74 protein-coding genes, 3 tRNA genes and 2 pseudogenes (1 of these 79 running past the window's edge) are annotated in these 97,038 nt (G+C 72.4%); 16 read left to right on the top strand and 63 right to left on the bottom strand.

Translation table 11 applies throughout. The annotated features are described in order from the left end of the window. The 4 genes from Q392_RS07810 to Q392_RS07795 all read right to left on the bottom strand — a co-directional run. On the bottom strand, positions 1–107 hold a 107-nt coding region (locus Q392_RS07810), incomplete at its 3' end, for a GTP-binding protein (RefSeq protein WP_038204084.1). 79 nt (positions 108–186) lie between these two features. Further along, a tRNA-Thr gene (locus Q392_RS07805) sits at positions 187–261 on the bottom strand. A 42-nt stretch (positions 262–303) separates the two neighbouring features. Beyond that, a tRNA-Gly gene (locus tag Q392_RS07800) sits at positions 304–377 on the bottom strand. A gap of 81 nt (positions 378–458) precedes the next feature. After that, a tRNA-Tyr gene (locus Q392_RS07795) sits at positions 459–544 on the bottom strand. A gap of 140 nt (positions 545–684) precedes the next feature. Here Q392_RS07795 and Q392_RS07790 point away from each other — a divergent pair. Continuing rightward, complete coding sequence (locus Q392_RS07790; protein ID WP_038204082.1) at positions 685–1,785, top strand: patatin-like phospholipase family protein; 1,101 nt, start codon at positions 685–687, stop codon at positions 1,783–1,785. A gap of 18 nt (positions 1,786–1,803) precedes the next feature. On the opposite strand, the gene Q392_RS07785 is transcribed toward Q392_RS07790, so the two are convergent. From Q392_RS07785 to Q392_RS07745, 9 genes are all read right to left on the bottom strand, one after another. Then, positions 1,804–2,520, bottom strand: a complete 717-nt coding sequence (locus Q392_RS07785; protein ID WP_038204079.1) for a uracil-DNA glycosylase — start codon at positions 2,518–2,520, stop codon at positions 1,804–1,806. Positions 2,521–2,523: 3 nt separating this feature from the next. Then, on the bottom strand, positions 2,524–3,327 hold the full coding sequence (gene trpC / locus Q392_RS07780; RefSeq protein WP_038204075.1) for an indole-3-glycerol phosphate synthase TrpC: 804 nt from the start codon (positions 3,325–3,327) through the stop codon (positions 2,524–2,526). An 18-nt stretch (positions 3,328–3,345) separates the two neighbouring features. Continuing rightward, complete coding sequence (gene trpD / locus Q392_RS07775; protein ID WP_038204072.1) at positions 3,346–4,380, bottom strand: anthranilate phosphoribosyltransferase; 1,035 nt, start codon at positions 4,378–4,380, stop codon at positions 3,346–3,348. 35 nt (positions 4,381–4,415) lie between these two features. Next, positions 4,416–5,087, bottom strand: coding sequence for a LysE family translocator (locus Q392_RS07770; RefSeq protein WP_038204069.1), 672 nt, complete (start codon positions 5,085–5,087; stop codon positions 4,416–4,418). Positions 5,088–5,103: 16 nt separating this feature from the next. Further along, the gene (gene ltaE, locus Q392_RS07765) at positions 5,104–6,153 is read right to left on the bottom strand and encodes a low-specificity L-threonine aldolase (RefSeq protein WP_038204065.1); all 1,050 of its coding nucleotides are present in this window, start codon (positions 6,151–6,153) and stop codon (positions 5,104–5,106) included. 16 nt (positions 6,154–6,169) lie between these two features. Then, positions 6,170–6,757, bottom strand: coding sequence for an anthranilate synthase component II (locus Q392_RS07760; RefSeq protein ID WP_038204236.1), 588 nt, complete (start codon positions 6,755–6,757; stop codon positions 6,170–6,172). A gap of 5 nt (positions 6,758–6,762) precedes the next feature. Beyond that, the gene (locus Q392_RS07755; protein ID WP_038204062.1) at positions 6,763–8,367 is read right to left on the bottom strand and encodes an anthranilate synthase component I family protein; all 1,605 of its coding nucleotides are present in this window, start codon (positions 8,365–8,367) and stop codon (positions 6,763–6,765) included. Between the two features lie 217 nt (positions 8,368–8,584). Further along, positions 8,585–9,217, bottom strand: coding sequence for a phosphoglycolate phosphatase (locus tag Q392_RS07750; protein ID WP_051953082.1), 633 nt, complete (start codon positions 9,215–9,217; stop codon positions 8,585–8,587). Positions 9,218–9,302: 85 nt separating this feature from the next. Next, on the bottom strand, positions 9,303–9,992 hold the full coding sequence (locus Q392_RS07745) for a response regulator (protein ID WP_038204058.1): 690 nt from the start codon (positions 9,990–9,992) through the stop codon (positions 9,303–9,305). A 258-nt stretch (positions 9,993–10,250) separates the two neighbouring features. Here Q392_RS07745 and Q392_RS07740 point away from each other — a divergent pair, with 258 nt between their 5' ends. Further along, complete coding sequence (locus Q392_RS07740) at positions 10,251–11,600, top strand: DotU family type IV/VI secretion system protein (RefSeq protein WP_051953075.1); 1,350 nt, start codon at positions 10,251–10,253, stop codon at positions 11,598–11,600. Positions 11,601–11,603: 3 nt separating this feature from the next. Continuing rightward, a complete protein-coding gene (locus tag Q392_RS07735; RefSeq protein WP_051953073.1) occupies positions 11,604–12,653 on the top strand; it encodes a type VI secretion system protein in 1,050 nt (349 codons plus the stop codon). On the opposite strand, the gene tssJ is transcribed toward Q392_RS07735, so the two are convergent. Beyond that, a complete protein-coding gene (gene tssJ / locus Q392_RS07730) occupies positions 12,654–13,091 on the bottom strand; it encodes a type VI secretion system lipoprotein TssJ (RefSeq protein WP_245610670.1) in 438 nt (145 codons plus the stop codon). 134 nt (positions 13,092–13,225) lie between these two features. Here tssJ and tssA point away from each other — a divergent pair, with 134 nt between their 5' ends. From tssA to Q392_RS07710, 4 genes are all read left to right on the top strand, one after another. Beyond that, entirely contained in the window at positions 13,226–14,269 is a 1,044-nt protein-coding gene (gene tssA, locus Q392_RS07725) for a type VI secretion system protein TssA (RefSeq protein WP_038204052.1), read from the top strand. A 73-nt stretch (positions 14,270–14,342) separates the two neighbouring features. Then, positions 14,343–14,855, top strand: a complete 513-nt coding sequence (tssB, locus tag Q392_RS07720) for a type VI secretion system contractile sheath small subunit (protein WP_038204049.1) — start codon at positions 14,343–14,345, stop codon at positions 14,853–14,855. 29 nt (positions 14,856–14,884) lie between these two features. Further along, complete coding sequence (gene tssC, locus Q392_RS07715; RefSeq protein ID WP_038204043.1) at positions 14,885–16,378, top strand: type VI secretion system contractile sheath large subunit; 1,494 nt, start codon at positions 14,885–14,887, stop codon at positions 16,376–16,378. Between the two features lie 128 nt (positions 16,379–16,506). After that, entirely contained in the window at positions 16,507–16,992 is a 486-nt protein-coding gene (locus Q392_RS07710) for an Hcp family type VI secretion system effector (RefSeq protein WP_038204040.1), read from the top strand. A gap of 127 nt (positions 16,993–17,119) precedes the next feature. On the opposite strand, the gene Q392_RS07705 is transcribed toward Q392_RS07710, so the two are convergent. From Q392_RS07705 to phnD, 35 genes are all read right to left on the bottom strand, one after another. Next, positions 17,120–17,896: a PP2C family protein-serine/threonine phosphatase gene (locus tag Q392_RS07705; protein ID WP_038204037.1), complete on the bottom strand. Its 777-nt coding sequence runs from the start codon at positions 17,894–17,896 to the stop codon at positions 17,120–17,122. Positions 17,897–17,936: 40 nt separating this feature from the next. Beyond that, on the bottom strand, positions 17,937–19,667 hold the full coding sequence (tagH, locus tag Q392_RS07700) for a type VI secretion system-associated FHA domain protein TagH (protein ID WP_038204034.1): 1,731 nt from the start codon (positions 19,665–19,667) through the stop codon (positions 17,937–17,939). 131 nt (positions 19,668–19,798) lie between these two features. Beyond that, entirely contained in the window at positions 19,799–21,052 is a 1,254-nt protein-coding gene (locus Q392_RS07695; RefSeq protein WP_245610669.1) for a TIGR02270 family protein, read from the bottom strand. A 12-nt stretch (positions 21,053–21,064) separates the two neighbouring features. Then, on the bottom strand, positions 21,065–21,775 hold the full coding sequence (locus Q392_RS07690; protein WP_157007837.1) for a hypothetical protein: 711 nt from the start codon (positions 21,773–21,775) through the stop codon (positions 21,065–21,067). Continuing rightward, positions 21,747–22,658 carry a type VI immunity family protein gene (locus Q392_RS07685; RefSeq protein ID WP_084216942.1) on the bottom strand — a complete coding sequence of 304 codons (912 nt, stop codon included), beginning with the start codon at positions 22,656–22,658 and terminating at the stop codon, positions 21,747–21,749. The genes Q392_RS07690 and Q392_RS07685 overlap by 29 nt, the downstream gene beginning before the upstream one ends. Positions 22,659–22,669: 11 nt before the next feature. Then, positions 22,670–23,545 (bottom strand): PAAR-like domain-containing protein, encoded by an 876-nt coding sequence (locus Q392_RS33375; protein WP_084216940.1) that lies wholly within the window; start codon positions 23,543–23,545, stop codon positions 22,670–22,672. A gap of 2 nt (positions 23,546–23,547) precedes the next feature. Next, complete coding sequence (locus Q392_RS07675) at positions 23,548–24,600, bottom strand: hypothetical protein (protein ID WP_038204012.1); 1,053 nt, start codon at positions 24,598–24,600, stop codon at positions 23,548–23,550. A gap of 2 nt (positions 24,601–24,602) precedes the next feature. After that, positions 24,603–25,658, bottom strand: a complete 1,056-nt coding sequence (locus tag Q392_RS07670) for a DUF2169 family type VI secretion system accessory protein (RefSeq protein ID WP_038204011.1) — start codon at positions 25,656–25,658, stop codon at positions 24,603–24,605. 16 nt (positions 25,659–25,674) lie between these two features. Further along, positions 25,675–26,151, bottom strand: a complete 477-nt coding sequence (locus Q392_RS07665) for a DUF6484 domain-containing protein (protein WP_038204010.1) — start codon at positions 26,149–26,151, stop codon at positions 25,675–25,677. A 193-nt stretch (positions 26,152–26,344) separates the two neighbouring features. Then, on the bottom strand, positions 26,345–28,687 hold the full coding sequence (locus Q392_RS07655) for a type VI secretion system Vgr family protein (protein ID WP_038204008.1): 2,343 nt from the start codon (positions 28,685–28,687) through the stop codon (positions 26,345–26,347). 128 nt (positions 28,688–28,815) lie between these two features. Beyond that, on the bottom strand, positions 28,816–29,211 hold the full coding sequence (locus tag Q392_RS07650; RefSeq protein ID WP_038204007.1) for a DUF4150 domain-containing protein: 396 nt from the start codon (positions 29,209–29,211) through the stop codon (positions 28,816–28,818). A 15-nt stretch (positions 29,212–29,226) separates the two neighbouring features. Next, positions 29,227–29,868, bottom strand: coding sequence for a DUF3540 domain-containing protein (locus Q392_RS31240; RefSeq protein WP_169748289.1), 642 nt, complete (start codon positions 29,866–29,868; stop codon positions 29,227–29,229). A 21-nt stretch (positions 29,869–29,889) separates the two neighbouring features. Next, positions 29,890–30,948, bottom strand: coding sequence for a pentapeptide repeat-containing protein (locus Q392_RS31235; protein ID WP_051953069.1), 1,059 nt, complete (start codon positions 30,946–30,948; stop codon positions 29,890–29,892). Further along, a complete protein-coding gene (locus Q392_RS31230; protein WP_051953067.1) occupies positions 30,945–33,587 on the bottom strand; it encodes a DUF2169 family type VI secretion system accessory protein in 2,643 nt (880 codons plus the stop codon). The genes Q392_RS31235 and Q392_RS31230 overlap by 4 nt, the downstream gene beginning before the upstream one ends. Positions 33,588–33,603: 16 nt before the next feature. Next, positions 33,604–35,973 carry a type VI secretion system Vgr family protein gene (locus Q392_RS07630; protein WP_051953065.1) on the bottom strand — a complete coding sequence of 790 codons (2,370 nt, stop codon included), beginning with the start codon at positions 35,971–35,973 and terminating at the stop codon, positions 33,604–33,606. 36 nt (positions 35,974–36,009) lie between these two features. Beyond that, a complete protein-coding gene (locus tag Q392_RS07625; RefSeq protein WP_051953079.1) occupies positions 36,010–37,383 on the bottom strand; it encodes a tetratricopeptide repeat protein in 1,374 nt (457 codons plus the stop codon). 28 nt (positions 37,384–37,411) lie between these two features. Next, positions 37,412–38,428: a M35 family metallo-endopeptidase gene (locus tag Q392_RS07620; RefSeq protein WP_038204006.1), complete on the bottom strand. Its 1,017-nt coding sequence runs from the start codon at positions 38,426–38,428 to the stop codon at positions 37,412–37,414. A gap of 12 nt (positions 38,429–38,440) precedes the next feature. Continuing rightward, positions 38,441–38,890 (bottom strand): hypothetical protein, encoded by a 450-nt coding sequence (locus tag Q392_RS07615; RefSeq protein WP_211260215.1) that lies wholly within the window; start codon positions 38,888–38,890, stop codon positions 38,441–38,443. 19 nt (positions 38,891–38,909) lie between these two features. Beyond that, a complete protein-coding gene (gene tssH / locus Q392_RS07610) occupies positions 38,910–41,645 on the bottom strand; it encodes a type VI secretion system ATPase TssH (RefSeq protein WP_038204005.1) in 2,736 nt (911 codons plus the stop codon). Positions 41,646–41,986: 341 nt separating this feature from the next. Then, positions 41,987–43,081 carry a type VI secretion system baseplate subunit TssG gene (tssG, locus tag Q392_RS07605; protein ID WP_245610668.1) on the bottom strand — a complete coding sequence of 365 codons (1,095 nt, stop codon included), beginning with the start codon at positions 43,079–43,081 and terminating at the stop codon, positions 41,987–41,989. Continuing rightward, positions 43,057–44,940: a type VI secretion system baseplate subunit TssF gene (tssF, locus tag Q392_RS07600; protein WP_038204003.1), complete on the bottom strand. Its 1,884-nt coding sequence runs from the start codon at positions 44,938–44,940 to the stop codon at positions 43,057–43,059. The genes tssG and tssF overlap by 25 nt, the downstream gene beginning before the upstream one ends. A gap of 16 nt (positions 44,941–44,956) precedes the next feature. Then, entirely contained in the window at positions 44,957–45,469 is a 513-nt protein-coding gene (gene tssE / locus Q392_RS07595; RefSeq protein WP_038204002.1) for a type VI secretion system baseplate subunit TssE, read from the bottom strand. Continuing rightward, positions 45,462–46,289: a type VI secretion system accessory protein TagJ gene (locus Q392_RS07590; RefSeq protein WP_038204001.1), complete on the bottom strand. Its 828-nt coding sequence runs from the start codon at positions 46,287–46,289 to the stop codon at positions 45,462–45,464. Before Q392_RS07590 ends, tssE begins: the two co-directional genes overlap by 8 nt. 88 nt (positions 46,290–46,377) lie before the next feature. After that, entirely contained in the window at positions 46,378–47,481 is a 1,104-nt protein-coding gene (locus tag Q392_RS07585; protein WP_038204000.1) for a hypothetical protein, read from the bottom strand. Between the two features lie 73 nt (positions 47,482–47,554). Continuing rightward, positions 47,555–48,112, bottom strand: a complete 558-nt coding sequence (locus tag Q392_RS07580) for a type VI secretion system tube protein Hcp (protein ID WP_038203999.1) — start codon at positions 48,110–48,112, stop codon at positions 47,555–47,557. A gap of 33 nt (positions 48,113–48,145) precedes the next feature. Then, positions 48,146–50,143, bottom strand: a complete 1,998-nt coding sequence (locus tag Q392_RS07575; protein WP_038203998.1) for a caspase family protein — start codon at positions 50,141–50,143, stop codon at positions 48,146–48,148. Between the two features lie 10 nt (positions 50,144–50,153). Beyond that, the gene (locus Q392_RS07570) at positions 50,154–51,176 is read right to left on the bottom strand and encodes a hypothetical protein (protein ID WP_245610667.1); all 1,023 of its coding nucleotides are present in this window, start codon (positions 51,174–51,176) and stop codon (positions 50,154–50,156) included. A 193-nt stretch (positions 51,177–51,369) separates the two neighbouring features. After that, on the bottom strand, positions 51,370–52,167 hold the full coding sequence (locus tag Q392_RS07565) for a hypothetical protein (RefSeq protein ID WP_245610666.1): 798 nt from the start codon (positions 52,165–52,167) through the stop codon (positions 51,370–51,372). Further along, a complete protein-coding gene (gene mltA / locus Q392_RS07560) occupies positions 52,164–53,786 on the bottom strand; it encodes a murein transglycosylase A (RefSeq protein WP_084216936.1) in 1,623 nt (540 codons plus the stop codon). Before mltA ends, Q392_RS07565 begins: the two co-directional genes overlap by 4 nt. A 55-nt stretch (positions 53,787–53,841) precedes the next feature. Further along, complete coding sequence (locus tag Q392_RS07555) at positions 53,842–55,677, bottom strand: serine/threonine-protein kinase (protein ID WP_038203995.1); 1,836 nt, start codon at positions 55,675–55,677, stop codon at positions 53,842–53,844. Continuing rightward, complete coding sequence (tagF, locus tag Q392_RS07550; RefSeq protein WP_038203990.1) at positions 55,670–56,290, bottom strand: type VI secretion system-associated protein TagF; 621 nt, start codon at positions 56,288–56,290, stop codon at positions 55,670–55,672. Before tagF ends, Q392_RS07555 begins: the two co-directional genes overlap by 8 nt. Before the next feature lie 2 nt (positions 56,291–56,292). Continuing rightward, positions 56,293–59,985 carry a type VI secretion system membrane subunit TssM gene (tssM, locus tag Q392_RS07545; RefSeq protein WP_038203987.1) on the bottom strand — a complete coding sequence of 1,231 codons (3,693 nt, stop codon included), beginning with the start codon at positions 59,983–59,985 and terminating at the stop codon, positions 56,293–56,295. Then, positions 59,982–61,301: a DotU family type VI secretion system protein gene (locus Q392_RS07540; RefSeq protein ID WP_038203983.1), complete on the bottom strand. Its 1,320-nt coding sequence runs from the start codon at positions 61,299–61,301 to the stop codon at positions 59,982–59,984. The genes tssM and Q392_RS07540 overlap by 4 nt, the downstream gene beginning before the upstream one ends. After that, positions 61,298–62,638, bottom strand: coding sequence for a type VI secretion system baseplate subunit TssK (gene tssK / locus Q392_RS07535; protein ID WP_038203980.1), 1,341 nt, complete (start codon positions 62,636–62,638; stop codon positions 61,298–61,300). The genes Q392_RS07540 and tssK overlap by 4 nt, the downstream gene beginning before the upstream one ends. A gap of 329 nt (positions 62,639–62,967) precedes the next feature. After that, complete coding sequence (phnD, locus tag Q392_RS07530) at positions 62,968–63,984, bottom strand: phosphate/phosphite/phosphonate ABC transporter substrate-binding protein (protein WP_038203977.1); 1,017 nt, start codon at positions 63,982–63,984, stop codon at positions 62,968–62,970. Between the two features lie 145 nt (positions 63,985–64,129). On the opposite strand from phnD, the gene Q392_RS07525 reads away from it, so the two are divergent. From Q392_RS07525 to Q392_RS07505, 4 genes are all read left to right on the top strand, one after another. After that, on the top strand, positions 64,130–66,061 hold the full coding sequence (locus tag Q392_RS07525) for an ATP-binding response regulator (RefSeq protein WP_245610665.1): 1,932 nt from the start codon (positions 64,130–64,132) through the stop codon (positions 66,059–66,061). A 169-nt stretch (positions 66,062–66,230) separates the two neighbouring features. Beyond that, positions 66,231–67,304 carry an ABC transporter substrate binding protein gene (locus tag Q392_RS07515; protein ID WP_084216933.1) on the top strand — a complete coding sequence of 358 codons (1,074 nt, stop codon included), beginning with the start codon at positions 66,231–66,233 and terminating at the stop codon, positions 67,302–67,304. 13 nt (positions 67,305–67,317) lie between these two features. Further along, entirely contained in the window at positions 67,318–69,312 is a 1,995-nt protein-coding gene (locus tag Q392_RS07510; RefSeq protein WP_038203972.1) for a hybrid sensor histidine kinase/response regulator, read from the top strand. Between the two features lie 8 nt (positions 69,313–69,320). Next, positions 69,321–70,121: a hypothetical protein gene (locus Q392_RS07505; RefSeq protein ID WP_038203969.1), complete on the top strand. Its 801-nt coding sequence runs from the start codon at positions 69,321–69,323 to the stop codon at positions 70,119–70,121. On the opposite strand, the gene Q392_RS07500 is transcribed toward Q392_RS07505, so the two are convergent. Further along, complete coding sequence (locus Q392_RS07500; protein WP_038203966.1) at positions 70,061–71,773, bottom strand: glycosyltransferase family 2 protein; 1,713 nt, start codon at positions 71,771–71,773, stop codon at positions 70,061–70,063. The two genes, Q392_RS07505 and Q392_RS07500, sit on opposite strands and share 61 nt — an antisense overlap. Before the next feature lie 62 nt (positions 71,774–71,835). Here Q392_RS07500 and Q392_RS07495 point away from each other — a divergent pair, with 62 nt between their 5' ends. Then, positions 71,836–72,690 (top strand): glycosyltransferase family 25 protein, encoded by an 855-nt coding sequence (locus Q392_RS07495; RefSeq protein ID WP_038203963.1) that lies wholly within the window; start codon positions 71,836–71,838, stop codon positions 72,688–72,690. Between the two features lie 23 nt (positions 72,691–72,713). Here the strand turns inward: Q392_RS07495 and Q392_RS07490 are convergent, their stop codons facing one another. The 7 genes from Q392_RS07490 to rpe all read right to left on the bottom strand — a co-directional run bounded on the left by Q392_RS07490 (position 72,714) and on the right by rpe (position 87,333). Then, the gene (locus Q392_RS07490) at positions 72,714–77,960 is read right to left on the bottom strand and encodes a beta strand repeat-containing protein (protein ID WP_038203948.1); all 5,247 of its coding nucleotides are present in this window, start codon (positions 77,958–77,960) and stop codon (positions 72,714–72,716) included. A gap of 8 nt (positions 77,961–77,968) precedes the next feature. Beyond that, positions 77,969–79,675, bottom strand: a complete 1,707-nt coding sequence (locus tag Q392_RS07485) for a ShlB/FhaC/HecB family hemolysin secretion/activation protein (RefSeq protein WP_245610664.1) — start codon at positions 79,673–79,675, stop codon at positions 77,969–77,971. 14 nt (positions 79,676–79,689) lie between these two features. Then, positions 79,690–81,831: a CHAT domain-containing protein gene (locus Q392_RS07480; RefSeq protein ID WP_245610663.1), complete on the bottom strand. Its 2,142-nt coding sequence runs from the start codon at positions 81,829–81,831 to the stop codon at positions 79,690–79,692. 168 nt (positions 81,832–81,999) lie between these two features. Continuing rightward, positions 82,000–84,540: a DNA ligase D gene (ligD, locus tag Q392_RS07475; protein ID WP_038203942.1), complete on the bottom strand. Its 2,541-nt coding sequence runs from the start codon at positions 84,538–84,540 to the stop codon at positions 82,000–82,002. Between the two features lie 13 nt (positions 84,541–84,553). After that, a complete protein-coding gene (gene ku / locus Q392_RS07470) occupies positions 84,554–85,573 on the bottom strand; it encodes a non-homologous end joining protein Ku (protein ID WP_038203939.1) in 1,020 nt (339 codons plus the stop codon). 82 nt (positions 85,574–85,655) lie between these two features. After that, positions 85,656–86,630 carry a M14 family metallopeptidase gene (locus Q392_RS07465; protein WP_038203936.1) on the bottom strand — a complete coding sequence of 325 codons (975 nt, stop codon included), beginning with the start codon at positions 86,628–86,630 and terminating at the stop codon, positions 85,656–85,658. Between the two features lie 16 nt (positions 86,631–86,646). Then, a complete protein-coding gene (gene rpe, locus Q392_RS07460) occupies positions 86,647–87,333 on the bottom strand; it encodes a ribulose-phosphate 3-epimerase (RefSeq protein ID WP_038203933.1) in 687 nt (228 codons plus the stop codon). A 99-nt stretch (positions 87,334–87,432) separates the two neighbouring features. On the opposite strand from rpe, the gene apaG reads away from it, so the two are divergent. The 4 genes from apaG (at position 87,433) to thiL (ending at position 91,368) form a co-directional block, all read left to right on the top strand. Continuing rightward, the gene (apaG, locus tag Q392_RS07455) at positions 87,433–87,825 is read left to right on the top strand and encodes a Co2+/Mg2+ efflux protein ApaG (protein ID WP_425425172.1); all 393 of its coding nucleotides are present in this window, start codon (positions 87,433–87,435) and stop codon (positions 87,823–87,825) included. A 75-nt stretch (positions 87,826–87,900) separates the two neighbouring features. Further along, positions 87,901–89,178, top strand: coding sequence for a cation:proton antiporter (locus tag Q392_RS07450; RefSeq protein WP_038203926.1), 1,278 nt, complete (start codon positions 87,901–87,903; stop codon positions 89,176–89,178). Between the two features lie 80 nt (positions 89,179–89,258). Further along, a complete protein-coding gene (locus Q392_RS07445; RefSeq protein ID WP_038204195.1) occupies positions 89,259–90,383 on the top strand; it encodes a YbdK family carboxylate-amine ligase in 1,125 nt (374 codons plus the stop codon). Between the two features lie 7 nt (positions 90,384–90,390). Beyond that, positions 90,391–91,368, top strand: coding sequence for a thiamine-phosphate kinase (gene thiL, locus Q392_RS07440; protein WP_038203922.1), 978 nt, complete (start codon positions 90,391–90,393; stop codon positions 91,366–91,368). A 25-nt stretch (positions 91,369–91,393) separates the two neighbouring features. Here the strand turns inward: thiL and Q392_RS33840 are convergent. The 6 genes and pseudogenes from Q392_RS33840 to Q392_RS07415 form a co-directional block, all read right to left on the bottom strand. Continuing rightward, positions 91,394–92,473, bottom strand: a pseudogene (locus Q392_RS33840) (acyl-CoA dehydrogenase family protein); the annotation flags it as partial. Positions 92,474–92,524: 51 nt separating this feature from the next. Beyond that, positions 92,525–93,709, bottom strand: a pseudogene (locus Q392_RS33835) (acyl-CoA dehydrogenase family protein); the annotation flags it as partial. 22 nt (positions 93,710–93,731) lie between these two features. Beyond that, the gene (locus Q392_RS07430) at positions 93,732–94,544 is read right to left on the bottom strand and encodes an enoyl-CoA hydratase (RefSeq protein ID WP_038203919.1); all 813 of its coding nucleotides are present in this window, start codon (positions 94,542–94,544) and stop codon (positions 93,732–93,734) included. A gap of 26 nt (positions 94,545–94,570) precedes the next feature. Then, on the bottom strand, positions 94,571–95,074 hold the full coding sequence (locus Q392_RS07425) for a nuclear transport factor 2 family protein (RefSeq protein WP_038203916.1): 504 nt from the start codon (positions 95,072–95,074) through the stop codon (positions 94,571–94,573). A gap of 34 nt (positions 95,075–95,108) precedes the next feature. Beyond that, positions 95,109–96,611, bottom strand: coding sequence for a class I adenylate-forming enzyme family protein (locus Q392_RS07420; protein ID WP_038203912.1), 1,503 nt, complete (start codon positions 96,609–96,611; stop codon positions 95,109–95,111). 31 nt (positions 96,612–96,642) lie between these two features. After that, positions 96,643–97,038, bottom strand: partial view of a branched-chain amino acid ABC transporter permease gene (locus tag Q392_RS07415; protein ID WP_038203909.1) — the final stretch only. The gene runs 561 nt beyond the window's last position; the window shows 396 of its 957 coding nt (coding positions 562–957); its start codon lies off the right edge, out of view; its stop codon occupies positions 96,643–96,645.

The raw sequence follows: 97,038 nt of genomic DNA, 5'->3' as shown, positions 1-97,038 counted from the left end.
AGCACCGTGGCGATCGCCGCCGTCAGCGTCGTCTTGCCATGGTCCACGTGACCGATCGTGCCCACGTTCACGTGCGGCTTGGTGCGCTCGAACTTGCCTTTTGCCATTTTCTCGACTCCGAAAAATACGGGATCAGTTGCACATCGGAGCAGCAGCCCGTCGCTGCACACGCCCCTGAGAAAAAACTGGTGCCCTTGGCGGGAATCGGACCCGCGACCTCTCCCTTACCAAGGGAGTGCTCTACCACTGAGCCACAAGGGCAGCACGAAAACCGTCTGCCTGTCCGGCGATCGGCGGCCTGTCTGGAGCGGGAGACGGGAATCGAACCCGCGTCATCAGCTTGGAAGGCTGGGGTTCTACCATTGAACTACTCCCGCGTCGTGACGCGAGACCCGCCCGCGGCATGCACTTCGGTGATCCCTGTTGATCCCTGGCGCCTGACAAAACCATCGAGTCGCTGGTGGAGAGGGCTGGATTCGAACCAGCGTAGGTATTAACCGGCAGATTTACAGTCTGCTGCCATTAACCACTCGGCCACCTCTCCGGCGAACCCGGGACTATAGCATGGTCTGAGCGGCCCGTCGACGTGCCGGCAAGAAGAAGTCGCAGCGCCGCATTGCCCGGGAAACCACAGGAGGGCAAGGGTTTACCCCTATTTTTATGTTGCAGCGCACAATTACCCGGATGAAAGCACTTCTTCTGCCGGGCGCGCGCCGGCCGGACCGGCCCCGGCGGGTCAACCTCGCGCTGCAGGGCGGCGGCTCGCACGGCGCCTTCACCTGGGGCGTGCTGGACGCGCTGCTGGAAGACGGCCGCCTCGACTTCGACGGCATCAGCGGCGCCAGCGCCGGCGCCGTCAACGCGGTGGCGCTGGCGCATGGCATGGCGGCGGCCCGCGCCGCCGGAGGCGACGAGGCGGCCGCCCGCGCCGCGGCGCGCCAGACGCTGGAACGGGTCTGGCGCCGCGTGGCCGGCGTCGGCGCGCCCGGGGCCATGGCGCAGCAGTTCGCCCGGCTGCTGTTCGGCGGGGCGAACGCGCTGCGCGTCGATCCCTGGGCCTCGCCCTACCAGTTCAATCCGCTGGACATCAACCCGCTGCGCGCGCTGCTGGACCAGGAGATCGACTTCGAGGCGATCGCGGCGCAGAAGGCGCCTCGCGTCTTCGTCTCGGCCACGCAGGTGCGCACCGGCCGCGCCGAGATCTTCAGCGGCGAGCGCCTGACGCTGCATGCGGTGATGGCCTCTACCTGCCTGCCCACCGTCTTCCAGGCGGTGGAGATCGACGGCGAGCCCTACTGGGACGGCGGCTATGCCGCCAACCCGGCGCTGCTGCCGCTGATCAGCCAGTGCGAGAGCGCCGACATCGTGCTGGTGCAGCTCAATCCGCTGACGCGTGCACAGACGCCGCGCACCCCCTTCGAGATCGCGCAGCGCATGAACGAGATGGCGTTCAACGCCAGCCTGCTCGCGCAGATGCGCAGCATCGACTTCATCCACCAGTTGCTGGCCGACGGCCGCCTGCAGGAAGGCCGGCAGTACCGCCGGCTGCTGCTGCACCGCATCGACGTGGACAGCGCGCTGGACGAGCCGCTGGACGCCGCCACCAAGCTCTCGACCGACATCCGCATGATCGAGCGCCTGTTCGAGCACGGCCGGACGGCCGCGCACGACTGGCTGGCCCGGCACTTCGACGACCTGGGCCGCCGCGGCACGGTGGACATCCAGCGCGACTATGTCGCCGGCGACGCCGCGGCGCCGCTGGCGCCGGCCATGCAGCGCGCCTGAGCCGGCGCCCCGTCTGCGTCAGCCCTGCTGCGTGCGCTGCGCGTCGCGCCAGGCGCGCGCCTGGCCGAAATGCCCGCAGCCGATGAAGGGCACAGGCGGGCGCTGCGCCGACAGCGGCGACGGATGGTTGGACATCAGCAGCTTGTGGCGCCTGCCGTCGATGAAGCTGCGCTTGCTCTGCGCATGCGAGCCCCACAGCATGAAGACGACCGGCCGCTCGCCGTCGGCGACGTGGCGGATCACGGCGTCGGTGAGCACCTCCCAGCCGCGGCCGGCGTGGCTGGCCGGCTGGCCCTCCTCCACCGTGAGGCAGGTGTTGAGCAGCAGCACGCCGTTCTTCGCCCACTTGACCAGGCTGCCGCCCGGGTTCGGGAAGGGCGGCGGCGGCGTGCCGAGGTCGCGCTCCAGCTCCTTGAAGATGTTGCGCAGCGAGGGCGGCAGCGCCACGCCCGGGGCCACCGAGAAGGCCAGCCCCTCGGCCTGGCCGCGGCCGTGGTACGGGTCCTGGCCGAGGATGACGACGCGCACCTCCTCGGGTGGCGTGAGTTCCAACGCGCGCAGCGGCTGCGGCGGGAAGATCACCGCCCCGGCCTTCAGGCGCTGGTAGAGGAAGTCGAGCAGCGAGAGGCCCGTCTCGCTGCCGAAGAAGGCGTCCACCAGCGGCTGCCAGCCGGGTGCGACAGGCCAGTCGGCCGGGTCGGCGGACTGCAGTTGGGTGGAGGGAACCGTCGCCATGGCTCAGCGGAACAGTTGGGCCAGCGCCTCGCCCGGCTCCTCGGCGCGCATGAAGCTTTCACCGACGAGGAAGGCGTCCACGCCCGCATCGCGCAGCGTCTTCACGTCCTGGCGGGTGGCGATGCCGGATTCGGTGACGAGCAGCCGGTCGGCCGGCACGCTCGAACGCAGGTCGAGCGTGGTCTGCAGCGAGACTTCGAAGCTGCGCAGGTTGCGGTTGTTCACGCCCACCAGCGGCGTGCGCAGCTTCAGCGCGCGCTCCATCTCGGCCGCGTCGTGCACTTCCACCAGCACGGCCATGCCCAGCGACAGGGCGATGGCCTCGAAGTCGCGCATCTGCGCGTCGTCCAGGCAGGCGGCGATGAGCAGGATGCAGTCGGCCCCGATGGCGCGCGACTCGTACACCTGCCAGGCATCGACCATGAAGTCCTTGCGCAGCACCGGCAGGCCGCAGGAGGCGCGGGCCTGCTTGAGGTAGTCGATGCTGCCCTGGAAGAACTGGCGGTCGGTCAGTACCGACAGGCAGGCCGCGCTGATGGCGCCGTCGCCCTCCGCATAGCTCTGCGCGAGGTCGGCCGGGATGAACTCGCCGCTGCGGATCACGCCCTTGCTGGGGCTGGCCTTCTTGATCTCGGCGATGACGGCGGCCTGGCCGGCGGCGATCTTGGCGCGCATCGCGCCCACGAAGTCGCGCGTGAGCACGCGGCTCTCGGCGTCGGCGCGGATGGCTTCCAGCGGCACGCGCTTGCGCGCCGCGGCCACTTCCTCGTGCTTGACGGCAACGATCTTGTTCAGGATGTCACTCATGGTCCGATGTCTCCCCTCTCAGGCCGCGGCGCCGGCCTGCCGGCTGAACGCCGCCACCTGCGCCGGCTTGTCCCGCGCCGCGCCGGAGTCGACGGCCTCCCGCGCGCGTGCGACGCCGTCCTTCATGGTGGGCGCCACGCCGGCGGCGTACAGCGCGACGCCGGCGTTCAGCAGCACGATGTCGCGCGCGGCCCCTTCCCGGCCCTCCAGCACCCCGCGCAGCATGGCCAGCGACTCCTGCGGCGTGGCGACCTTGATGCTGCGGTTGCTCTGCATCGGCAGGCCGAAGTCCTCGGGATGGATCTCGTACTCGCTGATCTGCCCGTCCTTGAGTTCGCCGACCATGGTGGCGGCGCCCAGGCTGACCTCGTCCATGCCGTCGTGGCCGTAGACGACCACCGCGTGCTCGGCCCCCAGGCGCTGCAGCGCGCGCACCTGGATGCCCACCAGATCGGGGTGGAACACGCCCATGAGGATGTTGGGCGCGCCGGCCGGGTTGGTCAGCGGGCCGAGGATGTTGAAGAAGGTCTTCACGCCCATCTCGCGCCGCACCGGCGCCACGTTCTTCATGGCCGGGTGGTGGTTGGGCGCGAACATGAAGCCCACGCCCGTCTCGGCGATGCTGCGGGCGATCTGCTCGGGCGATGCCTGGATGTTGACGCCCAGCGCCTCCATCACGTCGGCGCTGCCCGACTTGCTCGACACGCTGCGCCCGCCGTGCTTGGCCACCTTGGCGCCCGCCGCGGCGGCCACGAACATCGAGCAGGTGGAGATGTTGAAGGTGTGCGAGCCATCGCCGCCGGTGCCCACGATGTCCACCAGGTGCGTGGGATCGGCCACCGGCACCTTGGTCGACAGCTCGCGCATCACCTGCGCCGCGGCCGTGATCTCGCCGATGGTCTCCTTCTTCACGCGCAGGCCGGTGGTGATGGCGGCCACCATCAGCGGCGAGATCTCGCCCTGCATGATGAGCCGCATCAGGTGCAGCATCTCGTCGTGGAAGATCTCGCGGTGCTCGATGGTGCGCTGCAGCGCTTCCTGGGGGGTGATCATGGCGGGAACTCCTCTCGTTGGATTCTCTGGGGCGCTCAGCGCGGCGGCGCGGGCGCGTCGCTGAAAGCCAGCTTCAGGCCGAAGGCGACGATCATCAGCCCGGCCGCGCGCTCGAACCACAGCAGCGCCCGGCCGGCGGCGCCAGCGCGCCGCGCCACCCAGGCGGCCGCGACGGCCCAGCCGAAGCAGACCCACAGCGCGTTGAAGTTGAACAGTAGGCCCAGCGCGAGGAACACCCACGTCGGGTGCTGTGCGCCGGCCGGGATGAACTGCGGCACGAAGGCCAGGAAGAACAGCGCCACCTTCGGGTTGAGCGCGTTGGTCAGGAAGCCGCGGCGGAACACCTGCCAGCCCTCCCCGGGCGCCAGCCCGGCGGCGCCCGCGCGGCCGCCCGCCGCCATCTGCGCTGCCAGCGCCGGCTCGCGCGCGCGCAGCATGCCGATGCCGATCCACACCAGGTAGGCCGCGCCGGCCCACTTGAGCAGCATGAAGGCGGTGGCCGACGCCGCCACCAGCGCGCTGACGCCCAGCGCCGCCGCCACGATGTGGACGCAGCAGCCGGCCGTGATGCCCAGCGAGGCGATCAGCCCGGCCCGCACGCCCTGGCGCAGCGCCCGGCTGACGATGAAGAACACGTCGACGCCCGGCGTCAGGTTGAGCAGCAGGCCGGCGACGACGAAAAGCAGGAGCTGGTGGGCGTCAGGCATGCGGCATCCTCGCCGTTCAGGGGTGCGACAGGAACTCGCGCACCGCCTCGGCGGCACGGTCCACGCCCGCCGCATCCACGTCCAGGTGCGTGACGAAGCGCAGCCGGTACAGGCCGGTGGCCAGCACGCCGCGCGAGCGCAGGTGCGCGACCAGCCCGGCGCCGCGCGCGGCCGCTTCTCCTTGCAGGTCGGCGAACACGATGTTGGTCCGGGGCGGCTGCACCGCCAGGCCCGGGATGCCGTCCAGGCCCCCGGCCAGCCGGCGCGCCAGCGCGTGGTCGTCGGCCAGGCGGTCGACGTGGTGCTCCAGCGCATGCAGCGCCGCCGCGGCCAGCACGCCGGCCTGGCGCATGCCGCCGCCGGCCATCTTGCGGATGCGGTGGGCGCGGGCGATGAACGCGCGCGAGCCGAGCAGCGCCGAGCCCACCGGCGCGCCCAGCCCCTTGCTGAAGCAGACGGAGACGCTGTCGAAGCCGCCGGCGATGCGGCGCGCCTCGGCCCAGGCATCGCCGCCCTGGCCGGCCTGCGCCACGGCGGCGTTGAACAGGCGCGCGCCGTCCAGGTGCGTGGCCAGGCCATGCCGGCGCGCCAGCGCGGTCGCTTCGTCGAGGTAGGCCTGCGGCAGCACCTGGCCGCCCAGCGTGTTCTCCAGCGCCAGCAGCCGGGTGCGCGCGAAGTGCGCGTCGTCGGGCTTGATGGCGGCCTCGATGGCCGCCAGCGGCAGCGTGCCGTCGGGCGCGTGCTCCAGCGGCTGCGGCTGCACGCTGCCGAACACCGCCGCGCCGCCGCCTTCCCAGCGGTAGCAGTGCTGCTGCTGGCCGACGATGTACTCGTCGCCGCGCCCGCAGTGGGCCAGGATGGCGCACAGGTTGCTCTGCGTGCCGGTGGGCACGAACAGCGCAGCCTCGAAGCCCAGGCGCGCGGCGATCGCCTCCTGCAGCGCGTTCACGCCCGGGTCGTCGCCGAACACGTCGTCGCCCACCGGCGCCGCCGCCATCGCCGCGCGCATGGCCGGCGTGGGTTGGGTGACGGTGTCGCTGCGCAGGTCGACGAGGGTGGACGTCATGGGCGGCGTGCCTTCTTCATTGCAGGAAGTTGCGCAGCATGGCGTGGCCATGCTCGGTGAGGATCGATTCCGGGTGGAACTGCACGCCCTCCAGCCGCACCTCGTGCGCGAAGCCGGTGTGGCGCACGCCCATGATCTCGCCGTCGTCGGTCCAGGCGGTCAGCGCCAGCTCCTCGGGGCGGCTGTCGCGCTCGATCGCCAGCGAGTGGTAGCGGTTGACGGTGAAGCGCTCGGGCAGGCCGGCGAACACGCCCTCGCGGGTGGTCGTGATCTCGCTGACCTTGCCGTGCATGAGCTGCTGCGCCCGCACGATCTTCGCGCCGAAGGCGGCGCCGATGGACTGGTGGCCCAGGCACACGCCCAGGATCGGCAGCCGGCCGGCGAAGGCCCGGATGGCCGGCACCGACACGCCCGCCTCGGCCGGCGAGCACGGCCCGGGCGAGATCACCAGGCGCGTCACGCCCGCGTCGATGCGCTCACCGATGCCCTCCACCGTGATCTCGTCGTTGCGCACCGTCTCCACCTGCGCGCCCAGCTCGCCGAAGTACTGCACCAGGTTGTAGGTGAAGGAGTCGTAGTTGTCGATCATCAGGAGCTTGGTCATGGCGGTCACTCCAGTCCTTCTTCCACCAGCTCCGCCGCACGCAGCAGCGCCCGCGCCTTGGCCTCGGTCTCCCTCCATTCCATCTCGGGGATGGAGTCGGCCACCACGCCGGCCGCCGCCTGCACGTGCAGCATCTGGTCCTTGACGATGCCGGTGCGGATGGCGATGGCCACGTCCATGTCGCCGGCGTAGCTGATGTAGCCGCAGGCGCCGCCGTACAGGCCGCGCTTGGTGGGCTCCAACTGGTCGATCAGCTCCATCGCGTGCACCTTGGGCGCGCCGGTGAGCGTGCCGGCCGGGAAGGTGGCCTTGAGCACGTCGATGGCGTCCATGCCGTCCTGCAGGATGCCTTCCACGTTGCTCACGATGTGCATGACGTGGCTGTAGCGCTCCACCGCGAAGGCCTCGGTCACCTTCACGCTGCCGGTCTTGGCGATGCGGCCGATGTCGTTGCGCGCCAGGTCGATCAGCATGACGTGCTCGGCGCGCTCCTTGGGATCGTTGACCAGCTCCACCTCGGTGGCCTTGTCCAGCTCGGGCGTGGCGCCGCGCGGGCGCGTGCCGGCCAAGGGACGGATGGTGATCTTCTGCTCGAGAACGTAGGCCCCCACGCTCCCCGCTTCGCGTGGTTCGCTGCCCCCCGAGGGGGCGCTCGCGCCTTGGGACGGCCCGGCGGCGCTCGGGCCGTGACTCGCGGCCACCCGCACCGTTTCCTGCCGCACCAGGATCTCGGGCGAGGCGCCGACGACATGGTGGTCGCCCATGTCGTAGTAGTACATGTAGGGGCTGGGGTTGAGCGAGCGCAGCGCCCGGTACAGCGACAGCGGCGACTCGGTGTAGCGCTTGCTGATGCGCTGGCCCACCTGCACCTGCATGAAGTCGCCGGCGGCGATCAGCTCCTTGGCGCGCTCCACTGCCTTCAGGTAGTCGGCCTTGGCGAAGGGCCGCTCGGGCGGGTACGCCTGCGTCGGCTTGACCTGCGGCGCGCTCACCGAGTACTTGAGCTTGTCCTTGAGCTCGCGCAGCCGGCGCTTGGCCTTGGGGTAGGCCTCGGGCTGCTTCGGGTCGGCGTAGACGATGAGGTACAGCTTGCCCGAGAGGTTGTCGATGACCGCCAGCTCCTCGCACTGCAGCAGCAGGATGTCGGGGCAGCCGATGGTGTCGGGCGGGCAGCTCGCCTCCAGCTTCTTCTCGATGTAGCGCACCGCGTCGTAGCCGAAGTAGCCGGCCAGCCCGCCGCAGAAGCGCGGCAGCCCAGGCGACAACGCCACCTTGAAGCGCTTCTGGTAGGCGGCGACGAAGTCCAGCGGGTTGCCGCCGGCCGTCTCCACCACCTGGCCGTCGGTCACGACCTCGGTGCGGGCCTCGGCGCCGAAGCCGCGGGCGCGCAGCAGCGTGCGCGCCGGCAGGCCGATGAAGGAATAGCGGCCGAAGCGCTCGCCGCCGACGACGGACTCCAGCAGGAAGGAATGCCGGCCGCCGCCCTGCGAGTGAGCCAGCTTGAGGTAGAGCGAGAGGGGGGTTTCGAGGTCGGCGAAGGCCTCGAGCATCAGCGGAATGCGGTTGTAGCCCTGGCTGCTGAGGCTCTTGAATTCGAGTTCGGTGATCACGGGGTCTCCACGGGCCGGCGGCGGTGCGGTGTCCGGGCGTCGGCGTTCATTCACGGGATCGGTTCGCGGCGGCGGCGAACCACGTAGGCACGGCGAGCGCCGTGCAGGTCAGGCAGACAGCGACGCAGGCTTGCGCCAGGGCCAGGCTCCCCGGCCTCCGCGACCTGTCTGAATGACCAGATGAACAAACATGGAGCGGCGAGTGTAGCCCAGCGCGTCAGCGCACGGCCGCCAGTTCGGCCAGGGTGTCGATGAAGCCGTCGGCGTCGACGCCGCGCACCGGCTGGCCGTGGTTGTAGCCGTAGGTGACCAGCAACACCGGGCAGCCGGCCGCGCGCGCGGCCTGCGCGTCGTTGCTGGAGTCGCCGATCATCAGCGTGCGCGAGGGCTGCGTGCCCAGCGCCTCGCAGGTCCTGAGCAGGGGCAGCGGGTCGGGCTTCTTGCGGTCGAAGTCGTCGCCGCCGAAGACGTGGTCGAAGCAGCCGGCCAGGCCCTTGGCCTCCAGCAGCGGCAGCGCGAAGGCGCGCGGCTTGTTGGTCAGGCAGGCCAGCCGCATCCCGCGGCGCCTCAGGGCCTGCAGGCCCTCGGCCACGCCGTCGTACAGGCGCGCGTGGCGGCCGTTGACGGCCTGGTAGTGCTGCTGGTAGAGCGTCCAGGCCTCGTCGTAGCGGGCCGCGTCGGCGCCCACGCGCTGCAGCACCGAGCGCACCAGATGCTCCGAGCCCTTGCCCACCATCGTTTCCACCTCGGCCGGCGTCAGTTGCGGCAGGCCCATGTCGTCCAACATGCCGTCCAGCGCGGCGACGAAGTCGCCCAGGGTGTCGACCAGGGTGCCGTCCAGGTCCACCATGGCGGCGTCGAACAGCGAGAGATCGGGGAAGGCAGGGGCAGGAGGATTCGGCACGCGGCGATTTTCGCCGAGACGCCCCTGCACCTCAGGCTTCGGTGAGCGACTGCGCGGCGACCACGGCCTCGGTGCGGTTGCGCACGTTCAGGGCGCGGAAGATCGCCGCCAGGTGGATCTTCACCGTGCCCTCGCTGATGCCCAGGCTGCGGCCGATGAGCTTGTTGGGCTTGCCCTGCGAGAGCAATTGCAGCACCTCGACCTGGCGCTCCGTCAGCACCTTGCGCAGGTGCTCCAGCGTGGGTGCTCCCCCGCGGGCGGCGCTGGCCGTGCCGCCCACGGCGAGCCCGGCCGGCGCGCCGGCCGGGCCGGGCACGGCACCGCCCGGCAGCGCCGACAGCAGCATCGGCGGCACGTAGACGCCGCCGGCCATCACCAAGCGCACGGCCGAGAGCATCACGTCCGGCGAGTAGGCCTTGGGGATGAAACCGAGCGCGCCCCGCTCCAGCGCCGCGCGCATGACGGCCGGGTCCTCGTAGCCGGAGAGCACGATCACCGGCAGCGCAGGGTGCCGGCTGCGCAGCTCGTCGATGTGCGAATAGCCTTCCGCGCCGGGGATGCTCAGGTCGATGAGGGCGAGGTCGATGTCGCTGCCAGCGGCCGCGCGCAGCTCGTCCGCATTCATGGCGAGCACGAATTCGATGCCTTCCTGCAGTTCGGACAGCTTGGTCTTGACGGCCTCGATGACGAGCCGGTGGTCATCGGCGATCAGGATTTTCATGACGGTGGCACGGGAGTGCAGAGTGCGGCGCGCTGACGGTGGGCAAAGATAGCCTCCTTCCGCAGCGCGGGCAAGGCACGTGCGCCCCCGCGAACGGCATAACTCCCAAGGGGTATGGCGCGGCCGTCCGGCCCGCCGGAAGAATCCCGCCCACCACCACGGGAGCGGACATGGGCAGGTGCCCCCAGGACTGGCAGCGAGGCAGGAGCGCCCCGTGCGACGACCGCAGCGGGCGGGCGCACGCGTAGCGCGTTCCCCATGCCGCCGCGGCTGTTCCGCTTCTGCACCCCCGTCTTCTCGTTCGGGCTGGCGCTCGACGCCGCCCGCACCGGCACGCCCCTGGAACTCACCGGCGCCGAGGCCCTGCAGCGGGCGCGGCGCCTGATCGAGCGCGCCGCCGCGGCCGCCACGGCGGCCGGCAAGCCGCAGGAGCAGGTGCAGTCGGCCACCTTCGCCCTGGCGGTGTGGATCGACGAGGTCGTGCAGCGCCACCCGCCCTGGGCCGACAGCGCCGCCCCCCTGCAGCTGCAGATGTTCAACTCCACCAACGGGCCGACCGAGTTCTTCCATCACCTGGCCGCGCTGCCGGCGGACGACACGGAGCTGCGCGAGGTCTACTGGTACGTGCTGGCCCTGGGCTTTCGCGGCCAGTACTACTTCGAGCGCGACGGCGGCAGCGGCGAGCCGGCCAAGCTGCTGGCGCTGCACGCGCCGCAGCTGCCGGTGGCGCCGCTGCTGCCGCAGCGGCTGCAGGCCGAGCCGCTGACGCCCCAGCCCTACCAGCTGCCGGACCCGCCCGGCCCCCACGAGCCGCAGCGCCGCGAGCGCGCCCTGCTGCGCACCGGCGCCGCCCTGCTCGTCCTGGTGCCGGCGCTCTGGTGGTTCACCGCCCTGCTGGGACCCGCCGGCCCGGCGACAGGCAGCAGCCGGCTGGCCGCGCCCGGCCCCATCGAGCGCCACCTGCAGGGCTATGCCTGCGCCGAGCTGGCGGTGGAGGAGCACGCGGGCACGCCGCCGCGGGTGCGCGGCTTCGTGCCCACTCCCGCGGACATCCAGCGCGTGCGCGACGACCTGGCCGCGCTGCCGGAAGCGGCCGGCGCGGACATTCGATTGGAAGTCCGCCCCTGGCCCTACTGCGAGGTGGTGAGCGTGCTGCGGCCCTACCAGGCGCGCAACCGCCAGGCGCGCGGCGGGCTGCGGCTGGCGGTGCCCTCGGCACGGGAGGGGGTGCTGCGCGAGGGCGATGCCTTCGTGGCCGAGGTGCGCGGCCCGGCCTTCCCCAGCCGCCTGTGGGTGGACTACTACACCGCCGACGGCGCCGTGCTGCACTTCCGCGTGGACGGCTCGCGCTTCACCGACCTGGCGCCCGGCCAATCGGCCCGCTTCGGCGCCGACCTGCCGGCGAGCTGGCTGGTCAGCCCGCCCTTCGGCACGGTGCTGGTCACGGCCGTCGCGGCGGCGCCGGACGTGCAGGAGGCCGGCGCCGAGCCGCCCCCCTTCGAGCTGGCCGCGGACTACCTGCTGCGCCTGCGCGAGATGGTGAGCACCCGGCGCCCGGCGGACACGCCGGTCGCGGACTGGGTGTTCCTGCAGACCCGGGAGCGCTGAGGCATGCGCACGCCCCCTCCCTGGCTCTGGTTCCTGCTGGCGGCGGGTGCGCTGAGCCTGGCGCTGTTCTGGTGGCGGCGCGTGGGTGCGCGGCGGTCGCGGCGCCTGCGCGAGCTGATGCGCCGGTGCCAGGCGGCGGAGGCGGCGCAGGGCGGCCCCGGCCCCGCCTGGGAGGCACGGCTGCGCGCGGCCGTCGAGCCGCTGCCGGCGGCGCAGCGCAGGCGCTACGCGCATCCGTGGATGCTGTGCGTGGGCGATCCGGCGGCCGACCTGGCGCAGTTGCTGGCCACCGCGCAGCCGGCCGGCCCGCTGTCCGTCGCGGACAGCGACGCCTTCTGGCGCTGGTGGTCCCTGGACGGCATGGTCGCCATCGAGATCCGGCCGCCGCCGCTGGGGCCCTCGTCAGCGCCGCAGGACGCGGCCTGGCTGCACGCCCTGCAGGTGCTGGCCCGGGAGCGGCCGCGGCTGCCGCTGCACGGCATCGTCCTGTGCGTGGCGGCCGCCACGCTGCGGGCCGACCCGGCCGTGCTGGCCGGCCTGCTCGAACTGATGGCCCGCCGCCTGTGCGAGACCGCCGGCCTGCTCGGCCTGCGGCTGCCGGTGCACGTCGTCGTCACCGGCCTGCAGCGGCTGGAGGGCTTCGATGCCATGCGCGAGGCCCTGCCCGACGCCGCCCTGGCACGGGCACTCGGCCATCGCCTGCCGACGGAGGCCGGCGCGCTGCCGCAGGAGGAGGCGCTGCTCGATGCCCTGTTCGACGCGGTCTTCGACACCGTCGAGGAGCAGCTGCATGCGCTGCGCCTGGGCCTGCTGCCCGAGGCGAGCGACGCCGGGGCGCGCCACGGCATCCACCTGTTCGTGCAGGAGTTCGCGACGCTGCGGCCCGGACTGCGCGCCCTGGTGGGGCAGCTGTCGCGCTTCGGCACCGAAGGGCAGGTGTTCTGGCACAGCCTGTACTTCTGCGCCGTCGCGCCGCAGGCCGCGTTCGTGCACGACCCGTTGATGCGCTTCCTGCCGGCGGACCAGCCGCTGGCGCGCGAGCGCGGCGGATGATCAGGGCTTGATGCCGATCTGCCGCGCCCCGAAGGTCACGGCCAGGTCGAGCGGCTTGCCCGGCTCCACCGCCCGCACCTCGCGCCAGCGCGCGCGGTCGAGGTCGCGGAAGGCGGCCATGAAGGCCAGCGCCCGCGCGTCGGCGGGCAGCGTCATGTTCAGCTTGCGGCTCTCGCCGGGGCGCAGCAGCATTTCCTCGCGCTGCACCAGCTCGGCGCCCAGGGCCTGCTGGTCCTTCTCGAAGAGCGTGAAGAAATCGGCCGCCTCGAAGGGCGCCGGCGTCTTGAGCGCATACACGCGGATGGTCAGCGGCGAGGCGCGCCCGCGCGCGTCGGGGTTGGCGTCGGGGCCGGCGATGAGGTTCAGCGCCACCGGCGTGACCACCGGCTTGGGTGCGCCGGCACAGCCGCCGAGCCACCACGGGGCCAGGGCAGACAAGCCGATACAGCCCGCGAGGGACCGACGGCCATAGGACAAACGGTGAGTGCCTGCCATGCGCATGCTATTTCCTTCGTTGCATTGACCCCCCAGGGGGCATCTTCGATTATCCCCAGCGGATTTCGCCAGGCAACATGCTCACCCCGGAACTCGTCGACGCACTGCAAGCGCCCATCAGCGAGGCTTCGCCCTGCGGCGACGATCTCGAATACGACGCCGCCTTCATCGCCCTGGAGGGCGCGGCGCAGGGCAAGCCCGAGCAGCAGTTCGGCGACACGGTGATCCCGGCGGTCGAGCCGGAATGGCCGCAGGTCGCGGAGCAGGCCATCGAGCTGCTCCGGCGCAGCAAGGACGTGCGCGCGGCCGTGCTGCTGCTGCGCGCCAGCACGCGCCAGCAGGGCCTGGCGGGCTTCGGCCTGGGGCTGCAGCTGCTGCACGGGCTGCTCGACCGCTTCTGGGACGGCATCCATCCGCGCCTGGACGCCGACGACGACAACGACCCGACCATGCGCCTGAACGCGCTGGCGCCGCTGTGGGACGACCAGCTCGTGATCCGCGACCTCCACGACGCGGCGCTCGGCGTCTCGCGCAGCGTGGGGCCGATGCGCGTGCGCGACGTCGCGGTCGCCCGCAACGCGCTGCCGGCCGGCGAGAACAGCTATTCGTCCGCGCAGGTGCAGGGCGGGCTCGAGGAGATCTTCGCGGCCGAGCCGCAGGCGGCCGGGCGGATGCAGGGCATCGCCACGGCCGTCACCGGGCTGCAGGGCCTGCTGGTCGAACGCACCGGCCGCAGCGACGCGGTGGATCTGGCGCGGCTGCGCGCGATCGGCCAGCTGCTGGCACAGGCGGCCCGCGAGGCCGCCGGCACGCCCGAGGCCGGTGGCGAGGACGCCCCGGGCGCGTCCGAGGCCGCGGCGGCGGACACGGCGGACGGCGCACGGCCGGCCGGCGGCGCGCCGCGCGGCGAGATCGGCACGCGCCAGGACGCGATCCAGATGCTGGACCGCGTCATCCGCTACCTGGAGAAGGCCGAGCCCGGCAACCCGGCGCCCCTGCTCATCGAACGCGCCAAGAAGCTCATCGGCGTGAGCTTCCTGGACATCATCGCCAACCTCGCTCCCGACGCCATGGGCACCATCGAACACGTGACCGGCGCGCGGGCTTCGGAATCGGAATAGCGCCCGGGGCCACCGCCGCAGCGCGCCTTTTCGCCCGCACCACTTCATCCCACCCTCCCGCCAGGAGTCCGTCATGTCCAAGAGCAGCCAGAAGTTCATTGCCCGCAACCGCGCGCCGCGCGTGCAGATCGAATACGACGTCGAGCTGTACGGCGCCGAGAAGAAGGTGCAGTTGCCCTTCGTCATGGGCGTGCTGGCCGACCTGTCGGGCAAGCCCGCCGATCCGCTGGCGCCGGTGGCCGACCGCAAGTTCCTCGAATTCGACGTCGACAACTTCGACTCGCGCATGAAGGCGATGAAGCCGCGCACCGCCTTCTCGGTGGAGAACACGCTCACCGGCGAAGGCGAGCTGAAGGTGGAGCTGACCTTCGAGAACATGGAGGACTTCTCGCCCGCCGCCGTGGCGCGCAAGGTCGACTCGCTGAACAAGCTGCTGGAGGCGCGCAACCAGTTGTCCAACCTCGTCACCTACATGGACGGCAAGACCGGCGCCGAGGAGCTGCTGGCCAAGGTGCTGGACGACCCGGCCCTGCTGCAGTCGCTGGCCTCGTCGGCCAAGCAGCCCGAAGAGGGCGGCGCCGCCTGAACCACCGCATTGCGAAGAGGAGAAAACCCATGGCCGAAGCACTCCAGCAGAACGCGCTCAAGGACGTCGAATACGCAGGCAGCGACTTCGCATCGCTGCTGCAGAAGGAATTCAAGCCCCGCAGCGACGAAGCCAAGAGCGCCGTCGAGCAGGCCGTCCTGACGCTGGCGCAGCAGGCGCTGAGCCAGACGCAGCTCATCGGCAAGGACGTCACCAAGTCGATCCAGGCCATGATCGCCGCGATCGACGCCAAGCTGACCGAGCAGATCAACAAGATCATCCACCACCCGGACTACCAGAAGCTCGAGAGTGCCTGGCGCGGCCTGCACTACATGGTGAACAACACCGAGACCGACGAGAACCTGAAGATCCGCGTGATGGACATCTCCAAGCAGGAGCTGGGCAAGACGCTGAAGAAGTTCAAGGGCGCGGCCTGGGACCAGAGCCCGATGTTCAAGAAGGTCTACGAGCAGGAGTACGGCCAGTTCGGCGGCGAGCCCTTCGGCGCCATCGTGGGCGACTACCACTTCGACCACACGCCGCCCGACGTGGAGCTGCTGGGCGAGATGGCCAAGATCGCGGCCGCGGCCCACGCCCCCTTCATCACCGGCGCCGGCCCGAGCCTGATGCAGATGGAGAGCTGGCAGGAGCTGGCCAACCCGCGCGACCTGACCAAGATCTTCCTCACGCCCGAGTACGCGGCCTGGCGCTCGCTGCGCGAGTCCGACGACGCGCGCTACCTGGGCCTGTGCATGCCGCGCTTCCTGGCGCGCACGCCGTACGGTGCCAACACCAACCCGGTGGAGGAGTTCGACTTCGAGGAGGACACGGCCGGCGCCGACCACAGCAAGTACGCCTGGGCCAACGCCGCGTACGCGATGGCCACCAACATCAACCGCTCGTACAAGCTGTACGGCTGGGGCTCGCGCATCCGCGGCATCGAATCGGGCGGCGCAGTGGAGAACCTGCCCCTGCACACCTTCCCGAGCGACGACGGCGGCGTCGACCAGAAGTGCCCGACCGAGATCGCCATCAGCGACCGGCGCGAGGCCGAACTCTCCAAGGCCGGCCTGCTGTCGCTGATCCACCGCAAGAACTCGGACTTCGCGGCCTTCATCGGCGCCCAGTCGCTGCAGAAGCCCGCCGAGTACGACGATCCGGACGCCACCGCCAACGCCAACCTGGCGGCGCGCCTGCCCTACCTGTTCGCCTGCAACCGCTTCGCGCACTACCTCAAGTGCATCGTGCGCGACAAGGTCGGCAGCTTCAAGGAGCGCGCCGACATGGAGCGCTGGCTGAACAAGTGGATCACCAACTACGTGGACGGCGACCCCACCACCTCGTCGGAGGAGACCAAGGCCCGCAAGCCGCTGGCCGCCGCAGAGGTGGTGGTCGAGGAGGTGGAAGGCAACCCCGGCTACTACACCTCGAAGTTCTTCCTGCGCCCGCACTACCAGCTCGAAGGGCTGACGGTGTCGCTGCGCCTGGTGTCGAAGCTGCCCTCGGCCAAGGGCGCGAGCTGAGCCCGGCGGCGGGTTCCTCTTCTTTTGAAAAGCCGGGGCGCTTCATCGTTCTCCACACAGCTTCCCCACCCATCCGCAAGGAAGTCCCGGCCCCTCCTCACCACCCACCCAACTGAAAGGTGCACATCATGGCAGTAGACATGTTCATCAAGATCGACGACATCGAAGGCGAGTCGGCCGACAAGACGCACGGAAAGGAGATCGACGTCCTGGCATGGAGCTGGGGCCTGTCGCAAAGCGGCACGACCCACACGGGCACCGGCGGCGGCGCGGGCAAGGTCAACGTGCAGGACCTGTCGTTCACCAAGTACATCGACTCCGCCTCGCATGCGCTGCAGCTCGCCTGCTACGGCGGCAAGCACATTCCCAAGGCGGTGCTGGTGGTGCGCAAGGCGGGCGAGAACCCGCTGGAGTACATCAAGATCACCATGGAGGAGCTGATCGTCACCAGCGTCTCCACGGGCGGCAGCGGCGGCGAGGACCGGCTGACCGAGAACGTCACCCTGAACTTCGCCAAGGTGAAGTTCGAGTACGACCCGCAGACCAAGCAGGGCGCGGGCAAGGGCGTGAAGACGGCGGCGTGGAACATCGCCGAGAACGCCAAGTACGGCTGACGGCCCGGCGGCCCGCGCGCGGGCCCGGAATGCAAACGCCGGCGGTCATCGACCGCCGGCGTTGTCGTTTGCGGACAGCGGCGGCCGCCCGCTCACCGGAATACCTCCCGGGGCGGCCCGGCGAGGTTCATTCCGGCAGCAGGCGCGTGTCGTCGCCGTCGTCCTCGCCCGCCGTCACCCACAGGCCGAGCGCCGTGTAGTTGTCGTGCCCCGGCTTCGCGCGCGCCCGGATCTGCGCATCCAGTTCGTCGATCCACTGGCTCGGCGTGCGCGAGGCATGCAGGGTGGTGACAAGCCCCTCGTCGCCCAGCACCTCCCAGACGCCGTCCGAACACAGCAGCACCACGTCGCCGGCCTGCAGGCGCATGCGGTCGGAGACGCTGATCTCCGGCAGGTCGCTCACCGAGCCCAGCGCCGACAGCAGCATGTTGCGCTGCGGGTGCAGGCGGGCGCCTTCCTCGTCGAGCATGCCGCCCGCCACCATCTGCTGCACCAGGCTGTGGTCGGTGGTGCGGGCGACGATCGCGCCGCCGCGGAACAGGTAGGCGCGGCTGTCGCCGCAGTGCGCCCACATCAGCGCCTCGTGTTCCAGGTCGATCGCCGCGAACACGACCGTGGAGCGCATCGCGGCCAGCTTGCCGCCCTCGGCCTGCCGGGCGACCACGTCCAGGTTGGCCTGTTCCAGCAACTGCCGCAGCGCATCGCCGTCCAGCGAGGGCGCGGCCGCATAGCCGCCCAGAATGCTGCCGCGCGCGGTCGCGGCGGCCACGTCGCCGCCGCCGTGGCCGCCCGCGCCGTCGGCCACCAGGCAGGCCACGAAGTGGCCGTTGTGCCAGTGGCCGTGCACGTCCTCGTTGTATTCGCGGCCACCCGGCTTGGAGAGGGTGACGATTTCGATGTCCACGCGTGTCCTCGCCGATCGCCTGATGCCTGCCGCACCGGGCTCAGGCCCGGTCGCCGTCCTTCAGGCGCGCCATCTGCTCCTCGTAGGCTGCGAGGAAGGCCTTGCCGAACAGCGCATGGAAGTCGTCCTCCGCCTCGCTGGCGATGCCGGCGTACAGCGCGGTGAACTGGTCCCACAGCTTGGCCTTGCGGTTGGCGGCGAAGAGGCTGTCGAGCGCGGACTTCGCCGCGATCTTCTTCTCCAGCTCCTCCGGGCCGAAGCGCTCGATCAGGCGGGCCAGCGCGGCGCGCATGCCGACCATCACGCCGAACTGGTGCGAGCGCAGGTCGTCGAAGGCGTCGCGCATGGCGGCCTCGGCCGGCATGAAGCCGCGCACGCCGGGCCCCAGCAGGTGGGTGAGCGCCACGTCCACCGTGGGCGAGAACTTCAGCGGGTTGTTGGCCTGCGCGGCGATCATCGTGACCTCCGCCCGCACCTCGCGCTTGAACTCCTGGCGCGTGAGCAGCAGCTGCAGCGTGCCCTCGGTGGCGCCGCGCAGCAGCACGCCGATGCGCTCCATCAGCGCCGGCGTCAGCGTCGTGGGCGGCTGGTGCATCGGACCCAGGCCGCGCAGGAAGGCGGCGAGCAGGTCGCCGGCATCGGCGCTGCCGACGGCAGGCGCGGCGGACGCGGCCGCCACGGGGGCCGCGGCAGGCGCCGCATGCCGCACCGGGGCGGGCGGCGGTGATGGCGCCGGCTCCGGCGCCGCGGCGGGCCGCACGGGCGCGGCCTGCGGCGCCGCCGGCGCGGCGAAGATGCCGGTGAGCGGGTCGTCCGGCAGCACCGCGGGCGCAGGCGCTGGCGCAGCGCGCCGGGAGATGCGGATCTGCTGGCCGGTCTGGTCGTCGAACAGGGTGCCCTCGTCCGGCGGTGTGGCAGGCGCCGGCGCGGCCGGCATCGCCGCACGGGGCGGCTCGAAACCGAACTGGCCGATCGGCAGGTGGTCGCTGCGCGGCGCCTGCGCGGGCGGGCGCGCCTGCTGCAGCGCGGCCAGCGGGTCGTCGACGGCACCGGCCGTGTTGGGCTGCAGCAGCGGGTCGGCCAGCGGCGACAGCGCGAGCGGGTCGCCGCCCAGGCCCGAGCCCATGCCGCCGAACAGCTCGTCGATCTTCTGCGCGCTGGCGGTCGGCGACGCAGCGGCCGGCAGGCCGAGGTCGGAGAAGTCGTCCAGCACCGGGCCGCCGGCAGGCGCGGGCGCAGCCGGCGGCGCCATCAGGTCGGCAAAAGGGTCCGGTGCGTCCGCTGCGGCCTGGCGCGTGCCGGCGGCCAGAGGGTCCGGGAAAGGCAGGTCGGCCGGGGCTGGGGCCGGTGGCGCGGCTGCGGGCGGCGGCGGGGCCAGGCCGGCGAGGAGGTCGGCGAAGGGGTCGTCGTCTCCGGCGGCCGGCGCCGCGGCAGCGGTTGCGGGCGCCGCATGCGCCTGCGGCGCCGCCGCACTCACCAGCAATTCGAAGCCGCCGATCACCAGCCTGTCGCCATCGGCCAGCGGCGCCTCGCGGCCGGAGCCCAGCGGCTGGCCGTTGGACTGCATGGGGTTGCTGCCGCGGTCGACGATCACGTACTGGCCGTCGCGGCACAGCACCTGCGCATGCACGCGCGAGACGGTGCGCTCCGGGTCGCTGAGCACCAGCGTGTTGGTGTCGGCACGCCCGACGGTGCCGCCCTGGGGCCCGAAGTCGGCCGACGCCCCTGCGACCGGAACGCCCTGCCGGCTGACCACTGCGATACGAATCATCTGCTACCGGCTCCCGGCCTTGCTCCGTTGCCGCCCGCCAGCCAGCGCGGGCGGTCCTTCGCGCGGAGTATTCATTCGGTACAGGGGGTTGGCAATCTCGCCGTACGGCCTATGCCTCGGCCGGCGAGGCCTCAACCCAACCGGTCGAGCCAGCGCTGCTGGCGCCACGCCGGCGCACGGGTGGGAAACAGCGGCATGCCCGGCTGCAGCAGCGTGCGATGCAGCGCGGCCGCCACGCGCCGGCGCTGGAAGCCCTCGCGCAGCACCTGCACGCAGGCAGTCTCGGACACCGGCTGCCCGAGGAACCACCGCGCGCCCGGCGCGAAGCGCGCGGCGTTGGCCTGCCACCAGCGCTGCAGCCTCTGCACGTCGGGCCAGGGCAGCGCCGCGTCCTCGGGCAGGTCGACGTTCTCGTCGTCGGGGTCTTCGCTCGGCCCGTCCTCGAAGCCCTCCGGCGGCGGCACTTCCATCTGCTCCAGGTTGAAGTCCACGCCGGTGATGCCGACGAAGGCCTCGGCAGCGATGCGCGCCGTGGCAGGCTGCGCCATCTGCTCGATCAGCCAGGGCGCATAGCGCGCGTCGCCGACGAAGCCGGCACCCACGATACGAAGCCTCGCCGCGCCGGGCAGCCCGGTGCATTCGGACAGCAGCGCATGGCCGGCGCCGACGTCCAGCGCCTGCAGCGCGAGCTGGAAGGCCCGCATCTGCCGCGGGCCGGGTTCCAGCGCGAAGGCGCGCAGCGTGTCGAGGGCGTGGCCGCGGTCGCCCAGCAGCACCGCCGACCAGGCCGCCCAGAAGCGCAGTTCGGGCTTGGCCTCGCCGAGCAGCGCCGACATGCGCGGCAGCAGGTCGGTGCGGCCCAGCTCGCCAGCCGCCCGCAGCGCTCGGATGCGCACGCTGTCCGCCTCGTCGGCCAGCGCTGCATCGAGCACGGTGCCCGGGTCGCGCCGGTGCAGCGCGCAGGCCGCGATGCCCAGCTTGCGCGCCAACGGCGCCTCGCCGCCCAGCAGCGCCTTGACGCGGTGGCCCAGGTGCGCCGGCTCGACCCAGCCCAGCGCGGACACCAGCCCGGCCACGGCATGGGGCGCCGCCTTCGCCCGCGCGAGCAGGTCGTCGAAGCGCCCGTCGGCAGACTCGATGGCCAGCACGGCCGCGGGGAAGAAGTCCTCCGGGCCCTCGTTCTCCAGTGCCTCGGCTGCGCACTGCCAGCCGTCGTCGCCCGCCACCCGCAGGCCATCGATGTGGGCCGCCAGGCGCTCGTCCAGGTCGGCGAACTGCCGCGGCGAATAGTGGGGCGCCTGGACGGCATGCGTGCGCTGGAGCCAGAGGAAGGCCGCTTCCTCGGCATGCTCGGCGACAACGGAAGACAGCGTGTCCTGCGCCACCACAAGCCCCCTTCACTCGAAATGCAGCCGCGCGATGGGCAGCGTCGCATGCCAGGCGCAGCAGAGGTTGACGACGAGATCCCACGCCTCGAGCTCGGCGTTGTCCCAGATCCACTCCTGGTAGTGGATCGTGCGCGGGTCGTTGAACAGGGCCTGCGCGCCGCTGACTTCGACCGGTTCGTCAGGGTCGCTCGGGTAGGCCAGCGTCAGCGCGTCCCACAGCGCGAGCGTCTCCAGCAAGCCCGCGCCGACGTCGGGCGGCACCGGCTGCGCGAACTCGATTTCCACCAGCAGGGCCGAGTTGCCGGCCAGGTCCGGCGGCAGCTCGACCGCAAACGGCGGCTGTGCGGCGGCGGCGGGGCGTACGCCGCCCTCGGCCAATAGATCGTGCTCGCGGCGGCCGAGCAAGGCATGTGCCGACCGGAACGAGACTTCGTGATGCCGGCAGTCGGCCAGCATGCCACCCAGCACCGCCAGCGCCGTGACCGGAAGGTCCTCGACGTCGAGCCTCGCATGGACCGATGCCGTATCGGCGCGGACCTCGACGCGGGACGCCTCGCGCCGTCGGCACGGAAAGAAGAACCCCGCCCCGACCGCATCGAGAAAAGCGCCGATGCGGCGCTGCACCAGTTCGATGGCGCCCTCGGGCCCGGCAGCCACCGCGACCTCGATCACGACGGCGCCGGCGTAGCGCTCAGACGAAGAAACGGCGAAGCCAGTCATGCGCATCCTCTTCCGACATGCCCTGGATCGCCAGATCGTCGAGCGCGTCGTCGGGCGCCACCACCGGCGCAACGAGCCGGCCCACGGCGTGGACGGCGGGCAGCAGGTCCTGCCGGTTGACGTCGCCGAACTGCGGCGCATCGCCGGCGCGCAAGAGCACGCCGTCCTTCCCGAGCGGGAGCACCGACACGCCCGCAGGGGCGCTGCTCTCCAATGCCGCGCGCCCGCCCAGGGTGGCCACCATCCCGGCACCCAGGAAGGTCAGCCAGTTGACGGCCACCACGCCCTTCTCGGCCGCGTTGGACAGCGTGAGCGTATCGCCATAGCCCAGGCCAGGGTGCCGGCGCAGCAGGGGCGCCGCCCACTGGCAGACCTCGCGCTCCAGCGCAGGGTCCGCCTCGTCCCAGACGAGCGAGTACCCGCAATAGCCGCTGCTGAGCGGGAACTCCGCCAAGGCGTTGCGTGCCAGCGCAATCACTTCCTCCGGCGCATCGCCCCACTCCACCGGCAGCATCATCCGCACCACGAAACACGGCGGATCGAAGACGCCCAGCAGCGACATCTTCACGGCGGGCGGAAAGAGATCGCGCGCCGCGGCGCCCGAATGCGCCCGGAATCCGAGCATCTTGCCGGCCAGCAGGCCCGGATCGGCGAACCAGTGGTAGGGCCCATCGAGCGCACGGGTCTCGAAGGCGCGAAAGCGCTTCATGTCGCCGGTGCGGTAGAAGCGGATGTGCTCGCCGAAAGCCTCGCAGAACGTGCGCAGGAACCGCGCGAAGCCCGCACCGCTGTCTTGCGGCCCATAGGCAAAGGCGACGACCTCCAGGCAGGGCATCGCCAGGACATGCGCATTCTTCGCGTGCGTGAATCGGGACCCATCCATGCTTTCACCTTTCAAGTGCAGACGCAGTCATTCTCGACATCCATGACCGTCACCTTCCCCGCCTTGCCGGCCTTCTTGATCTGGGCCGTCTGGTTGTCCGTCAGCGAGTCGCCGGGAAACTTGACCTCGATGATCTTGGTCACGCCGCTGAGCGTCACCGATCCTCTTTCCACCGCTTTCGTGGCTCCTGTCAGCACGATGTCCCACTTGACAAAACCCGAACCGCCGCCGGTCACCTTGCCCCATTTGCCGATGAAGTCGCCGCCGATCTTTTGCGAAGCCTCGGTGATCAGGCCCGGCTGGCGCCCGCGCGGCTTGGGATCGAGGTGGTTGCGCATGAGGTTCTGGTATTTCGAGCGTGGCGTCCTGCCTGCCTTGACGTCCGCCGCATCCAGCTTCTTCTTGTCGTCCATCGCCTTGCAGGCGGCGTCGCAGAGCTTGTCGGCCATTTCCTTGTCGCCGACCTCGGCGACAAACGGCGCCTGCGCCTCCCCGCCCAGATTCGCCGCGTTCTGCGCGTTGTGATACATCTGGTCGCCAAGACGGTTGGCATTGCCGCCATCCATCTTGACGTCGAAGGAGAAGCCGATCCAGGTGGCCTCCTTCATGAAGGTGCTGGACTTCACGCCGCCGGCGGTGCCCGCGTTGTCGCCGTTGGACAGCGCGAACTTCGACTTGCGATGCGCCGCATGCGCCTTGTCGCCCTTGACGGTCGTCGTCCCGTCGGACAGCGTGCCGGACAGCGCGATGTTCGGATAGGGCACCGGCACCGGTCCGCCGGGGCTCGGCGTCTTGCAGACGTCGGGGATGGTCGCGTTGCTGATGCCGGTGCTGAACTTGTGGACCAGCGTGGTGGACGTGCCGTTGACGCGGATGGTGACCGGCATGCTCAACCGCGGACCGCATCCGCGCCCCGCAGCAACATCGCCCCGCGCTCGCCGCGCTCGGAGCTGCCCCAGACCATCGACAGGGGGCCCTTGCCGTAGCGCTTGCGCGCTGCAATGAGCGCCAGCGCCGCATGCAGCGGCCCGCCGGCGGCGCCCACGTCGCCCCAGCAGTCGGCCGGGCAGACGAATTCGGACGGCGCGCGAAAGCGCTCGGCCGTACGCAAGACGGCGAAGCCGTACTCCTCCGTGCGATACCGCTCCCCGTTGAGGTCGCAATACACGTCGTGCACCTGCTCGCCCGGCGCCAGCCCCTGCAGCGCGGCGCGAAAGGCCTGGGTCAACCCTTCGCCCACGCACACGTCGTCGGTCTTGATGAGCCGGTGCTCCATGCCGATGCCGACCGACACCAGTTCCCCCAGCGGCTCGGCGCCGCACTGCCGCGCCGCATCAACGGTGCCCAGCAGCATGGCGCCCGCGGCCTCGCCGGGGATGAAGCCCCAGGCATTGTTCAGCGGACCGCCGCCGTGCAGCTGGTCGCAGGCTTCGATCCATTCCAGCGTCTCGGGCGCGAGGTAGGAATCGGCGCCGACGACCAGGCAGGCATCGAAGGCGCCCCGCGTGCAGCCAGCCTCGGCCGCGGCGGCGGCCAGGTGGCCGGCAGCATGGCCTGCCTCGAAGGCCGCCATGCGCGCGAAGCGGTTGCCGAGCCGGTCGCTGACCCGTTCCAGCACCTCGCCGGCCAGGCCATCGGGCCTGCCGGGCCGCATGGGCGGCAGCGCCAGGGCCAGCCCGAGCCGCAGCGGCAGGTTCGCCGGCCAGGGCGCCAGCGCCTCCTCGATGGCGGGCAGGGCCAGCGCGGCCAGCCGGGAGGCGCCCTCCAGGCCGATGTCCAGCCAGGGCGCGGCCGCCACGCGCATGGGCTCGCCGGCGGTGTCGACCATGTACGGATGCACCCGGAAGCCGCACACGCCGGCGCGCACGGCCGCTGCGCTGGCCCACACGGTGCGGCCGACCGGCGTGCTGGCGCCCAGGCCGAGGACATGCAGGGGCGCCATGTTCACACCTGCACCGCCTCTTCGTCTTCGGTCTCGCCCAGGCGCAACAGGCGCTTCCCGGCGATACGCGTGCGCATCAGCTTGTGGACCCTGGGATGGCAGGGCAGCGCGCTGTGCCACACCAGCGACACCCGCATCGCCGACGGCTCCAGGATCACCGTGTGCAGCCGCGGCCGCTCGTGCCGCTGGCGCGTGCCGTCCGAAAAGAAGGTCTCAAGGCCGAGCAGCACGCGCGGCAGCACGAAGCGGATCTCCGCCTGCGGTGCCAGGTGCACCAGCGCCACCGGCTCGCCCCCCTGCAGGAACTGCGGCGCCTGCTGGTCGGCCGGCGCGCACTGGTAGTGGCGGTCGTCGAAGTCCTGCGGCAGCAGCGGCTGGCGCTCGCGCAGCCAACGCTCGTCGTAGGTGCCCGCCAGGCTGCGGCGCGGCTGCCAGTGCACGCCGAGCGGGCCGAAGCCGGCCGGCGCGGGGCGGTCGCTCCAGGTGCGCACCAGTTGGTCGGGGTATTCGATGTTCGGCAGCCGCAGGCCCTCGGCGTGCGACGCATCGAGCACGAAGCCGGTGCCGATGGGGTTGCGCTCGTCCCACTGCGGCCGCGCGCCGTCGCGGCTGCCGGGGTCGATGCCGCCGTAGGCCCGCTCCCAGCAGATCGGCAGCGTCACGAAGGGCCGCGGCGGCGACGGCGCGCCGCCCAGCCATACGCGGTCACCCGTCACGCGCAGCCGCTTGGCCACCGGGCCGACGCGAAAGCCCACGTCGAGCTGCGTCACCGGCACGCCGCCGGGGGCGTGCGCCTCGCCCAGCAGCAGCACGTCGGTGGTGAGCTTGGTGCGCACCAGGTCGATCTCGTGGCGCAGGCTGGAGCGCGCGGGTGCGGCCGGGTCGATGTACTCGGGCACCTGCGTCACGGGCGGCTGCTCGGCCGCGGGCTCGGTGCTGCCGTCGGCGTGGATGTCGAAGCTGCACTTCACCGCGACGATCCAGATCTCGGCGCCGTCGCGGTCGCGCACCCAGGTGCGCTCTGCAGCGTAGGGGGTGCGGTTGTCGAGCTGCCACATGGCGGGCCTTCTGCGCTCAGTTGATGTCCACGTAGGCGCCCTTGATCTTGTTGGCGCCGCGCGAACGCGTGAGCACGAAGTTGCCTTTGATGAGCACCTTGCCGGCGCGCGTCAGCACGATGCTGGCCTCGCCGCAGCGCAGCTCGATCCGGTGCTGCGCCTCGATCGACACGCGCTCGCCATCGACCGTGCAGTGCACCGGCGGCACCGGCTCCTGCGCCGGCGCGGCCTGCAGCCGCCCGACGATCACCGGGCGCGCCGGGTCGCTGCCCTCGAAGGCGACCACCACGCGGCAGCCTGCGTCGGCCGGCGCCAGCCCGACGGTGGACAGCGCCGGCACCGGCGTCCGGCCGTCAGCCAGCGTGACGAGGAAGCGGCCCGCCGCGTCGAAGCCCGCAAAGCTGGCTTGCGCCACGCCGCCGCCCGCCAGGCGCGCCCAGTCCGCCATGCCGCTGAGCAGCACATGCGCGGCGTCGAGATCGGTGTCCTGCATTTCAGTTGTCCATGGCGCCGCGCGCCAACCGCATCGCATGGCACACAACGGCCTTCCCCGGTCCGAAGGCCGCGGAGCAGGCCATGCCAGGGCGCCCGCGGAACTGGCTCGGCCAGGCCGCCGGGTGCGCCCCCCTCCCGCCGAAGGCGAGAGAGGGGGGAGCCGCGAAGCGGCTTGGGGGGTGCTTCATTTTTCAATCCTCGCCCAGGCTGCTGCCCTTGATCTTGATCGAGCCGCCGGCCTTGAACGAGGCCGTGCCGCTGGCCTCGATGGTGATCTTGGCGCCCTTGATGGTGATGCCGCCGGCGTTCATCGTGATCGTGCTGCCGCCGGCCTTGAGCTTGATGGTGGGCGCCTCGATCTGGCAGGTCGAGCCGGCCTTGATCCTGACCACGCTCTTGGCCGACGCCGAGATGGCCGCGGCCGACAGGCTGTGGGCGCCGCCCACGCTCACCGACTGCACCGCCCCGACGCTGACCTGCTGCGCACCGCCCACGCTGACCATGCGTGCGCCTCCCACGCTCACCGCCTGTACGCCGCCCACGTTGATCGCCTCGCCCGCGCCCACGCTGTGCACGCGCCCGGCACCGACGGTGTGCGTCTCGGCCACCGAGATGGTGGTGGACTGCACGCCATTGACGGTGTGGCTGCGTCCGCCGTTGACGGTGACGGTCTCGCCGCCGTTGACGGTCTCGCTGCGGTGGGCGCCGATGGTGATGGTCTCGTTGGCGCCCACCGACTCCGTGCGGTTGGCGCCGATCGTGACGGTCTGGTCGGCGCCGACGCTCAGCGTCTGGTTGCTGCCCACGGTCTCCGAGTCGTCCACGTCGATGGCGTCGGTGCGGCAGTTGTGCACGGTGGTGGTCTGGTCGTGCTCCACCGTGGTGGCCATGTCGTACTGGCCGTGCACGGTGATCTTCTCCTGGCCGGCGGTGTCGTCCATCGACATCTCGTTGTAGCCGCGGCCCTTGTGCGTATCGGTCTTGATGCCGCTGACCACCGCGCCGCCCGGCAGCGGATAGGGCGCCTGCGATTCGCCGTTGTAGACGCGGCCGGTGACGATCGGCTGGTCCGGGTCGCCTTCGAGAAAGTCGACGATCACCTCCTGCCCGATGCGCGGGATGCTCACCGCGCCCCAGCCCTTGCCGGCCCAGGGATGCGACACGCGGATCCAGCAGGAGCTGTTCTCGTCGTTCCGGCCGTAGCGGTCCCAGTGGAACTGCACCTTCACCCGGCCGTGCTCGTCGGTCCAGATCTGCTCGCCCTGCTTGCCCACCACCAGCGCGGTCTGCGGTCCCGGCATGCGGCGGCGCGGCGTCAGGCGCGGCGGCCGCCAGGGCGCGTCCAGCGGCAGCAGGGTCAGCAGGAAGCAGCTGCTGCCCGGGCTGGGCGCGATCAGCTCGGGCGACTGGTCCATCAGCTCTCGCACGATGGTCCAGTGCTCGACGTTGACGGCGTCGTCGTGCAGGGCGGCGTCGAGTTCGCTGCCCAGCGGCGGGGGCTGCTGCGCGCCCAGCGCCTCGTGGCCGGGATGCGCGGCCACCAGCACGCAGCCGGCGATCACGTACTCGCCGTCATGCTGGCCGTCGGGGCTGCCCTCGAAGCGGAAGCGCCGGCCCACCGACACGTCGGGCCAGGTGGTGGTCGCCCAGTGGCGCTGGCGCCGGCCGATGAGTTCGTCCAGCCGCATGCGGGCCAGCCCGTCGGTGTCGTCGCCGCTGGCATAGCCGCCGGGGTACTCGAAGCACTCCAGGTCGGCCAGCTCGTGCGCGTCGGGCTCGGCCTTGTCGGCCGCGAGCGTGCGGCTGATGACGGTGAAGTCCCGGTCGCGCGAGGCGAAGCCGCCGCTGTCGAGCTGGCGCATGCTGATCCAGCGCGTGATCTCCGCATGCCGCGCCTCGGCCACCGCCGAGGCCTCGAAGTGCAGGGTGCCCGCCGCCGGCAGCGGCGCATGGGCGGCGTCCAGCGCGTCGGCCAGGTGCATGGCGGGCTCGGCCTCGGTGGTGTCGAACCAGTAGTAGATGCCCTCCTCCTCCAGCAGGCGCGAGAGGAAGTCGTAGTCGCTCTCCTGGTACTGCACGCAGTAGGTGTGCGGCTCGTGGCTGCCGATCACGTTGCCGGTGCGGGTCTTCTTGAGCCGCTTGATGGGGCTGTCCTCCAGCACGGCGTCCAGCACGTCCAGCACCTTCTGGTCCTGCAGGATGCGCGAGTTGCGGCGCCGCGTGAGCAGCCAGAACCACGAGCGCAGGGTGATCCGGTAGGCGAAGTGGCGGCCGGCATGCGCCGCGCGCACGAAGCGCACCGCATGCCCCTGGCAGTGCCGCTCATGGCTGCCGCCGTCTTCGTCCTCGAAGGCGATCACCACGTCGAAGCTGCGGCCCAGGATGTCGCCCGGTGCGATCTTCTCGCTCTTGGACAGCACCGTCAGCTCGTAGGTGGAGGGGCGCGACAGCCCCTCGTGGCCCACCAGGCGCCAGAACAGCAGGTCGTCCTTCGCGGGCGAGTCGCTCTCGATGCGAAAGAGGGTGTTCGTCATGGCGCCGCATGCCCCTGCCCCACGACAAGGGGCCGATGCGGCCCAGTATTGACCCCGGCCCGGCCGCCCGCAATCCTGCCGGAAGAGGTAAGCAGCGCGAGGGAGGAAACGGGGCGGGACGCCCCCGCTCAGGGCGCCAGCAGCAGGATCTTCGGCTGGCTGGGCACCAGCCGGCAGCCGGGCGCGTTGGTGCTGTTCTGCAGCGACACGCTGGTCATGCGCGTGGCGGGCAGGCCCTTGAGCAGCACCGTGAAGGCGCCCGTCAGGTGGCGGCTGGGGCCCATCACCATGCCGGAGGCCACGCCGGTGGCCACGCCCGCGTTGTCGCCGTTGGTCATGGGGATGGTGGTGCCCATGTTGTGCGCCGGCGCGCCGGCGAAAAGGATCGTCGGCACGTTGGGCACGGCCATCGGGCCGGCGGCGATGTTGGGGTACGGGATCGGCACCGGGCCGGCGGGCGACGGGGTGAGGCACACGTCGGGGAAGGCCATGTCGGTCCCCATCAGCTGGCAGTTGGCAAACATGCGCGGCTCCCTTCTTCAGCCCAGGTGGATCTGCTCGGCATCGGCCTTGAACAGCTTGTCGGCGTTGGCGATGAGCACCTGCGCCTGCAGCTGCATGGCCTGCTCGGCGCGCCAGTCGATCTGGCGGCTGCGCACCTGGTCGGGGCCGTCGACCATGCGCTGGCTCCAGCGCGAGAACTGCACCAGCCGCTCGGCGAAGGACTCCACCAGCTCGGCCGTCAGCTTGACGGCGCCGTAGGACCAGGACGCCTTGCGGCCGACGCCGCTGACCTGCTCCACGTTCAGGTGCGCCTGCTCGCCTTCCACGCCCAGCGCGCGCGCGCGCAGGTGGATGGCATCGGCCTGCAGCACGAGGGCGCCGCCCGCGCTGTCGATCGTCGTGCCCGGCGGCAGGGACACGGTGAGCGGCGCGTCGTCCGCGCGCCGCAGCACGGCTATCACCCAGGCCGGCCCCTCGCCGCCCGCGGCACAGGCCACCGTGTCACCCACGGCGGGCAGCACCAGGCAACTGGCCGCGCGCACCGCCTCGCACGGCGCGCGTCCGTCGTCCAGTGTGTAGCGGCCGGCCGCGGCGTCCACGCCCGTCACCAGGGCGGTGCCCGGGGCGCACACGATGGGCTGCCGGGACGGCAGCGCGGCGGTGGCTGTTGTGCTCATGATGTCGTTCTCCTGCGTCATTCAAGTGGGCTGAGGGGGCGGCTGCCAGCGCTCGGCGGCCAGCAGCTCGGGTTCGGATTCGAGCGCGCGGGCGCGGTCGGAGAACTGGGCGCCCCGGTCCGACACCGCGTGCAGCTTGGCGCGGAACATCGCGCTGCCGCGCAGGTCGGCGCCGTCGAGCAGCGCGTGCGAGAAGTCGGCATAGGTCAGCTCGCAGTCGCGCAGGCTGGCCTGCGCCAGCCGGGCGCGCATCCAGTTGCTCTGGTACAGGTCGGCGCCGTCGAAGCAGGCGCCCTCGGCCCGGGCGCCGCAGAACAGGGCCTGTCTCAGCCCGGCCTGCTCGAAGCGTCCCTGGCTGATGTCGGCATCGACGAACAGCACCCCGGCAGCCCGCGCGCCCCGGAAGACGATGCCGCCGGCCCTGGACTGCTGGAAGTTGGCCTGCACGAGGCTGGCACCCGAGAAGTCGCAGCCGGACACGTCGGCGCCGATGAACTGCACGTTGCGCATCGACTGCCCCGCGAAGGACAGGCCGGCCAGCACGCTCTTGACCATGACCACGGTGTCGAACGCGGCTTCGCGGAAGTCGGTCCGGCGCAAGTCGCATTCCAGCAGCACCGTGCGTTCGAGCTGGCAGCGACTGAAGCTCAGCACGCCGGTCTTGCAATTGGCCAGCGTCAGCTTCTCGGCGCGGCTGTCGTTGAACAGAAGCTGGTCCAGCGCGCATTCAGCGAAGTTGACGAAGTCGAAGCTGCCGCGCACCAGGGCCAGCCCCTGGATCTCGCACTTCATCCAGCTCGTGTTGTGCAGCTTCACCTCGGACATGGCGACGCGCTCGAAGCGGCTTTCGACGAAGAGCGTTCCCTTCGCCTCGGCACGGCTCATGTCGGTGCGCGTGAAGGTGCAGCCGATGAACTGCGCGTCGGTCAGGTCGGCGCCGCGCAGGTCGGCGCCGCCGAAGTCGCATTTCTCGAACAGGGTGGCCGAAAGGTCGCAGGACGAGAAGTCCATGCCCGCCAGCTTCTGTCCGCGCACCGGCTCGGCCCGCTGCACCGACGCCAGCACTTCGTCGCGCGTCATGCCGCCGAGCCTCCGGCGGCGCGGTGGCGCGGGTAGGTGCGCATGCGGGTGACGATGGCGCCGTCGAAACGCACGCCCGGCGCCACGCGCACGCGGGCGAAGTCGCTGCGGAACAGATTGGCGTCGCGGTAGTCGGTGTCCTGCAGCGCGGCGTGCTGGAACACGGCCTCCATCAGGTTCGTGCCGGCCAGGCGGGCGCCCGCCAGGCGGGCCCGCACGAAGCGCGCCTCGCGCGCGTCGGCGCGGCCCAGGTCGGCGCCGGTGAGATCGCATTCGCTGAAGTCCGCGCCGCGCAGCTGGGCGCCGTGCAGCCGGACGCCGGCCAGGTTGGCTCCCCGGAAGCTGATGTTCGGCAGGGTGGCGCCGCTGAAGTCGGCGCCGCCCAGGTCGCAGCCCTGCACGAAGCAGCCGGAATCGATGCGCAGCCCGGCGAAGCGGGCGCCTGCGGCCTGGATGGTGACGAAGCCGCATTTCTCGAACACCGCACCGCCGAAATCGACGCCGGTCAGGTCGCACTCGACGAAGGCGGCCTGCTTCAGGCGCGCATCGGCAAAGCGGAAGCCGCGCAGATCGAGCTGGAGGAAGGCCAGCATCTGCTCGGCATGTGCGCCCGAGCAGTCGATGGCGCCCATGCGCGCCTCTTCCAGGCGCACGCCGTCCAGCGTGGCGCCGCGCCAGCTCACTTCGTCCATCTGCGCCTTGACAAAGACCGCGTCCGTGAGGTCGGCGCCTTCGAAGTCGGTCTTCATCACGCGCGCCGCGCCCAGGTTGGCGCCCGCCAGGACGGCGCCGCGGCACTGCGTGGACAGCAGGTCGGCATGGGCCAGCACGGCGCCGCGCAGGTTGGCGCCGCTCAGGTTGGTGCCGCTCAGGTTGGCGCGCTCCATCAAGGCGCCCTCGAAGTCGGCCCCCGAAAGATCCAGCCCGGCCAGTTCCGCGCCCGTCAGGTCCCACTGGCGGAAGTCGCCGCCCGCCGCATGCCGGTCCATGACGCGCCGGCGCGTCGCCTCGGCCGCCGCGCCCTGCGCGCGATCCGCCGGAATCTGATAGTGCGCCGTCATGCGGTAGGCCATGAGCTGCCGGGTCTCGCCGTGGCGCCACTGCGCGTGCAGCTTGTCGTCGGCGACGAACTGCTCCAGCTCGGCGATGCCCGCCTTGTTGTTCTGGCCGGCGGCGATGAAGCCATGGAAGCTCTGCAGCAGGTCGTCCACGAAGGGCTTGGGCGGACCGCGCGTTTCCAGGCCGGCCATCTCGCGCTCGATCAGGCTGAAGTCCTTGCCCTCGCGCTCGAACAGCGCGCGCACCTCGGCCACGCCCTTGGCCTTGGACGCCTCGGCCTGTTGCTTCATCGCGGCCATGCGCTGGTCCACCTGGGCGCGCACGCGCAGCAGGTCGTCCAGGCTGCGGATGTCGGGCGGCGCCTCGCCCTTGACGGGCGCCGCATGCTCGTCGGGGTCCAGCCCGTGGCTGGCCACCTCGGCGCGCGCCTTGATGCGCTCGGCCTCCGCGCGCTTCTGCCCGCGCTCCAGCGCGCGGTTCTCCTGCGGCGTGAAGTCGATCAGCGGCACCACCAGGTCGGCGGGCATCAGGTCGTCCTCGCGCAGGGCCTCGAGGGCGCCGTGGTCCTTGTCCAGCCGCTTGTCGCGCACGTGCAGGTAGTGCTCGGCGGGGCGCGGCCGGCCGATGTCCTCGACGGCACCCAGCAGGTGCACGATGTCGGCGCCATCGTCCTCGGCGATCGGGTGCATGCCCTGGAACACGAGGATCGCGCGCTCCTCGTCGGGAAAGAACCACAGCGCGCGCAGGGCGCCGGCGACTTCCCTGAACTTCTGCTCGCCATCCACGCGCTGGGTGACGAACATCCGCGCCCGCAGTCCCGGCAGCGCGCCGGACAGCGCCGGCAGCGTGGGATGCAGGTTGTCGAACACGTAGCGCTCGTCGCCGGCGAAGGGCGCGTCCTGCTGCTGGTCGTCGGGCGCGACGTTGAAGGTGGTCCAGTCCGCGTCGGGCGCCACGGCGGGAAAGTGCGTCTTGAACCACGCATCGTCGTAGGTGCCGCGCTTGGCGGCGCGCTGCGGCCACATGCCGTCGATGGGACCGAAGCCCGCCGGCAGGCCGGCGCCCGAGCGCGAGGCCAGCATCCGGTGCGGGTATTCGACGTGCGGCAGCGGGCGAACGCGCGCGCCGCCCACGTCCTGGTCGGCCATGCCCATGCCGAGCGGGTTCTGCGGGCAGTCCGGGCCGCCCCAGGCATGCGCCCAGTCCAGCGGCAGGCGCTCGAAGGGCTGCGGCTCGCTCGGGCGGTCGCCGTTCCAGAAGCGGCTGCCGTGCACGTTGAGCTGCTTGCCCAGTGCACCCACCCGGGCCCGCACCGCGCAGGCGCGCCGATCGCCGCCGTGCGGGTAGGCATGGCCGCAGACCAGGTACTCGGCGCGCGCGCGCGGCATGCCCTCTTCCAGCGGCCACTGCGCCTCGGGCCGCGCGGCCCAGAACTGCCAGATGTCCTTTTCGGGCCAGAGCCTGCGCGGCGCCGGACCCAGCGGCACCATGAGCAGCGCCGACACGCCCATCCAGATGCGCTCGCGGAACTCGAAGCAGCGCGCGAGCAGCGACAGCGGCATGGGCTTGAACACCTTCATCGATCTGCCCCGTCCGTCAGAGGAACATGCTGATCGCCTTGGACACGATCTTGGTCGCCCCCGACGCGATGCTGGCGGCCAGGGCCTTGATCTCGGCCGCCGCCTCCTTGTTCTCCAGGCCCACCTTCTCGAACTTGACCGGGATGAGGGCGTTCGTGAAGCTCGTGTACTCGCCCTTGACGGCGTTGATCTCGGTGTTGATCAGCGAGAAGTTCAGCGAGGTGGCATAGCCCACCTTCTCGTCGCCGCCGAACTGCAGGAACTGGAAGTCCACCACCTTGGTGCCGCCCGGCGCGATGATGTTGAGGCCACCCGCGGCGTTCAGCGTCATCGGCCCTCCCGAGGCGATCGTCACGGCGCCGCCGACCGTCTGCGTCAGGGCCGCGCCCACCGTCTGCGTGACCGCCGCGCCCACGGTCTGCGTCAGGCCCGCGCCGATGCTCTCCGTGCGCGAGGCGCCGATGCTGACGGTCTCGTTGGCGGACACTGTGAGGCTGCGGTTCGCGCCGATGGTCACGCTCTCGTTGCCGCCCACGTTCTCGGTGCGGTTGCCGCCGACCGAGATGTCCTCGTTGCCGCCCACGGACTCCGCGCGATTGCCGCCGATGTCGATGGTCTCGTCCACATCCACGGTTTCCGTGCGGTTGTTCTTGATGTGGTTGATCTCGTCGTTGTCGACCGTCTTCTTGCGGTCGTGGCCCACCCAGTGCGTCTCGTCGTTCTCGACCTCGATGTCCTGGTTCTTCTCGGCGTGCAGGTAGACCTGCTCCTTGCCCTTGCTGTCGTCGAAGCGGAACTCGTTGCAGTTGGAGGCGTTGCCGTCCGGCGTGGAGCGGGTGCGGAAGCCGCTCTGCTCGTGCTTGTCGAAGGGGATCGGCTGGTCGTCGTTGTAGACGCGGCCCATGATGACCGGGCGGTCCGGGTCGCCGTTGAGGAAGTCGACGATCACCTCCTGCCCGATGCGCGGGATGAAGTAGCCGCCCCAGCCCTTGCCGGCCCAGGGCTGCGACACGCGCACCCAGCAGGTGGACTTCTCGTTGCTCTCGTCATAGCGGTCCCAGTGGAAGTGCACCTTCACGCGGCCGAATTCGTCGGCATGGATCTCGTCGCCCTCGGGCCCGACCACGATGGCCGACTGCGGCCCCGGCATGCGCATGCGCGGCGTGGTGCGCGGCGGACGGAAGGGCACGCTCACGGGCACCGTCGTGTAGAGGAACTGGCGCATGCCCGCGTAGAAGCGCTCGAACCCGGAGAGGGACTCGATGACGGCGGTCAGCTCCTCCCTGTGCTCCGCGTTCACGCGGTCGTCCTGCAGCAGGTCGATCAGCGCGCGCCGGACGTCCGCCGGGGCGGAGGTGTCGGTGCCCTCGTAGCCGGGATGCGAGGCCACCACCATGCAGCTGACGATGAGGTGCTCCTGGTTGAGGTCGGCCACCTCGTGGATCGTGTGGAACCGGGTGCGCAGCCCGACCGCCACGTCCGGCCAGGGCGTGCCGGCCCAGTACAAGCGCCGGCGCGCGGCCAGCGCTTCCATGCGGATGCGGGCCACGTGGTCGGTGTCGGCCTCGCGCAGGTGGCCGCCCGGGAACTCGAAGACCTCCAGGTCGCTCAGTTCGTGCTCCGCCGCGTCCTTCTTGTTCGAGTTCAGCTTCTTGCGTATCGCCTTGAAGTCGCTGTCGTGCGAGGCGTAGGCGCCCGACTCGTAGAGAGCCGCGCCGAACCACTGCCGGAATTCGTTGAACCGCACTTCCTGGCGGGCGTTGTCGGCCTGCTTCATCTCGGGGCCCGCGGGCATCGGCGGATGCGCCACGTCGCTCGCGTTCGACAGGTACATGGTGCCCGGCGCGTCGTGCGCGTCGAACCAGTAGTAGATGCCCTCCTCCTCCATCAGCCGCGAGAGGAAGGTGAAGTCGCTTTCCTGGAACTGCACGCAGTAGGGCCGCTTGTCGGGCTGGCCGACGACGCCGTCGGTGTTGATCTTCTTGAGGCGCTTGATCGGGCTGTCCTCGATCGTCGCGTCGATCACCTGCAGCACGTTCTGGCCCTGGAAGATGCGGGCGTTGAAGCGCTTGGTCAGCAGCCAGAACCACGACTTCAGGCCGATCGCGTACTCGTGGTAGCGGCCGACCTTGCCGCGGCGGGCGAAGCGCACCGCATGGCCCCGGCAGTGGCGTTCGTGCCCGGCGCCGTCGGCGTCGTCGAACTTCATCACCACGTCGAAGCCGTGCCCGAGGATGTCCTTGGCCGAGATCGCATCGTTCTTCGACAGCACGCGCAGCTCGTACGTGGAGGGCTGGCTCATCCCCTCCAGCCCGACGATCGACCAGAACATCAGGTCGTCGTTGACGGGTGAATCGCTCCGGATGAGCGTGTCGTTATCGGCCATCGGCGTCCCTTTCGTGATCGTGCGGCATGGATGGAATCAGGACGAACGCGCCGCCTCGGCTTTGCGGGCCGACACCAGGAAGCCGTCCACCGGCCGGGCGTTCTCGGTGCGCAGGTGCGCGGCCTGCACGCCGAGCACGGCCAGGCCGGCGGCAGCCAGCGCCTCGCGCACGTAGCCGGCGCGGTGCGCGTAGCGTCCGTGCGGGTGCAGCCGGTAGGGCTCGGCCGCCGCCTCGGGCAGCGCCTCCACGGTGAAGACCAGCCAGCCGCCGGGCGCCAGCGCGTGCGCGGCGGCAGCGGCCACGTCCGCCAGGCCGCCGAAGTAGCACAGCGTGTCGGCCGAGACGATCAGCTCCCACGACGACGCCGGCGCCGCGGCGATGAACGCCGTCAGCTCGCCCTTGGAAAGCTGGTCGTACACCTTGCGGGGCTCGGCCTGGGCCAGCATGCCGGCCGACAGGTCCACCCCGTGCAGGTGCCGCGCATAGGGCGCCAGCAGGGGGCCGCACAGGCCCGTGCCGCAGCCTGCGTCCAGCACCCGCAGCGCGCGCTGCGGCGCCCCGGCCAGCTCGGCCACCCGCTGGGCCACCAGCGCCGGCGCCTGGTAGTGCAGCCGCGTCAGCTTGGCGTCGAAACTCTTGGCGAAGCCGTCGAACACCGTTTCCACGTAGTCGTCGGCCGCGCGCTGCGGCACGGGCCCGCCGGCGCAGGCCGCCAGGTGGTGCAGCGCCTCGGCGTTGCCGGGTTCGTCTTCCAGCCATTCGCGGTACACGCGCGCCGCTTCCTCCATCCGGCCGAGCTGTCCGTAGGCCATGCCCACCAGCTTGCGCGCCTTGCCGTGGCGGGGCGAATGCACCAGCGCCTCCCAGAAGGTGCGGATGCCTTCCTCCGGGCGCCCGGTACGCATCAGCAGCGAGCCGAGGTTCGTGTGGGCATCCGCGAAGTCGGGCTTGAGTTCCAGGGCGCGGCGATAGGCGGCTTCCGCCTCGGCCAGCCGGCCCTGCTCGCGCAGCAGCGCACCCAGGTTGTTGTGCAGCTCGGGGCGTTCGGGCGCCAGGGCCTGCGCGCGCGCGTAGGCGGCGGCCGCCTCGTCCAGCCGATTCGACTCCAGCAGCACGTTGCCCAGGTTGCAGTGCCAGTCGGGCACGGTGCCGTCTTCGGCGATCGACTGCTGCATGAGCGCGATCGCCTCGTCGCGGCGGCCGCGCTGGTAGCGCAGCATCCCCAGGAAGTGCAGCACGTTGGCGTCGCGCGGCTGCACCCGCAGCAGGGCCTCGTAGATCTTCCCGGCCGCGTCCCAGCGGCCCTCGCGGTGCCAGGCGATGGCCAGCTGCAGCGCCTGCTCGGGGCTCAGTTCGGTGGCCGGCTCGGCAGCGGCGGCGGCCTCGGCAACGGCGGTCTGTCGGTGCATCATGTCGTCCGGGCGGTCGCTGCCGTGCCTACTTCAGGACCTTGTCGCGATCGGCCCGCGAGAGATAGCCCGCCAGGTCCAGCGCGAAGTAGCCCCAGCTGTCCGCGTTCTCGATCGCGGTGGCATAGGGGAAGGAGCCCGTGGTGGGCTTCAGGCCGTGGTGGTCGTAGCGGTGGTCCTGCGTCGACACCTCGTGGTGCGACATCTCGTGGATGACCGTTTCCACGCACAGCCACATCTTGCCGCTGTTGCCGGTCAGCCGCGTGAAGGCGCCTTCGAGGTAGATGACGGGAAAGGCGCCGCCTTCCCCGCCCCGGAACGCAGCGCCGAAGTACTTGTCGCGCTGCGCGCGCCAGTCGGGGTAGTCGGCGAACACCAGCGTGGCCTTGTTGCAGGCCGCGGCGATCTTCTTGAACCCCGCGTACAGGGTCGTGAAGGCCGCCTCGAGATCGTCGGCGTTGTCGGCATCGTCGAGGAACCAGCGCTTGACCATCTCCTTCACGCTGGCGCGCGCACTCTTCACCTTGCCGCCGGCCAGCTTGGCCTTGCAGTCCTCCGAGATCTTGCGCGCCTTGCCCAGCGAGGTGGACATCCACTTGCGCTCGTCGGCGCTGAAGATCTCGTCGTCGTGCTCCAGGCGCGCCTTGATGGTGGCCGTGTCGCCGGTGATCTCGTCGAAGACCCAGCCGGCATCGGACTTGGGCGGCGCGTAGACCCAGACGTCCTGGCCGCCGCGCTTGTGCACGTGGTGCACGTGCTTGACGAACTTGATGGTGGCGGCGCGGTCGGCGAGCAGGCCCGGCGACTTGGCGTTCACCGAGGCGTCGTAGATCACTTCGCCGACCTTGCGTTCCTTGTCCCTGGCGGCCTTCTCGAGGCGCTTGCGCACCGCATCGGCGGTGCTGCCCGCGCCGCTGCGAAAGCCCGACGCGTCCAGCAGCTTGGCCATCCCGGCCTTCTCGGAGAAGGCCTGCCAGTCCGCCTCGAACTTCTGCTTTGTGACGACGTCGCGCGCCTTGTCGTAGGCCTGGGTGAACTTGTCCATGGCGCCCTCCGGTCAGGGCAGCGGGCGCGCCTGGCGCGCCGCGATGTCGACCTCGAACCGGCGTCCGTTCTCGTCCTTGACGATCAGGTGCCGGCCGTCCGGCGCGGCCTCGAGCGATTCGATGAAGATGTCCTGCACATCGGTTTCGAGCTTGGGCTTGTAGACGATCGGGTAGACCACCAGGGTCCACTGCTCCTTGCCCGACTTGGCATCCACGGCGGCGATCACCCCGCCGTTCTGGTTCAGGCCGCGCTCGCGGCCCCAGTGCACGGCCTCGAAGCGCAGGTCGCCGATACGCACCGGCTTGACATCGGGCGGTCCCACCCGCTTGGGCTTGGGCATCTGCAATCCACTCATGGCGCTGATCTCCTTCGTTGGTGGCGACACATCCGCGCACGCGGCCACGCCCAGGCCGCAGAGCAGCGGCAGCAGGAACGGCAGGAGAGCGGAACGGATGGACATGGGGAACACGGGCGGGCCGTCAGGCGAAGTCGTAGCTGAAGTTGCCCTCGGCCACGCCCACGCGCACGCCGCCGATCGGCTTGCCTTCCATCATCCGGTTCAGGAACTCGCGGCTGATGTCCGGCAGCATGGTGTTGGTGAGGATGGCGTCGATCATGCGGCCGCCCGACTCGCTCTCGGTGCAGCGGCTGACCACCAGCCTGACCACGTCGTCGCCGACCTCGAACGGGATCTTGTAGCGCGCCTCGACGCGCTTCTTGATGCGCCCGAGCTGCAGCCGCACGATGGCGCCCAGCATCTCGTCGGACAGCGGGTAGTAGGGAATGGCGACCAGCCGGCCCAGCAGCGCCGGCGGGAAGATCTTCAGGAGCGGCTCGCGCAGCGCCTTGGCCATGCCCTCGGGGTCGGGCAGCAACTCCGGGTCCTTGCACATGCTGGCGATCAGCTCGGTGCCGGCGTTGGTGGTCAGCAGGATCAGCGTGTTCTTGAAGTCGATGGTGCGGCCCTCGCCGTCCTCCATGAAGCCCTTGTCGAAGACCTGGAAGAACAGCTCGTGCACGTCGGGGTGGGCCTTCTCCACCTCGTCGAGCAGCACCACGCTGTAGGGCTTGCGGCGCACCGCCTCGGTCAGCACGCCGCCTTCGCCGTAGCCCACGTAGCCGGGCGGCGCGCCCTTGAGCGAGCTGACGGTGTGCGCCTCCTGGTACTCGCTCATGTTGATGACGATCAGGTTCTGCTCGCCGCCGTACAGCGCCTCGGCCAGCGCCAGCGCGGTCTCGGTCTTGCCCACGCCCGAGGTGCCGGCCAGCATGAACACGCCGATCGGCTTGCTCGGGTTGTCCAGCCCCGCGCGCGAGGTCTGGATGCGCTTGGCGATCATCTCCATCGCATGGTCCTGGCCGATCACGCGCTGGGCCAGCAGCTGCGGCAGCTTGAGCACGGTGTCGATCTCGTTGCGCTGCATGCGGCCCACGGGGATGCCGGTCCAGTCGCCCACCACCGAGGCCACGGCCTGGTAGTCGACGGTGGGCAGGATCAGCGGCGACTCGCCCTGCAGCGCGGTGAGCTCGGCCTGCACCTGCTGCAGCCGCGCCAGCGCGGTCTCGCGCTCGGCCTGGGCGACGGCGTCGGCGGCCGGCGGCGCCTCGGTCGCGGCCTGCGCCTCCAGCGTGCTGCCCGTGCCCTCGACCGGCTGCGTGCCGCCGGCGCCGCCGCGCAGCGTGGAGCGCAGCGCCAGCAGTTCGTCCACCAGCGCCTTCTCCTGGCCCCAGCGCGCCTCCAGGTTGCCCAGGCGGTCGCGTTCGGCGGCCAGGTCGGCGGTGACGGCCTGCTCGCGCTCGGCCACGTCGATGCCGATGGCCTTCTCGCGGCCGATGATCTGCTGCTCGGTCTCCAGCGACTCGATGCGCTTGCGGCTGTCGTCCACCTCAGCCGGCGTGGCGTGCAGGCTCACGGCCACGCGCGCGCAGGCGGTGTCGAGCAGGCTCACGCTCTTGTCGGGCAGCTGGCGCGCCGGGATGTAGCGGTGGCTGAGCTTGACCGCGGCCTCCAGCGCCTCGTCGAGGATCTGCACCTGGTGGTGCTTCTCCATGGTGCTGGCCACGCCGCGCATCATGAGGATGGCCTTGCGCTCGTCGGGCTCGTCCACCTGCACGTTCTGGAAGCGGCGGGTCAGGGCCGGGTCCTTCTCGATGTACTTCTTGTACTCGGCCCAGGTGGTGGCGCCCACGGTGCGCAGGGTGCCGCGCGCCAGCGCCGGCTTGAGCAGGTTGGCGGCGTCGCCGGTGCCGGCCTGGCCGCCCGCGCCCACCAGTGTGTGGGTTTCGTCGACGAACAGGATGATGGGCTTCTCGCTCGCCTGCACCTCCTCGATCACCGAGCGCAGGCGCTGCTCGAACTCGCCTTTCATGCTGGCGCCGGCCTGCAGCAGGCCCACGTCCAGCGCGAGCAGGCGCACGTCTTTCAGCGCCGGCGGCACGTCGCCGCGCGCGATGCGCTGGGCGAAGCCTTCGACCACCGCCGTCTTGCCCACGCCGGCCTCGCCCACCAGGATGGGGTTGTTCTGCCGGCGGCGCATCAGGATGTCGACCACCTGGCGGATCTCGTCGTCGCGGCCGACGATGGGGTCCATCTTGCCGCCGCGCGCCTGCTCGGTGAGGTCGGTGGTGAACTTCTTGAGCGCATCGCCCTTGCCCATGGCGGCCGGCGCCATGGCGCCGGTCTCGTCGCCGACGTCGCCGCTGCCCATGCCGGTGCCGTCCTGCGCGCGCATCCGGCCTTCGGCCGAGGCGTCGCAGATCTTCGCGAAGTTCTCGGCCAGGTCCTCGACCTTGATCTTCTCGAACTGCTTCGATATCTGCAGCAGCGGGTTGCGCAGGCTCGGCGTCTTGAGCATGCCCACCACGATGTAGCCGGTGCGCACCTGCGCCTCGCCGAACTGCAGCGTGGCGTAGGTCCAGGCGCGCTCGATGGCGTTCTCGATGTGCGGCGAGAAGTCGCTGATGGCGGTGGCGCCGCGCGGCAGGCGGTCCAGCGCGGCCGTCACGTCCTTGGCCAGCACCGAGATGTCCAGGCCGTAGTGCTGGACGATGCGGTGCAGGTCGCTTTCCTGGTTCTGCAGCAGCTGCGCGAGCCAGTGCTCCAGCTCCACGTAGGGGTTGCCGCGCATCTTGCAGAAGACGGTGGCGCCCTCGATGGCCTTGTAGGCCAGGGGGTTCAACTTGCCGAACAGGGCGGTGCGGCTGATTTCACTCATCGGACTCTCCAGACGAAGGACGAACGGCCCCCGGGTTTTTGGAAGAACAACGGCCGTGGGTCATGCCACGGCTCCTAAGGGTCTGTTGACGCTATGGAAGGGGATCGCGTTGCCCCGGAAAGGGGCCGGATGCAAGGCGCCCGTGCGCAGCAAGGCTGGCGCCTTGCAAGCGCGGGCAACGCCGCAGACGGCCCCTTTCCGGGGCAACCCGAAGGGAAGCTCATCCCAGCCCGCCCCTCGGCGTTGCGCTCCTTGTGCGTGCCGACGCACGCACGGCGTCGCGCGCCTTGATGGGCGGGCTGGGATGAGCTTCGCGACCCCTTCCATAGCGTCAACAGACCCTAGCCGCCGGCGAGGCGCAGGTCGGCCGCGTCGCGCATGCGCGGCCGGCTGCCCAGCCACGACACCCAGCCCAGCCGCGGCGCGTTGCCGCCCAGGCCGGCCTGCGGTGCGCCCAGACGGGTGGGCGGCACCTCTTCGCGGCGCAGCACGAGCTGCGCGTCCCACTCCAGCTCGTCGCCCAGCAACTGCCGCATCCAGCCGCGCAGCGCCGGGCGTGCCCGGCCGACGGGCAGGAAGTCGCGGTACTGCGTCAGCGTGAGCGGCCCCAGGTGCAGGCGCACCTTGTGCTGGCGGTCCCACACCTGGCGGCCCATCACCGCGCCCAGGCCCAGCGTGCGCGAGGCGGCGTTGGCATTGCTGGCGCCCAGGCGCGTCAACTCGCCGCCGGGCAGGCGCATCCAGTGGCCGACCCAGCGCTCCAGCCGCGCCGGCACGCCGAAGTAGGCGCCGACCACGGCCTCGACGCCCTCGCGGTTGTGCACGCGCCGCGCCAGCCAGCCGGAGAAGTGCAACCGCGCGTCGTCGTGCACCGCGTCGCGCTGCTGGCGCGCCGGGCCGCCGATGCCGACGAAGGCGCCGATCTGGCGGCGGAAGATGTCCTCGCCCGGCCGGTCCATGCCGGTGACGGGCCGCGCCTGCGCCCAGGCGCGGTAGAACTGCAGCGAGAAGCGGTGGCAGAAGCTGTCGAGGAAGGCCAGCCAGGTCGGATCGCCGTGGTTGAGCGCGCGCTCGCGGATGAAGTCCGACAGGTGGATGGGCAGCGGCCCGTTGGGGCCGATGTAGCCGAAGAAGTGCTGGCGCAGGCGGGGCGGGCCGTCGCCGCTGCCGGGCTCGAAGCGGCCGACGCTCGCCGGCGCGAAGGACAGCGAGGGCTCGTGGCCGACGCGCACGCCCTCGGCCGACGGGCGCAGCGCCCGGCCCCAGCGCGGCAGGGAGGGCGCCAGGCACTCCAGCCGCCGCATCACGGCGAAGTAGTCGTAGGCCCACGCCTGCGGCGCGCGCTCGGCCAGCCAGCCGGCCAGCGCGGCGCGCTCGGCCGGCGCGGCCTGCGTGGGCGGCGGCGCGGCGCTCACAGGATCGGACGGGTTCCGCACAGCGGCCTCCATCGCATCTGCTCGCCCTTGCCGGCGGTGCGCAGCACGGTCTCGACGAAATGGTTGACCTCCACGTGCCGCGCCAGGAAGCGCGACATCACGGCGCCGAAGAGGAAGGCGCTGTGGCCGTGGAAGGCGGACGGGTCCACCTCGAGCGTGACCTCCAGCCCGCGGCCGAAGGCGATCGGCCCGGGCAGCGGCAGCCGCCGCACCAGCGGCCGGCTCTTCACCGACAGCAGGCCGCGCACCTGGCCCTGGCGCACGTCGTCGGCGTGCACGGCGTAGAGCATCAGCATCTCGCGCAGCGCCGCGGCGCCCTGGGCCGGCGTGCTGTCGGCCAGAGAGAGGTAGTTCAGCGCCAGGTGGTCGATGACGCGCCAGCCCAGCCCCTGCTGCACCACCGGCGAGACCGGCCGCGAGGGCCCGCGCACCATGCGGATGCGCTGCACCGGGAAGGAGTCGACGCAGTCGAAGTCGTTCTCGCGCCCCACGGGCAGCAGCAGCGGCAGGTCGCGGTTGGTCACCAGCGCGGTCGATGCGATCTGGCGCAGCTGCGCGGAGAACGGGGCCTGCTGCGGGTCGACCACCTGCAGGTACAGCTCGGAGCCGATGTGGCTGCTGCGGTGCCCTTCGGCGCGCTGGCGCACCGACAGCATGCGCGGCTCGCGGGTGGTGGTGTAGTAGGCCGGGTGCGCCTCGCGGCTGTCGTGGTAGGCGGCGTAGAAGGGGCGGAACACCTGCTCCAGCGCGCCCTCGCCCGCCGTGCCCGGCGCGCCGTGGCCCACCACCTCGGTCAGCGAGTGGATCTCGAAGTCCTGCGGCCGCGTGCGGTCGGCCAGCAGGTGGAACTGGCTCACGCCCTCGCCCACGGTGACGCGGTCCAGCCGCTTGGGGAACAGGTTGACCACCGGCACGCAGTGCAACTGCACGCTGTCGGTGCCCACCAGCTTCTCCAGCACCGCGTCGCCGCGCGAGAACAGCAGCACCAGTTCGATCTCGTCCACCGCCCGCTGCGCCAGCGCCGGCGCCAGGCCGCCGATGCACGCGAAGCGGAAGGCTTCGGGGAAGGCGAAGTACTCCTGCACCAGCCGGAAGCCCGAGAAGCCGGTGGCGGTGGGCGGCAGCAGCGATTCGTCGTCGGCGAAGCCCACCTCCCCGATCACGCTGCCCGGCAGCGTGGTGACGGGCGCGGCCGCCTCGGTGCCGCGCACCAGCACGCCGATGGGCTGGCCGAGCACGCACTCGTGCAGCTGCCAGGCCACGTCGTCCGCGCCGCCGAAGTAGAGCTGCAGCGCATCCAGCGCGATCTTGTCGAACGTGAGGCCCGCGGTGGCCTTCAGGCCGATGCGCAGGCCGCCGCGGATGTCGCGCGCGCGCGGGTGCTGGGCCAGCGGCAGGTCGGGCGCATAGGTGAAGTACTGGGCACGGGTGATCTGCAGCGGCCACGCGCGCAGCGGGTGCGCGGTGCGGAATTCGCAGTGCGTGTTCTGCCCCGTCGCCTGCCGCGCGCGCAGCGCGCTGCCGCGCGGCAGCACCGGCCCCTGCGCAAGGTTGGCGTCCTGCAGGTCCGGCGCGAAGGCGCACACGCCGCAGGAGGGGGTGGGCGCCAGGAAGTGCGGGTAGACGATGTCCAGCAGGTGCCCGGTGAAGCGCGGGTACTCGGCGTCGAGCTTGAGCCCGACGCGCGCGGCCAGGAAGGCGGTGGCCTCGATCAGCCGCTCCACGTACGGGTCGGCCACCTCCTGGCCCTCGATGCCCAGGCGGCGCGCGATCTTGGGGAAGGCGCGCGCGAACTCCGCGGTGTTCTCGCGGAAGTAGCGCAGTTCCTGTTCGTACAGGGTGAGCAGGCGCGGGTCCATGGCTCGACGGCCCGTGTCAGCGGGCGCCGGGGTTGGACACGTCCTCGACTTCGATGCGGCCTTCTTCCAGGTCGATGCGGCTGCGCATGAGGAACTCCAGCGGCACCGGCTGCGCCCAGAGCATGCCGCGGATGGTCAGGCCGATGCGGTTGTGGGAGTCCAGGGCCGAGCCTTCCATGACGAGTTCAACTTCGAGTGTGCGGGGCAGGATGCGCGGCTCGAACTGCACGATGGCGTTCTTCAGAGCCTGTTCCATGCTGACACGCTGGATGGAGGAGGTGAACTGGCCGGACAGCATAGGCAATCCGTAGTTGAGGACCGAGCGCGCCGCCTGCGGATGGCGCCGCTCGTCCAGCCCGGTGGCGGTGGCGTTGAACAGCCAGTTGAGGTCGCGCAGCACGGCCTGGCGCAGGGCCTGGCGCGTCAGGGTGCGCTTGTCGTCGCTCTCGCGCTGCTGGTCGGGGGCATGGTCGATCAGGCGGTCCAGCAGCGAGGGCTGCAGCCGCTCCTGGACGGACAGGTCAGCCATGATCCAGGGCGTCGCCGGCGGCCGGCGCCGGATCGAAGTCGATCTGGCGCACGTCCATCAGCGCATGCTCGCCGGCGTCGCTGCCGAGGAGGCGCTGACCCAGGCCGCACCAGACCTCGGGCGCGATCTCGCGCCATTCGGTGCGGCGCGCCAGTTGCAGGGCGCCGTCGCCGCTGGCCTCGGTGCCCTCGTAGCGGGTGGGGATCAGCGCCAGCGCCTCGCCGCCGTTCTCGAACAGCAGGTGAGCGGGCATCCACACGGCGTCGCGCAGGTCTTCCGGCGGCTCGATCTTCACCTGCGCCAGTCGCGCGAAGGGCACCCAGTAGTAGCGGCCGTTGATGTAGGCCTCCAGCACCGGGCCCAGGCGCATGTCGGCGTCGGCCAGCCATTCGAAGGCGGTGCCGTCGATGCGGCCGGCGACGGCGGGCGCCTCGTCGAAGGCGCGCGCACGCAACTGCTCGGCCGCCTGCGCGTCGCCGGCGCCGCGCCGCAGCAGCGACTCGATCAGGAGCGCCAGCCACTGGTCGGGCTGGCCGAAGACCATGGGCGTGCGCTTGCCGGCGAAGACCTCGGCGCGCAGGCCCTCGCAGCGGATCGCCTCGCCGTAGACCTGCTTCATCGGCACGGCCAGGGCGTCGAGCTCGGCCGCCACGCTGAGCTGGTTGAGCGCACGCTCCCACTGGCCCAGCACGCACAGCAGCTGCGCCATGAAGACGCGCAGCCGGCTGTCGCCGGGTTTGGCGCGAATCTCCTCGGAGAGGGCCTTCAAGGCGCCGGCGGGGTCGGCGCTGCGGAGCAGATCGGCGGAGGTGGTGCTCATGGTGTGCCTGTCTTTGTCGCATGCTTTGGCGGCGCTGTGCATCGGCCGCACCGCATAGCACCTCGGGCCGAGCGGGGCGGGCGCCCCGTCACGCCAGCATCAGCGCCAGCGAACCGGCGCGCTGGGCGAAGGCGCCGGCCGCCTTGTCGGCCAGCTGCCGGGCCAGCGCCCCGGGCTGCGGGGCGGCGCAGTTCTGCCATTCCGTCTGGCACAGCTGCTCGCGCAGGCCGCTGAGCCGCACGTCGCCGTACCAGGGCGTGAGGACGATCTTCTCGACCTTCGGGCTGTCCTTGACCCACGCGTTGGACGGCACCATCTCCGTGCTTTTGACATGGCCGCCCACGCCCTTGAAGCTGTTGCGGCCGCAGTAGGCGAGCAGCCAGCGCAGCGCGACGGTGCATTCCTTCTCCAGCAGCGGCGTGGCGAAGTGGTAGCCGCCCTCGGCCGGCGCCTTCAGGTTCAGCGCGGCCTGGCTGAGCACGGCGTTGAAGCCCTTGTTCATCTTGTTCTCGTAGGTCTTGGCGGTGGACTTCTGGAACTGCGCCATCGCGTCGAGCTGCGACATCGGCAGCTTGCCGCCGCGCAGCGTGCCGCTCGCCTTGTCGACCTTCACGTCGCCGCCCTCGTACGTGTAGGTCTTGGACTTCTTGCCGCCGCCGCCGAAGACCAGCAGCTTGCGGAAGTCCAGCACCTTGCCCGATTCGGGGCCGGCGTCGCGGCCGTACCGGGTGCCCGACTCGATCAGGTCCAGCAGCATCAGGTTGACGGCCAGGCTGCGCGGGTTGCGCACCACCTCGGACAGGAACATCGCCGCCACCAGCGTCGCGACCCAGGGGTTCTCGACCGCGTGGCCGGGGTCGCCGAGCAGCTTGCGGACGGTGCTGGCCAGCTTCGTCGGCGCCTCCTGGCCGACGCCGTCGGCGATCTCCCAGTAGGCCGGCCCTGGATGGTTGGCGTTCTTGTACTCCTGGCCCTTGACGTTGACGTACAGGCCGTTCTTCTCGATCGTGTGGCCGCCGAGCTTGAACGTCCCGCCGTCGCCGAGCTTGAGGAAGCCGTCCAGCATGCCCTTCCAGCCGCTGGGCGGCTTGGAACCGGCCACCTCCCGGCCCAGGAGATTCAGCGCCTGCGCGCCGCCCAGGTAGGCGGTGGCGCCGTCCTTGATGTCAGCCTTGATGCTCAGGATGGCCATGGTGGTGATCTGCGCGAGGATGTTTCAGGACAGGGCGCGGCCGCCGCCCCCCGGGGCCGGGCCGGAGGACCGCTCAGCTGCCGAAGCTGCAGGTGCGCACAGCGCCGCGCAGGCCGCTCTTGACCTGCGGCGCCGAGGCGAGCACCAACGTGCGGTACTGGAAGCTCAGCACCTCGCACGGCCGCCCCAGCGAACCGCCGCTGAGCAGGCAATGCTGGTCCAGCCGCGCCTGCTTGAGGGTGATCTCCAGCGTGGGCTGCTCCTCGGGCGAGTCGTCGCCGCTGGCCTTGTAGACCGAGATCACCACCTCCAGGTCGTCGGCCTGCTTGTTCAGCAGGCCGGCCAGCGAGGCGCTGGCGGCATCGCTCTCGCGCACCACCGACAGCGTGGTGAGCGACACGCGCCCCTTGTTGCTGCCCGGCGGCGTGTGCACCCAGGAGCGGAAGAAGTAGCCCTTCACGTCCATGCGCTTCTTGCCGTCGTCGTAGGCGCGGCGGGACTCGCCTTCCACCGGCGAGCCCTTGCTCTGCACCGACATCGCCATGTCGCCGTCGGGGTCGCCGCTGGCCGCCAGGTCGACCATGCGCAGCGCCTCGTCCACGTCCAGCTTGCCGTCGTTGTTGAATGACATGTGTTTCTCCTCGGATGTGCGGTTGACTCTTTCTCAGCGGCCCGCGGCGCCCCAGCGCACCGAGGCCGCGAGCAGCGGGTGTTCCTTTTCCGGCCGGGGCTGGCCGCGCACGCGCAGGTCGGCCATCGGCTCGCTGGCCTGCAGGCCGAACAGGCGCGGCGCGCTGTGCGGCGAGGCGGGGCTGGCCACCAGCAGCAGGCGGCCGCCCTGCGGGGCGCCGGCCGCGGCCTGCGGCAGCGCGAAGCGCTTGAGCGCCGGCGCCTGGGGCGTGCCGCGCTCGAAGCGGTTGGCCGCCCCCGCCTGCTCGGGATAGAGGCTGTGCAGCGCGCCCTCGGCATCGACGCTCAGCACCACCAGGTCGATGGACTGCCCGCTGGCATTGCGCACCAGCAGCGCCAGGCGCTGGCCGGGCCCGGGCGGCGCCCAGCCGGCCGCCAGCGGCAGCGGGTCGCTGCGCAGCAGGCGCTCGCCCTCCCAGGTCTCCAGCAGGGCCTCGAAGCCCTCGATGCGGCTGTCCTGCCCGAGCTGCGCGAGCTGCGAGAACCACTTGAGCTGCGCCAGCAGCTCGATGCGCCGGCGCAGCGCCGCGGCATCGCCGGCCGTCGCGCCGCCGGGCAGCAGCAGCCCGGGCTGCAGCGGCTCCAGCCGGCCGCCGCCGCGGCCCGTCTCCACCAGCCGCAGGTCGGCCTCGCCTTCGGCCGCCGCCTGCACCGCGACCGGCCAGGCGAGGCTGATGCCCGGCGGCAGGGGCCGGTCGGCGCGCACGCGCAGCAGGGCGCCGCGCGGCGGCTGCAGCGGGGCGAGGCTCCACAGCGCGCTGCCGGGCACGTCGCGCAGCGCGGGCGGCACCGCCAGTTGCGCGCTGCCCGTGGCCACCGCGTCGAGGCGGGCCTCGGCCTCGCGCACGGTGCCGTCGGCCAGCACGGCGCTCACGCGCACCGGCTGCTGCGCCTCCAGCCCGTCGAGCGCGCCGGCGTCGGCGCTCAGCCGCTCGCCGGCACGCTGTGTCGGCCACGCGGGCTGCGTGCTCAGCGGCCCGGCGGGGTTGGCGAACAGCGGCGCGTCGAGGTGCCCCTCGGCCACCGGCGAGGGCAGCTCGCGCTCGGGGAAGCGCCCCTCCAGCTCGGCGATGACGGGCGCATAGAGCGAGAGCACGCCGTTGTAGAGCTGGCGCCAGCTCGCGGGCCGGCGCTGCAGGGTCTCGGCCACGGCCCAGGTCAGCAGGCCCTGCGGCCGGCCGCCGCGGCTGTCGCGCGGCAGCCGCAGCTCGGGCGTGACCTGGTGGCTCTCGGAGGCGAAGAAGGCGACGTAGCGGGCGCGCGGCGTCGCCGGCGAAGGCGGCGGCACGGCGGCGGGCGCGGCTTCGGCGGGCGCGGCGCCCGCGGCGAGCTGGTCTGCGCGCACGCCGCGCCAGCGCACCTCGTCGTCCTCGCCACCCTCGGCCACCGGCGGCGGCGCGCGCAGGCTGCGCGTCATGGAGGCGGCGGAGCAGGTGTCGAACACCGCCCACACGAACACGTTGCGCGCCAGGAAGGCCTGCACCCAGGCATCGACGTCCACGTCGCGCACGCTGCCGGCGAGCTGGCCGGAGGCCCCGGCGGTGCCGACCACGCCGCGCACGTCGCGCGCCAGGAAGTTCTCGGCCAGGCCGTCGGGCTCCAGGTAGCGCTTGGCCGGGTCGCGCAGCCGCGTGCCGTGGCCGGAGAAGTACAGCAGCACGAAGTCGCCGCTGGCCGACTGCGCCAGCAGGCGCTGCAGCGCCTGCTGGATGGCCTGCGACTCGGGCAGCGCGGCGCCGGCCACGCCGTCGGCCAGCACGGTGATGTCGGCCGGCGCGAAGCCCTGGCGCTGCAGCGTGTCGCGCATCAGCAGCACGTCGTTGCGCGGCGCCTGCAGCCACAGGGCGGCGCTCTGGTAGGGCAGCTCCGACACGCCCACCAGCAGCGCGCGCTGCACCGCCGCCGCCGTGCCCGCGGCCGCGAGCAGCCACAGGGCAAGGAGCAGGCGCAGGGCGGCCGGGGGCGGGCGCATCGCCGGGCTCCTAGGGCGGCCCGACCGCATCGACCAGCGGCGAGCCCCGCAGCACGGCGAGGCCCTCGCCGGGCTGCACCAGCCGCAGCGTCCAGCGGCCCTGCGCGTCCGGGCCGGCGACCACCTGCGCACCGGCGCTGCGCAGCAGTTGCGCGGCCTCGGCGGCCGGCGCGTCGGGCCTGAAGCGCAGCACCAGGTCGCCCTGCGCCGCGTCCTGTCCGGCGGCGGGCACGGCGCGGAAGCGCACCGCGTCGTCCTCCTCGCCGTGGCGGGCCAGCAGGCCGACGTTCTGCACGACCACCACCAGCGCCAGCGCGGCGAGCGCCGGACGCCACAGGCCGTCGCCGCCCAGCCAGCCGCGCAGCCGCGCCCAGGCGCCGGATGCCGCCGGCGGCGAGGCGACGCGCCCGGCGGCCGGCGCGGCAGGCGCTGCAGCTGCCGTCCCGGCCTGCAGCGCGGCGGCCGCGCCGCGGTACAGCGCCTGGTAGTCGGTGCGCGGGTCGCCCTCGGCGGCCAGCGGCGTGCCCGACAGCACGGTGAAGCAGCCGGCCACGGTGCGCAGCGCGACGCGGCCGGGCGCGGGCTCGATGGCGGGGCCGGCGCCCTGGGCGGCCTCGTCGGCCACCGCGCGCAGCGCGGCCAGGCGGGTGGCGCTCAGCTCGCCCAGCACGCGTGCGCAGAGCTGCGGCGCCTGCGCCACAGTGACGGGGTTCCAGGCCTGGATCAGCCCGAACATCGGCTCGAAGGGTTCGTCCTGCGGCTCCAGCAGCACATCGAAGGGGCCGGCCCAGTCGGCTTCGGCGGCGGCCATCCAGCCCTGCCAGCGGCCGTCGCCCAGGTCGCGGTCGAGCAGCACGCCCAGCAGGCGGCCCTCGTGCAGCACGCTGACCAGGCGCCCCGGCGCCCAGCGCGCGGCGAAGCCGTGCTGCGCCACCGCCTCGCGGCGGCGCGCCAGCTCGGTCAGGGGCAGCAGCAGGTCGGCCAGCGCGGCCGGGCCGGCGGACGGGGCGGCATCGGCGGGGCCGTGCAGCACGGCTGCCCCATCACCTGGCGTCGGCGCCGGCGGCTCGAAGGCGCCGCGTATGACGGCCAGCGGGGGCCAGAGCGAGCCCCCAGGATCGGGCTTCACCCGATCCGCCCCCCCGGGGGGGGCGGAAAACTTGGGGCGGCCCGGCGTTTTCCGGTCAGGGCTGCTGTGCATCGTGTGTCCTGAATTGGGTATGGCTTCAGGAATAGGACGCCTCAGCCCCGAGGATTTTGAAAACCTCCAGGATCGCGGCCATGTGGTCCGGCACGACGGCGATGCCCAGGGTCTCCTGCAGCCAGCGGCCGATCTGCGTGCGCGCGTAGTCGGTGGGCAGCGCCTCGCGCTTGTGCACCAGGCCGAGCCGGCCGGCGCGGTAGTGGTAGGAGGCGATGGCATGGCGCGCCGCCACGCCCGAGAGGCCGCCCGGCGCCTCCTGGCCGAAGCCCTCGCACAGCAGCAGGCGCTCCGGCTCGTCGAGCGCGGCGATGAAGGCGCGCGCGGCCGCATGCACGGCGGCGCTGGACAGGCCGTGCTCGGCCAGCCGCGACTCGGCGTCCTCGTGCGCGCCGAGCTGCGCCTCGAGCTGGCCGTCCGTCACCTCGTCGCCGATGGACAGCTTGCGGCGGAAGGCGCTGGCACGGGTGCAGTCGATCAGGTAGCGGCGGAAGTAGGCGCACAGCGCGAAGGCGCTGGAGGGCGCGCTGTGCTGCGCGCGCTCGCGCGGCTGCGGCGCCTCGCCGTCGCTGCCGTCGTCGGGGTCGGCGTCCAGCCGCAGCACCTTCACGTAGATGAACTGCGCCACCAGCTCCTGCCGGCCTTCGCCGAGCACCTTCAGCTCCGGCGGATGGCAGCCGCGCAGCGCCTCGCCCACGATGCCGTACATGCGCCCCATCTCGCCGGGCGACAGCGTCTGCCGGCGCCGCCAGAGGCGGACCAGTTCGGCGCTGTCGGCGGACGAGAGGGTGTCCTGCATGGTCGGCGTGGGAGCGCCGCTCAATCAGCGCAGGTCTCGTCGTCGGGAACGAGGCAGTTCGCCAGGCTCGCGCCGCGCGTGCGCAGGCCCGGCAGCGTCGAGGTGCTGGCCGCGGCCACCGCCTGGCCGCGCGGCAGCAGGATCCACAGCTGCCCGCGCTCCTTCATGCGGCGCGCCTGGGTCGCGGCGGTCTGGCCGTTGCCGAAGAAGTAGTCGGCCCGCACCGCGCCGCGGATGGCGCCGCCGGTGTCCTGCGCGATGGTCAGGCGCTGCATCGGCGTGCCCTTGCCGGGCTCGCGCGTGGAGACGAACACCGGGTAGCCCAGCGGTGTGCTGCGCGGATCGACGGCGATGGAGCGCCCGGGCTTGAGCGGCACGCCCAGCGCGCCGACCGGCCCGTCGGCCGGGGCCGACACTTCCTTGAAGAAGACGTAGCTCGGGTCGGAGATGCCGGAGCCCGCCACCGCCCCGCTCGCCTTGCGCCCGGGCACCATCACAGCGCCGCTGGCCACCGGCCGCGCCAGCACGAAGCCGCGCGTGCGGATGGCGCCGACGTCGCCGATGTCGTCATCCTCGTCGTCGTCCAGCTCCAGCTCGATGGCGCCGCCGCGCGTCTTCACCGCAGTGCGCGTCTTGCCGCCCTTGCCCTTGGCCAGCGTGGGCCGGAAGGGCTGGCCGTTCTGCTCGGCGTAGCCCAGGCGGATGACCTGGCCGTCCTTGAAGCGGATGCGGCCCGAGCCCTGGATCTGCATCTCGTACAGCGCCGTGGCGCTGCTGACGAAGGCCAGCACCCTGGCGTTGGGCGCGCCACGGGTCTCGATCTCCTCGCGCGTGAAGTAGGGCTTGATCTCGCGCCCGTCGATGCGCAGGCGGGCCTTGCGGTCGAGCGTGTCGCGCACGATCTTCGACAGGTCGAGCGCGTAGATGCCGGCCGCGCCCAGGTCGCGCGTGGACAGCCCCTGCTGCACCGCCACGTTGCGCCCCTGCACGCGCGCGGCGACCACGCCGTTGCCGGCGGGCAGGCGCCGCGTGTCGAGGAACAGCATGTCCTCCGGCTGCCCGTAGACGGGGTAGATGAAGGGCGGCGAATAGGTGCGGCTGCCTTCGATCTCGGGCTCGAAGTAGCCCGTCACCACGCCGTCGGGGCGGCGGTCGTCGTCGCGGATCTGGTAGGCGGCGAACTCGCGCTCGAAGAAGCCGCGGATGGCCGGGTCGCTCTTGCCGTCCACTTCGCGCGCGCGGTCGCAGACCTCCTTCCACAGCACGCCGCGGCCGGTGAGCACGCGGCAGCTCGTCAGGAAGGCCGGCCAGCTCTCGGAGAAGTCGTCGCGGCTCCAGCCGGGCACGTTGGCGAAGGGCACCGCCGTGTAGGTGGCCAGCTGCGTGGAGAAGGTGCGCGCCTGGCCGGCGACGCTGCTGCCGGGCGGCGGCGTCGACGGGCGTGCGGGCGCCGCCACGGGTGCGGGCGCCGGGGGCGGCGCCTCGGCCGTGGGCGCCGGTGCAGGCGCCGGCGCGGGGGCCGGGTCGGTGAAGGGCAGGACGCCCGCGCAGCCGCCCAGGGCCAGGCCCAGGGCCAGCCCCAGGCCGGCCAGGCCGGGCCGCCTGGCGGGGATCGCTCGGGGATCGGTGGGATGCGTGTTCATGGCTCATCACTCCTTGTGCAGGGGCCCGTTCCTCGCGGGCCTTGTCTGCAGACGATCACTTCTCGACGATTCTGAAATGCGCGACGCCGTAGACGTCCTGGCAGGCGCCGCCCTGCGGGCACACGGGCTTGCCCAGCAGCGGCGTCGGCCCGTCGCCGCGCGCCGCCTCCAGCGCGGCCAGCACGGGCAGCGCGAACTGCGGAAACACGCCGTCGTTCTGCGCTCCGGACTGGCTGAAGTCGCGCTCGTGCTCGCTGACGACCACGGCGAACTCGTTGGTGCCGGGCGGGCCGCCGGCATTCATCGGCCACGAGGCACGCGGCAGCGAGAGCGTGCCGCCGGCATTGATCTTGTTGTACTTGTCCAGCAGGTTGGGGAAGAGCAGGAACATCTCGCCGCCGCTGGACAGCAGGTAGACGTAGACGTAGCCCTCGCGCTTGCTGCTGACCTCGAAGGCCAGCTTGTCGCGGCCGACCTGCACCTCGGGCTTGGCGGCCGAGGCGCCGACCTCGAAGCCGCGCGTGGCGCGCTCGCCCAGCGCCTGCAGCGACTGCAGCGGCGTGCGCGGCGAGGGCGCGGCGGGCGGCGGCGGAGGTGGCGGCGCGGGCGGCGGCGGGACCTGCGCCACCGGCGGCGGCGCGGGCGTGGCCGCGGTGCCGGTGCCCGGCTGCTCGTCCGGCCGCTGCTGCGTCCACCACCAGGCGCCGGCGCCCAATGCCAGTGCGACGGCCACCCCGCCGGCGGCGAGGGCCTTGCCGCGCCCGGCCGCCGCAGCGGGGGCTGGTGCCGGCGGCGGCGGAGGCCGCGTGCCCGCGGCCGGCGCGGCGCCGGCGTGCGGCGCGCCGCCGGGCGGGCGCAGCGGGGCGATGGTGGTGGTCTCTTCCAGGCCCAGCGCGGCGCGCAGCTCGCCCATCGACTGGAAGCGGTGCTCCGGCCGCACCGCCAGGCCCTGGTCGACCGCCTCCAGCAGCTTCAGGCTGTAGCGCTGGCGCAGCAGTTCGTTGCCGGCCAGCGGCACGTAGCTGTCGGAGATCACGCGCGCCACCGAGGGCGGCGGCGCCCGGCCGCACACCGCCACATGCATCACCGCGGCCAGGGCGTAGACGTCGGTCCACGGGCCCTGCTTCATGTCGGGCATCTCGGCGTACTGCTCGACCGGCGCGTAGCCCGGCTTGAGGATGACGGTGATGGCCTGCGTCTTGTCGCTGATGACGCGGCGCGCGGCGCCGAAGTCCAGCACCACCGGGCGGCCCGAGCCCTCCAGCAGCATGATGTTGTCGGGCGCGATGTCGCGGTGGTAGCAGTTGGCGTTGTGCATCACCGCCAGCGCCTGCGTCACGCCGTCCATGACGCGCATCAGCCAGCCCTCGTCCACGCCGCCGGGCATCGAGGCCAGCGCCTGGCGCAACGTCTGGCCGCGGTACAGCGGCATCACCATGTAGGTGGTGCCGCGCTCCTGCCAGAAGCGGTAGACCTTCAGCAGCGAGGGATGGTCGAACTGCGCCAGCAGCCGCGCCTCGTTGATGAAGCTGCGCATGCCCAGGTCGAAGGTCTCGCGGTGCTTGTCCGACAGCGGCGAGACGGTACCGTCGTTCTGCCGGGTCGAGAGCGACGTGGGCAGGTACTCCTTGATGGCGACGGTGCGCTCCAGCGTGTGGTCCCACGCCTCGTAGACGGCGCCGAAGCCGCCCTGGCCGATCAGGTGCGTGATCTCGAACTCCGCCAGCCGGCTGCCGGCGGGCAGCACGCCTTCCTCCTGCATCGGCGGCGCCGTCGGCGGCGCGGCGCCGCCGGGGGTGGACAGCACGGTCGCCTCGGCGCCCGGCCCGGGGCCGGACAGCACCTGGGTGCGGTCCGGCTCGTCGCTGCGCGGCGGCACCGGCTCACTCATGGCCAGTCTCCAGCATGCAGTCGAACAGCGCGTCGAAGCGTTCGCCGGCGGGCAGGCCGGCGGTCAGCATGCGGCGTGCGCCGGACTCTGCCGGGTCGGTGAGCCACAGCGACTGCCCCTGCGCAGGCCAGGGCGCCTCGGCCGCGTCCTGCTGCACCGCCTCGTCCGCCGCACCGGCATGGCGGGCCAGCGCCTCGTCGAAGCGCGCGGCGTCGAGGTCCTGCTCCAGCCCCTCCAGCGCGGCCTGCACGGCGGCCTGCCACCAGCGGCATGCCGCCGGCCAGCCACCGGCCGGCAGCGCCGGCAACTCGCAGGCCACGGTGAAGGGGAAGTAGCGCCCCACGCCGTCCACCGAGGGCATCAGCACGCCGATCCAGGGCGCGTCGCCGGCCACGCCCGGCGCCAGCACGAAGCACCACAGCGGGCCCTGCAGGTAGTGCTGCGCCCAGTCCTCGTGGCGCAGGCGCATGCCTTCCATGCCGTGCTGCAGCCAGACGTCCCAGCGCGCGCGGAAGGCCTCGGGCAGGCGCCGGTGGGCGAAGTCGCCCATGCCGGGCAGCTTGCCGAACCAGCCCGGCAGCTCGCCCGGGTGCGCCAGCGGCAGCCCCTGCATGTTCACAAACCCTCCGGACACGAGAACTGCAGCAGCTCCGGCATGCGCAGCGGATGCCGCACGCTGTTGGTCGTGACCTCGAAGCGGGCGCGCCGCGCGTCGAGCTGGAAGGTGATGAAGAACTTCTCCGGCGCGTCGCCCGGCTGGAGCTGGCCGCGGTCCAGCATCTTGAACAGCGCCCACGGCCCCTCGGTCACCTGGCCGGAGGTGCCGCCCGCCGTCGGCGGCTGGATGTTGATGCGCACCTGGTTGGTGTTGCGCGGGCCGGGCCACTGCACCGTCATCGGCACGATCGGGCCGTGCGCGTACTTGACGAGCTGGCCGTCCACGTCGAGCGTGAACTGGGTGATGCCCGCGTCCAGCTCCACCGGCCTGAAGTCCAGCCGCATCGCCGGGCCGCGCCCGCCGCCGCGGAAGAACACCTGCTTGATCATGTCGGCCCGCTCGAACTGCTGCAGCGCGGCGGTGGAGATGGCGCCCTGCTCGGCCACCGGCTTGTAGCGCCACGGGCGGCGGCTGGTGTCGACCAGCTGCGCCAGGCGCTTCTGGAAGAAGTCGTCCATCATCCCGCCGGGGCCGAACATCTGGCCGAAGTCCTCGGGCAGCACGTCGCGGCTGCTGCTCTCGACGAAGGGGTAGCGCCCGGCGATGGCACGCCGGCAGAACTCGGTGACGGGCTGCAGGTCCTGGCTCAGGTTGCCGCGCTCGGCCACGCGCGCCTGCGCGGCGCCGGTGGTGCTGAGGTTCTCGATCATCGAGCGCACCGGCTCGGGCAGCCGGCCCGCGTCGGACTTGAGCTTGCCGGCCACGTCGCCCGGCGGCGGCGAGCTGCGGCTCTTGACCGCCGTGTCCACCGCCGTGAGGTAGACGTACACCTCGTTGAAGAGCTTGAGCGCGTCGTCCAGCGGCGCCGGCGCGTTGGGCACGGGCGAGACCACCAGCCGGCGCAGCGGCTCGAAGCGATCGTCGACGATGCTCTCGATGCCCTTGCCCGGCGGCAGCTGCAGCCGGGTGGGGTCGTTGCTGCCGAAGAGCTCTTCCAGCCCCTTGCGGGTGTTGCGCACCGTCTCGGCCGCCCGGCTCACGGTGGACTTGTCGCCTTCCTTGGGCGTGAGCGTGGTCTCCTTGACCACCGCGCGCAGCAGGTTGGCCAGCGGCGAATCGACGCCCGAGAGGATGCGCGCCATCTCGATGTTCTTCTCCAGCCCGCCGGCGCGGATCAGGCGCACGTCGGCCAGCAGGGCCTCCCACACCTTCACGTACTCCTGCAGGTACAGGCGCCGCACGCGGTCGGTGAGCGGGCCCAGGTCGGCCGCCTCGCGCGCGCGCTCGGCGGCGCCCTTCTCCTCGCCGAGCACCCACGGGTCTTCCGCCGCCAGCAGGCCGGTGACCACCACCACCTGGCTCTGGAAGCGCTTGTGGTAGCCGTCGTAGGTGAACATGCCGGGCACGCCCTCGGTTAGCGGCTTGCCGCTGGGCCGCTCGAACACCAGCGGCGCCGAAGGGCCCGCGGCCTGCGCGATGGTGAAGTCGGGCACGTCGCGGCCCAGGCGCTGGCGCTTGAGACGGCTGAAGATGCGCGCCTCGGGCGGGTAGCTGGCGAGCAGCGCGCGCACGCTGCGCACCAGGTTCTCGTCCATCGCCATCGGCACGCGCGGCGGGCCCTGCGCGATCAGCGCGTCGAGCTGGTCTTCCAGCAGACGGCGCTGGTCCTCGGGGACGCCACGGTCCAGCGTGCGCGCCCAGTCCAGCGTGATCCAGGCCTTCAGCGCCTCGGCGTCGAAGTGCTCCGGCTGGTGGATCATGAGGTAGCTCTTGAGCGCCTCGTAGGCGAACTCCAGGTTGTCCTTGCCGGCGCCGCGAAGCTGGTCCTCGATGCGCTTGGCCAGTTGCGGCAGGAAGGCCTCGTTGAGCGCGCGCTGGTAGGCCGTGTGCGCCGCCGCGTCCAGCTTGTCGCCCTGGTACAGGCCCAGCGTCATCGCGAGAGACGGATCGCCCTCGCCGTTCTTCGGCGTGCGCCAGATGTCGCGCAGGCCCTGCATCACCGGCGCGAGCTGCACCGGGTTGTGCACCTGCGGCGGCAGCGCGGCGAGCTGCTCGCGCATCGGCCCGACGCGCTCCTGCACCGACTCGACGTAGCCGGTGTTGCGCCAGGCGCTGTAGCCCCAGGCGGCCAGCAGGCCCGCGGTGGCCAGCACCATGGCGCTGACGCCGGCCAGGCGCAGCACGTGGCGGCGGCGCTCCAGCTTCACGTCGACGCCGGCCAGGCGCTGCTCGGGAAAGACCACGTCCTTGAGCAGCGTGGTGAGGAAGTAGCTGCGGCCGCTGCCCCGCTGCGGCGCGAGGATGGCGCGCTCGATGCCGAAGCTGCGCGCCAGCGAGCCCATCACGCGGTCGATCGGGCTGCCCTCCTGCGTGCCGCTGGTGAAGTACACGCCGCGCACCCAGGGCGGCTGCGCGAAGCGCGAGCCGGTGAAGACCTGGTCGAGCAGGTCCTGCAGCAGCGGGCCGACCGAGGCGAACTGCGCCGGGAAGCCGAAGATGGCGGCGCGGCGCTGGCCATCGGTCTCCTGCTGCATGCGCTCGACCAGGCCGTTGTTGACGCGCTCGTGCAGCAGCGCGAACTCACGCTGGAAGGGCGCGGCCAGGCCGTGCTCGGCCAGGTGGCCGCCCTCTCGGGAAGACGCCGGGCCGCCCCAAGTCTTCCCGTCCCCCTCGGGGGGCGGGCTGGACGCAGTCCAGCCCTGGGGGTCCATGAGCTGCGGCAGCGTGAAGCCGAAGACCTGCGCGCGCTGTTCCTTGCCCAGGTCGGCGAAGTACTCCATGAAGCCGTAGAGCAGGTCGCTCTTGGTCACCAGCACGTACACCGGCAGGCGCGTGGTCAGGCGCTCGTCCAGTTCCAGCAGGCGGGCGCGGATGGAGGCGGCCAGCGCGCTGCGCGCCTCGGTGCCCTGGCTCAGCAGGTCGGCCACGCTCACGGTGAGGAACACGCCGTTGAGCGGACGGCGCGGGCGCGACTTCTTCAGGAGGGCGAGGAAGCCGTCCCAGGCGCCCTTGTCTTCCGCCGCGTGGCTGTCCTGGGTGGTGTAGCGGCCGGCGGTGTCGATCAGCACCGCCTCGTCGGTGAACCACCAGTCGCAGTTGCGCGTGCCGCCCACGCCGCGGATGGCGCCGGGGCCGAACTTCTCGGCCAGCGGGAACGACAGGCCCGAGTTCACCAGCGCCGTGGTCTTGCCCGAGCCCGGCGCGCCGATGAAGACATACCACGGCAGGTCGTACAGGTAGCTGCCGCCCGACAGCGACAGCCAGTCGCGCCAGCCGGGCTTCTTGCCGGCGGCCGCCAGGCGCATCTTCTTGAGCGTGGCGACGGCCTCGGAGAAGCGGTCGGCCAGCACCTTCTGCTCGGCGCTGCCCGGCGCCGCGGCGGGCGCGGACGCGGCGGCGGGCGCCTTCATCAGCCCGTCGGTGAGCTGCTGGCTGGCCTTGCGCACGCGCCAGCGGCGGATGGCCCAGCGCAGCAGCACGATCAGCACCAGCACGCCGATGACGATGGCACGCGCCAGCTCGCTGGCCAGCGGCGCGAACTCGCCGACCTTCACCAGCGGGCCGATCCACCACACCAGCACGGCCAGCGCCGCCAGCGCCAGCACCGTCAGCAGCACGGGGTGGAACAGCAGTCTGAGGACTTTCTTCATCGCTGCGCCTCCGCGGGCTTCACGCCGCCGGCGCCGGTGATCAGCACGATGTCCACGCGCCGGTTGCGCGCGCGGTTGGCCGGCGTGTCGTTGGGCGCGACGGGCTCGGCATCGGCCTTGCCCTCGGCTTTCATGCGCGCGGGGTCGACCAGCGGCGCCAGCGCGGTGCGCACGGCCTCCGCGCGCGCGGTGGACAGGTGCCAGTTGGACGGGAAGCGCAGCGAGCGGATCGGCTGGCTGTCGGAGTGGCCGGTGATCAGCACCTCGCCCTGCACCTCGGCCAGGGCCTGGCCGATGCGCACCAGCACCGGCATGGCCGGCGCCATCGGGTCGGCGCTGCCGGAGCTGAAGAAGGCGTCGCCGCGCAGGCGCACGGTGCTGCGGTCGGCCTCGTCGGTGACGGTGACCAGGCCCTGCTTGATCTCAGGCTCCAGGAAGCGCGCCAGCCGCGGCGCCTTGGCCGGCACCACGGGCGGCGCGATCTTCACGCCCGGCATGCGCAGGCCGGCCAGTTGCGACCAGGTGTCGTCGGAGCGGTTGTTCAGCCAGATGCGCAGGCCGAACCACGACAGCGCCAGCAGCAGCAGCAGCACCGAGCCGATGACCCACAGCGGCACCGCGTCGCGCAGCCGCGCCGTGCCGCCGCCCTGCCCGCGCCAGTGCGGCGACAGCGCCGGCTCCAGCGCCGGGCGGTCCTTGCGGATCAGGTCGGCCAGGCGCTGGCGCACGGTGTCGAGCTGCGCCTTGCCGTTGTCGAGCACGCGGTAGCGGCCCTCGAAGCCCAGGGCCAGCACGCAATAGATGAGTTCGAGCAGGTCGCGGTGCTTGGGCACGTCCTGCGCCAGCTTGGCCAGCAGCTGGAAGACCTTCTCGCCGCCCCAGGTCTCGTTGTGGAACTGCACCAGCAGGCTCTGCTTGTTCCAGCCCGACTGCACGCCCCAGGGGGTGTTGGCCACCGCCTCGTCGAGCGCGGTGCACAGGATGTAGCGCGCTGCCAGCACCGTCTCGTTGGCGGCGCCGGCCTTGCGTGCCTCCGCGTCGAAGCGCTGCACCGCCTCGGCCGCGCCGGCGCGCAGCGCCGGCACGCTGGACGGCTGCGCCAGGTGGCGCAGCTTGCCCATCAGCACCAGCAGCCGGCCGGCCGCCGACACCAGCGGGTTGAGCAGGCCCAGGCCGCCCAGTTCGGCCGGCAGCGGTTCGGCGGCGGCCGCCGGGGGCATGGCGGGCGGCGGCGCGCCGCCGCCGGGCGTACGCGGCTTGGGCTTGATGACGGTGCGCTCGGACTCGAACGCCGCGAAGGGATCGGGAGTGCTCATGACCGTATCGCCCAGAACGCCAGGTCGAGGCCGGGGAAATCGCCCGCGATGTGCATCGCCATGCCGCCGGACTGCTCGAGTTGGCGCCACAGCTCGCTGCCGCGCGTGTCCAGCTCGAAGTAGTTGGCCCCGGCGTGGAAGGGGATCTGCCGCGGCGCCACCGGCAGCGGCGCGAGCGCCACGCCCGGCAGCTGCAGGTTGACCAGGTCGCGGATGCGCTCGACCGGGCCGATCTTGACCTGCGTGGGGAAGCGCGCGCGCAGCGCCTCGGCCGGCATGTGGGACTGCACCGCCAGCACGAAGGTGGCGTTGCGCTGCAGTTCCACGTCGGGGATGAGCGCCACGCGCACGCCGTGCTTGCGGTCGTGCAGCTCGATGCGGATGGCCGACTGCTCCAGCACCATCGACAGGCTGCGGCGCAGGTCGTCCATCAGCGGGCGGAAGCTGGCCTCCAGGTCGTCGTGCACGTAGGGGCCGAAGCGCGCCGAGCGGCGCGCGTCGCGGAAGGTGCCCAGGTCGCCGGCCAGGCCGAGCGCGTGCTCGTAGAAATGCAGCGGATGCAGCGCCGCCGTGCGCGCGAGGTGCGAGAAGTGCGCCAGCACCGGCTCGTGGCGGTTGACGGTCTGCAGCAGCATGAAGTCGGCGATCTCGGCCACGCCGCCGGTGCCGCCCTGCGTCATGCGGCCGGCCAGGGCCTCGGCGCGCTGGCGCAGCAGGCCCAGCAGTTCCTCCACCCAGCCGCGCACCACCGCGCTGGCCGCCACGTCGAGCAGCGGCGGCACGTGGGTGCGGTGCAGGCTCACCTGGTTGTCGGTGCGGCGCTCGACCACCCGGGCCACCGGCAGCGTGGTCCAGGCGTCGGTGGCCTCGCCGGCGCGCAGCAGGCGCGTGTGCAGCGCGCCGAGCTGCACGGTGGCGGTGCGCTCGCCGCCGGTGTTGGAGTCGGGCACCTCGGCCTCGGTCACGCGGTGGCGCACCAGGTCCTCGTAGCCCTCGGCGTCGGCCTCGCGCGCACCCGCGCGGCGCACCGGCAGCGCCAGCACCACGGCTTCGTCGCGCATCGCGGCGGGGATGTCGAGGGGCTCGGGCAGCGGGTCCACCGCCGGCATGTCGAACACGGTGCCGTCGCCGAACACGCCGACGGCGCGCACCAGCGCGATCTTGCCCAGGGCCAGCGCGGCGGCGTCGAGTTCGAGTTCGGAGAAACCCCAGGCGCAGGGCACGGTGCCGCGCAGGAGCACGTGCCGTGCGTGGTCCGCATGGCGCTCGGCCTGCTGCAGGTGCTGGGGCGCCAGCAGCATGCCCTCGCTCCACACCACTTTCGATCGCCAGCTCATCCGCGCGTGCTCCGGGGTCGGAATCGAGAATCCATGCGGCTATCCAGGTGTGTGCAAGCGGGCGGCCCGCACCGCAGGCGGCGCGAAGGGGGCCAGGGAACCGGAAGTTTCAGTGTGTGTCCGGCGCGGGCAAATCCGCCGGACGGCCTAGGCCGCGCAGGATGGCTAGGGCGAAGGGCTTAGATGTTCCACGGCGCGGCGCCTCGATCCGGAGGCCGCGGAGCAGGCCATGCGGGAACATCCGCGGAACGGGCTTGGCCCGGCCGCAGGATGTGACCCCTTGAGGGGGTGGGCGAAGCGCCACGAAGTCCGCGAAGACTGGGGGTGGTTTACGGATTCGCGCCGCGCAGCGCCGCCTGCTGCTCGGCGTACTGGCCCTCGATGCGCGACAGCCGCGCCTGGCGCGCGGCCTCGTTGACCCATTGCGCGGTCATCGCGTTCTGGCGCGCGAGCTGGTAGGCCAGCCTGGCGGCCGGCAGCAGCGAGCTGTTGTCGGCCGCGACGAAGCCCGCCAGGTCGTGCAGCGCCTTGAGCACGGCACGCTCGGCGTAGCCGCGCGGGCCGGGGGCGCGCGCATAGCCGGTCAGGAAGGCCTGCACCTGCGCCTGGAAGGCCGGCGGGTAGTCGCCGCGCATCACGATCTGCGCGTGCGGGATCAGGTCGGATTCCCACAGCACCTGCAGCCGCGCCGCCTCGGCCGGGAACTGCAGCTTGAAGCGCTCGAAGTCGGCCGTGTTGTTGGTGGCGACGTCGGCGTCGCCGTTGGCCGCCGCCAGCGCCGCGGCCTGGTGGGTGCCCACCAGCTCGCTGCGGAAGCGCGTCTCCATCACGATGCGGTTGGGCAGGAACAACTGCAGCTGCGGCACGATGTAGCCCGAGACGGAGCGCGCCTCGCCGCGCGCCAGGCGCCAGCGCTCGGGTGCGTCCAGCACGGCCTGCAGCGTGGCCGGCGTGCCGCGGCGGCCCAGCAGCAGCGCGCGATAGCCGGGCAGGCCGTCGTGGCGGGTGACCTGGGCCACCACCTTCATGCCATGCAGCGTCACCGCGTCCAGCGCCATCCGGCCCGAGAGGAAGGCCATGTCGACCTCGCCGCGCTGGATGGCCTGCTCCAGCGCCGCATAGGAGGTGACGGACAGCACCGACACCGGCCGGCCGAGCGCACGCGCGAGGTCGGCCAGCAGCGGCTCCCAGTCGTTGCGCGACTCGAAGGCGCCGCCCAGGGGCAGAATGCCGAAGCGCACCGGCGCCGCCGCGTCCTGTGCCCGCAGGGCCAGGGGGCTGGCCGCCAGCGCCATCAGCAGCGCGCGCCGGCGCCACGCCGTGGCGGCGCCGCCGGTCGAAGGCATGCAGCAGGAAGGAGCGAGGAGCGCGCGCATCGGAGGCAGGGGGCCAATCGCAAACCGGGCACTGGCCATGCGGCCACTGGCCGGCACCGCAGGGGTCGTCACACAATTAGAAACCAATCGACCCGTCTTTTGTGAAGTGGTGGGCTTGAGCGACGCACTTTCTTCTCCCGCCGAACCCGCGGCGTCCCCTGTCGAGGGGACGCCGTCGCGCGCCGCCGGCCGGCGGCTGGCCGATCTGTCGCTGGCGCAGCAGCTGGTGCTGCTGGCCGTGCTGCCGGCCGTGCTGGCGGTGCTGGGCACCGCGGCCCTGCTGACGCGGCAGTACCTCGGCGGCGTCACCGAACTGGTGCGCGCCAACGCGCAGAGCATGGCGCTGCAGGTGGCGACGGCGGCGCAGGGCCCGCTGGCGCGGATGGACCGCCGCGCGCTGATGCGGCTGGCGCAGTCGGGCATCCAGCAGCCGCACGTGCAGCAGGTGCAGGTGTGGTCGGAGGACGGCGAGATCGTCGCCAACGCCGAGACGCCGGACCGCCGGCGCGAGGCGGGCCTGCAGATGGTGGTGCCGGTGGTCGACGACGCCGGCCAGCCGGCCGGCAAGGTGATGGTCGAGATGAGCCTGGACGCGCTGGACAGCGCGCGCCGCACGCTGTGGCTGAACGTGGCCGTGATCCTGGGCGCCTGCGTGCTGGGCGTGGTGCTGGCGGGCCTGTGGGCGGCGCGGCGCATCAGCGCGCCGATCCGCCAGCTCGGCGCGGCGGTGGACCGCCTGGGCGCCGGCGAGGAGGCCAGCGTGGCGGTGCGCGGCACGGCCGAGGTGCGGCGCCTGCAGGCCGGCTTCAACCAGGCGGCGCGGGCGCTGGCCGAGAGCCGCCGCCTGCTGCACAGCCGGGTGGACGAGGCCACCGCCGAGCTGGCGCGCAAGAACCAGCAGCTGGAGGTGGCCAGCCAGGCCAAGACGCGCCTGCTGGCCGCCGCCAGCCACGACCTGCGCCAGCCGCTGCATGCGCTGACGCTCTTTTCCGACGGCCTGGCCAGCGGCGAGACCGATCCGGCGCGCCTGACGCGCATCGCCCACATCCGCGAGTGCGTGGAGTCGCTGGACCGCCTCTTCTCCGAGCTGCTCAACCTCTCGCAGCTCGACGCCGGCGTGGTGCAGCCGCAGTGGATGGAGTTCCCGCTGGACCGCCTGTTCGACGAGATCAGCCGCAACTTCCGCCCCGTGGCCGAGCAGCAGGAGCTGCGGCTGGTGGTGCGCAAGACCGAGCTGTGGGTGCGCAGCGACTACGTGATGCTCTCGCGCATCCTGTCCAACCTGGTGTCGAACTCGCTGCGCCACACCACCGCCGGCGGCGTGCTGGTGGGCGCGCGGCGGCGCGGGCGCATGGTGCGCATCGACGTGTGGGACAGCGGCGTGGGCATCGCGCCGCAGCACCAGGCGCGCGTGTTCGAGGAGTTCTTCCAGATCGACCCGCAGCGCGGCCGGCGCGGCATGGGGTTGGGGCTGGCCACGGTGCAGCGGCTGGCCGGGCTGCTCAACACGCGGGTCGACCTGCGCTCGCGCCCCGGCCGCGGCACCTGCGTCAGCGTGACGGCGCGGCTGGTGGCCCCGCAGGCGGTGCAGGCCCTGCCGGCGGCGGCGGTGCCGGTGCTGCCCTCGGACGACGAAGCGCGGCTGGACGGCGTGACGGTGATGGTGATCGACGACGAGCGCACCATCCTCGAGGGCCTGCAGGTGGTGCTGTCGAACTGGGGCGCGCGCGTGCTGCCGGCGCAGAACCGCGCCGAGGCGCTGGACCTGGCCGCGCGCTGGGAGGCCCCGCCGGACGTGGTGGTGAGCGACCTGCTGCTGCAGGGCGGCGACAACGGCCTGGACCTGCTGGCCGCGCTGGAGCGGCACCCGAACGGCATCGGCGCGGCCACCGCTCGCCTGCTGGTCACCGGCGAGACCAAGCCCGACCGCCTGCGCGAGGTGGCGGCCGCCGGCGTCGCCGTGCTCTACAAGCCGGTGGCGCCGCGGGCATTGCGCCAGGCCATCCGGGCGCAGCTGGCGAAGGTGCGCGAGTCGGCTCTGCCGTAAGGCATATCCCGCTGGCGGTCCATCGCAGGGGGCAGGTGTGCGATCGTGCACGCCTCCACCGCCACGCGCGCGTGTTCTAAGCCCTCTGCCTTATCGCCTGGCGACACCCCCCTGCGTACATTGGAAGCGCCTGCCTTTCCGGCGGGTCAGCCTCCTTTCCGCCGCCCCGATGACGCCTCCGGCCTTCCGCCTCCTTGTTCTTCCTTTCCGCCGCCTGGCGGCGCGCATCCTCGCGGCGCTGCTGCTGGGCCTGCCGCTCATGGGCCTGCCGGGGCCCGCCCACGCGCTGGCCTGGCGGGTGGTCACCGCCGACGACCTGCCGGCGCACGCGGAGTTCGTGCGCGCGCTGCGCGAGCCCGCCGGGCAGGCCGCGGCCGCCCCTGCCATCGAGATCGTCCGGCTGGACGCCGGCGGCGCCCTGCCCGCCGCGGCGCCGGAGAGCAACGAGGACAGCGTGGTGGCCGGCGTGCGCACGCGCAGCCTCACGCGCGATGCGCCCGCGGCGCACGCGCTGCCGCCGGAGGGGCTGACCATCGCCCTCGGTGCCGCGGCCGCCCGCGCCGCGCTGGCCCAGCCCGGGCGCGAGCCGCTGCTGCTGGCCATGCTCAGCCGGCTGGACTACGAGGACCTGCGCAGCCTGCCCGCTTTGCGCCAGGCGCAGCGCCGCGTCGGCGTGCTGCTGCGCGAGCCGGCGATGGCCGACCAGCTCGCGCTGGTCGACGCCGTGCTGCCCGGCAAGCGGCGGCTGGGCCTGGTGGTCACCGGCGAGTCCGCCCCGATGGTGGAGGAGCTGCGCCGCGCCGCCGCCGCCATGGGCAGCGACTGGCAACTGAACGTGGAGGCCGCACCCGACGCGCGCTCGCTGGCCGCCGCCCTGCGCGTCGTGCTGCAGGACAGCGATGCGCTGATGGTGCTGCCCGACCTGATCGGCGACAGCCAGGCTGCCACGCTCGCCGTGCTGCGCGCGGGCGCCAGCGCCGGGCTGCCGGTGTTCGGCACCAGCGAGGGCATGGTGCGCTCCGGCGCGCTGGCGGCGGCCGTCTCCACGCCCGCCCAGCTCGCCCGGCAGGCGCGCGGCCTGGGCGAGCGCCTGGTGGCCTCGGCCGGCCAGGCGTCCGCCGCGCCGCTCGTCGAAGGCGCCACGCCCGCCAGCGTGCGCGTGAACGCCACCGTGGCGCGCGGGCTCAAGCTGCGCGTGCCCAGCGAGCAGGAGCTGGCGCAACGGCTGAGCGCGCCCAGATGAGCGCCGTCTGCCCATGAGCGATCCGCCCTCGGTGCCCGCGGCGCTGCGCGAGGCGGCAGCCAGCAACAGCGCCCCCATGCCATTGGCGGCCGAGGCGCCGCCGCCGCTGCGCGTGCGCGGCAGCCTGCAGGGCGACCTGGTGCGCCTGGGCGTGCTGCCCTGCGCGGTGCTGGCGCTGGCGCTCACCGGCTGGTTCACTCACGCCCGGCTGGCCACGCTGGAGGCCCAGTTCAACGCCGAGGGCCAGGCCATCGCGCGGCAGGTGGCCGCCATGTCCGACCTGAGCCTGTACGCCGGCGACGTGCCGGCGCTGCAGAACGTCGTCGGCGCCGCGTTGCGCGGCGGGCAGGCGGCGCGCATCGAGATCAGCAACAGCGCCGGCATCTTCGTCGCCGCCGGCCCCGCGCCGGCGGGCGACGCGCCGCTGCGCACCTTCTCGGCGCCGGTGACGCTGCGCGAGGCCTCGCGCGCGGCCGCCTTCGCGCCGGCCGGCTCCACCACCGCGGGCGACGCGCCCATCGGCCTGGTGCAGGCCTTCCTCGACACCACCGCCCATGCGCAGGAGCGCACGCGCACGCTGATGACCGGCATCGGCCTGGCGGTGCTGGCGCTGCTGATGGCCTGGGCCGCCGTGCGCCACATGGCGCGCAGCATCGCGCGGCCGCTGCGGCGCGTGACGCGCACCGTCGCCGCGCTGCAGGCCGGCCAGTTCGACGCGCGCTGCGACGTGGCCGCGCCGCCGCCGCGCTTCTCGCGCGCCGGCCGCGCCGAGGCGCCGCACCACGAGTTCGCCGACCTCGCGCGCGACGTCAACCGCCTGGCCGAGCGGCTGCAGCAGCACCAGCAGGTGAGCGAGCAGCGGGTGCGCGAGGCCACGGCGGTGGCGCTGATGCGCATGGCCGAGGCCGAGCAGGCCGCCCTGTCGCGCGCGCGCTTCCTGGCCGCCGCCAGCCACGACCTGCGCCAGCCGCTGCACGCGATGGGCCTGTTCATCGACGGGCTGCTGGACGGCGCCACCGAGGCCCAGCGCCCGGCGCTGGCGCGCCTGCAGGAGAGCGCCGCCTTCATGGGCGTGCTGCTGGACGACCTGCTGGAGATCTCGCGCCTGGACGCCCAGGTGCTGGCGCCGACGCTGGCCGACGTGCCGCTGGCGCCGATGTTCGACGCGCTGGCGGCGCAGCACGCCGCGCGCGCGGCCGAGGCGCGCGTGCGCCTGGTGTGGCGCGACCGCGGCCGCGCCGTGCGCAGCGACGCCGCGCTGCTGCAGCGCGTGGTCGGCAACCTGGTGGCCAACGCCATCCGCCACGCACCGCTGGACGGCACGGTGCTCGTCGCGGCGCGGCCCTGCGCCGCCGGCGTGCGCATCGAGGTGCGCGACAACGGCGTGGGCATCGCGCCGATCCACCAGTCGCGCATCTTCGAGGAGTTCTACCAGGTGGCCAACACCGAGCGCGACCGGCGCCAGGGCTTCGGCCTGGGGCTGGCGATCTGCGCGCGCATCGCCGCGCTGCTGGAGACGCGCATCGCGCTGCGCTCGGCGCTGGGGCTGGGCAGCACCTTCTCCGTCGCGCTGCCGGCCGCCGAGGGCGCGGCCGCCGCGCCCGCGCCGGCCCCCGCCCCGGTGCCGGCCGGGCTGGCGGGCCTGCGCTGCCTGGTGGTGGACGACGACCCGGCCATCCTCGAGGGCACGGCCGCGCTGCTGCGGCAGTGGGAGTGCCGCTGCGACACCGCCGCCACCGCGCGCGAGGCGCTGGCGCTGCTGGAAGCCGCCGGCGCGCGCTACGACGTGCTGCTGTGCGACCTGCAGCTGGCCGGCGGCGAGGACGGCATGGACGTGGTGGCGGCGGCGCAGCGGCTGCATCCGCAGGCGCAGGCCGTCATCGTCTCCGGCGCCACCGGGCCGGAGGACCTCAAGCGCCTGCGCCAGCACGGCGCGATGCTGCTGACCAAGCCGGTGGCGCCGGCCAAGCTGCGGGCGCTGCTGGCGGCCCGCAGGCTCGCGGCATGATGCGGCCCATGAAGGACCTCAGCGCCCTGCGCGACATCCGCCCCTTCGTCGCCACGCCCAGCTACACCGGCGCGCTCACCTCGGTCTACGTGCGCAGCCTGCTGGGCCTGGTCAACGCGGCATGGACGTACGGATTCGCCATGCAGACGCGCTTCCTGGACGGCGACAGCCTGGTGCCGCGCGCGCGCAACCGGCTGGTGGCCGAGTTCATGGCCGACGCGCGCTGGACGCACCTGTTCTGGATCGACGCCGACGTCGGCTTCGAGCCCGACGCCGCGCTGCGCCTGCTGCTGTCGGGGCACGAGGTGGTGGCCGGCGCGTACCCGCAGAAGACCGACGGCTGGCCGGCGCGGGGCCTGGCCGAGGCCCTGCCCGCGGGCAGCACGCGCGAGGACTTCGAGGCGCGGCATGCGGAGTTCCCCGTCAACTTCGCCGGGCCGGCGCCGGCCCGCGCGGACGCGGACGGCTTCGTCGAGGTGCAGGACGCGCCCACCGGCTTCATGCTGATCGAGCGCAGCGTGTTCACCCGGCTGGCCCAGGCCATGCCCGAGCTGCGCTACACGCCCGACCACATGGAGGACGCGGCCGCCGCCGCGCAGCCGCACTACCGCTTCTTCGACGTCTGGGCCGAGCCCGGCAACGGCCGCTACCTCAGCGAGGACTTCGCCTTCTGCCGCCGCTGGCAGTCGATCGGCGGCCGGGTGTTCGTCGACACGCGCTCGCGCCTGAGCCACACCGGCACGCGCACCTACCGCGGCGACTTCGCGCGCAGGCTGGCGGGCTCCGGCGGCAGGCCCGACATGTCGTAGCCGCGCCCCGGCGCCACCGCGGCCAGCCGCAGCGCCGGGCCTTCCTCGGCCAGGTAGTCGTAGCCGATCGCCTGGAAGCGGCGCTCGGGATCGAGGCGGTTGTAGCGCTCGCGCCGCGCGATCCGGTCCTGGCGGCGCATCGAGCCCAGGTGATAGAAGCGGTAGTAGCTGCGCAGCAGTTCGCCGCTTTGCGCGACCACGTCGGGATACCAGGGCCCGTGCAGCGCGGGCGCGGCATCGAAGGCGATCTGCTGCGGCAGCCGGAACAGGCACACGCGCGACTTGCGGCCCCAGACGCCGTCGACGCGGAAGCGGTCGGGCGCGTCCCACAGCTCGCAGTTGGCCAGCGACAGGCAGGACAAGCGCTCATCCGGCAGCGAATCAACGATCGCGCCCAGATGTTCGAGAAAGAGCGTCTCGTAGCGCTCGTCGGCGTCGCAGGGCAGCACCCAGCCGGCGCCGTGGCGGCGCGCGCATTCCAGCAGCCGGCGGCGGTTCTCGCGCTCGTTCCAGACATGCGGCTCGCGCGGCGGGTTGGACAGCAGCTCCAGCAGCTTCGGCTCGCGCCGCAGGATGTCCGCGGTGGCGTCGGTCGATCCGTCGTCGAGCGCCACGAAGCCGTCGACGTGCGCGCGCAGGTGCGCAAGGCAGCCTTCGAGCCACTGCGCCTCGTTGCGCACCTGCATCACGCAGACGATGCGCAGCCGCGAGGTCAGCCGCTGCGGTGCGCCGGCGCTGCAGCGCGGGCAGAAGTAGTGCGGCGCCGGCTCGTGGTGCAGCATGCGCGCGCAGATCTCGCACTGGCGGCGCGAGCCCATGGCGAGCACCGGCGCGGGCTGCAGCCAGGCGGGCGCGGCCGCCGCCTGCGGCGCGTCGCGGCGCGCGATGCGCGAGAAATCACGGCCCCACCCGTCCTCATGCGGCCCGTTGGCACGCGCCGCCGCGGGGGTGCAGCGCTGCCAGTCGACGTCCGCGTCGAAGCGCTCGCCGCCGTCGCGCGCCTCGAAGGACAGGTGCAGCAGCCGCAGCGCGGTGCAGGCCAGCAACTGCCGGCCCGCCATTTCCAGGCGCACGCGGAAGTCGTCGTCGTCGCCGCCCCACTCCTCGAAAGACTCGTCGTAGCCGCCGACCGCATCGAAGGCCTCGCGTGCGCAGCACAGCGAGCCGTAGAAGGTGCGCAGGTACGGTGCCTCGGGCACCCTGGCCGCGAACAGCGCCTGCAGCGGCTCATGCCCGGCCTGCCCGGCCTGCCCGTCCAGCTCGTCGAAGCGCGCGAAGCCGACCCGGCCCAGCGCCACGGCGCGCGGCTGCGACATCGCCGCATGCAGCGCCAGGGCCGGCGCGTCGCCCACGTAGGCCGACTCGGGCGAATGCACGAGCACGAAGCGCCCGGCGCTGTGGCGCACGCCGGCGTTGATGGCGCGGCAGGGCGGGCGCCAGGCATGCGGCCGGTCGTTGACCAGCAGCGTCCAGCACACCGCCGGGAAGCGCTGCAGCAGCCGCAGCAGCGGCGCCTCCTCGGCGCCGTCGTCGAGCGCGATCACCACCTCGATGCCGGGACGCGCCCAGTAGGGCGCGTTGAGGACGGCGACGCGCTCGAACTCCGCGAGCTTGCGGTAGAAAGGCAGCACGATGCTGAGCCACGGCGTCATGCCGCGTCCTCGTCCGCACGGGAGAATGCGCCATCCGGGCTCATCGATTCCATCCCGCCATCATGAACGGCTGCTTCATCAACCTGCAGCGCAGCAGCGCGCGGCGCGAGGCCATGCAGGCGCAACTGCGCGAACTCGGCCTCACCGGCATCCGGCGCCTGGAGGCGATCGACGCGGCCGGCCTGCCGCCGGCCGCGGCGGGCGCCGCCGTCTCCGCCGGCGAGCAGGCCTGCTTCCTCTCGCACCTGGCGGCGCTGGAGGCGGCCGCGCCCGGCGGCTTCCACCTGGTGCTGGAAGACGATGCGCTGCTGAGCCGGGCACTGCCGGCCCTGCTGCGCAGCGACGCGCTGGCGCGGCTGGAGCCCTTCGACCTGGTGTTCCTCGAATGCCTGCCCTACACCTCGGCGCCGGCGCTGCTGGCGCTGTGGCAGAGCCTGAAGCGGCACCTGCCGACGGACGCCGGCGCGCCGCGCGAGGCCGCCGCCGGCGTCGAGATCCTGGACGCGCGCGGGCTGTACAACTGGGGCGCGGTGGCCTACCTGGCCACACCGCGCGGACTGCGCACGCTGCCCGCCCTGCTGCGCGAGGCGCTGGCCGCGGGGCCGGCCCACCCTCTCGACCTCACGCTGAACCGGCTGGTGCACGAGGGCCGCATCCGCGCGGCGGTGCTCGCACCCTTCCTGGCCACGCCGATGCTCGACAGCCATGCGCGCAGCACCATCGCGGACCGCCCGCGCGCCGCCGAGAACGACGCGCTCGGCGGCGCGCTGCGGCGGCTGTTCTTCGCCGGCCCGGTCGACGGGCTGGAGGCCCACGTCGCGGCCTACCGCCATGCCCCCCTGACGGCCGATCCGCAACTGCGGCTGCTGGCCGACCTGATGGCGCAGTTGTTCGTCATCACGGCGCGGGACGACTGACGGCCGAGAAGACCGGGGGTGCCTCAAAAATCCGCGCAGCCGTTCTTGCGCTCGGTGTCCACGCAACTCGTCAGGTTGGGACGCGAGCGCACGCGCGACCATTCGCGCGCCAGCAGGTCGTCGCCCTGCTGCGCGCGGTCGCCGCCCAGCGGGCCGGTGGCGAAGCAGATCGGCGCCGCGCCGATGTTGCGGTCGAAGGTGTAGGTGTAGGTGCTGGGCAGCTCGCGCACCAGATCCGGGCCGACGAGCGGCGGCAGGCGCCATGTCACGACGGGATCGGGCGCATTGGTTCCCCGGGCATAGATGAAGTGGTTGTCGCCGGGCGAGACGGCGACGGGACAGGGACCTGGATAGGGGCAGGCGAAGATGTCGGGCCGCTGCCCCGAGCCGGACAGGCCGCCGCGCGATTCGCCCTCCCAGGTGTCGGCCCAGATGCGCCAGGGCGCGCCGCCGATGCTGCCGCCGCCCGGGTTCTGGAAGCGCGCGGCCGCCACCAGGTCGACGCCGGAGGTGCTGCTGACGGGCATGTCGAGCGTGAGGTCGCCGGAGAGCGTGCGCACGAACACCGTGTCCGCCGCCATCGAGGTGGCGGACACCACCTGCGGCTGGTTGCTGGCGGCATCGAAGCCGGTGACCGACAGGGCGCCCAGGCGCACGCCGTCCACGTCCTGGTAGCGGAAGGCGCCCGCGGCGCCGCCCGCCAGGCTGTTCTCGCTCACGTTGTTGGCCGCCCGGTCCAGCAGCACGCTGCCGCCGGTGGAGCGCGCCAGCAGGTGCTGGGCCACCACGGGCGCGCCCGCCGTCTGCGTGATGTCGCCCGCCGACAGCAGGCCCAGGCGGTCGGCCGTGACCGGCGCGTTCAGCGCGATGCCGCCGCTGCCGGCGCCCTCGTTCTGCAGGGTGAGCGCGCCGCCGCGGGTCAGCGGCGCGGCGACCGTGATGGCGCCGGCATGCGTGTTGCTGCCCACCACCAGGGTGGGCGCGTTCAACTGGGACAGCAGCGCGTCCGAGACGGCGAAGCCCGCTGCCGGCGCCCCGCCCACGGTGATGGCCGAGGACGTGGCGTCGAAGACGTTCAGCGCGGTGTCCATGCCGCCGGGCCGCAGGTTGATGGTGCCGGCGGCACTCACCGGGGCCTCCACCACCAGGGCCGGCGTGCTGCCGCCGCTGGCGGCGCGCAGGATCAGGTCGCCGCTGGACTGCACCTGCGGCGCCGCGCCGGGCAGGGACGGCGCGCCGCCCGCCTGGATCGACACGCCGGTGCTGGCACCGGTGGCGCTGCCGGTCAGCTCGATGTCGCCGCCGCCGGTGGTCGCCAGGCGCGCACCGTTCTCCAGCCGCACGCCGCTGTCGGTGCCGTCGTAGATGTCCGCGTCGAAGGCGCCGCGCAGGCGGATGCTGCCGCTGCCCGTGACGATGCCGCTGCCGCCGGTGACCAGCACGCCGTGCGTGGCCGCATAGGCCGAGGACGGGTTGGAGCGCACCACCCCCCGGACCTGCACCTCGCCGCTGGTGGTGGTGATGCTGCTCTTGTTGCCGATCACCACGCCGGAGTAGCCGAACGGCGGGTTGCCCGTGGCGGTGATGTCCACGTTGCCCGTGGAGGTGGCGATGGTCGCGCCGGACAGGCTCACGCTGCCGCTGGCGATGCTCACGCCCCCGCCGGCACCGGCGTCGGACTGGCCCGCGCGGGTGTCGATCAGCGCCGCGGTGACGTCCACCGATCCGGCCGGCGCCCCGGGCTGGCCGGTGAGGATGGACACGCCGCCGCCGTCGGTCGTGATCTGGGTGCCGGAGCCGACGCCGACATAGGCCCCGTCGCCATAGGCCGCCATGGAAAGGGCGCCGCCGCCGGTCGCCACCTGGGCGGCGTTCAGGGAAACGGTGGAATTCGTCCCGGCGGCGCCGGGCGTGCCGGCCTGCAGCGTCAGGTTGCCGCCGCCGGTGTCGATGTCGGTGTTGAAGGCAGACAGGTTCGAGAAGGTGCCGCCGGCGACCTGCATCGTCACGTTGCCGCCCTGCGTGGCGATCGTGGCCCGGTCCGCCGCCGAGTTGCCCGAGAAGCTGAGGGAGTTGAAGGCGCCGCCGCCGGTGCCGGCGTTGAAGATCACGTCCATCGGCCCGGTGGTCGAGCGGATGGTGGGGGCGGCCCCCGTTCCGGCGAAGCTGCGGCCGATGCTGCCGGCCGCGTCGAGCTGGAAGAACACCGGCGCCGCGCCCGTGTTGCGCTCGATCAGCACGCCGTTGTCGAAGTTGATGTTGCCCGGATCGGTGCCGCCGGTGCCGGTCGTGATGGTCACGCTGGTGCCCTTGTTGAGGGCCGCGTTGATGTCGCCGTCCTGGATGGTGGAGGTGGCCACCGGCACGAAGGGATTGGTGGGCAGCGAGCCGCTGGCCACGCCGCTCTGGATGGTCACGTTGTAGGGGTCGATGAGCCAGCTGCCCGCCTGGCCCGCGGGGGCCGAGGCGTCCACCTGGATGCCGCCCAGCTCGAACGAGCCGCCCGACGTCTCGATCGTGCCGCCGTTGCCGCCGGCGCTGCCGCCCTTGGCCTCGAAGCTGCCGAAGGCGCGCAGCGAGCGATCGCCGACGACGCGGATGCTGCCGCCGTTGCCGGTGCCGCCCAGCGCATTGGCCTGCAGCGACAAGGCCGAGCCGATCGCCACCACGCCGGAATCCTCGTTGCCGGCGCCGGGCGCCGTGGCGCCGTGGATGTCGATGCTCCCGCCGCCGGCCTGGCCGCTGGCGTCGGCGAGGCGGGGGATGTCGGCCGCCGTCTCCGCCAGGATGTTGCGCCCGCTCACGCCGATGTGGCCGCCGACGCCGGTGGTGCTGACGACGTCCAGCAGGGGCGAGTCGTAGCCGCCGGCCGTCAGGCGGACGTCGCCCGTGCCGGCCGCGATGGTGATGGTGCCGCCGGCGGCGTGCAGGCCGTCAGCCTCCTGCTGCGACCGTACCTGGACGGCGAAGGGCGTGACATCCAGGTCCAGCGGCTGGAAGGTCACCGGCGCACCCGTCTCGTCGACGCCGAAGCCGGCGCTCCCCGCGGTGCCGCTGATCTCGATGCTGCGGCCCGCGCCGGCCTCGAGGCGTGAACCGTCGATCAGCACGCCGTGCGAGGCCTGCACCGTGAAGGCGGTGCTCAGCGAGGTCGCGAGATCCGGCAGCCCGGACGCCATGCCGGACAGGTCGCCGCCCTGCCCCGAGATGCGCAGGCTGCCGCCGGTGCTCAGTTCCGCGCCCGTGATCGACACGCCGGCGCCGCCTGCGGCCTCGCCGACCAGGTCGTCGGTGGCCCAGTCGCGCACCGTCCCGTTCAGCACGATGTCGCCGCTCTTGGACGACAGGCTGGCCGAGTAGTCGTCGCCGCTCACCCGCACGCCCGAGGCGCCCGCGGCACCGCGGCCGGTGAGGGTGATGCTGCCGGCCTCCGTGCTCAGCGTGCTGTCGTTGCCGATGCTCACACCGTCCGAGGCGCTCAGAACGCCGCTGCCCAACGCGCTGCCGATGCCGCCCTCTCCCCGCAGGGAAATGCTGCCCGAGCCGTGGGTGCTCAGCGTGCTTTCGCCCAGCCAGATGCCGCTGCGCACCTCGCCGGCGACATCGGCTTCCTCGCCCTTGACCTGCCCGCCGACGGCACTGCCGTCGCTCTTGCCCTGGCCGAAGAAACGGATGTTCCCGCCGTTGGCATCGATCACCGCCCCATCCAGCCGGATGGCTGCTGCCGCGCTGTTGGCCTTGCCCGCCTGCGCGAGCGCAAGGCCCTGCGCATCGGCGTTGAACTCGACGTTCAGCGCGCCGCTCTCGGAGGCGATCATGGCGCCCCCACCCTCGTCCTGGCGCATCTCGATGTTGCCCGCCGAGTTCACGCGCAGCGTGGCCGTGCCGCCGCTGTCCTTGATCACCTGCGCGCCGCTCTGGAAGACCACGCCGACGTTCTCCTGCGGCACCGTGCCGGACGAGCGCGTGGTGAGCGTCACGTCGGCGCCCTGGCTCAATGCCTTGCCGATCACGCTGGCGGCGATGTTGCCGGTGTCGCCGTCGCCCACGATCGTCAGGTTCTGGCCGCCCTCGGCCGTCCAACTGCCGTTGCCGCCGCCCGCGCCGCCGCCGGCATGGATCTTCGTGCCCTCCAGCACGCTGAGGTTGCCGGCCGAGGTACGGATCTCGCCGCCCTTCACGCCTGCCGCGTCGCCGCGCGCATCGAGCGTGCCGCCCACCTCGAGGCCGGCGGCACCGTCGACGCTGGCGCCGATCGCTTCCAGCACGATCTCGCCGCCGCGGTTGACCAGCGACCGGGCACGCACGGTGCCGCTCTGGTTGACCACCTGCTGCGCCACGCCCGACGCGCCCACCAGCACCACGCGGCCGCCGTCAGCGGTGATGGTGCCGGTGTTCATCACCAGCGCCTTGGTGCTCGCGTTGAGTTCCGCCTCCTCCGCGCTGCCGCCCGGGTCGGCCTGCACGACGGCGACCGAGGTGTTCATCAGCCCGCCATCGACCGGCACGGTGAACTTCGTCAGCCCGTCGCCCTCGAAGTCCAGCGTCACCCGGGCGCCCGACACCAGGCCCACCGAGCCGCGCGCCACGTTGATCTCGCCCTCGTTGCGCACCAGCGCGCCGATCAGCCCGACCGTGCCGCCCTCGCCCACGCTGATCGTGGCACCGGGCTGCACCGTCACGCGGGCGGTGCTGTTGGCGTCGTTGATGTCGCCGCCCAGGATCAACTGCTTGCCGCCGGCCATGAAGGCCTCGTTGCGCGTGGCCTCGTCCGGCCCCGCGATGTCCAGCGTGGAGGCGATCAGCCCGCCCGTGCTCACGCTGGAGCCCTTGGAGAAGACCACGCCCGAGGGATTGATCAGGTAGACCGAGCCGCCCGAGCCGGGCACGTCGGAGCCGATCAGCGTGCTGGTGAGCTTGCCCTGGATCACCGATGCCGTGCCGCCGGTGACGCGGTTGAGCAGCACGCTGGCCACGCTGGGCTGCACCACGTTGACGTGTCCGCTCTGGCCGATCGAGAAGCTCTGCCAGTTGACGATGCCGCGCTGCGACGCCTGGTTGATCGTCATGACGTTGCCGGCCACGCTGCCCGTCACGGAGCCGGCCATCACGTTGCCGAACTGAGGCAAGCCGCCAACGGGGCTCGGGCCGCCGTTGATGATGACTTGGCCCCAGGCCATGCCGGCGCCCATGCACGCCAGCGACAGCGCCAGCGGCCGAAGGCGCCAGTGCCGCGGCATGGCCTTCGCGGAAAGATCACGGTTTCTCATGGCGCCTCTCAGAATGTCTTTTGCGCCTGCACGTACAGCCGCGGGTTGCGCCCGCCGCCGTCGGCGCGCGCCGGCTCGGTGCCCGCGCGCCAGGCCAGCGTGGCATTGATGGCGAAGTTGCCCGGGCGCACCCAGCTCAGGCCGATGCCCGCACCGCGCAGGCTGCGCGAATTGGGCACGGCGTCGTAGATCGTCGGGTTCCTGATCTGGCGCCCGCGCGCCGCGTCGTAGAAGACGAAGGGGGTGAGTTCGGCGTTGGCCGACCAGCGCCATTCCACGGTGCCGATCAGCCCCTGGTCCGCCAGCACCTCGCCCGAGGGGTAGGCCCGCACCGCGCGCGCGCCGCCGAGCGACAGCTTCTCCGAGGCATCGAGGTTCCTGCTGGCCCACTGGCCGCCCAGCGCCAGGTACAGCGAATGGCCGGGGATGACCGCCTGCAGCCGCGAGAACTGGAAGGTCGCCTTGCTGAAGCCGCCTTCGGTGCGGTGGCCGCCCACGCCCTGGTCGGCCAGCAGGGTGTCGGCGTCGCCGATGGACAGGCGGCCGCGGTAGAGCGTGCCGGCGCTGGCCCAGTAGCCGCCGCCCAGCCACTCGTCGCGGCGCTCCCAGGTCCAGCCCAGGCCAAAGCCGCGCACGCGCTTGCGCGCCGAGAAGTCCACCGCCCTGTACTCGTCGGTGAGCTTCTTGCTGTCGGCCGAAAGGCGCAGGAAGAGGTTGTGCTGGCGCTGGCGGATGAGCGGGTAGTTCAGCGAGACGTCGAACACGTCGGCCTTGCCCTGCGCGCCCAGCTCGGCGAACTCGCCGCCCAGTTCGTAGTTGACGCGCGCCAGCCCCACGCCCACGCGCAGGCCGTTGGTGCCGATGGGCGCCTCGTAGGCGATGCGGCCGAACTGCAGCGCATTGCCGTTGGAGACCATGGCGCGCAGGTCGAGGTTGTCGCCGATGCCGAAGGGGCTGGCCCAGCGCACGGTGCCGCCGAGGCGGTAGCGACCCGATTCCTTGGTGCCGTGGTTGTCGGCCTCGGCCGCGAAACTCCAGCGCGGGCCGGGGTTCACGTCCACCACCAGGTCGGTGGTGCCGGGCGCGGTGCCCTCCTGCAGCGAGGAGCCCACGCGCAGCCCCGGCTGGTCCGACAGCAGCAGCATCGCGCGCTCGTACGACGGCGCGCTGACCGCCTCGCCCACCGCCACCGGCGCGAGGAAGCCGCGCACGCGCGCCTCGCTGGTCGGCGCCTCGGGCGCGAGGTTGACTTCCATCTTGCCGATGCGGCCTTCCACGATGCTGATCTCGACGATGCCGTCCTGCACCTTCTGCACCGGCACCACGGCCTGCGCGAGGAAGTAGCCGCGCTCGCGGTAGCGCTGGGTGATGGCGCTGGCCAGCGCCTCCAGGTCGGCCAGCGTCACGTCGCGGCCGATGTAGGGGGTGGTGAGCTCGCGCAGGTCCTCGGACGACAGCGCCTGCGCGCCATTGAGGCGCAGGTCGTTGAGGCGGAAGGAGACGGCCGGCGCGGGCGCGGCCGGCAGGGTCTGCGGCGCGGCGCCCTGGGCCGTGGGCCGGGCGCAGGCGTCGCAGGGGTTCTGCGTGGGCAGCAGCGGCAGCTGCTGGGTCGCGCCCTGGGCGCGCGCGGCGCCGGGCGCGGCGCACAGCAGCAGCGCGGCGGCGGCGATCGCCACGGGGTGCGGCTGCATGGGGCGTCGAGGGGTGTGCGTCATGCTCTTCCTGCTGCTCATGCGCCGCCCGCCGTGACGGTGAGGCGCCAGTTGCCGATCAGGTTGAAGGGCGCCCAGAAGAAGGGGTGCGCCAGCTTCGGGTTGCGCAGCACCGCCAGCTGGCCGGCCTGCATGGCCTGCTGCAGGTCGCGGCCCTTGGCCAGTTCGCCGTACAGCGTGCTCATCAGCACCTCGGTCGCGTCGTCGGAGACGGGCCACAGCGAGGCGATCAGGCTGGAGCTGCCGGCCGAGAGGAAGGACCGCGTGAAGCCCAGCACCTCGTCGCCCTGCGCGATGCGGCCCAGGCCCGACTCGCAGGCCGACAGCGTGACCAGCGCGTTGCTCTGCATGGGCAGCTCCAGGATCTCGTGCGCCTCCAGGAAGTTCTGGCGGCCGCCCTCGTTGGCCAGCAGGATGCGCGAGTACAGCGGGTCGACCTGGTCGGCCTCGGCGTGCGCGGCCACGTGCACGATGGGCGCGCGGCCCACCGCCTCGCGGAACTGCGTCTTGGTGGCCTGCGCGCCCATGAAGACGCGGTTGCTGGGGAACAGGCGCGCGAGCTGCTTGACCTCCGCCTCGGAGCCGGGCAGGTCGTACTTGTCCTCGATGCGCGGGTTGCCGAAGGCCGTCAGGTCGGCCTGCGCGCTGGGCGTGCGCTGCGCCAGCTGCACGGCGATGCTCATCGAGGGCGCGACGGCGATCGGGTGCGTCTCGATCAGGTAGCGGCCGCCCACGCGCAGCGCCTGGAAGGGCAGGTAGTGCAGCGGCCCGTGCGGCACGATCACCAGCCGCTCGCCGGCCTTCAGGCCCAGCGGGGCGATCAGCGCCTCGCCCAGCTTCTCGCCGTTGGCCACCGCCGTGCGGCGCCCGCGCACCACCGAGTTGCGGTACGTGTCGACCAGGTCGGTCAGCTCGTCGCGCGTGACGGCGATGCTCTGCGTGCGGATGCTGTCGGGCCCGATCACCCACACCTGCAGCCGCTCGGGCAGGACGTGGAACTCGATCACCCGCTCGTCGGGCCGCAGCGCGCGCTGCAGCGCGGGCAGGTCGATGGACTGCATGGCCTGCTCGCTGAGCTTCGCCCGGCCGCGCACCGCGTCGAGCAGGGCGCGCGAGCGGCTGCGCTCGCTGATCTCGAAGGCGCGCTGCGCGTCGCCCACCTCCGCGTACAGGCCGATGGCGCGCTCGAACACCGACTGCAGGTCGGAGAACAGGCCCATCTTGAATTCCTCGCTACGGAAGCGCGCGCGCACCTTGTCCACGTTGCCGACGGCGCGGCCCAGCGCGTCGGCGGCGGCGGCCTTGTCGCCCAGCGCGAGTTCGCTGCGCGCCAGGCCGTCCCAGGCCCAGAGGCGGTAGTACTCGGTGTCGGTGCCCATCTGCCGCGTGGTGAGGTCGGTGTAGAGGGCTTTGGCCTCGGCCGGCTTCTTCTCGGCCAGCAGCAGGCTGGCGCGGGTGCGCTCCACCTGCGCGGCCAGGGCGGCGTCGCGCGGCGTGCCCAGCTCGTCGACGACCTGGCGCGCCCGCGCGGTGTCGCCGGCCTCGATCAGGGCGTTGGCGAGCGAGGCGCGCACCAGCGGCGCGTAGCGCTCGGAGCTGCCGGCCAGCGCCTCGTCGTAGCTGCGCACCGCGCCGGCGTAGTCGCCGCGCCGCGCTGCCACGTCGCCCAGCACCTTGTGCGCTGGGCCGACCACCAGCTTCGGGTCGCGCGCCGGGTACTTGAGCGCCTCGCGCGCGAACTGCTCGGCCTTCTCCAGCTGGCCCGAGTAGCTGTAGACGATGGCCAGGTCGCGGTTGGCCATGGCGCGCAGGTTCGGGTCCTGCGTCTCGCCGGCCAGGTGCAGCGCCTTGCTGGCGGCGCGCACGCTCTGGCGGAACTCGCCCGCCTCGGCCAGCGCCACCGCCTGGCTGCAGTACTGGTAGCCGCTGAGCTTGACCTGGTCCTGCGAGTAGAGGATGGCGCCGTCATTGGTCAGCGCCAGCAGGGTGTCGGTGTCGGCGAGGCGGGCCTGTTCCTGCCTGGCCGCGGCGGCCTCCGCATCGGGCGCCTGGGCTCTTGCGCCGGGCGATGCCGCCAGCGCGGCGATGACGGCACCCATCCACAGCCCATGCACCATGCGCCGGCGCCACGGGTACCGCGCGGTGCTCTTCGTCGCCAATCGTTCCATTCGACCCCCAATGCCGCGCCGCGCCCGCCGCCGCACACCGGCGGCCGGTCGCGCTTGGGCGACGCCGGGGCAGTCTAGGGAGCGGCCCCCCGCGGGGCCAATTTGCAGGATGGCCTAGGGCTTATGGACTACGCAGGCGCGGGGAAGACGGAAGGCGCCTCAGGGCGTGAAGCCCAGCACCTTCATCGGCCGCGCCAGGCCGCGCCGCGCGCGTGCCATGCCGTCCCAGGGCGCGTTGCCGGTGCCGGCCATGCGCGGGCGCACGGTGGCCAGCGTCCAGTGGGCGCCGCTGTGCAGCTCGGGCAGTTCCTCCCACGCCACCGGCACCGACACGCCCAGCCCCGGGCGGGCGCGCAGCGACCAGGCGCTCACGGTGGTGGCGCCGAAGCCGTTGCGCAGGTAGTCGACGAACACCTTGCCGACGCGGTTCTTCGGCCCGCTCTTGGCGACGAAGCGTGCAGGGATCGTCTGCGCAAGGTGTTCCACCACCGCGCGTGAGAAGGCCTTGACGGTGTCCCACCCATGCTCGCGCCGCAGCGGCACGACCACGTGCAGGCCCTTGCCGCCGCTGGTCTTGAGAAAGCCAACGAGGCCCAGCTCCTGCAGCAGCGTGCGTACCAGCAGCGCGGCCTCCTGCACCTGCGCCCAGGCGACGCCCTCGCCGGGGTCCAGGTCGAAGGTCATGCGGTCGGGCTGTGCGATGGCGCCGGAGGTGGCGTTCCAGGTGTGCAGCTCCAGCACGTTCATCTGCGCCGCGGCGACGAGGGCCCGCGCGGTATCGATCTGCAGCAGCGGCTCGTGGCCCGGGTCCAGCGCAGGATCGAGCCGCTTCACGCCGGGCAGCTCGGCCTGCTGCGCGTGCTTCTGGAAGAACAGCTCGCCGCCCACGCCCTCCGGCGCGCGCACCAGCGAGACCGGCCGGCCCTTCAGGTGCGGCAGCATCAGCGGCGCGGCCTCGGCGTAGTAGGCCGCCACGTCGCCCTTGGTGGCGCCGCTGGCGCGGTCGATCACCCGGTCGGCATGCGAGATCCGCAAGTCGGCGGCGCGGGGCGTGCGGGCAGGCATGGCGGCGTTCTCCTTCGGTGGGGCGGAGGCGGCGCGCTCGCGCACGATCTCGTGCGGTGGCTTGTCGGTGCGCAGGCCGTGGAACACCGCCTGGCGCACGTGGCCGCCCTGCGTCCACTCGCCGAAGGACACCTCGGCCACCAGTTGCGGCCGCACCCACTGCACGCGCGATGCGCGCAGGCCGGCCGGGCGCGGCTCGAAGGGGCAGGCGTCGGTGTGCAGCTTGCGCAAGGCGGCATGGATGCCGGCGAGCAGGCGCGCGTCGAAGCCGGTGCCGACGTTGCCCGCGTGGCGCAGGCGGCCCGCCTCGTCATGCACGCCCAGCAGCAGCGCGCCGAAGCCGGCGCGGCTGCCCTGCGGCGCGGTGTAGCCGCCGATGACGAACTCCTGCCGCAGGTGGTGCTTGAGCTTGATCCAGTCCGCGCTGCGCCGGCTGACGTAGGGCGAGTCGCGCCGCTTGCCGACGATGCCCTCGAAACCCAGGCGCGCGGCGGAGGCCAGCAGGTCGGCCGGCGGCGCGTCGAAGTCCTCCGAGAAGCGCAGCATGCCCGGCGGCCGCGTGCCCAGCGCCTCGCGCAGCGCGGCGCGGCGCTCGGTCACCGGCGCATCGCGCAGGTCGCGGCCGCCGAGGAAGGGCGCGTCGAACAGCCAGTAGACGATGCGGGACGTCGCCTGCCGGTCGAAGGCGTTCTGCAGCGCCTGGAAGTCCGGTGCGCCGCGCTCGCCTTCCACGCCGATCTCGCCGTCGAGCCAGGCCGAGCGCAGCTTCAGCGCGTCCAGCGCGCGCGCCAGCTCGGGCAGGCGCGCCGTCCAGTCGTGCCCGTTGCGGGTGAGGCAGCGCACCCGGCCCTTCGCATCGACGCGGGTCAGCAGGCGGTAGCCGTCGAACTTCAGCTCCCACAGCCACTGGGCCGGATCGGCCGGCGGCGAGGCGACCAGGGTGGCGAGTTCGGGGGCGAGGGTGTCGGGCAGGGCGTCATGCCCCTTGCCGCGTGCCCGCGGCCGCGCCGGGCGACTCGCGGCGGCCGGCGCGGCGGGCGGTGCGCCGAGCACGCTGTCCGGCTCGGCCTGCTCCACGTCGTAGTCGTCCAGCGGCCGGGCCTCGGCGTCGTCCTCCTTGATCAGCAGCCAGGCGGGCTTCTTCTCGTCGGCGGCGGAGCGCGGGCGCATCCGCACCAGCGTCCAGCCGCCGCGCAGCTTGCGGCCGTGGAGCGTGAACTTGAGCTTGCCCGCCTTCAGCGCGCGGCGCGCGTCGCCCTCGGGCGTCCAGATGCCGTTGTCCCACACGATGACGGTGCCGGCGCCGTAGTGGCCCTCGGGGATGGTGCCCTCGAAGCCGGCGTAGTCCAGCGGGTGGTCCTCCACCTGCACCGCCATGCGCTTGACGGCCGGGTCCAGGCACGGGCCCTTGGGCACGGCCCAGCTCTTCAGCGTGCCGTCCAACTCGAGCCGGAAGTCGTAGTGCAGGTGCGAGGCATGGTGCTTCTGCACCACGAAGGCCAGGGCGCCGGCGGCGGAGGGCGCGCCGCCGGTGGGCTCGGGCGTGGCGCTGAAGTCGCGCTTGCGGCGGTAGTCGCCGAGGGCGCGGCGGGCGGTGCCGGCGGAAGCGCGTCGGGAGCGGGTCTTCTCGGCCATGGCGGGCGGAGGCTCAGGCGGCGCGGCGCGACGGCGTGGCCCGGGCGGCGGACTTGCGCGGCGCCGTCTTTCGCGCCGCCTTCGCCGGCGCGCGGCCGCCGCTGCGCGCCTTGGCCGCCGGCTTGCGTTTGGGCGGCCGGGCTTCGTCGCCGTCCTCCCCGTCGTCCTGTTGTGCGGATGCGCCGCGCCCGCGGCCGCGCAGGCTGCGCTGCAGCAGCTCGGTCAGGTCCAGGATCTTGGCGCCACCGCCGGTCTCGCCGCGCTCCACCGGCGCCAGCCTGGCGACCTCCTCGGTCTGGCCGGCCGCCACCTTGCGGTCCACCAGCTTCATGATCTGCTCGCTGAACTCGTCGCGGTAGTCCTCGGGGTTCCAGGCGGTGCTCATGTCGTCCACCAGTTGCCCGGCCATGCGCAGCTCGCGCTCGGTGAGGCCGGCCTTCTTCGCATCGGCGTCGGGCAGCGGCAGGTCTTCCCAGGAGCGGATGTCCGAGCCCCAGCGCAGCAGGTTGAGCACCAGGCCCGGCCCGGCAGGCACCAGCGCGGCCAGGTGCTGCTTGGTCTGGATCACCACCCGCGCCACGCCGATGCGGCGGCTGCGCTGCAGGGTCTCGCGCAGCAGCGCGTACACCTTGGCGCCGCGGTTGATCGGGGCCACGTAGTAGGGCCGCTCCAGGTAGACGAAGGGGATGCCGTCGGCCGGCACGAAGCTCTCGATCTCGATGGTCTGCGTGGTGCGCGGGTAGGCGTCGGCGATCTCCTTGTCGCTCAGCACCACGTACTGGCCGCTCTCGTACTGCACGCCGCGCACGATGTGCTCGCGCGCGATCTCCTTGCCGGTCTTCTTGTTGATGCGCTTGTAGCCCACCGGGTCCATGCTGCGCTTGTCGAGCCAGTCGAAGTCGATGCCGCTGTCGCGCGTGGCCGAGTACAGCGCCACCGGGATGTGGACGAGGCCGAAGCTGATGGCGCCTTTCCAGAGGACGCGCGGCGCGGGGGCGGTGCGGGAGGAAGAAGAAGCGGATTTGGAAGCCATGGCGAAGACTCCTTCGATCCTCCACTCTAGGCAACCCGCCCGGCGGGCGGTGTAGGCGCGCAGGAGGCGCGCCCGTCTGTTGTCAGCCCAGCACGCGCTCGCTGCGCGTGGCGAAGTAGAACCACTCGCTGCCCGGCAGCGCACGCGCGTTGGGGAAGACGATGAAGCCGTCTCCCGGCGCCGCCACCACGGCGCCGTCGTGGCGCAGGCCGACCGGCTCGCCGGCGCGCACGGCGTCGAAGGTGGCCCAGTCGCGCACGAAGCGGTCGCCCTGGTGCAGGCGGTCGGACACGCCGGCCAGGCGCAGCAGGCGCGGCGCCGGCGGCGGCCCTTCGCCGGCCAGTTCGGGCGGCAGCGGCGCCATGCCCAGCAGCGCCAGCGTGCGGCGGATGGCGCGCCACGCCACCTCGGGCGCGACCGGGTCGCGGTGCTGGCCGCATTCCAGCGTCACGCCGTAGCCGCCGCGGCTGCGGATGTATTCGTTGGTGCCGCAGCCGTAGCCCAGCGCCTCGGCCCCCGGCGCCGCGCCGCCGGCGCGCTGCGCCAGGCCGGCGGCGTAGATGTCCAGCCAGCCCTCGACCACGGTGGGCGTGCGCAGGTGCAGCGCCAGGCGGCCTTCTTCCGCCGCGCGGGCGAAGGGCTCCAGCGGGCCGTCGTTGTCGCGCGGGCCGATCATGGCGAAGGCCTCGCCGCGGCTCTCGAAGGAGTGCAGGTCCAGCAGCACCTCGTGCCGCTCGATCAGCGGGCACAGCAGGTTGGCCAGGCGGTCCTCGTTGTCCACCGGCACGGTGCGCGGCATGAAGGCGCGGTTGAGGTTGCGCTCGCCCTCGCGCGCCAGGCGCCGCCGCGCCAGCGGGTTGGCGATCGGCACCAGCGTGAGCTGGCCGCGCTGCAGCGCGAGCGTGCCGTCCGCCAGTTCGCCGAGCACGCGCTCGATGCCAGCCGTGCCGCAGGTCTCGTCGCCGTGCACCCCGCCCATCACCAGCAGCCGCGGCCCTGGGCGCAGGGCGGCGAAGCCGTGGATGCGCAGGGTGTCGTCGGCGGGGGTGGCGGGCATGGGCGAAGGGCGGGCGTCAGCCGGCGAGCTGCGCCCGCATCGCGGCGATCACCGCCGCGTAGTCCGGCGCGTTGAAGATCGCGCTGCCGGCCACGAAGGTGTCGGCGCCGGCCGCGGCCACGCGGGCGATGTTGTCGGCCTTGATGCCGCCGTCCACCTCCAGCCGGATGTCGCGGCCGCTGGCGTCGATGCGCTTGCGCGCCTGTTCGATCTTGCGCAGGGCCGAGTCGATGAAGCCCTGGCCGCCGAAGCCGGGGTTGACGCTCATGATCAGGATCAGGTCGATGTCCTCGATCACCCAGTCCAGCACCTCCAGCCCGGCGCCGGGGTTGAACACCAGCCCCGGCCTGCAGCCCGCCGCGCGGATGGCCTGGATGCTGCGGTGCACGTGGGTCGAGGCGTCGGGGTGGAAGCTGATGTAGTCGGCGCCGGCCTTGGCGAAGGCCGCCGCCAGCGCGTCCACCGGCTCGACCATCAGGTGCACGTCGATCGGCACCGCCTGGCCGGCAGGTGTCTTCGCGTGCGGCTTGAGCGCCTCGCACACCATCGGGCCGAAGGTGAGGTTGGGCACGTAGTGGTTGTCCATCACGTCGAAATGGATCCAGTCGGCGCCGGCGGCGATGACGTCGGCCACCTCGGCGCCCAGGCGGGCGAAGTCGGCGGACAGGATGGAAGGGGCGATGCGGTGCGTGGGGCGGCTCATGGGCGCGCATTGTCGCGGGATTGCCCCGGGGATTGCCCGCAGACGGGCGGCCGGCGGCCGGTTGCTAACATCGGCGGCATGCCGCGCCCCGAGCACCCGATGACCGTGGAAGTGGAGCCGCAGTACCTTGCGGACCAGTCTTCCCCCGTGGAAGGCGTGTATACCTTCGCCTACACGATCACGGTGAGCAACGTGGCGGACTTCGCCATCCAGCTCATCGCGCGCCACTGGCTGATCGATGACGCCTCCGGCCACACGCAGGAGGTCAAGGGCCTGGGGGTGGTCGGGCAGCAGCCGCTGCTCGCGCCGGGCGAATCCTTCCGCTACACCAGCGGATGCCGGCTGCGGGCGCCGCGCGGCACCATGCAGGGGAGCTATTTCGTGGTGAGCGAGAAGGGCGAGCGCTTCGACGTGCCCATCCCGCTGTTCGTGCTGTCCGCCGAAGGCGGCAGTGATCCGCACGCCGCCGGCGTGCCGCGCGTCCTGCACTAGCGGGCGCCGGCCCGCAGGCGTCCAGAGAATTCCGGCGCCGGCCCCCCGGGCCGGCGCATCCGTCTTGTCCTGCCGATGAATTTCTTCACTTCCGAACTGCTGGGCTTCTGGGCCGAATGGGTGCGCCCCACGGCCGGGCTGCCCACCGTGGGCTGGGCGCTGCTGGTGGCCGCCGCGGCCGCCGCCGGCCACCTGGTGCAGCGCTACATGGGGCTGCCCAAGGTGGTGGGCTACGCGCTGGTGGGCACGGTGGTCGGCCTGGCCGGCTTCGGCGGCGCGGTCTGGCCGCTGCGGGGCACGGCCCTGTTCCTGCTCGAGCTGGGCGTGGCCATCGTGCTGTTCGAGGCGGGCGGGCGCCTGCCGCTGGGCTGGTTCCGCCACAACCCGATGGTGCTGGCGCAGAGCGTGGTCGAGTCGCTGCTGACCTATGCCGCGGTGTGGCAGTTGCTGACCTGGCTGGACGTGCCGGAGCCGGTGGCGGGGCCGCTGGCCACCATCGCCCTGGCGGCCTCGCCGGCGGTGCTGATGCGCGTGGCCATCGACACCCGCGCCTCGGGCCCGGTGACCGAGCGCGCGATGGCGCTGGCCACGCTGGGCACCTTCTACGCGCTGGTGCTGGGCTATGCGCAGGCCAGCCTGGTGGAGCGCACGCCGCTGGGCCTGTTCGACCGCTTCTACCCGGTGCTGGTGGTGCTGGGGCTGTCCTTCGTGGTGGGCGCGCTGATGGCGCTGGCGCTGCGCTCGGCGCTGCGGGTGATGAGCCCGACCAGCGAGAACACCTCGATCCTGCTGCTGGCCATCATCGGCGCCGGCGCGGCGGTGGCGACGCACTTCGGCGGCGCCGCGCCGCTGGCGGCGCTGATCGGCGGCGTGCTGCTCAAGCTGCTGAACCCGCGGCCGTGGGCGTGGCCGCAGCAGCTGGGCACGGCCTCCTCGCTGGTGACGATGCTGATGTTCGTGCTGGTCTCGATGGTGGCGGCGCAGGCCGAGTGGAGCCGGCCGGTGGCCACCACCGTGCTGGCGCTGATCGTGGTACGCACCATCGCCAAGATCGCCGGCGTGGCGCTGGCCAACCCGGGCAGCGGCGCGAGCTGGCGGCAGGCGGTGTGGGTGGGCTGCGCGATGTCGCCGCTGTCGTCCATCGCGCTCCTGATCGCCTCCAGCTTCGTCACCGCGTCGCCGCTGCTGGGTCACCTGGTCACGCAGGTGGCGCTGCCGGCCATCCTGGTGATGGAGGTGGTGGGCGCGGTGCTGGCCACGGTGGCCATCCACGCCGCCGGCGAGAGCTCGCGCCCCTGGCGGCCGGAGGCCTTCCCGCCCGCGGAAGAAACGCAACGGGATACACAACGATGACGCCCTCGATCTTTTCCGACGCACCCGCCGAGGCGGTGCACGTGCCGGAGGCGCTCAAGAGCCAGGCGGACCGCCGCATGGTGCCGCTGGAGCCCTTCAGCAGCTCCAAGGCGCTGTCGCTGGGCGTGGAGCTGGAGCTGCAGCTCGTCAACACGCACGACTACGACCTGGCGCCCTACGCCGAGGACATGCTGCGCGGCATGGCGCAGTTCAAGCTGCCGGGCAGCGTGGTGCCGGAGATGACCTCGAGCATGATCGAGATCTCGACCGACATCTGCCACTCGGCCGAGGACGTGCTCAGGCAGCTCACGCCCATCCGCGACGCGCTGGTGAAGACGGCCGACCGCCTCAACATCGCGGTGCTGGGCGGCGGCACGCACGCCTTCCAGCAGTGGCACGAGCGGCGCATCTACGACAAGCCGCGCTTCCGGGAGCTGTCGGAGCTGTACGGCTACCTGAGCAAGCAGTTCACCATCTTCGGCCAGCACGTGCACGTGGGCTGCCCCGACGCCGACGCGGCGCTGCTCATGCTGCACCGCATGAGCCGCTACATCCCGCACTTCATCGCGCTGTCGGCCTCCTCGCCCTTCGTGCAGGGGCAGGACACGGCCTTCGACTCGGCGCGGCTGAACTCGGTGTTCGCCTTCCCGCTGTCGGGCCGCGCGCCCTTCACGCTGAGCTGGCGCGAGTTCGGCGACTACTTCGAGCGCATGACGCGCACCGGCGTCGTGCGCAGCATGAAGGACTTCTACTGGGACATCCGCCCCAAGCCCGAGTTCGGTACCATCGAGATCCGCGTCTTCGACACGCCGCTGACGGTGGAGCGCGCCGCCGCGCTGGCCGGCTACGTGCAGACGCTGGCCTCGTACTTCCTGCAGGAGCAGCCCTTCGTGCCGAGCGAGGACGACTACCTCGTCTACACCTACAACCGCTTCCAGGCCTGCCGCTTCGGCCTCGACGCCGTGTACGTGGACCCGGCCACCGGCGACCACCTGCCGCTGCGCGAGCACATCCTGCGCACCATGACCATGCTCGAATCGCACGCCAACACGCTCGACGCCACGCGCGCCTTCGCGCGCCTGCGCACCGACGTGGAGGCCAGCCACAACGACGCGCGCTGGCTGCGCGAGCGCCAGGGCAGGGAACGCCTGCTGGCCGAGGTGGTGCGGCAGGCGGCGCAGCGCTTCCGCACCCCGGCGGCCTGAGGACGCGATGGGCGAGTTCGAGCTGATCGCGCGCCACTTCACGCGCCCGGTCCCGCCGGGCGGCAGCGTGGCGCTGGGCGTGGGCGACGACTGCGCGCTGCTGGCGCCGGCGCCCGGCATGCAGCTGGCCGTCTCGTCCGACATGCTGGTGGAGGGGCGGCACTTCCTCGCCACCGTCGATCCGGCCGCACTCGGCCACAAGGCGCTGGCCGTCAACCTGAGCGATCTGGCCGCCGCCGGCGCGAAGCCGCTGGCCTTCACGCTCGCGCTGGCGCTGCCGTCGGTCGACGACGCCTGGCTGGCCGGCTTCGCGCGCGGCCTGTTCGCGCTGGCCGACGCGCACGGCTGCACGCTGGCCGGCGGCGACACCACGCGCGGCCCGCTCACGATCTGCGTCACCGTGTTCGGCGAGGTGCCCGCCGGCGGCGCGCTGCTGCGCTCCGGTGCCCGGGCCGGCGACGACCTGTGGGTGAGCGGCACGCTGGGCGACGCGCGGCTGGCGCTGGAGGTGTTCCGCGGCACGCTGGCCGTGCCGGCGGAGGTCTTCGCCGCCGCCCGCGCGCGCATGGAACGGCCCACGCCCCGCGTCGCGCTCGGCCAGGCGCTGCGCGGCACCGCCACCAGCGCCATCGACGTCAGCGACGGCCTGGCCGGCGACCTGGGCCACGTGCTGCGCGCCAGCGGCGTGGGCGCGACGCTGGATGCCGACGCCGCGGCCGCGCGCGTGGCCGCGCGCGGCGCGCCCGGCATGGAGGCCTTCGATGCGCCGGCGTGGCGCAGCCTCGCGCTGGCCGGCGGCGACGACTACGAGCTGGCCTTCACCGCGCCCGCCGCGGCGCGCGCCGCCGTCGAGGCGGCGGGGCGCGCCGCCGGCACGCCGGTCACGCGCATCGGCCGCATCGAGGCCGAGCCCGGCCTGCGCATCGTCGATGCGCAGGGTGCGCCGGTGGCGCAGCGCTTCGCTTCATTCGACCACTTCTCCTGAAGCATCGGCGGCGCGCCGGCAGCTTTCAGGCTTGCAGAACGGCGAGCTGGGTGTCGACGTCCCCGCCGAGCAGGCGCACCGTGGTCAGCAGGCGGAAGTAGGTACCCAGTTCGTATTCGGCCGTCATGCCGATCGCGCCGTGCAGTTGCACCGCCTGTTCGCCGATGAATGCCGCCGCCTCGGAGAGGGTCAGCTTGGCCGCCGCGAGGGCCTTGCGGCGCTCCCCGGAATCGGCGCGCACCGCCCAGTCCGCCGCCAGCGCGGCCATGGCCTGCGCCTTCAGCAACTGGATCCGCATGTCGATGAAGCGGTGCCGCAGCACCTGGAACTGGGACAGGGCCTGCCCGAACTGCCTGCGCTCGCCCAGGTAGCGCGCGGTCATTTCGCACACGGTCTGCATGGCTCCCACGCCGAGCGCGCCCAGGGCGGCGATGTGCCAGCCGTGCAGTTCCTCGATGAGCCCGTGCGCCGCCTTGCCTCGCGCCAGCAGCACCGCCTTGGGCACCGGGCCGGAGAGCTTCAGGTCGCCCAGCGGCGTGCCGTCGAGCCCACGGTAGCTTCGCGTGATGGTGCAGGCCTCGGCAGGCACCAGGAAGAGCGCGACCTCGTCGCCCTCGCCGGCCAGCCGCGCGGACACGATGAGTGCATCGGCGCCGGGCGCGTAGTGGACGCCGGTCTTGATGCCTTCGAGGCACACGCCGCCGCTCTCGATCCGGGCGACGGCCTGCGGCGCATGCCAGTCGTACCGGGTGCCGGCCTCGTCGAACGCCGGCGTGACGAGCGCGCCTGCTTCGGCCTCGTGCATGCGCGAAAGCCATTCCCGGGCCGCCCCGTCCGCGCATCCGCGAAGCGCCAGGGTGGCAAGCACCGAATGCGGGATGAACGGCGTCGACGCGCCCGCCCGGCCCAGCTCGCGCAGGGCCAGCATCGCCTCGGTTGCGCCGCCGCCGAGCATCTCCGCCTGCTCGGGCGCCAGCAGGCCGGTCACGCCGAGTCCGACGAGGCCCGCCCACAGGGCCTCCTCGCGCTGCGGATCGGCCTCGTCGGGGAGGCAGGGCGCCGCCTTCGCGTCCCGCAGGTAGCGCGCGAGCATGTCCTGCAGCATCTCCTGCTCTGACGACAGCCCCGCATCGGGCTCGCGGCCGGCCGGCGCGTCGAGCAGGAGCCTGGCGGTGATGTTCTTCTGGATCTCGTTCGAGCCGCCGTAGATCGAGGTCTTCCGCATGTTGAGATAGGTGGCGGCCAGCGGCGCGCACCAGCTCGCGCGCGCGTCGCCCGCCACCCCGCCCCGCCTGAGCGCTTCGCGATCGAAGACCAGGCTGCCCGATGCGCCGGCCAGCAGGCTCAGGTCGGCGATCGCCTGCTGCAGCTCCGAGCTGACGATCTTCAGGAACGACGCCGAGTGCGCATCGGTCACGCTCCCGGACGTGAGCAGCCGGAGGTTGACCGTCTCGATGGTCACCAGCTCGGCCTCGAGCCGTGCCAGCCGGGCGCCGAACAGCGGGTCGTCGATCAGCCGGCGCCGGCCGCACGGCTCCCGCTCGGCGATGCCGCGCAGCCGTGCCAGGTCGCGGCGGCACCAGCCCATCATGGTCCCGAAGTTGGCGCGCTCGTGCGCCAGCAGGTACTTGGCGTAGGTCCAGCCGCGGTTCTCCTCTCCGACGAGGTTCTCTGCCGGTACCTCGACGTCGTTGAACCAGACCTCGTTGATCTCGTGCGCCCCGTCGAAGGTGATGATCGGCCGGATCTCCACGCCCGGCGAGCGCAGGTCGATCAGAAGAAAGGAAATGCCCTCCTGCGGCCGGCCCTGCGTGCTCGTGCGCACGAGGCAGAAGATCCAGTCGGCGTACTGCCCGTGCGTGTTCCAGACCTTCTGGCCGTTCACGACATAGCGGTCGCCGCGGCGCTCGGCGCGGGTGCGCAGGGAAGCCAGGTCCGAGCCCGCGCCCGGCTCGGAGTAGCCTTGCGACCACCAGTGCTCCAGGCTCGCGATGCGCGGCAGGAAATGCTGCTGCTGCGCCGCGTTGCCGTACTTCATGAGCACGGGCGCGACCATCTTGTAGCCGAAGGGAACCAGCTCGGGCGCCCCCGCCAGCGCGCACTCCTCCTCGAAGATGTGGCGTTGGATCGCATCCCAGCCCGGGCCGCCCTGCTCGACGGGCCACGGCGGCGTCCCCCATCCGCGCGCATGCAGGGCGCGATGCCATTGCACGTAGTCCTCGCGCTCCAGCGCATAGCCGCCCAGCACCTTGCGGCGGGTCTGCGCCGGCAGATGGCTCGCGATGAACGCGCGCACCTCGGCGCGGAACTGCTCCTGCCCGCTCGTCAATCGAAACGACATCGATCCGTCCTCGTGCGCCGGATCAGTTGCCGGTGAAGCGCGGCGCCCGCTTCTCGACGAAGTGCGCGACGCCCTCGCGGAAGTCCTCGCTCTTCACGCTTTCCGACATCTCGCGGTTCGCGTCGATGGTGGCCTCGGCCAGGGTCTGGAACGGCACCTCGTACTGCTGCCGCTTGATGACGCGCATGGAGCGCGGCGACACGTTGTCGACCAGGTCGCGCGCGTAGGCGTAGGTGGCCTCGGCGAGCTTCTCGGGCGGATGCAGCTTGTTGACCAGCCCCATCGACAGCGCCTCGTCCGCGCGGAACTTGCGGGCGGACAGCAGCAGGTCGAGCGCGTTCGCGTGCCCGACGATCAGCGGCAGCATCCAGCTCAGCCCATGCTCGGCGATGAGGCCGCGGCGCGCGAACGAGGTCGAGAACACGGCGGTGTCGGCCGCGAAACGGATGTCGCAGTACAGCGCGTGGACCAGCCCGATGCCGGCCGTCGCGCCGTTGAGCATGCCGATCACCGGCTTGGGCACGGCGGGGTAGAACGAATAGCGCGTCTGGTAGTCGGGACGGCGGTTCATGTCGAACGGACGCATCCACGAATCGCTCCTGATGTCGTTCGGGTCGAGGTCCTTCAACTCGTCCATGTCGGCGCCGGCGCAGAAGCCGCGGCCCGCGCCGGTCAGCACGATGGCGCCGACGCCTTTGTCCTGCGCGGCCTGTTCCATCGCGTCGCGCACTTCGCGCTCCATGGTCTGCGTCCACGCGTTCAGGCGCTCGGGGCGGTTCAGCGTGATGGTCGCAACGCGGTGCTCGACGGTGTAGAGAATGTCCTGGTAGCTCATGGCGTTCCTCGATGGATGGGCGCCCGTCACGCGGCGCTGTTCTGCCTGGGGCGGACGAGATAGGCCTGCGTCTCGGGCCGTTCGCGCAGTTCACGCGCCCAGCGGCCGAGCACCTTCTCGATGCGCGGCGCGGCGACGCCGAGCTGCGCCATCGCGACGCCGCCGTTGACGGATTCGCGGTAGTCGCTGATCAGGCCGTCGCGCAGCTCGAAGCGGCTGATGCCGTCGATGACGACGAACTTCCCGGCGAAATCAGGCACACGCGAGGTGAAGCTCGACAGCGACCAGGCGTAGGCCAGGTTGCCGTTGCAGACGGGGTCGAACATCTCCCACCGGTAGTCCGGCCCGGCGTCGCGGTGGAAGAGCCCGGACATCATGTGCGCGATGTCGGCACGGCCGGTGTGGTCGCCGTAGATGTAGTCGTGGTAGACGCCGTCGGGCGTGAAGCAGGCGGCGAAGGCCTCGCCATCGCCGGCCTCGGCGGCGGCCGTGAAGCGCTGCAGGAGCGCGCAGAACTCGTCTTGGGTCATGGGATCCGGTCCTGTGGAGGGGAAGGGGAAGACTTCAGGCGTTCGCCTTCAGGCGCAGCCGCGCCCGGTCGATCTTTCCGGTGGCGTTGTGCGGCAGCGAATCGACGAAGCGGACTTCGCGCGGCACCTTGTAGCGGGCGAGCTGCGTCTCGCAGACACCCAGGATGTCCCTGTCGGTCAGTGCCGCGGAAGCCCTGACGTACGCGACCACGCGCTCGCCGAGCCGCGAATCCGGCACGCCGATGGCCGCGGCCTCGAGCACACCCGGGATGCCGTAGAGCACTTCCTCGATCTCGCGCGGATAGATGTTGTAGCCGCCGGTGATGATCAGTTCCTTCTTGCGGTCCACGATGTACAGGAAGCCGTCCGCGTCGACGTAGCCGATGTCGCCGCTGTGGATCCAGCCGTCCTTGAAGGTGGCGGCCGTCATCTCGGGTTGCCCCCAGTAGCCGCGCGCCATGCCCGGCGTGCGGATGATGACTTCGCCATGCTCGCCGACCGGCACCTCTTTCCCGTCGTCGTCGCAGATGCGCAGCTCGACGCCCCAGTAGGGCTTGCCGGCCGAGCCCATGCGCCGGCCCTCGGGGTCGAAGCGGTTGCCGACGATGGACGGGCTCGCCTCGGTCATGCCGTAGCCCTCCGAGATCAGCACGCCGTACTTCTCCTCGAAGCGCCGGTGGACCTGCTCGGGCAGCGCCTGGCCGCCGGACACGCAGGCGCGAAGCGTCGACAGGTCGAGGCCCTCGGGCACGGGTGCCTCCAGCAGGGTCCAGTACATGGTGGGCACGCCCATGAAGACGCTGACCTTCTCGCGCTCGATGGTCCGCAGCGCCGTCTGCGCATCGAACTTCGGCGCGAGGACCAGCCGCCCCCCCACGTGCAGGAAGGTCGAGAACAGGCAGGTGTGCGCGTAGACGTGCGCGAAGGGCAGCACGCCATAGCCGACGTCCTGCGGCGTGAGCTTCAGCAGGTCGTTGGCGAAGGCCTGGATGTTCCACAGCAGGTTGAAGTGCGACAGCTCCACGCCCTTGGGCCGGCCCGTCGAGCCGGAGGAGTAGAGGATGACCGCCGTCTCGCCGGGCTCGAACTCCGGAAACGGGAACGCCAGCTTGCCGGGCATCAGGGTGAGCCCCGCGGCCTCCACGCCCACGTCGATGATGGTGCCGCGCGCGTTGAACTCGGGCAGTGCCTCGCGCAGCTCGGCGGCATGGCGTCCGTCGTCGATGATCAGCGCCGGGCTGCAGTCGCGCGCGATCGCGGCGATTTCCGGGGTGACCAGCAGCGGATTGACCGGCACCGGGATCGCCCCGCTCTGCAGGACGCCCTGGTAGATCACCACCCAGGCGATCGAGTTCGGCAGCGCGATCACCACGCGCTCGCGCGGCTTCACCCCCATCACGCGCAGCGCGTTGGCGCAGCCCGCGGCCATCAGGTCGAGTTCGCCGTAGGTGACGTTGCGGTCGCCTTCCGTCAGCGCGACCGCGTGGGGCCGCGTCCGGGCGTGCCAGCGCACCGACTCGGCAATGTTCAGGGCCATTTCTCGGATTCCTCTTTGTTCGTGTAGTGATTCAGCGCCCGGCGCCCCGGCGGCGGCGGAACAGGCCGCCGATCATGGGCACCAGGCCGCGCGGGAAGAAGATCATCGCCACGATGAGCAGCACGCCGTAGGCGATGAACCGGAAAGTTTCCGCCACGCGCAGGACCTCGGGAAGCGCGACGACGAGCCCGGCGCCGACCAGCGGCCCCGCCAGCGTGCCGCTGCCGCCCAGGATCACGGCGAGGATGGCGTTCATCGATGCGTCCACCGAGAAGGGCGAGGGGTTGATGAATCCCACGTAGTGCGCGTACAGGGCGCCCGCGAAGCCCGCATACAGCGCGCTGCCGATGAACGCAGCCAGCTTGTAGCGCGCGCACGAGATGCCCAGTGCCTCGGCATAGTTCTCGTTCTGCCGGGTCGCCTGCCA

This window comes from Xenophilus azovorans DSM 13620, from assembly GCF_000745855.1.
Classification (GTDB): domain Bacteria; phylum Pseudomonadota; class Gammaproteobacteria; order Burkholderiales; family Burkholderiaceae_C; genus Xenophilus; species Xenophilus azovorans.
This window is presented reverse-complemented; position numbering and strand designations above follow the sequence as displayed.

Bases quoted from the DNA above. Each gene is read 5' to 3' on its own strand.
- Q392_RS07625 (WP_051953079.1), bottom strand. From the start codon at position 37,383: ATGCACCGACAGACCGCCGTTGCCGAGGCCGCCGCCGCTGCCGAGCCG.
- tssK (WP_038203980.1), bottom strand. From the start codon at position 62,638: ATGAGCTGGCGATCGAAAGTGGTGTGGAGCGAGGGCATGCTGCTGGCG.
- Q392_RS07760 (WP_038204236.1), bottom strand. From the start codon at position 6,757: ATGACCAAGCTCCTGATGATCGACAACTACGACTCCTTCACCTACAAC.
- Q392_RS07665 (WP_038204010.1), bottom strand. From the start codon at position 26,151: ATGCAGGACACCGATCTCGACGCCGCGCATGTGCTGCTCAGCGGCATG.
- Q392_RS07465 (WP_038203936.1), bottom strand. From the start codon at position 86,630: ATGCCCGCCACCCCCGCCGACGACACCCTGCGCATCCACGGCTTCGCC.
- Q392_RS07515 (WP_084216933.1), top strand. From the start codon at position 66,231: ATGACGCCTCCGGCCTTCCGCCTCCTTGTTCTTCCTTTCCGCCGCCTG.
- tagF (WP_038203990.1), bottom strand. From the start codon at position 56,290: ATGCAGGGGCTGCCGCTGGCGCACCCGGGCGAGCTGCCGGGCTGGTTC.
- ltaE (WP_038204065.1), bottom strand. From the start codon at position 6,153: ATGACGTCCACCCTCGTCGACCTGCGCAGCGACACCGTCACCCAACCC.
- Q392_RS07750 (WP_051953082.1), bottom strand. From the start codon at position 9,217: ATGGTGGACCTGGACGGCACCCTGGTCGACACCCTGGGCGACTTCGTC.
- tssC (WP_038204043.1), top strand. From the start codon at position 14,885: ATGGCCGAAGCACTCCAGCAGAACGCGCTCAAGGACGTCGAATACGCA.
- Q392_RS07420 (WP_038203912.1), bottom strand. From the start codon at position 96,611: ATGGCCCTGAACATTGCCGAGTCGGTGCGCTGGCACGCCCGGACGCGG.
- Q392_RS07450 (WP_038203926.1), top strand. From the start codon at position 87,901: ATGAATTTCTTCACTTCCGAACTGCTGGGCTTCTGGGCCGAATGGGTG.
- phnD (WP_038203977.1), bottom strand. From the start codon at position 63,984: ATGCCTTCGACCGGCGGCGCCGCCACGGCGTGGCGCCGGCGCGCGCTG.
- Q392_RS07575 (WP_038203998.1), bottom strand. From the start codon at position 50,143: ATGCGCCCGCCCCCGGCCGCCCTGCGCCTGCTCCTTGCCCTGTGGCTG.
- tssB (WP_038204049.1), top strand. From the start codon at position 14,343: ATGTCCAAGAGCAGCCAGAAGTTCATTGCCCGCAACCGCGCGCCGCGC.
- trpD (WP_038204072.1), bottom strand. From the start codon at position 4,380: ATGATCACCCCCCAGGAAGCGCTGCAGCGCACCATCGAGCACCGCGAG.
- Q392_RS07580 (WP_038203999.1), bottom strand. From the start codon at position 48,112: ATGTCATTCAACAACGACGGCAAGCTGGACGTGGACGAGGCGCTGCGC.
- Q392_RS07650 (WP_038204007.1), bottom strand. From the start codon at position 29,211: ATGTTTGCCAACTGCCAGCTGATGGGGACCGACATGGCCTTCCCCGAC.
- Q392_RS07590 (WP_038204001.1), bottom strand. From the start codon at position 46,289: ATGAGCACCACCTCCGCCGATCTGCTCCGCAGCGCCGACCCCGCCGGC.
- Q392_RS07710 (WP_038204040.1), top strand. From the start codon at position 16,507: ATGGCAGTAGACATGTTCATCAAGATCGACGACATCGAAGGCGAGTCG.
- Q392_RS31235 (WP_051953069.1), bottom strand. From the start codon at position 30,948: ATGACGCGCGACGAAGTGCTGGCGTCGGTGCAGCGGGCCGAGCCGGTG.
- tagH (WP_038204034.1), bottom strand. From the start codon at position 19,667: ATGATTCGTATCGCAGTGGTCAGCCGGCAGGGCGTTCCGGTCGCAGGG.
- Q392_RS07500 (WP_038203966.1), bottom strand. From the start codon at position 71,773: ATGACGCCGTGGCTCAGCATCGTGCTGCCTTTCTACCGCAAGCTCGCG.
- Q392_RS31240 (WP_169748289.1), bottom strand. From the start codon at position 29,868: ATGAGCACAACAGCCACCGCCGCGCTGCCGTCCCGGCAGCCCATCGTG.
- rpe (WP_038203933.1), bottom strand. From the start codon at position 87,333: ATGAGCCGCCCCACGCACCGCATCGCCCCTTCCATCCTGTCCGCCGAC.
- tssH (WP_038204005.1), bottom strand. From the start codon at position 41,645: ATGAGTGAAATCAGCCGCACCGCCCTGTTCGGCAAGTTGAACCCCCTG.
- Q392_RS07510 (WP_038203972.1), top strand. From the start codon at position 67,318: ATGAGCGATCCGCCCTCGGTGCCCGCGGCGCTGCGCGAGGCGGCAGCC.
- Q392_RS07495 (WP_038203963.1), top strand. From the start codon at position 71,836: ATGAACGGCTGCTTCATCAACCTGCAGCGCAGCAGCGCGCGGCGCGAG.
- Q392_RS07735 (WP_051953073.1), top strand. From the start codon at position 11,604: ATGCGCACGCCCCCTCCCTGGCTCTGGTTCCTGCTGGCGGCGGGTGCG.
- tssE (WP_038204002.1), bottom strand. From the start codon at position 45,469: ATGGCTGACCTGTCCGTCCAGGAGCGGCTGCAGCCCTCGCTGCTGGAC.
- trpC (WP_038204075.1), bottom strand. From the start codon at position 3,327: ATGAGTGACATCCTGAACAAGATCGTTGCCGTCAAGCACGAGGAAGTG.
- tssA (WP_038204052.1), top strand. From the start codon at position 13,226: ATGCTCACCCCGGAACTCGTCGACGCACTGCAAGCGCCCATCAGCGAG.
- Q392_RS07655 (WP_038204008.1), bottom strand. From the start codon at position 28,687: ATGACGAACACCCTCTTTCGCATCGAGAGCGACTCGCCCGCGAAGGAC.
- tssM (WP_038203987.1), bottom strand. From the start codon at position 59,985: ATGAAGAAAGTCCTCAGACTGCTGTTCCACCCCGTGCTGCTGACGGTG.
- ku (WP_038203939.1), bottom strand. From the start codon at position 85,573: ATGGCTTCCAAATCCGCTTCTTCTTCCTCCCGCACCGCCCCCGCGCCG.
- Q392_RS33375 (WP_084216940.1), bottom strand. From the start codon at position 23,545: ATGCCGGTCACCATCCGCGTCAACGGCACGTCCACCACGCTGGTCCAC.
- Q392_RS07505 (WP_038203969.1), top strand. From the start codon at position 69,321: ATGAAGGACCTCAGCGCCCTGCGCGACATCCGCCCCTTCGTCGCCACG.
- Q392_RS07630 (WP_051953065.1), bottom strand. From the start codon at position 35,973: ATGGCCGATAACGACACGCTCATCCGGAGCGATTCACCCGTCAACGAC.
- Q392_RS07540 (WP_038203983.1), bottom strand. From the start codon at position 61,301: ATGAGCACTCCCGATCCCTTCGCGGCGTTCGAGTCCGAGCGCACCGTC.
- Q392_RS07490 (WP_038203948.1), bottom strand. From the start codon at position 77,960: ATGAGAAACCGTGATCTTTCCGCGAAGGCCATGCCGCGGCACTGGCGC.
- Q392_RS07620 (WP_038204006.1), bottom strand. From the start codon at position 38,428: ATGGACAAGTTCACCCAGGCCTACGACAAGGCGCGCGACGTCGTCACA.
- Q392_RS07430 (WP_038203919.1), bottom strand. From the start codon at position 94,544: ATGAGCTACCAGGACATTCTCTACACCGTCGAGCACCGCGTTGCGACC.
- Q392_RS07790 (WP_038204082.1), top strand. From the start codon at position 685: ATGAAAGCACTTCTTCTGCCGGGCGCGCGCCGGCCGGACCGGCCCCGG.
- Q392_RS07690 (WP_157007837.1), bottom strand. From the start codon at position 21,775: ATGACTGGCTTCGCCGTTTCTTCGTCTGAGCGCTACGCCGGCGCCGTC.
- Q392_RS07555 (WP_038203995.1), bottom strand. From the start codon at position 55,677: ATGAGTGAGCCGGTGCCGCCGCGCAGCGACGAGCCGGACCGCACCCAG.
- mltA (WP_084216936.1), bottom strand. From the start codon at position 53,786: ATGAACACGCATCCCACCGATCCCCGAGCGATCCCCGCCAGGCGGCCC.
- Q392_RS07615 (WP_211260215.1), bottom strand. From the start codon at position 38,890: ATGTCCATCCGTTCCGCTCTCCTGCCGTTCCTGCTGCCGCTGCTCTGC.
- Q392_RS07770 (WP_038204069.1), bottom strand. From the start codon at position 5,087: ATGCCTGACGCCCACCAGCTCCTGCTTTTCGTCGTCGCCGGCCTGCTG.
- Q392_RS31230 (WP_051953067.1), bottom strand. From the start codon at position 33,587: ATGAAGGTGTTCAAGCCCATGCCGCTGTCGCTGCTCGCGCGCTGCTTC.
- Q392_RS07425 (WP_038203916.1), bottom strand. From the start codon at position 95,074: ATGACCCAAGACGAGTTCTGCGCGCTCCTGCAGCGCTTCACGGCCGCC.
- ligD (WP_038203942.1), bottom strand. From the start codon at position 84,540: ATGGCCGAGAAGACCCGCTCCCGACGCGCTTCCGCCGGCACCGCCCGC.
- Q392_RS07745 (WP_038204058.1), bottom strand. From the start codon at position 9,992: ATGAAAATCCTGATCGCCGATGACCACCGGCTCGTCATCGAGGCCGTC.
- tssF (WP_038204003.1), bottom strand. From the start codon at position 44,940: ATGGACCCGCGCCTGCTCACCCTGTACGAACAGGAACTGCGCTACTTC.
- apaG (WP_425425172.1), top strand. From the start codon at position 87,433: ATGACCGTGGAAGTGGAGCCGCAGTACCTTGCGGACCAGTCTTCCCCC.
- Q392_RS07675 (WP_038204012.1), bottom strand. From the start codon at position 24,600: ATGGCGCCCCTGCATGTCCTCGGCCTGGGCGCCAGCACGCCGGTCGGC.
- thiL (WP_038203922.1), top strand. From the start codon at position 90,391: ATGGGCGAGTTCGAGCTGATCGCGCGCCACTTCACGCGCCCGGTCCCG.
- Q392_RS07585 (WP_038204000.1), bottom strand. From the start codon at position 47,481: ATGGCCATCCTGAGCATCAAGGCTGACATCAAGGACGGCGCCACCGCC.
- Q392_RS07485 (WP_245610664.1), bottom strand. From the start codon at position 79,675: ATGACGCACACCCCTCGACGCCCCATGCAGCCGCACCCCGTGGCGATC.
- Q392_RS07785 (WP_038204079.1), bottom strand. From the start codon at position 2,520: ATGGCGACGGTTCCCTCCACCCAACTGCAGTCCGCCGACCCGGCCGAC.
- Q392_RS07685 (WP_084216942.1), bottom strand. From the start codon at position 22,658: ATGGATGGGTCCCGATTCACGCACGCGAAGAATGCGCATGTCCTGGCG.
- Q392_RS07740 (WP_051953075.1), top strand. From the start codon at position 10,251: ATGCCGCCGCGGCTGTTCCGCTTCTGCACCCCCGTCTTCTCGTTCGGG.
- Q392_RS07670 (WP_038204011.1), bottom strand. From the start codon at position 25,658: ATGTGGCAGCTCGACAACCGCACCCCCTACGCTGCAGAGCGCACCTGG.